This window comes from Chitinophaga hostae (genome assembly GCF_018224885.1).
Lineage (GTDB): Bacteria > Bacteroidota > Bacteroidia > Chitinophagales > Chitinophagaceae > Chitinophaga > Chitinophaga hostae.
Genome location: NZ_JAGTXB010000015.1, coordinates 1 through 115,343, shown reverse-complemented (window position 1 = coordinate 115,343; position 115,343 = coordinate 1). Strand labels below are relative to the sequence as shown.

Annotated in this window: 64 protein-coding genes; 40 read left to right on the top strand and 24 right to left on the bottom strand. The window is 45.4% G+C overall.

Going from position 1 to position 115,343, the window contains the following annotated elements:
• Nucleotides 1–87 precede the first annotated feature (87 nt).
• On the bottom strand, nt 88–1,947 hold the full coding sequence (locus KE626_RS24710; RefSeq protein WP_211975691.1) for a cellulase family glycosylhydrolase: 1,860 nt from the start codon (nt 1,945–1,947) through the stop codon (nt 88–90).
• Nucleotides 1,948–2,592: 645 nt separating this feature from the next.
• Here KE626_RS24710 and KE626_RS24705 point away from each other — a divergent pair.
• The 13 genes from KE626_RS24705 to KE626_RS24645 all read left to right on the top strand — a co-directional run bounded on the left by KE626_RS24705 (nt 2,593) and on the right by KE626_RS24645 (nt 28,183).
• Nucleotides 2,593–6,681: a hybrid sensor histidine kinase/response regulator transcription factor gene (locus tag KE626_RS24705; protein WP_211975690.1), complete on the top strand. Its 4,089-nt coding sequence runs from the start codon at nt 2,593–2,595 to the stop codon at nt 6,679–6,681.
• Nucleotides 6,682–7,117: 436 nt separating this feature from the next.
• Nucleotides 7,118–10,276 (top strand): SusC/RagA family TonB-linked outer membrane protein, encoded by a 3,159-nt coding sequence (locus tag KE626_RS24700; RefSeq protein WP_211975689.1) that lies wholly within the window; start codon nt 7,118–7,120, stop codon nt 10,274–10,276.
• A 27-nt stretch (nt 10,277–10,303) separates the two neighbouring features.
• Nucleotides 10,304–11,875 carry a RagB/SusD family nutrient uptake outer membrane protein gene (locus KE626_RS24695; RefSeq protein ID WP_211975688.1) on the top strand — a complete coding sequence of 524 codons (1,572 nt, stop codon included), beginning with the start codon at nt 10,304–10,306 and terminating at the stop codon, nt 11,873–11,875.
• A 22-nt stretch (nt 11,876–11,897) separates the two neighbouring features.
• Nucleotides 11,898–13,115: a glycan-binding surface protein gene (locus KE626_RS24690; protein WP_211975687.1), complete on the top strand. Its 1,218-nt coding sequence runs from the start codon at nt 11,898–11,900 to the stop codon at nt 13,113–13,115.
• A 22-nt stretch (nt 13,116–13,137) separates the two neighbouring features.
• Nucleotides 13,138–14,601, top strand: a complete 1,464-nt coding sequence (locus tag KE626_RS24685; protein WP_211975686.1) for a cellulase family glycosylhydrolase — start codon at nt 13,138–13,140, stop codon at nt 14,599–14,601.
• Between the two features lie 24 nt (nt 14,602–14,625).
• A complete protein-coding gene (locus tag KE626_RS24680; RefSeq protein ID WP_211975685.1) occupies nt 14,626–16,557 on the top strand; it encodes a glycoside hydrolase family 97 protein in 1,932 nt (643 codons plus the stop codon).
• A 104-nt stretch (nt 16,558–16,661) separates the two neighbouring features.
• Nucleotides 16,662–18,845, top strand: a complete 2,184-nt coding sequence (locus tag KE626_RS24675) for a glycoside hydrolase family 3 C-terminal domain-containing protein (RefSeq protein ID WP_249207676.1) — start codon at nt 16,662–16,664, stop codon at nt 18,843–18,845.
• A 27-nt stretch (nt 18,846–18,872) separates the two neighbouring features.
• Entirely contained in the window at nt 18,873–20,960 is a 2,088-nt protein-coding gene (locus KE626_RS24670; protein WP_211975683.1) for a beta-galactosidase, read from the top strand.
• Between the two features lie 22 nt (nt 20,961–20,982).
• Nucleotides 20,983–21,888 carry an alpha/beta hydrolase gene (locus tag KE626_RS24665; RefSeq protein ID WP_211975682.1) on the top strand — a complete coding sequence of 302 codons (906 nt, stop codon included), beginning with the start codon at nt 20,983–20,985 and terminating at the stop codon, nt 21,886–21,888.
• Nucleotides 21,889–21,909: 21 nt separating this feature from the next.
• Nucleotides 21,910–23,502 (top strand): GH39 family glycosyl hydrolase, encoded by a 1,593-nt coding sequence (locus KE626_RS24660; protein WP_211975681.1) that lies wholly within the window; start codon nt 21,910–21,912, stop codon nt 23,500–23,502.
• A gap of 299 nt (nt 23,503–23,801) precedes the next feature.
• The gene (locus tag KE626_RS24655) at nt 23,802–24,944 is read left to right on the top strand and encodes a family 43 glycosylhydrolase (RefSeq protein WP_211975680.1); all 1,143 of its coding nucleotides are present in this window, start codon (nt 23,802–23,804) and stop codon (nt 24,942–24,944) included.
• A gap of 157 nt (nt 24,945–25,101) precedes the next feature.
• Complete coding sequence (locus tag KE626_RS24650; protein WP_211975679.1) at nt 25,102–26,703, top strand: glycoside hydrolase family 43 protein; 1,602 nt, start codon at nt 25,102–25,104, stop codon at nt 26,701–26,703.
• 265 nt (nt 26,704–26,968) lie between these two features.
• Complete coding sequence (locus tag KE626_RS24645) at nt 26,969–28,183, top strand: alginate lyase family protein (protein ID WP_211975678.1); 1,215 nt, start codon at nt 26,969–26,971, stop codon at nt 28,181–28,183.
• 104 nt (nt 28,184–28,287) lie between these two features.
• On the opposite strand, the gene KE626_RS24640 is transcribed toward KE626_RS24645, so the two are convergent.
• Nucleotides 28,288–30,750 carry a glycoside hydrolase family 95 protein gene (locus tag KE626_RS24640; RefSeq protein ID WP_211975677.1) on the bottom strand — a complete coding sequence of 821 codons (2,463 nt, stop codon included), beginning with the start codon at nt 30,748–30,750 and terminating at the stop codon, nt 28,288–28,290.
• 365 nt (nt 30,751–31,115) lie between these two features.
• Between KE626_RS24640 and KE626_RS24635 the strand changes: the two genes are divergently transcribed.
• The 10 genes from KE626_RS24635 to KE626_RS24590 all read left to right on the top strand — a co-directional run bounded on the left by KE626_RS24635 (nt 31,116) and on the right by KE626_RS24590 (nt 55,238).
• Nucleotides 31,116–35,273 (top strand): hybrid sensor histidine kinase/response regulator, encoded by a 4,158-nt coding sequence (locus KE626_RS24635; RefSeq protein ID WP_211975676.1) that lies wholly within the window; start codon nt 31,116–31,118, stop codon nt 35,271–35,273.
• A gap of 302 nt (nt 35,274–35,575) precedes the next feature.
• On the top strand, nt 35,576–38,755 hold the full coding sequence (locus KE626_RS24630) for a SusC/RagA family TonB-linked outer membrane protein (protein WP_211975675.1): 3,180 nt from the start codon (nt 35,576–35,578) through the stop codon (nt 38,753–38,755).
• A gap of 42 nt (nt 38,756–38,797) precedes the next feature.
• Nucleotides 38,798–40,570: a RagB/SusD family nutrient uptake outer membrane protein gene (locus KE626_RS24625; protein ID WP_211975674.1), complete on the top strand. Its 1,773-nt coding sequence runs from the start codon at nt 38,798–38,800 to the stop codon at nt 40,568–40,570.
• A gap of 35 nt (nt 40,571–40,605) precedes the next feature.
• Entirely contained in the window at nt 40,606–41,619 is a 1,014-nt protein-coding gene (locus KE626_RS24620) for an IPT/TIG domain-containing protein (RefSeq protein ID WP_211975673.1), read from the top strand.
• 228 nt (nt 41,620–41,847) lie between these two features.
• Nucleotides 41,848–43,287 (top strand): glycosyl hydrolase family 28 protein, encoded by a 1,440-nt coding sequence (locus tag KE626_RS24615; protein WP_249207674.1) that lies wholly within the window; start codon nt 41,848–41,850, stop codon nt 43,285–43,287.
• 170 nt (nt 43,288–43,457) lie between these two features.
• Nucleotides 43,458–47,942, top strand: coding sequence for a cellulose binding domain-containing protein (locus KE626_RS24610; RefSeq protein WP_211975671.1), 4,485 nt, complete (start codon nt 43,458–43,460; stop codon nt 47,940–47,942).
• Nucleotides 47,943–48,064: 122 nt separating this feature from the next.
• Nucleotides 48,065–49,906 carry a glycoside hydrolase family 97 protein gene (locus KE626_RS24605; RefSeq protein WP_211975670.1) on the top strand — a complete coding sequence of 614 codons (1,842 nt, stop codon included), beginning with the start codon at nt 48,065–48,067 and terminating at the stop codon, nt 49,904–49,906.
• A complete protein-coding gene (locus tag KE626_RS24600) occupies nt 49,899–51,530 on the top strand; it encodes a hypothetical protein (protein ID WP_211975669.1) in 1,632 nt (543 codons plus the stop codon). The genes KE626_RS24605 and KE626_RS24600 overlap by 8 nt, the downstream gene beginning before the upstream one ends.
• 32 nt (nt 51,531–51,562) lie before the next feature.
• On the top strand, nt 51,563–53,560 hold the full coding sequence (locus KE626_RS24595) for an alginate lyase family protein (RefSeq protein WP_211975668.1): 1,998 nt from the start codon (nt 51,563–51,565) through the stop codon (nt 53,558–53,560).
• A gap of 13 nt (nt 53,561–53,573) precedes the next feature.
• Nucleotides 53,574–55,238, top strand: coding sequence for a hypothetical protein (locus KE626_RS24590; protein ID WP_211975667.1), 1,665 nt, complete (start codon nt 53,574–53,576; stop codon nt 55,236–55,238).
• Here KE626_RS24590 and KE626_RS24585 read toward each other — a convergent pair.
• From KE626_RS24585 to KE626_RS24570, 4 genes are all read right to left on the bottom strand, one after another.
• On the bottom strand, nt 55,232–55,687 hold the full coding sequence (locus KE626_RS24585) for a YybH family protein (RefSeq protein ID WP_211975666.1): 456 nt from the start codon (nt 55,685–55,687) through the stop codon (nt 55,232–55,234). The genes KE626_RS24590 and KE626_RS24585 overlap by 7 nt on opposite strands.
• Nucleotides 55,688–55,698: 11 nt before the next feature.
• Entirely contained in the window at nt 55,699–56,811 is a 1,113-nt protein-coding gene (locus tag KE626_RS24580) for an alkene reductase (protein ID WP_249207673.1), read from the bottom strand.
• Between the two features lie 66 nt (nt 56,812–56,877).
• A complete protein-coding gene (locus KE626_RS24575) occupies nt 56,878–57,645 on the bottom strand; it encodes a helix-turn-helix domain-containing protein (protein WP_211975665.1) in 768 nt (255 codons plus the stop codon).
• Between the two features lie 65 nt (nt 57,646–57,710).
• Nucleotides 57,711–58,595 carry an alpha/beta fold hydrolase gene (locus KE626_RS24570; protein WP_211975664.1) on the bottom strand — a complete coding sequence of 295 codons (885 nt, stop codon included), beginning with the start codon at nt 58,593–58,595 and terminating at the stop codon, nt 57,711–57,713.
• A 55-nt stretch (nt 58,596–58,650) separates the two neighbouring features.
• Between KE626_RS24570 and KE626_RS24565 the strand changes: the two genes are divergently transcribed.
• The gene (locus KE626_RS24565; protein WP_211975663.1) at nt 58,651–59,244 is read left to right on the top strand and encodes a TetR/AcrR family transcriptional regulator; all 594 of its coding nucleotides are present in this window, start codon (nt 58,651–58,653) and stop codon (nt 59,242–59,244) included.
• A gap of 194 nt (nt 59,245–59,438) precedes the next feature.
• On the opposite strand, the gene KE626_RS24560 is transcribed toward KE626_RS24565, so the two are convergent.
• The 5 genes from KE626_RS24560 to KE626_RS24540 all read right to left on the bottom strand — a co-directional run bounded on the left by KE626_RS24560 (nt 59,439) and on the right by KE626_RS24540 (nt 68,458).
• Nucleotides 59,439–60,488, bottom strand: a complete 1,050-nt coding sequence (locus KE626_RS24560; protein WP_211975662.1) for a DUF4998 domain-containing protein — start codon at nt 60,486–60,488, stop codon at nt 59,439–59,441.
• Nucleotides 60,489–60,525: 37 nt separating this feature from the next.
• Entirely contained in the window at nt 60,526–61,704 is a 1,179-nt protein-coding gene (locus tag KE626_RS24555; protein WP_211975661.1) for a DUF5000 domain-containing lipoprotein, read from the bottom strand.
• A 46-nt stretch (nt 61,705–61,750) separates the two neighbouring features.
• Nucleotides 61,751–63,649: a RagB/SusD family nutrient uptake outer membrane protein gene (locus KE626_RS24550; protein WP_211975660.1), complete on the bottom strand. Its 1,899-nt coding sequence runs from the start codon at nt 63,647–63,649 to the stop codon at nt 61,751–61,753.
• Nucleotides 63,650–63,668: 19 nt separating this feature from the next.
• Nucleotides 63,669–67,070: a TonB-dependent receptor gene (locus KE626_RS24545; RefSeq protein WP_249207672.1), complete on the bottom strand. Its 3,402-nt coding sequence runs from the start codon at nt 67,068–67,070 to the stop codon at nt 63,669–63,671.
• A 203-nt stretch (nt 67,071–67,273) separates the two neighbouring features.
• Nucleotides 67,274–68,458 carry a FecR family protein gene (locus KE626_RS24540; protein ID WP_211975659.1) on the bottom strand — a complete coding sequence of 395 codons (1,185 nt, stop codon included), beginning with the start codon at nt 68,456–68,458 and terminating at the stop codon, nt 67,274–67,276.
• Nucleotides 68,459–68,765: 307 nt separating this feature from the next.
• Between KE626_RS24540 and KE626_RS24535 the strand changes: the two genes are divergently transcribed.
• The 5 genes from KE626_RS24535 (at nt 68,766) to KE626_RS24515 (ending at nt 78,579) form a co-directional block, all read left to right on the top strand.
• Nucleotides 68,766–69,365, top strand: coding sequence for an RNA polymerase sigma-70 factor (locus KE626_RS24535; protein ID WP_211975658.1), 600 nt, complete (start codon nt 68,766–68,768; stop codon nt 69,363–69,365).
• A 628-nt stretch (nt 69,366–69,993) separates the two neighbouring features.
• Nucleotides 69,994–72,312, top strand: coding sequence for a GH92 family glycosyl hydrolase (locus tag KE626_RS24530; protein WP_211975657.1), 2,319 nt, complete (start codon nt 69,994–69,996; stop codon nt 72,310–72,312).
• Nucleotides 72,313–72,701: 389 nt separating this feature from the next.
• Complete coding sequence (locus KE626_RS24525; protein WP_211975656.1) at nt 72,702–74,939, top strand: glycosyl hydrolase family 95 catalytic domain-containing protein; 2,238 nt, start codon at nt 72,702–72,704, stop codon at nt 74,937–74,939.
• 164 nt (nt 74,940–75,103) lie between these two features.
• Entirely contained in the window at nt 75,104–77,938 is a 2,835-nt protein-coding gene (locus tag KE626_RS24520) for a glycoside hydrolase family 2 TIM barrel-domain containing protein (RefSeq protein WP_249207671.1), read from the top strand.
• Nucleotides 77,939–78,009: 71 nt separating this feature from the next.
• A complete protein-coding gene (locus KE626_RS24515; RefSeq protein ID WP_211975654.1) occupies nt 78,010–78,579 on the top strand; it encodes a DinB family protein in 570 nt (189 codons plus the stop codon).
• A gap of 214 nt (nt 78,580–78,793) precedes the next feature.
• On the opposite strand, the gene KE626_RS24510 is transcribed toward KE626_RS24515, so the two are convergent.
• The 3 genes from KE626_RS24510 to KE626_RS24500 form a co-directional block, all read right to left on the bottom strand.
• A complete protein-coding gene (locus KE626_RS24510) occupies nt 78,794–79,096 on the bottom strand; it encodes a protease inhibitor I42 family protein (RefSeq protein WP_211975653.1) in 303 nt (100 codons plus the stop codon).
• Between the two features lie 127 nt (nt 79,097–79,223).
• On the bottom strand, nt 79,224–80,894 hold the full coding sequence (locus KE626_RS24505; RefSeq protein ID WP_211975652.1) for a DUF8189 domain-containing protein: 1,671 nt from the start codon (nt 80,892–80,894) through the stop codon (nt 79,224–79,226).
• A gap of 485 nt (nt 80,895–81,379) precedes the next feature.
• Nucleotides 81,380–83,767: an ABC transporter permease gene (locus KE626_RS24500; protein ID WP_211975651.1), complete on the bottom strand. Its 2,388-nt coding sequence runs from the start codon at nt 83,765–83,767 to the stop codon at nt 81,380–81,382.
• A gap of 774 nt (nt 83,768–84,541) precedes the next feature.
• On the opposite strand from KE626_RS24500, the gene KE626_RS24495 reads away from it, so the two are divergent.
• From KE626_RS24495 to KE626_RS24475, 5 genes are all read left to right on the top strand, one after another.
• On the top strand, nt 84,542–87,847 hold the full coding sequence (locus tag KE626_RS24495) for a right-handed parallel beta-helix repeat-containing protein (protein WP_211975650.1): 3,306 nt from the start codon (nt 84,542–84,544) through the stop codon (nt 87,845–87,847).
• Nucleotides 87,848–88,118: 271 nt separating this feature from the next.
• Nucleotides 88,119–88,724 carry an RNA polymerase sigma factor gene (locus tag KE626_RS24490; RefSeq protein ID WP_211975649.1) on the top strand — a complete coding sequence of 202 codons (606 nt, stop codon included), beginning with the start codon at nt 88,119–88,121 and terminating at the stop codon, nt 88,722–88,724.
• A gap of 120 nt (nt 88,725–88,844) precedes the next feature.
• On the top strand, nt 88,845–90,005 hold the full coding sequence (locus KE626_RS24485) for a FecR family protein (RefSeq protein WP_211975648.1): 1,161 nt from the start codon (nt 88,845–88,847) through the stop codon (nt 90,003–90,005).
• Nucleotides 90,006–90,029: 24 nt separating this feature from the next.
• Nucleotides 90,030–93,374: a SusC/RagA family TonB-linked outer membrane protein gene (locus KE626_RS24480; RefSeq protein WP_211975647.1), complete on the top strand. Its 3,345-nt coding sequence runs from the start codon at nt 90,030–90,032 to the stop codon at nt 93,372–93,374.
• Between the two features lie 165 nt (nt 93,375–93,539).
• On the top strand, nt 93,540–94,409 hold the full coding sequence (locus KE626_RS24475) for an AraC family transcriptional regulator (RefSeq protein ID WP_211975646.1): 870 nt from the start codon (nt 93,540–93,542) through the stop codon (nt 94,407–94,409).
• Between the two features lies 1 nt (nt 94,410).
• On the opposite strand, the gene KE626_RS24470 is transcribed toward KE626_RS24475, so the two are convergent.
• On the bottom strand, nt 94,411–95,292 hold the full coding sequence (locus tag KE626_RS24470; RefSeq protein ID WP_211975645.1) for a helix-turn-helix domain-containing protein: 882 nt from the start codon (nt 95,290–95,292) through the stop codon (nt 94,411–94,413).
• Nucleotides 95,293–95,534: 242 nt separating this feature from the next.
• Between KE626_RS24470 and KE626_RS24465 the strand changes: the two genes are divergently transcribed.
• Nucleotides 95,535–97,169 (top strand): alpha-L-fucosidase, encoded by a 1,635-nt coding sequence (locus KE626_RS24465; RefSeq protein WP_211975644.1) that lies wholly within the window; start codon nt 95,535–95,537, stop codon nt 97,167–97,169.
• A gap of 208 nt (nt 97,170–97,377) precedes the next feature.
• On the opposite strand, the gene KE626_RS24460 is transcribed toward KE626_RS24465, so the two are convergent.
• The 9 genes from KE626_RS24460 to KE626_RS24420 form a co-directional block, all read right to left on the bottom strand.
• Nucleotides 97,378–98,334 carry a hypothetical protein gene (locus KE626_RS24460; protein ID WP_211975643.1) on the bottom strand — a complete coding sequence of 319 codons (957 nt, stop codon included), beginning with the start codon at nt 98,332–98,334 and terminating at the stop codon, nt 97,378–97,380.
• Nucleotides 98,335–98,399: 65 nt separating this feature from the next.
• A complete protein-coding gene (locus KE626_RS24455) occupies nt 98,400–99,005 on the bottom strand; it encodes a helix-turn-helix domain-containing protein (protein ID WP_211975642.1) in 606 nt (201 codons plus the stop codon).
• Between the two features lie 63 nt (nt 99,006–99,068).
• Entirely contained in the window at nt 99,069–100,652 is a 1,584-nt protein-coding gene (locus tag KE626_RS24450) for a T9SS type A sorting domain-containing protein (RefSeq protein ID WP_211975641.1), read from the bottom strand.
• Nucleotides 100,653–100,672: 20 nt separating this feature from the next.
• A complete protein-coding gene (locus KE626_RS24445; RefSeq protein WP_211975640.1) occupies nt 100,673–102,124 on the bottom strand; it encodes a hypothetical protein in 1,452 nt (483 codons plus the stop codon).
• 42 nt (nt 102,125–102,166) lie between these two features.
• Nucleotides 102,167–103,726: a hypothetical protein gene (locus tag KE626_RS24440; RefSeq protein ID WP_211975639.1), complete on the bottom strand. Its 1,560-nt coding sequence runs from the start codon at nt 103,724–103,726 to the stop codon at nt 102,167–102,169.
• A 567-nt stretch (nt 103,727–104,293) separates the two neighbouring features.
• Nucleotides 104,294–104,806: a GNAT family N-acetyltransferase gene (locus KE626_RS24435; RefSeq protein ID WP_211975638.1), complete on the bottom strand. Its 513-nt coding sequence runs from the start codon at nt 104,804–104,806 to the stop codon at nt 104,294–104,296.
• 44 nt (nt 104,807–104,850) lie between these two features.
• A complete protein-coding gene (locus tag KE626_RS24430; RefSeq protein WP_211975637.1) occupies nt 104,851–105,210 on the bottom strand; it encodes a SnoaL-like domain-containing protein in 360 nt (119 codons plus the stop codon).
• A gap of 59 nt (nt 105,211–105,269) precedes the next feature.
• Nucleotides 105,270–106,127 carry an RNA polymerase sigma factor gene (locus KE626_RS24425; protein WP_211975636.1) on the bottom strand — a complete coding sequence of 286 codons (858 nt, stop codon included), beginning with the start codon at nt 106,125–106,127 and terminating at the stop codon, nt 105,270–105,272.
• A gap of 75 nt (nt 106,128–106,202) precedes the next feature.
• A complete protein-coding gene (locus tag KE626_RS24420; protein ID WP_211975635.1) occupies nt 106,203–107,006 on the bottom strand; it encodes an SDR family NAD(P)-dependent oxidoreductase in 804 nt (267 codons plus the stop codon).
• Nucleotides 107,007–107,186: 180 nt separating this feature from the next.
• Between KE626_RS24420 and KE626_RS24415 the strand changes: the two genes are divergently transcribed.
• From KE626_RS24415 to KE626_RS24395, 5 genes are all read left to right on the top strand, one after another.
• A complete protein-coding gene (locus KE626_RS24415) occupies nt 107,187–107,783 on the top strand; it encodes an RNA polymerase sigma factor (RefSeq protein WP_211975634.1) in 597 nt (198 codons plus the stop codon).
• Between the two features lie 63 nt (nt 107,784–107,846).
• Nucleotides 107,847–108,989 (top strand): FecR family protein, encoded by a 1,143-nt coding sequence (locus KE626_RS24410; RefSeq protein WP_211975633.1) that lies wholly within the window; start codon nt 107,847–107,849, stop codon nt 108,987–108,989.
• Between the two features lie 204 nt (nt 108,990–109,193).
• Nucleotides 109,194–112,661 (top strand): SusC/RagA family TonB-linked outer membrane protein, encoded by a 3,468-nt coding sequence (locus KE626_RS24405; RefSeq protein ID WP_211975632.1) that lies wholly within the window; start codon nt 109,194–109,196, stop codon nt 112,659–112,661.
• 15 nt (nt 112,662–112,676) lie between these two features.
• A complete protein-coding gene (locus KE626_RS24400) occupies nt 112,677–114,143 on the top strand; it encodes a RagB/SusD family nutrient uptake outer membrane protein (RefSeq protein ID WP_211975631.1) in 1,467 nt (488 codons plus the stop codon).
• 36 nt (nt 114,144–114,179) lie between these two features.
• On the top strand, nt 114,180–115,313 hold the full coding sequence (locus KE626_RS24395; protein WP_211975630.1) for a TlpA family protein disulfide reductase: 1,134 nt from the start codon (nt 114,180–114,182) through the stop codon (nt 115,311–115,313).
• Nucleotides 115,314–115,343 lie beyond the last annotated feature (30 nt).

Here is a 115,343-nt window from a genome sequence, read left to right as displayed (position 1 = left end):
ACACCACTGCCTCTGGAAAATAGCGGCAATAGTCACTACAGTGATTATTGCCGCTATTGATATATTGTTCTTACCCTATAAATGTTGTTATTGCTTAATAACCTTGAATGATTTTGTCCATGTACTTCCGGTGACCTTAATAATATAAGTATTAGGTTTGAGTGAGGCGCCAAATTCCAACCTGTTTTTAATAGCAGCTGGTTTTATGGATTCAACAACCCGACCGGTTATATCAACGACTTCAATAAGCAATATCTTTTCGTTGTTATCAATTGCCAGGTTGAAGTTTGAAGACGATGGATTAGGATATATTACCACCTGTGCTGTTTGTTTGTCGGCGGAGGAATTGCTGACGATCGTCAGGGATGCAGGTGGTGCTGCGGTTCGGGCATTGGCCGTTGTGGAAGAGGTCCACTGTTGGTTATAGCTGGAACTTGCACTCCATTGTGCTAAATCAATCCCGTTGCCGGTTTGACCGAGGCCGTCGAGGTATAAACCGGTTGCCCTGTTTTTGAACTTCACAAAGCCGCCGGCACTTTCCATTGTCCATTGCTGGTTGTTGCTGCTACTGCCGGCCCATTGCCCGGCAATTGACCCATTGGTTGTTCTGCCCATTCCATCTACATATAATCCTGTGGCGCGATTTTTTAGCTTAACATAACTTCCGGTTGTTTCTAATACCCATTGCTGGTTATAGCTTCCACTATTGCCCCATTGTGAACAGTTAGATCCGTTGGCTGTTCTGCCTATTCCATCTATCAACAGGCCTGTAGCGCGATTAGCCAGTGTAATATAACCGGAAGCAGATCCGCCGGCGCCCTGCATGATGGCATTAATTAGGCCCTGGTCATTTACTGCTGCCGTACTGCGGTTAAACAATCCAAAATCCGAGGCGCCATTGTCCCAATAAACCGGAATCATGCCTTTGTTTTTTGCTGAACTGGTGACATATTTATTGAAATACTCCCTGGAGGCCACGTGAAGTGAGAGATCTGAAGGATTGGTTCTCTTAATGGCGCCAAATTCACCAATGATTACCGGGATACCATTATCTACAAACTTCGTTTTCATCAATCCCAATGCACGTTCCACTTCGCTTTCTTCTCCCCAGGTGCTATTGCGGTCTGTTTGAGAGCTGGAATGGAAGCCATTTCCCCAATAGTAAAACATGGTACCCCAGGAGGCGTCTGCTGTTAATCCGCAAAACTGCCAGGGGGCGTAATAGTGAACTTCCATCATTAAACGGTTGGAAATCTGATCCGTGGGCATGGTATTCATCAGGTTATAGGTATTATCTATGTTTGTTGAGGGCCCTTGTATGATAAGACTGCGGGAACTATTATTTCCACCGGTGGCGCGAACCGCGTTTATAAACGTTTGGTGGTAAGATAACAGCACCGACATCCCTGTTGCATCGCTGACAGCCGGTTCATTAGCACTGGCAAAAAGTAAGTGTTCATTATAGTTTTTGAAGTAATTGGCAATCTGGGTCCAGTAATTTTGTTGTTTCGCGTTTACAGCATTTTGTGCACCGGGGGTACAATTATTCTCCAACCAGCCTCCGTCCCAGTGGATGTTTATGATGACGTACATATTGTTATTAATACAGTAGTCTACTACTGTTTTTACACGGGATATCCATGCAGCATCGATTACACCGTTGCTGGTATGGCAATCCCAGGCACAGGGAATCCGTACGGTGTTGAAGCCGGCGGCCTTTACCGCATTGATAAGCGCCTGGCTGGTGTTGGGATTGCCCCAGGCGTTTTCGCCACAAATGGCTTCCAGGGTATTACCAAGGTTCCAGCCAACTTTCATCTGGCCGGCCACCTGCTGCGCTGTGGGTAACTGGCTCCAGGCAGGAATTGACAGGAAAATACCAGCTGCAACAAATAGAAGTTTGCAGCTACGTTTTAACAGTGCTGATAAAAATAGAAAATGTTTCATAGCGTGAATCTTTTTAGATTAGGTTGAAAGTGATTATTAACTATATTTTTATGGGTTGATTGATGTTTGTCTGGAAGAGGAAAGCTATATTTGCCAAATGGAATCTGTCATATGGTACATGAAGGGCCTTTTACTTTTTGTTCTGCAATTAATTATAGTACAGATCTTCTACGAATACTACAATAATCAGGAATGCTGATGAAATAGCCGATGGCGTTGCAGTGGTTCTTTTTAAAGCAGCAAATCAACATCAACACATCATTTGCAAAAGCATAAGATATTATTGACCCTCTTCGGTCATCGGAGGATTTATTGTGATAAATATTTATGTGTTAAGTTGACACTTATGAATAATGGCCACGAATGACGAACCTTTTAAGCAGGCGGTACCAGGCCATATAGGCCGGAAAACAGGGGGTAGTAACAATGTTTTCATAAAGAGGCAAATTAATTACGTGGAATAATTACTATAAAGTTAAGTAGTCCGGCCCGTATTGAAGGGTATGGAATATTTCGTTCCAGGGTATAGAATGTTACAATACCCTGAAAAAGTATCTTCCCGGCAATATGAACTGACATCGGCGCCAGGCAGAATCGCATTAATGCCGGCAGGCGTAACATTATTTATACCTAAAACCTACTTCAATGCGTTACCTTTTTGGGGTTGTATTGTTACTGCATTCCCTTATTGCTTTATCACAAAGTGAGCATTATAATTTCTCAAAGATTAATACCTATAATGGTCTGTCTCACAACCAGGTAAATGCGGTGTTAAAAGACCGGGACGGTTTTTTGTGGTTTGGGACCGCATATGGATTGAATCGTTATGATGGTTATTCCTGCAAAATATTTCGTAAGGATCATAATGACAGCTCCTCGCTGATTAACAATAATATCGCCGGTTTTTACGAACTCCCCGACAGGAGAATGTGGGTGTCGACTATGGGAGGGCCTTGTATTTATAACCCTGATACGGAAGAATTTGATGCGGACTATAATAGCTATTTATCTTCCATTGGTTTACCTGCAGGTACAATTTCCAATATAATAAAAGGAAAGGATGGCAGATATTGGTTCCTTTACGGTGACAAGGGATTATACCTGTATTCAGCCAGGGATAAAAGTGTGAAACAATTTGACCCGCAGCACACCGTTAAGCCTGCAGAAAAGATTGCTTCAGCAAAGGAAACAACAGATGGAAAGTTATGGCTGGTGTATCAGTCAGGCTTTTTGCAGGAGTACGATATACAACGGGACACCGTTATTTTTTCCAGCACTGCAATACAGCAGCAGCATAAAGGAGAAAATCCCTTTAGTCTTTTTATCGACAACGACGGAGATGTATGGTGTTGGTCTTATAATAATGGACTATTCTTTTTACATCCGGAGGATAACACGCTCATCCGGATGGACAAAAATTCTTTTCCCGCAAGACTGAATTCGGAATTGGTAAGCCAGGTTGTCCAGGACAACAATGGACTGATTTGGGTGGGAACGGATCATGGAGGCATCACCCTGATTGATAAAAAGCATAAGTTCAACACCAGTTTTTTGATGAATAACCCAAATGATCCCAAGAGCCTCAGTCAAAACAGTATTACTTCAATTTATATAGATGACGAGGGGATTATCTGGGCGGGAACCTACAAACAAGGTATAAATTATTACAACAGCAATATTGTACAGTTTCCATATTATCATCGCAGGGAATCAGATCCAAAGAGCTTGCAGTTCGACGACGTAAACCGTTTTGTTGAAGACAGGTCCGGTAATATCTGGATAGGCACCAATGGAGGAGGGCTGATCTGTTTTGACAGGAAGAATAATACTTTCAAACAATACCTGCATGACCCCAATAATAGCAATAGCTTGAGCAATAATGTTATTGTAAGCTTGTGGATAGACCACGAGAATATGTTATGGGTGGGCACCTATCTCGGAGGTCTTAGCAGTTTCGATGGGAGGAAGTTTACGCATTACCGGCATAATGATAATGATTCTTCCAGTTTGGCGGATGACATTGTGTGGGAAATATTTGAAGATAAAGAGCAACAGTTATGGATAGGCACTTTAGGTGGCGGGTTGGATCGTTTCGACAGAACAACAAACCGGTTCATTCACTATAAAAGCGGTGGCGGAGCGAATTATGTTTCTGCTATTATACAGGATAAAAAAGGCGATCTATGGATTGGTACAAGCGGAGGTATTATCGTTTTTGAAAAGGATAAAGCGGCTACCATTACTTATAAGCATACCAATAAGAAAAAAAGTTTGAGCGATGATGGTATTTTCTGCCTGTTGGAAGATAGCAGGGGACGGATTTGGGTAGGAACAAGAGAGGGACTTAATTTATTTGATAAGCAATCAGGTGAATTTCAGACATTCACCATATCAGATGGCCTTCCGGACAATATGATATTGAATATCCTCGAAGATGATCATCAAACATTGTGGATTGCTACCCCCAATGGATTATGCAACGCTATTCCCCGGCAAAATAATAGCCATATTACTTTTTCTGTTATTAATTACGATGTAACTAATAACCTGCAGGACCGGGAATTCAATGTTAATGCGGCACTGAGAACACGGGCAGGTGAATTGATCTTTGGGGGGCCGTCGGGGTTTAATATTATCGACCCGGCTTCCATCAGGAAGCCTATTGGTCATCCGGCAATTGTTTTCACCGGTTTCCAGATTTTAGATAAAAATATCGGACCCGGTGAACGGGTCAATAACCGGGTACTGTTGAATACTGCTTTACCGCAGCTGCAAAGTATTGATCTGAAGTATAAGGAAAATGTTTTCTCTATAGACTTTGCCTCTCTCGATTACTCGCATAACCGTAATGACAAATACGCCTACATGCTGGAGGGGTTTAATACTGACTGGCTGTTTACAGACAATAGCCAACGGAGAGCAACTTATACCAACCTTAATCCTGGTCATTATACTTTTAAGGTAAAGGTTCTGGACAGGACAGGGGCATGGAGTGAAATAAAAACGTTACAGATCAACATCGAACCGCCATTCTGGCGAACACCCATTGCATACCTGGTCTATTTGTTAATTGCTGCCGGCTTGTTTTTGCTTGTCCGCCGGATTACGTTAGACAGGATACATATGCGCTTTGAAGTAAAGCAGCAGCGCAGAGAGGCGGAAAGGGCGCATGCACTGGAGCAGTTGAAAACAAAATTCTTTACCAATGTAAGCCATGAATTCCGTACGCCGCTAAGTCTTATCATTGCCCCCCTGGATAAGATCATTAAACAAGCGGCTAACCAGGAGCAGGCTGCACAATTGAACCTGGTACAACGGAACGCCAAACGTCTTTTGAACCTGGTAAACCAGTTGCTTGATTTCAGAAAAATGGAAGTACAGGAGGTAAAACTGCATCCTGCTGTAGGGGATATAGTCAGCTTTTGCAGGGAAACCAGCCAGTCTTTCACCGATATCGCAGAAAAGAAAAAGATCCGGTTTTCATTCTCAAGTGACGTTGACCATCTCGAAATTTATTTTGATAAGGACAAAATAGAGAAAATTTTATTTAACCTGCTTTCCAACGCTTTTAAATATACCTATGATAATGGAATGATTAGTGTCAAAATGACATATAATGCGCCGGTCACTGATGGGACCGATGGAACACTGGCCCTCAGCATAAAAGATTCTGGCATAGGCATTCCTCCCGATCAGCATGGGAAGATATTCGAACGCTTTTTTCAGACAGAGGTGCCGGACAGCATGGTGAACCAGGGTACAGGTATAGGTTTAGCCATTACAAAAGAGTTTGTGAAGTTGCATAACGGGACCATCACGGTGGAAAGCGAACCGGATCGGGGTACCTGTTTTACGGTGTTGCTTCCTGCAAGAAAGATGTATGTTTCATCCCGGCCTGTAACCCATCCGGCGCCTGTAGATGAGGGAGAACAAATAATAATTGAAGAAGGAAAAAAGAAGACCGGCAAAAAAACAATAATGATAGTGGAAGACAATGAGGACTTGAGGTTTTATTTAAAAGATAACCTGAAAGAACAATATCATGTAGAGGAAGCCATCAACGGGAAGGAGGGCTGGGAGAAAATAAAACAGTTAAACCCGGACCTGGTGGTAAGCGATATTATGATGCCTTTGATGGATGGAGTTGAACTGGCCGGAAAAATTAAGTCGGAAATGCTTACTGCACATATCCCTGTTATTTTACTTACGGCTATAGGAAGTGAGGAAAAGCAACTGGAGGGCCTGAAAGCAGGAGCTAACGATTACGTTACCAAACCTTTCACCTTTGAGATCCTGGCCTCCCGCATTAATAACCTGCTGATGCAACAACAATTATTGAAAAAAAGATTCAAGAAGCAGATAGCCGTCAACCCGCAAGAGGTGACCATAACGCCTGTAGACGAAAAATTCCTCAAACAGGCAATGGAAATAATTGAAAATCAAATAGATAACCCTGATTTTTCGGTAGATGAATTCAGTAAGGAAATGTTTATGAGCAGGGTAACCTTGTATAGAAAGATAAATTCCCTGACTGGTAAGTCGCCTTTAGATTTTATCCGCTCCATTCGTTTAAAAAGAGCTGCTCAGTTATTAGATAAAAGTGGAATGTCTATTGCAGAAGTAGCATACCAGGTAGGATTTAATAACCCGAAAGTATTTCGCAAACTTTTTAAAGATGAATTTGGAATTACTCCTTCGGAGTATGCGGCAAATCTTAAAAAGAAAAACCTTTAAGCAACTTCCTGCCGCGATATTGGCAGTGGTATTCAGCCAATTGTAACAATTGAGGCCCTTAGTTGAATCAATCAGGCCCCATGATTAAGCTGTTATAACGATAGCTTTACAGCATTTAATCCACGTATATGAAACTACAATTGCCACCACTTTACATGCCGGCCTATGCCTGTTCGAGGGAGTTGTTGACGGGCCGCTTTGTCTATCGGCTACAACCGGGCTTCCCTTTTACCGTTATGATTGCTTTACTATTTCGCTCATCTCAAACAGTTAAACTTGAAGTCGTCAGATCATATTAAAAAAGTGACGAATGACACCGGCGTCTGAAAGAATAAACACTTTTAATAGCCTGTTCCCTGTCATAAATGTGCTGACCTTATGAAATGTCATCTCCGCCTGTTGGAGATAATCATCTACTCAAGCAAAAAAATTGAAAATGAAGTCAACCAAAATGATTCGCTTGCGAATGCTGCCGCTATTGGGTATCCTTTTGGGATTCCTTTCCAGCACCCCCCTTTCTGCACAAACAATAAAAATAACCGGTAGTGTCAATAATAAAAGTAATTCCGCTCCTATCCCCGGAGCCACTGTCACGGTAAAAAATACCAATCGCTTTGCTATTACTGATGGAGCAGGGAAATTTACTATCGATGCTGCCACCGGAAATACGCTTGTAATTACCATAATAGGCTACCAGAAAAAAGAAGTAGTTATTAATAAAAGCACTTCCATAGAAGTAGCGTTGGTTGAAAATATTTCGCAACTGGGAGATGTGGTGGTGATTGGCTATGGTAAGGTAAGACGGCCTGATGTAACCGGCGCCATTTCCTCTGTTTCCGGTGATGAAATCCGTAAAACCCAACCTGTCACCTTCGACCAGGCCTTACAGGGAAAAGTTCCCGGGTTAGTGGCCCAGCAAATATCAGGTCAGCCAGGAGGAGCGGTGTCTGTACAGATCCGGGGCCTGTCTTCTTTTGGAGGAAGCTCACCGATGTACGTAATTGATGGAATTATTATAGGCGGTACTGCCACATTGGGTACCGGCGTGAATCCGCTGGCAGGTATCAACCCTTCTGAAATTGAGTCCATCGATGTATTAAAAGATGCTTCTGCAACGGCCATTTATGGCTCCCAGGCCACCAATGGCGTAGTTGTTATCACCACCAAGCGGGGACAGGTTGCTCCGCCGAGCATTACCTACGATATGTACACCGGCTACCAGCAAATACCTAAAAGGTTGCCCCTGATGAATTTAAGAGAGTATGCCTCCTTTATCAATGATAGGAATACCGGTTTGGGTTGGGGGTTTGATACCCGCCCCGAATTTGTGAATCCTAAGTACCTGGGCAATGGCACCGACTGGCAGAAAGAATTGTTCAGAAATGCGCCCATGTCTAACCATACGCTCACCATTAGCGGGGGAGATCCCAGAACACAATACCTGCTGTCCGGTTCTTATTTCAACCAGGAAGGTATTGCCCTTGGATCCAACTTTCGCAGGATGTCGTTGAGATTGAATCTCGACAATAAAACCACCAATTGGTTAAAGATCGGTACCAGCCTGCAATTTGTTAATATCAAAGAAAATGTAAATTCTACCAGCTCCAATGTTATTAATACGGCGTTAAGTCAAACACCGGATATAGCGGTGAAAAATGATGATGGCAGCTGGGGCGGCGCCTATAACCCAAATGGATGGGTCAATCCTACTGTAAATCCATATGCTATTGCCCTTATTAATAAAGATGAGGCAAAGAGAAACCAGCTTTTTGGTAATCTGTATGCTGAAATTGCTTTTACCAGGGACCTGACGCTTCGGAATGAAGTGACAACGAGTTTTTCTATGGCCACGGAAGACCGCTTTAATCCTTCCTATACATTTGGTCTGGTAAAAAACAATACCAACAGTGGGTCTTACAATTTTTCCCAAAATTGGTTTAATACCATCCGGAACTTTCTGACTTATGCACATCTGTTTAAAAATAAGTATAACGTAAATGTGCTGTTGGGACATGAAGCACAACTGGGCACCAATGAAAATTCTTCTGCAGGGAGGAGTAATTTCCCTTCCAACAACGTACAGGTAATCAGCAGCGGTGATCCAACTACTGCCACCAATTCCGGCAGCAAAGGGCAAAGTGCCCAGGAGTCGTATTTTGGTCGCATAAACTTTGGGCTTAATGATAAATACCTGTTTACCGCCAATGTGCGGGCAGACGGCTCTTCAAAGTTTGCTCCTGATAACCGTTGGGTGACTACCTATTCAGGCGCCTTTGCATGGAAAATAAATAATGAAGAATTTCTAAAGCAGGCCAAAGACGTAAATGAGTTAAAGCTGCGCCTCGGTTACGGGTTAACGAATAATCAAAATATCCGGGACTATGCTTATACATCCACCCTCGCTACGGTAGCTACCGGACTGACGGGCATTGCACAATTAACCCAAAATGTGGGTAATCCATATGTGCAGTGGGAAAAAACAAAATATGCAAATATAGGACTGGATGGTACGCTTTTTAACTGGAGAATAAACTTCTCTGTAGATTTTTATAATCGCAGAACAGACGGACTTATATTACAGATTCCTTTGCCTTTGTATTCCGGTACCGCTATTGGTTATTCGCCCGGAGCGCTCGATGCCCCATACGTCAATGTAGGTACAGTTAACAACAAGGGCTTTGATTTTAGAATCAGTTCCACCAACATTAAAAGGAAAAATTTCACCTGGAAAACAGATGTAACCGTTTCGCGCAATATTAACGAAGTATTGAAACTCAATACGGATGGCGCTTCACTGGACAAACAATATAGCAAAACCGTTGTGGGACGTTCTATCGGCGAGTTTTACGGGTATGTTATTGATGGGGGAGTATTTGCAACGAAAGAAGATTTTAAAACCCACGCTTTGCCTACTAAAAATGGGGTGCCATTACCTGTAGGGGCGGCCGGAGGAAGCATCTGGTTCGGTGACCTGAAATTCAAAGATTTTAATGGTGATGGTGTGATTGATGAACACGATCAAACGTTTTTGGGTTCCCCTATACCTAAATACCAGGTGGGTTTTAACAACACTTTCTCGTATAAGAATTTCGACCTGAATATATTTTTTGCGGCCAACATTGGTAACAAAGTATATAACCAGCTTCGTATAAATGGCGAGTATCCCGGTACCAGTTATGGATACATGAGGTCACTGGTGGACTATGCGAAACTGACTTTGATTGATCCGAAGGGCAGCGCCACTGATATCAATAACATACAGGTAACGAATCCCGATACCAGGATTGTAGGTATAAGAAATGATAATACCAATGATAATAACCGTAACTCTGATAAGTACGTGGAAAGTGGCACTTTTTTAAGATGTAAGAATATTTCTTTAGGATATGCACTCCCCGAAAAATTGCTTGAGAAAGCCAGCATTAAATACCTGCGGGTTTATTTCAATGTTTCAAATGCTTTCATCATTACCAACTACAAAGGGATGGACCCTGAAATCGGATCATGGGATCCGCTGACCGCAGGCGTCGACGGTGGTTACTACCCCCAGCCACGGGTGTTTACCATTGGTGCTAACATTAAATTGACTAAATAAAATATTCATCTGTTAATATTAATATTTATGAGATCAATATTGGATAAAATAATTGCTTTCCTGTTAATAATCATAGTGACGACAGGATGCTCCAAAAGTTTTTTGGATCGTCCGCCACTGTCACAAATAAGTGCAGATAACTTTTATAAAAGTACCGGCGATTTAAGATTGGCAACAGCTGCATTATATGCCGGTACTCCCTGGGCTGACTGGAACTATAACTGTTACCTGCCTGTTGGAGACGTGCTAAGTGGAAATATGGCGGTGGGTTACTGGGGAGATGCGGTACAGTTGAATACTTTTGCCGTTACAGGCCTGAATGGGATTATGATCGCCAACTGGAAATCGATGTATAAAATCATCGCGCATTGTAATGTTACCATTAGTGCCATCCAGCAAAAAGCGCCTGATTCAATTGCGGTTAAGGACAAGAATGCTGCGATTGCTGAAGCCCGGTTTATGCGTGGATTTGCCTATTATAACCTGGCAGTACAATGGGGTGCTGTTCCTGTTATTGAAGATAACAGCAAGTTGATCATCTCTCCCCTGGTTAACCGTATAAAAACGGAAGACGTATATAAGTTTGCCATCAATGATCTGACATTTGCCGCTGGTCATCTCCCTGCTTCAGATGTTGCAGGACGGGTAACTACCTGGTCTGCACAAGGCATGTTAGCCAAGGTTTATTTAACGGCGGCCGGATTAAATCAGAAAGGCGCAAGGAATCAGCAATTCCTTGATAGTGCTGCAAAATACGCGGGAAATGTGTGTAAAAACAGCGGACTGGCATTGGCAGCTAATTACGCTGATCTTTTTAAAACACAGTTTAACGATAACCCTGAATCGTTGTTTGCATTACAATGGGCGCCGGGTGGCGCCTGGCTGGAAGGCAATATGCTGCAGATCTATTCAACGAATGCGGAAATATCTGCCAACGGGTCTGCCGGCTGGTTTGGCATTGGACCAACCGTAGATATGTACAAGTTATATGCTACCAGGGATTCGATAAGGCGTAAAGCTACTTTTATGATCAACGGCGACTATTACCCCGAGCTGAACGCCGCCGGTGGTGGTTTTAAATTTACCGGATCATGTGCATTGAAAAAACATGTTATCGGCACCAACAAGGATAATAGTGCACCTACCATGACTCAAACAACTTCTACAGAGCATAATGCATTACTAAGACTGGCAGATGTTTATCTCCTGTATGCAGAAGCCCTGCTTGGTAACAACGGTTCTACAAGCAACGCCGATGCACTTTTATATTTTAACAAAGTTCGTACGAGAGCAGGGATGCTTCCTGCGCCTAAAATTGATGCCGATAGCGTGTTACTTGAAAGAAGAATTGAACTGGCAGCAGAGGGCCAATACTGGACGGACCTGGTGAGATTATCTTATTACAACCCGGCCAAAGCCATCAATATGTTAAAGGGGGAAACACGGGTAACCTTTACGATATCAGGTGGGGTTTTAACACCTGCGAGTCCATATGGGGTGATTACTCCGCCCACTATCCAGAGCTTTACTTTCCCAATACCTTCTTCTGAGATAACTGCCAATCCGAAACTGCAGGAACCTCCGGTATCATATTATTAAAAAGAACTAAAACTATTTTACCGTGAATAAAATAACATTCCACCAGATATATAAAAGTTTACCGCTTTTCGCGCTTGCAGTGTTTTTTACAGGTATACAATCTGCCTGTAAGAAGGATGTAACGGTAGGAGCTCCTGAAATAACAAGCGTTAGAAATTATGCGGCCTCTCCTGCAGATACGCTTGTGGGCACTATCACCACCGGTCAGTGGGTAGTGTTGATCGGCCATAACCTGAAGGATGCTGTACAGATATCTTTCAATGGAGTACCTGCTAACATCAACAGCATTATGTTTTCCGACACCAGCGCTACCGTATTGGTGCCTGCAGTGATACCGTTTCCGTCGGTACCCGCTGCAAGCCTGAACACCATTCATTATGTTACCAGGCAGGGTGCGACCACTTTTACATTCAGTATTGCTGCGCCGCCGCCGGCTATCACCGCTGTTTCCAATGAAAATGCCAATGAAGGTGATTCCGTTTATATCTCCGGGTTAAATTTATTTTTTATAAAAGAGCTCACCTTTGCCGGTACAGCCGTTACCCATTTTGCGGAAGCGAGCGATGGCACCTCTATAGGATTTGTATTACCGGCGCTTACCAAAAGTGGCCCCGTAGTTATTACTACTAAATCCGGTAAGGCTACCACTCCCTATAATGTAAATGATGACAAAACCGGTGTGCTCTGCAATTTTGATAACGTGAACACGTTTAGTTGGGGCACCGGCACAGATAACAGCAGCAGTGCTTTCCCGGGAAACAGGGGCTATTATGCAGTGTTAAAAAATGACGTGCTGGCGGCAGGCGACGGTACCTGGTGGGGTGCCGGGCGGAGTATAAATACCAACGATGTTCAGTGGGTGCCTGCCGATAGTTTAAGCGTTGCTGTTGATGATTATGCGTTGAAGTTTGAGATCAGTGTTCCTGCTGCCTGGACCGGCACCTCCATTTATGTGATAAAAGGTTACACCTTTGATTACCTGGCCCGGTATGAACCCTGGCAAGGTGCTGGCGGTACTGTTACTCCCTTTACTACAAAAGGCTGGCACACCGTAACTATTCCTTTGTCATTGTTCAGGACCAATGATGGTAAAGGCACAGCAGCTGCGAGTTTGAAGACGTTGTTAGGCAACACAGGCAATGGCGCTGTTAATATTCAAACCAAAAACTTTTCTGCTGCTCCCTCCACTTCCGGTTTACAGGCAGCTGTTGACAATATCAGGGTAGTGAAGATCAAATAGTGACAATAAATTTTAGCCAAATATGAAAATGAAAATCAGCAGGGTGTATGCGCCTATAGGCATTCTCTTTTTTGCCCTAACGGCTGCATACTGTAGTAAGAAAAGCGTTGTTACACCTGAATTGTCGGTTTCTTCTTCAGAAATTACTTTCCAGCCGGATGGAGGTGTAACGGATGTAACGATTACCAGTAATGTAGACTGGAATATCGGTAATTCCGCCTCCTCCTGGTTGCAGGTAAGTCAAACAACCGGTAATAGCGGCCAGGCTACTATCCGGTTAACTACCGCATCCAATGTTACGGGCGCAGCCCGGTCGGCAGTACTAATGGTTAATGCGGGAAACAGCCAGGTACGCAGGGTTAACATAAAACAAGCCAGCAGCTTATATCCGGGCTACAATATATCGCCGGCGCCGGCCGATGCAAGCGGGATGGGAAGCAATGCAGTGCAACTGGCAGCAAAATTCAAGCTGGGCTGGAATATAGGAAATACTTTGGAGGCCATCGGTGGTGAAACCGCATGGGGAAATCCCTTGATTAGTGAAAGCTATATCCGGGCTGTAAAGCAGCAGGGATTTAATGCTATCCGGCTGCCTTGCTCATGGGATCAGCATTCAGACAAGGCTACTGCTAAGATCCAGGAGGATTGGCTTAACCGCGTAAAGCAGGTAGTACAGTATTGTGCCAACAACGATATGTATGTTTTGCTCAATATCCATTGGGATGGCGGTTGGTTGGATGCCAATATTAACAGGGCAAAACAAGACTCTGTCAATGCGAAACAAAAAGCATTCTGGGAGCAGATTGCTACTACCATGCGTGATTTCGATGAACACCTGATGTTTGCAAGCGCCAACGAACCTCCCGCGGAGAATGCGGAACAAATGGATATACTCAACAGCTATCATCAAACCTTCATTAATGCAGTTCGCTCCACCGGTGGGCGCAATAGCTACCGGGTGTTGGTGGTACAGGGGCCGTCCACTGATATTGAAAAAACCGGTAACCTGATGAATACGCTTCCTACAGATAAAGTGAAAGACCGTATGATGGTGGAAGTACATTATTACGGTCCTTCCCAGTTCTGTTTGCTGATGGATGGCGATGCATCCTGGGGTAAAATGTTTTATTACTGGGGAGCAGGACATCATTCTACAATTGAGCCCGATCGAAATGCCACCTGGGGTGAAGAAAGCTACCTAAGTACGACCTTCAGCATCATGAAAACGAAATTCACCGACAAACAGATCCCGGTTATTTTGGGTGAATACGGTACTTACAGACGCGGAAACAATAAGTATGTTCCTAAAGACCTGGCCACCCATAATGATGCAGTGGATTACTGGTTGACCTATGCAACTAAACAGGCAATCGCCAACGGTATGAAGCCCTTTTACTGGGATACCGGCGGAGCACTGGACAGGCGTAATAATAATACAGTGCTTGATCAACGCTCTGTTAGCGCCATCCTCGCGGGTAGTAACTAACTATTAAACACAAATATGGTAAATATGAAGTTTGCGATTGTCGCCGTTTTCTTTTGTTCTCTTTGCGCTTTGTCGTCGTTTGCACAAAAGGAAACGGTTCAATCGCCGGATCAAAGGATGAATGTTTCCTTATTTTCAACACAGGACAACGGTGTAGGGGGATGGTATATCAAAGCATCCTGTAATAATGATGGAAAGATGGTGGAAGTTATTCCGCGTATTGACATAGGACTGGTGCGTAGTGATCAGGAATTTTCAAAAGAACTGAAATTTCTTAAAGCAGGTAAACCCAGACTTATCCATGAACAGTATACGGCATTACATGGTAAAAGAGCTGTTTGTACCAATGTTGCCAATGAAATAATCGTTTCCTTTGAAAATCCATCCAAAGCAAAACTGAATGTTGTTATCAGGGCTTATAACGATGGCATTGCTTTTCGTTATGAGTTCCCGGAAACACAGGGGACCTTTGTTGTAAAGGAGGAGCTGACTGCTTACACCATTCCCAAGGAAACAAGCCGCTGGATGGAAAAATGGAATACCGCCAATGAAGGATTTTATACTTCCATGAGCGATAGTAACATTCAGAAACAGCAATGGTGCTACCCGGCACTTTTCAAGTTAAAAGATAATTCCTGCTGGTTCCTGTTTCATGAAGCCGATGTAACGGGAACCTATTGTGGTACTAAACTCAGTAACACAAATGATGCATCCATTTACAAACTGACGTTTCCTGATCCGGGAGATGGGAGAGGACTGGGAACGTCGCAACCTGCTATCAAGCTTCCCTGGCAGTCTCCCTGGCGTGTGATCATTGCAGGCAGCCTGCCTGATATAGTTGCCTCTACCCTGGTGGATGATGTGTCTGATCCTTCCGTTATAGCGCATACGGACTGGATTAAACCGGGAATTGCTTCCTGGAATTACTGGTCCAGCAATCACGGTACCAGGGATTATAAAATTGTTTGTGCGTTTGCCGACCTGGCAGCAGAAATGAACTGGCCCTATACTTTGCTTGACTGGGAATGGGATGCCATGAGTAATGGAGGAAACCTGGAGGATGCGCTGCAATACATTCATTCAAAAGGCGTGAAGCCATTGATGTGGTATAATTCCGGCGGCCCTCATACTTATGTTAATTCCACTCCCCGCGACAGGTTGCTGACGCATGAAAGGCGGGTAGAAGAATTTACAAAATTAAAGAAGCTGGGCGTTGCAGGTATAAAAGTCGACTTCTTCGAGAGTGAGAAGCAGGATATGATTCAATACTATCTTGATATCCTGAAAGATGCCGCTGATTTCGAAATAATGGTGTACTTCCACGGTTGCCTGGTACCGCGGGGTTGGACAAGAACCTATCCAAACCTGATGACACATGAGGCGGTACGGGGAGCGGAGTGGTATAATAATGGTCCTGATTTTACCATGGCTGCCCCGGCGCATAACACCATGCTGCCTTTCACCCGCAATGTGGTGGGACCGATGGATTACACACCGGTTACTTTTACAAATTCTCAATATCCGCATGTTACCTCCTATGGGCATGAACTGGCACTGAGTGTTGTGTTTGAATCTGGTATTCAGCACCTGGCGGACCGTCCGGAAGGCTATCTTCAATTACCGGATGCCGCCAAAGCATTCATCCGGGAGGTGCCGGCAGCCTGGGATGATACCAGGTTAGTGGCCGGGTATCCAGGTAAAGATGTGATGCTGGCGCGTCGTAAAAATAATGAATGGTTTATTGGTGGCATTAATGCTGAAATGCAGGAAAAGAAGGAAAAGATAAGTTTCAACTTTCTGCCGGAAGGTATTAAGTATAAGCTGACATTAATCAGTGATGGTAAACATGATAAAGCGTTAACAACAAAATATTTAGTGGTGGACAGATCCAGTACGGTAGACGTTGAAGTTCTTCGTCGTGGTGGATTTGTAGCCATAGTGAAACCAATACCATAACGATCGTAATGATGATCGTCGTTTGCTGCTAACGTGTCAAAGAAGCGGCGCCTCAACCTGTTTAAACCTAATAATAGAACATATTGAATTGAAAATTGATGGAAATGAAAAGAATCGTAAGGCAATTGGCGCTCGGGTTTGTTGGCCTGTTGATAGGTGGTGCTGCCAGCGCTCAATTGACGGCAAATGATAGTAAGCGGGAGGAAAAGATCCGCTCGTTGATCAGCAAGATGACCCTGCAGGAGAAAGTTAGTCTGCTACATGGAAATTCGAAATTTTACGTATCGGGAATAAAAAGATTGGGTATTGGGGAATGGGCTTTGAGCGACGGACCTCATGGGGTGCGTGCGGAAATAAACCGGCACGACTGGGCTTATGCCGGATGGACCAATGATGCTGCCACCTGTTTTCCTCCCGGCACAGCGTTGGCTGCTACCTGGAACCCTCAGCGGGCTTACGAACGAGGAATAGTATTGGGTGAAGAGGCCCGTTCTCGTAAAAAAGATATTTTACTCGGACCAGGTATCAACATTATCCGTTCGCCACTTTGCGGAAGAAATTTTGAATACCTGAGCGAAGACCCGTTGCTTATTTCCAGCATGTCGGTGGCTTATATTAAAGCATTGCAGTCGAAGGATGTGGCGGTAAGCGTAAAACACTGGCTGGCTAATAACCAGGAAACGCATAGGGACGCTGTTGATGTGCATATGAGTGAACGCGCATTACGTGAAATTTACCTGCCGGGGTTTAAAGCGTCGATAATGGAAGGCGGCGCCTATACGGTAATGGCGGCATACAATAAATTCAGAGGCGACTGGTGTTCCGAAAATGAATATCTCGATAGGGAGATACTTCGTAAAGAGTTTGGCTTTAAAGGTGTATTGATGACCGACTGGGCTGCTGCACATACCACCGTTAAAGCGGCATTAGCCGGTCTTGATCTGGAAATGGGAACGGATAAAAAAGACTACAATGAATGGTATTTTGCCGATCCGTTGATCAGGGCAGTAAAGGAGGGAAAAGTTCCGGTTGCAGTTGTTGATGAAAAAGTAGCGAATGTACTGCGGGTGATGATGGTAACCAAAATGTTCGATGAAGGAAAGCGGGAAAAAGGAAAAATGAATACGCCTGAACATCAGCTGGCAGCATATAACGATGCCGCAGAAGCAGCGGTGTTGTTACAGAATAATGGAAATATACTTCCGCTTGATTTCAAAAAAATAAAGTCCGTTGCCATTATCGGTGATAATGCTACGCGCAAACATTGTGATGGAGGACTTAGTTCCGAGATAAAAGCCCTGTACGAAATTACCCCGTTGGAGGCTATACGGAAAAAATTCGGCGTTGATGTAAAAATTAATTTTGCGCAGGGATACCAGAAGCAGTCCACTTTCAAAGAAGGCAGTAATGCAGGCCAAACAAGCACCGATAAGATAGATTGGAAGTTGATTGATGAAGCCGTTAAGGTGGCGAAAGAATCAGAAGTGGTGATTATTTTTGGGGGATTAAATCATGATTTTGACACTGAATCATCTGATAAGCAGAATATGGATTTACCTTATGGGCAGGATGTACTGATTCGTGAAGTAGCCAAGGCCAACCCCAATACGGTGGTGGTTATTATAGCCGGTTCACCGGTAAAATTATCCGGCATTGTTCAGCGGGTACCTGCTATATTATGGTCGTGGTTTGGCGGGATGGAAGCCGGCAATGCAGTGGCTGATCTGTTGAGTGGTAAAGTGAATCCTTCAGGTAAATTACCATTTACGTTACCTGTATCATTGGATCAGTCGCCCGCACATGCATTGGGTAACTTCCCGGGAAGGGACCTTAGTGTAAATTATGAGGAAGATATTTTGGTAGGATATCGTTGGTTTGATACAAGGAAAATTGTTCCCCAATTTCCGTTTGGATATGGCCTTTCTTATACCGGTTTTTTGATCAATAATTTTTCTGCGGATAAAACCAGTTATGGAAAGGAGGAGACTATCCATGCAAAATGTACGATAGCCAATACAGGCGAACGGGCAGGAGCAGAAGTGCTGCAGTTGTACGTCAGCGATCCGGAATGTTCCGTTTTGCGTCCGGAAAAAGAATTGAAAGCCTTTGATAAGGTTTTTCTCCAGCCTGGTGAAACAAAAACGATTGAACTGAGCGTGAAAGTGTCTGACCTGGCATTTTATGACGAAACAAAAAAATCCTGGAACGTGGAAGCAGGTGACTTCATATTGCACATAGGAAATTCATCACGCAATATTTCATCGTCCGTGAAAATTTTGGTGAAGTAAGGTTAAACAATGAAAATAATAGTTCAGATGAATAAAAATGTCGTACTTGTTCTCGTCATCATTTTGTTGTCAGGCTGGAAGGCGAGTGCACAGGAAGTTAACCGGTATTTTCCTGCGAAAAACCTTATTACTACCGGCATCTACTATTATCCCGAACATTGGAATGAAAACCAGTGGGAGCGGGACATAAAGAAGATTGCTGATATGGGCTTTGAGTTTGTACACCTTGCCGAGTTTGCCTGGTTTAAAATGGAACCGGTGGAGGGGAAGTTTGAGTTTGAATGGCTCGACAAAGTAGTAGCCCTCTGCACAAAATACAATTTAAAAGTATTGATGTGTACTCCTTCCGCCACCACACCGGCCTGGATGAGAATTAATTATCCGGAGACCTTTGTGATGGATGGCCATTACATCAGGGGCGAGAACGGTACGCGCGGACTTGGATCTATCGTTAATCCTGCTTATCGGAAGTTTGTGAGGGATATTGTAACGGAAATGGCTAAACGTTACGGAACCAATAAAAATGTGACAGGCTGGCAACTGGATAACGAACCGGATGCGAAGCCAGATTATAGTCCTTCCTCGCAGGAGGCATTCAGGCAATGGCTGCAACGCAAATACAAAACCATAGATGCATTGAATGCCGCCTGGGGAAATGCTTTCTGGAGCCAGTGGTTCAATAATTTTGACCAGGTGATCATTCCCAATACCAACCTGGTAGGCTGGTGGGGGAATAATCCGCATGCGTTGCTTGATTTTAAACGCTACAGTGCCGATGCACAGGGAGAATTTCTCGACTTTCAGGCGGGCATACTCCGGAATTACATCTCACAAAATCAGTATATCACTACTAATTACACGGCGGTTTCTGCAGGAGCTGATCCCCGCCGTACGAATAAACTCGATTTTGCCACTTATACGGCCTATCCAAATGGAGGTACCAATAATATCGGGGATCTTGGTTTTCGTTTGGGAAATAGCAAGGTAATTCTTTTTGCTGCGGAGTATTATAAGTCAGTTGGTGGTGTATCCGGCGTAATGGAAATTCAGCCGGGGCCGGTAAACTGGGGCAGTTACAATCCGCTGCCTTTGCCTGGCGCCATACGTATGTGGCTTTATCACACGTTTGCAGCCGGAGGAAAACTGGCCAGCTCTTACCGGTTTCGCCAGATCAATTATAGCGCTGAACAATATCATGCCGGCGTTATACAAACAGATGGTGTAACGCCTTCACAGGGTGGTGAGGAGTATATGCAGTTCATGAAAGAAATAAAGGAGCTGCGGAAATTATATAAACCCGGCGCTGTTATGCCTGAAAAACTGGCTGCACGGTCAACCGCCATTGTTTGGAACCTGGAAAATTACTGGACGATTGACCGGCAAAAACAAACCTGGCAATGGGATACTTGGAATTACCCGGTTAAATTCCTGGAAATAGCAAAATCATTCGGCGCACCAACAGATGTAATTCCGGAATCGGCCGATCTATCGAAATACAAGGTGGTCATTGTTCCTGCGTATGAAATGGTGGATAGCGCTTTGATAAAGAAATGGCAGGACTATGCCGCAAAAGGCGGTCATTTAATTATTACCTGTCGTACAGGTACCAAAGATCGTATGGGACACTTCTGGGAAACCGGATGGGCAGGCCCCATGTCCGGACTGATAGGCGCCCGGGTTAAAGCTAGTGATATGCTTTCAGGCAGTGCTAAAGGAGATATCCTGATGAAATCAGTTCATTACAGCTGGAATAACTGGGCCGACTTACTGGCGCCGGATAACAACACCGAGCCTCTGGCCATTTATGACAACCAGTTTTATAAAGGAAAAGCAGCTGTAGTAAAACATAGTCTGGGTAAAGGCAGCGTTACATATATCGGGGTAGACACAGATGATTCGAAACTGGAATCCGATATACTACGGAACATATATACCAGCGCAGGAGCTACCACAGCGCATTATCCGCCAGGCGTATATGTTTATTGGCGGGATGGTTTTTATGTGGCGGTCAATTACTCCTCTGATAATTATGAAATGAAAATACCCGCCCAGGCCAAAATAATGATCGGTGAAAAAGTGCTGGAACCAGCAGGTGTATTGGTTTGGAGTGAATAAAAATAACACTAAAAAAAACAAAATGAGTAACAGGTATTTATTTATTTCGATAGTATTTATTGTAGCCAGTCATATTTGCATGGCACAACCGGGTAAGACTTCTCTTAATGCGGACACCGTGCCCACGTTGCCTGATCCTCCGGCCGGGTTTAATGTTCAACAGAATAATGTTCCTCACGGGAAATTAACGGTTGTGCAGTACAACTCGAAAACGCTTGGAAAGCTTCGGGAAATGAGCGTGTATACCCCTCCCGGCTATTCGCCTGAAAAGAGATATCCTGTAGTATACCTGTTACATGGTTTGGGAGCAGACTATCGTCAATGGATAGAGTGGTGCCAGGCAGATAATATTGCAGATAACCTGATTGCAGATGGTAAAATGCAGCCTGTAATAATGGTGTTCCCTAATGGAGATACGAAATTAACAGTAACGGATACGTCAGTAGCCAGCCGTTCCGGAAGAGCGGATAATTTTGAAGGGTACAGGAAACCATTTGAAGAGGATTTATTGAAAGACATCATTCCTTACATCGACGCACATTATTCCACTATCAATGATGCTGATCATCGTGCATTAGCAGGTTTGTCGATGGGTGGCGGCCAGTCGTTAAATATAGGGTTGCATCACCTGGAAACATTTGCCTATGTAGGTGGTTTTTCTTCAGCACCTAATACGAATCAGGTTGGTGGTATGTATGCAGATGTTAAGTTTATCCCGGATATTGAAGCTGCCAGGGGCAAAATGAAACTCCTGTGGATAGGATGTGGTAATAAAGACGGTCTTTTCGGGATCAGTGAAAAGGCTCATCAGTATCTTAATGAAATAGGTATGCCGCACATCTGGAATGTAGATACTAATGGCCATGACAACAAGGAGTGGGATCGTAACCTGTACCTGTTTTCACAGCATATTTTTAAAGGGTTGTAAAGAAGGCCAATTTATTACAAGATGAAAAAAGGTATCATTTTTTTGCTGCTCCTGCTTTCCGGCATGGCAGAAACGTTGGTTGCACAAAGGATAAAAGAGAAAGAACAAGTTAAGCCCGAACGGGTCATCAATATTGACTTCAATAAAACTGCCGGCCAACTCAATACCATGTTTAATGAATGTGTAGGCGCCGGCCGCGCTAATGAGGGGCTTCGCGCAGATTGGCAACAGCAGCTGGCGTATGTGAAAAAAGAGTGCGGTTTCAGATATATCCGTATGCACGGCCTGTTAACAGATGACATGGCGGTATATACCGTGGATGATAAAGGGAATCCTGTATATAACTATATGTACATTGATGTTCTATTCGACTTTTTACAGAGTATTGGCATGAAACCCTTTGTAGAGCTGGGATTTATGCCTTCCGCACTGGCCAGTGGCGCTAAAACAATCTTCTGGTGGCGGGGCAATGTAACGCCCCCCAAAGATTACGAAAAATGGGCCGGACTGGTAAAGGATCTTACCCGGCATTTTACAGAACGTTATGGCGCTGATGAAGTAAAGACCTGGTATTTCGAAGTTTGGAACGAGCCAAACCTGGATGGGTTCTGGGCGGGAACACAGGAAGACTATTTCAAATTATACACTTATAGTGCTAACGCTATTAAAAGTATCAACCCGTCTTACCGGGTAGGGGGGCCGGGTACCGCAGGCGCCGCGTGGGAGCCTGAAATGATTGCGTATTGTAATAAACACCAGGTGCCGATAGATTTTATAAGCACCCATGCCTATGGTGTAAAGCAGGGATATCTCGACGAATTTGGCCGCTCAGGTACTGTGCTCGATAAAAATCCTATGAGCATCAGCAGCGAAGTGCTTGAGTCGAGAAAGGAAATCACCACTTCGGCAATGCCTCAGCTGGAGCTTCATTATACAGAATGGAGCGCTTCTTATACTCCCGCAGATCCTATCCACGACAGTTATCACGAAGCCGCATTTGTGCTGCAAAAATTAAAACAGGTGGGTAAGGCTGCCAACTCCATGTCATATTGGGTTTTCACAGACATTTTTGAAGAGCCAGGGCCCCGCTTTACTCCCTTTCACGGAGGCTTCGGGATGCTCAATATCCAGGGTATTAACAAACCGGTATTGTATGCCTACCAGTTTATGAACCGGCTCGGAAATGTTGAACTGACAAATAACGACTTCTCCTCCTGGGTATGCAAGGATTCCTTGGGAAATATACAAGCGCTGGCCTGGGACTTTACCAATACCCACCCGGGAGATTCCGTACATAATCAGCAATATTACATCCGTGATCTTCCGTCAGCATCTAAAGGAAAGCTGCAGATTAGTATTGCAAACGTACCTGATGGCACATATGCATTGGAAATATATAAAGTAGGCTATCGTTCCAATGATGCGTATTCCACTTATCTATCCCTTGGGAAACCGGCGCAGCTTACAAGGGAACAGGTATCCCAGATAAAAAGGCAAAATGACGGGTCACCGGTTTCCAGGGAAATTATTACTGTAAAAGGAAAGGAACGCTTTTTTAAAGAACTGCAGATGCATGAGAACGACGTTTTCTTCCTGAATCTTATTAAACTTTAAAAAGCAGAAGAACTGCTACAGTTGGCAACGAATGGGAACGATGATTGGAATAGTAGTTACATTGCCTGGGGCTATAACCCGGTATATAACCTGGTGAATCCTGAGAGGGCCTCAATGCTTTTCAGCGCAGATTAAGCGAAATGGATTATTTAAAGTAAATGTGAAAATGACAATTATATTTTTTAAAATTGTATGCTGAGGATACCAGGATAAATAAGCGCAGTATCTGTTGATTTATAGCGATTATCTTTTAAGGTATGATTGCTTTCCGAAAGTTTTTGCAAGTAAAACATAGTATATTGAAAATAAGAACCATCCTGTTTGCCGGGATACCTGGAATGGTACTCTGGGTACTATTGTATTCGATGCCCGTTGCGGCACAGTCAAATCCTTTTGGCAATGCCCTTATTCCGGATATGATTGCAGATGCCAGTATCCAGGAAATAGATGGCACGTTTTATTGTTACGCAACAACTGATGGATATGACGCTGGACTCAGCACCTCCGGTCCGCCCGTGGTATGGAAGTCAAAGGATTTTGTGCATTGGAGCTTCTCCGGTATTTGTTTCCCATCAGCAGCGGGCCAGGTATACTGGGCTCCGAGTAAAGTTATAGCCGCTAATGGCAAATATTATCTTTACCCGACGGTTAACGGATATATGTACGCCGCCGTTTCCGATTCACCCGAGGGCCCTTTTCATCTCGCTAAAGGAGCCGATGCGTTTATAAAACCATATTCAGCTAATACCTTACTGAGGTCACGGTCGTCTAAAGCGCCTGCAGGAATAGATGCGGAAGTTTTTAGAGATGACGATAAAAAACATTATTTATTCTGGCAATTAAGACATGCAGCCAGGTTGGAGGAAGATATGGTGACCGTTGACACGAATGTGGTTACGCTTCAAACTCCGCACAGCGGTTATTCTGAAGGGCCCATCTTCTTTAAACGGAAAGGTATTTATTACTTTCTTTATACGCTCGGTGGAGACGAAAAGTACCAGTATGCCTATGTTTCAGGCAGCGCGTCGCCGCTTGGCCCATTTGATACGCCTAAAGGCAATGATATTATTGCAACTACCAATTATGAACGCCAGATATTCGGGCCGGGACATGGTTGCGTTTTTAATGTTCCGGGTACGGATGATTATTACTTTGCTTATCTCGAGTACGGAAGGGGGAGCACCAACCGGCAGACCTACGTTAATAAACTCCGTTTCCGTGAGGATGGCACTATCCAACCCGTTGATCTTACTATGGCGGGTGTTGGAGCACTTCATAAGGTAAAGTACGATGTTCCCAAAAGGATTAAACAGGTTACTGCCTCCAGTTTCCGTACTGAGTTGAAAATTAATCCGGCGAAAGATTCTTCTTTTCGGCGGGTTGAGTATTTCGCACCCTCGTTTGCCCGCGGGACATGCCTATATATTGGAATCATCTGTTGATGGAAAAAATTGGACTACCTGTGGTGGTCATCATGAGGTCAGCATACAGTCCCCGCATTCCGATGTATTCAAGATCAGGGCGCGCTATCTTCGTGTAAAGATTACTGAGGGGGTAAAAGGTATCTGGGAATGGAGTATTAACTAAGAAGTAACTTATATGACAAGGATATTTATAACGTTGCTGGTTTTTGCATTACTCCCTTTCAGCGTGGCCGGTCAGCAAACTGGGAAATGGGGGGACCAGGGGAATGGAACCTATGTAAATCCCGTAATCCCTGCCGACTTTAGCGATCTTGATGCCATACGGGTAGGGGATGATTTCTATGCCATATCATCTACCATGCAATATTCTCCGGGTATGGTGGTGTTACATTCGCGGGATCTGGTCAACTGGAAAATTATCAGCCATGTAGTTAGCGACCTTACGGTAATTAACCCAAATCTGAACTGGGATAAAATGGATAGTTACGGAAGAGGTATCTGGGCGGGTGCTATACGTTACTACAAGCATAAGTACTGGGTATATTTTGGTACGCCTGACGATGGATTTTTTATGAGTACGGCTACAAATCCGGCAGGCCCGTGGACACCGCTGCAACAGGTGTGGAAGGTTTCCGGATGGGATGATTGCGCTTCTTTTTGTGATGAGGACGGACAACTGTATTTTATAGCTACCCATTTCGAAAATGATCCGAAGAATAACAAGAAATATAATATACATCTTTTCAGGATGGCGCCCGATGGCAAAAGCTTGCTGATGGAATCAGATAGTGTTATTCATCAATCGCCGGGCAGTGAGGCAAATAAGTTGTTTAAGATAAACGGGTATTACTATCATCTTTTCAGCGAGGTAAAGCAGGAAGGTCGGGTGCTGATGATGAAGCGTTCAAAAAATATTTTAGGACCCTGGGAAATGAGGCAATTGAATCACGTAAACAAAGTGTTGGATAAAGAGCCTAACCAGGGAGGGCTGATACAGTTAGCAAACGGGAAATGGTATTTTTTCACACATCATGGCACCGGCGATTGGGAAGGCCGTGCGGCAAGCCTGTTGCCGGTCGCCTGGCTGGATGGCTGGCCCGTTATCGGGGACCCTGGGAAGGACAGTATTGGTTCAATGGTATGGAAAGTCCCTAAACCAATTAATATTTCCAATGCTGTAAAAGGGATACAAACGGACGACGATTTTTATTCATCCGCTTTACAGCCGCAATGGGAATGGAACTATCAGCCGAGGGCCGGTAAATGGTCGTTGACGGAACGTAAAGGTTTTTTACGGTTACATGCATTCATGCCTGCCGATCCGGCAGCCGCCAACATCCTGTTAAAGGCTGGTAATACCCTCACCCAAAGAAGTTTGCGTACAACGGCAAATGAAGTGACCATTAAGCTGGAAGTTAAAGGGATGTGCAATGGCGGGTATACGGGCCTGACTCATTTTTCAACTTCAGGTACCTCCGGCATTGGGATAAAGCAGTTCAATAACTCCCGGCATTTAACTTACATGAGTCATCATAAGGATCGTATCGGACCGGAAGTAAAAAATAGTATTGTATGGTTGCGCTCAGTGTGGGATTTCCGTGGAATTAACAGGTATTATTATAGTCTTGATGGTAAATTGTTTTTACCATTCGGAGAGGAGAACCAGTTGGTTTGGGGTAGTTACCGGGGCGACAGGGTAGGCATTTTTAATTTTAATACAGAACAGGAATGTGGCTTTGTTGATGTCGATTTTTTCCATTACAGGTATTCAAAATAAATTTAAGGTAGCCCGCTCTGGCCTTCATTTTAATAGTTAGTTAATCGCTCACCAAAAATAAGTACTTCCGCCATCTGGTACAAAACGCATTAAACCCGTGTCGTGCCATAAGGCATGGCGGGGTTTAATGCGTTTTGTATTTTAACATCAACATAATTCTATGTTAAGTATTTATCAGGAGAAAATATTATCAGGCAACCCGCGTTAGTGATTTACCGTATATATTTAATATTGTCACTTTAACAGTTATTTAATTGAAAAACCTATGAAATTGATGGGAATGAGCACCCTTGGAGGAGTACTTTTATTTTTTGTAATGACTTCCTGCAGAAAAGAGATGGCCGATGCTACAGAAAAATTGGCTCTAAACAATCATGACACTGTGTTTGTGCATCCGGGATTAATGCATAAACAATCTGATTTTGACCGCATGAAAAGCAAGGTGGATGCGGGTGCGGAACCGTGGTTATCCGGCTGGAACCAGTTGATCGGTAATTCACACAGCGCACTTAGCTGGCAACCCAACCCGGCAGATACTGTTTACCGGGGCTACGATGGCGTTCATCATGAGAACTATGGCCAGTTGTATAACGATATTGCAGCTGCTTATGCTACAGCGTTGAGATGGAAGGTATCGGGCGACAAATTGTACGCCGAAAAATCTATACAAATCATGAATGCGTGGTCGGCCAGGCTAAAGGGGATTGGCGGCAACAATGATGCTAACCTGGCAGCAGGGCTATATGGTTATCAGTTCGCCAATGCTGCAGAAATAATGAGAACATATACTGGTTGGGCGCGGGCGGATTTCGCCAGGTTCCAGAAAATGATGTTGACCGTTTTTTATCCCATGAATCATGCCTTCCTGGCCAGAAGGGAAAGGTGTATGAGCCATTTCTATGCTAACTGGGATTTATGCGTTATGAACTCCATCCTGGCTACCGGTGTATTGTGCGACGACCGGGATATATATAATGAAGCGATCCGTTACTTTAAATATGGAGCGGGAAATGGCGCTGTTGCTAATGCGGTTTATTTTATTCACCCTGATGGCCTGGGTCAATGGCAGGAGAGTGGCCGCGATCAGGGACATACTACGCTTGGTATTGGTTTGATGGGCACATTTTGTGAAATGGCCTGGAACCAGGGGGATGATATGTATGGTTATGACAACAACCGTTTTTTGAAAGGGGCAGAGTATGTGGCTGCCTATAATCTTGGCGACTCGGTTTCCTTTAAAACCTATACCAATTGCGTAGGTGTGGTACAAAATGTTATCAGCAGCGGCAGCAGGGGAAATATCCGTCCCGTTTGGGAATTGGTGTACAACCATTATGTTAACCGTAAAGGATTGCCTGCTCCGAATTGTACGCGGTTCGCCCAAAAAGTACGGCCAGAGGGCGGTGGCGGAAATTATGGACCCAATAGCGGCGGTTATGATCAACTGGGCTATGGAACATTAACCTTTTCACTTAAATAGACACATATCCGGTCAAGCCTGAAGAACCTGCAAACTACCATATCATGCAGGTTAAGTAAAAGTTATACCAGCGCAGGGAATTTTCTCTGCACTGGTATTTTTAATTATTTGTTGGGAGATGCCATTCCCCTGTAGGTTTTGCCTTTTTGTGCCGGTAGCTCGTACATATAACTGCCTCGTACTGATGTTCCACTTTTGCTGTTATTGTTGATACTAACGGGAATAGCCGTACGTATTTTGCAAGGCTCTCCACTCGCAGACCTGATACTGAAATCAGTTAAACGGCCGTTCCTCCAGTTGATGTCTACCTCAAATCCGCCTCTGGCGTGCAGGCCTTTTACCGCGCCATTGGGCCATGCGGCCGGCAGCGCGGGAAGAATATCAATTACATAGCCATAGGTGCTGTCTTTAGTAGTATAGGTTTCATGGCTCTGTAGCAGCATTTCCGTTATGCCGCTCACCGCACCGAAATTCCCATCGATCTGGAAAGGCGGATGCGCATCAAAGAGGTTCGGATAAGTGCCGCCGGCATCAGCCATGATAGTTTTCAGTTGTGTAGTAGGTCTGAGCTGATAAGACAGCAGCCTGTGTGCATGATCGCCATCGCGTAACCTGGCCCAAAAATTTTCTTTCCATGCAATGGACCAACCGGTGCCATCGTCGCCTCTTAATTCCAGGGTACGTCTTGCGGCAGCAGCGAGGTCAGGGGTTTTAAAAACGGTTACCTGGTGGCCGGGATGGAGTGGGAAAAGATGCGATACGTGCCTGTGATGTGGATCGTCTGAGTTGAGGTCCCAGTCTTTATTCCATTCCTCCAGTTGTCCTGCTTTACCTATCCGCAAGGGGCTGATATTGTCCCTGGCAGCGATTACCTTCTTCCTGAATGCCTCGTCCGTATGAAGTACACGGCTGGCGATGGCCAAATTGTCGAACAAGTCCCAGATAATCGCTTTTTCCATAGTGGCGCCTTCGGTGACATTGCTTTTCTGTTTGTTGTCCGTAATAAAATTATTCTCCGGAGAGGTAGAAGGAGAGGTAACCAGGTGGCCTTCGTTATCGGTTATCATAGTGGCCAGATAGAATTCGGCTGCACCTTTTAAGATGGGGTATATGCGTTTCAGGTAATTGATATCGCGTCCGAAAGCGTAGTGTTCCCACAGGTGCTGGCATGCCCAGCCACTGCCTCCTGCAAATACGCCCCATGGCAGCGCTGCTCCGGGGCTTGTCCATCCCCAGCCATTGGTAGTGTATCCATAATACCAACCGGGCGTGCCAGGTCCGAAATACGCCTGGGCTGTTTTGCTGCCGGGAGCAACGAGTGCAGCAGTCATGCGTATCATTGGCTCATGCAGTTCTCCCAGGTTGGTAGGCTCTGCCGGCCAGTAGTTCATCTGGTAATTGATATTGGATTTGTAATCGCATTTCCAGGGCAGATCAAACCCATCACCCCATATACCCTGCGAGTTGGAGGGCAGCGGGTTGCCAGGACGGCTGGATGAGATCAGGAGGTAGCGACCGTATTGATAAAATAATGCGGCAAACCCCGGATCGTTTTTGCCGTCGCCATATGCTTTAAGTCGCTCATCCGTGGAAAGCGAATCAGCTGCGGCGCCCAGGTTGATCTGTACCCTGTCGAAGAACTTTTTGTAATCGGCGATGTGGTCGGCTCTTAACCGGTTATAACCTTTTCCCATCGCGTGCTGCAGTCGCCGGGCCACCTTCCCGTGCGGGTGTTCTCCTTTAAAACCTTTGTTGTAGTCCGGTAAATAGGAGGTGCCAGCCGTTACGTATATGGTTAGCTCCCTGGCATTCCTGACGGTAAGACTATCGCCACCGCCATCCACAACGCCATCCGTGATCACGGCCAGTTGTACTTCAAATTCCAGCGTTGCTCCCGTATTGCCTGTCATTACCAGTTTATTGGGCGCTTCAAAGCGGGTCAATGATTTTTCTTTCCGGTTAAGCAGGATACTTACTTCGATGGGGGCATTCCCTGCTGCTTCCAGGTGGTGTACCAGAACACTGTCCGGCGCACTTGAAAAAGTTTCGCGGTTATACCTTGTTCCCGACTGGCTGAACGTTTCTCCTGCGAGCGCCTGCCCGATATCCAGCCAGCGTTTGTAGGAGCCGGTAGCCGTGGCAGGAGTTTTATAATGAAGAAAAATATCACCCAGGGTTTGATAGGAAGAATAGTAAGGCGCTGAGGAGGTCATGTAACGGGCCGTAAGGTCCTGTGCTTCCTTATATTGTTCCTGGCGTATGGCTGCACGGATTGTATCCAGGAATTTATAGGCATCCTTTCTGTCGGCCGCCGGTTGTGGGTCTCCGGACCATACCGTAATGTCATTTAACTGCAAACGGTCACTCCCGATGCCACCAAATACCATTGCACCAAATGCTCCGTTACCCACCGGCAATGCCTCGATCCATTCCTTTGCCGGCGACCGGTACCATAGCTGCAGATTTTTCTTTTGGGCGCAAACTTCCCCGGCATTCAACAGCCATCCGGTCAGCGAAGAGAAAAAAACAAGTGTAAAATTTTTTAATGTCAAATTGATTCTTAACATGGAATATTTGATTTTTTTATGCTAACTATTAAAACGAGCCAAGGGCAGCCTTGAACATAGCCGGCATAATTAATTGGTGCTTAACACGCAGAAGGGAATGAAGTATCCCTTTCCTCCGTCCCGGATAGGCACATGGCTGTTATCCCAAAATATAGATTAATAAATTAAAAATTGTCATTTGGACAATAATTACTATAATACACCCTGAATTATGAGAATACCCCCCCTTTTTACTGCCTGGTCAGGTTGTAGATTGCAAGAGGAGGTAACGGTGTAAATTCGTAATTCAATTAATCAACCAGGTCATAATAGAAAGATAGAAGGATTTGTTGGTAGTTCCTTTATACTATTTTCAATTTCACGGGATGAAAAAATTTGTAATGTTCTGTTTGCTGCTTATGGTGGCAGCGTTCCCCGCACGCAGTTCCCTGGCCGGGGATAATCGTTATCATGTTATATCATACCTGGGCATAGAACAGGGTTTGTCGAATAATGCTGTACGCTGTGTATTCCAGGATCACAAAGGATTTATGTGGTTTGGGACCTATGATGGGCTGAACAGGTATGATGGTAATGTATTTAAGGTATTCCGGAACAGGTTCAACGACAGCAGCTCCCTGGTTAATAACTGGGTGTTCACCATTAATGAGGATTTGCAGCATAAACTTTGGGTAGGCACGCGGCAGGGACTTAACATATATGACCAGGTATCCGGAAAATTCAGCAGCGTACGTTACCGGGTAAGCGGTACAACAAGATACGAGCGGATCACGGCAGTTGTGCGTGATATAAAAAAAGATGCGAAAGGGAATATGTTGATTGGAACAGAGGGGCTGGGCCTGCTGTTTTGCGCCGCCGGAACCTATACCGCTGTGGCGTTGCCGTTGAGTGCTGACGGTTTGCGCCTTGTTTCGTACGATGCAGGAGCTATTGAAGTAGCCGCCAATGGTGATGTTTGGTTGTTTGTGCAAGGGAAAGGATTGTGCCGGATGGATAAAAGTGCTGCGGGGATCAGTCTTGTTAACGGAACCATCCCCGCAGGCGATTGTATGAAAGCGGATGGAGACAGGCTTTGGATAGGCACGCCAAATGGGTTGCAGAAATTTTCCATTTCTTCCAACCAGTACCAGGAGGCCTATACAGAAGAAAATGGGAAATTGTCTTACAACAAAGTATCCGGCCTGTTCCTCGACAAATGCGGCCGGCTGTGGATTGCCACCAATGGGGGAGGTATAAATATTATTCTTACAAAAGACGGGACAGTGGCCGGGAACATTCCCTCAGGCAATAATAACTATACGCTTGCAAGTAGCTCGGTAAGCGCAATTTATGAAGATGTGGATGGCAGAAAGTGGATCGGGACACTAAGGGGTGGGGTAAATATCATAGATCCGAAGAAGGACAGATTTCAATCTTTCCTCCACGACCCACTGAACAGCAATAGTCTTGTAAGCAATTTCATATTTGCTTTCTGTGAAGAAGAGGATGGCACCATCTGGGTAGGTACGGATGGCGCCGGACTAAGCAGGTGGCAGCGAGAAACAGGACAGTTCACTAACTTTGTTCATCAGCCGGGGGTATCTGCATCCCTCAGTGATAATTTCGTAACTAATATACGATGCGACAATGAGGAGCATGTTTGGGTGTCTACTTTTTGGGGAGGCATTAACCGGTTTGACAAAAAAACAAAGACCTTCCGGCATTACAGCCTGATCTATAATAATAGCATAAAGGAGAGCAAAACCGTGTACCTGTTACATAAAGACAGCAAGAATACGCTGTGGGCCGGAACCTTTGGCAGAGGCTCCCTATATAAAGGGGCACTATTTAAATATGACAGGGCGAAGGATTCATTCCGGCTCTTTGACGACAATCTTACTGATCTTTTTACGATGGAAGAAGACCGTTCAGGACAACTGTGGGCGGGGAATCTTCGCAGCCTTATAAAGATTGACCCGCAAAACAAAAGGCATACATCGTACACACTTGGTAACCCGGTAAGGGCCATTCATGAAGACAGTAAAGGGCGGTTCTGGATCGGAACAGAAGGAGGCGGCCTGATTTTGTTTGATCGTGTTCAGGGTAAAATACTCGAACGCTATACAGCCGCGGAAGGACTTTGTAACAATGCAGTGCTCAATATCCTGGAAGATGAGGCGGGAGATCTGTGGATAAGCACTTTTTATGGGATTTCCAGGTTCGATGCCACCCGGAAAAATTTTACCAATTTCTACCAGGGCGATGGGCTTTCCAGTAACCAGTTTAACTACAATGCCGCCCTCCGGCTCAAGTCCGGCGAATTGATATTTGGAGGAATTAAAGGGCTGAACATCTTCCGGCCCTCCAATATTATATCATCAGGAGAAAAACCTGGAATGCTTTTCACCGATATTCATATTAATAATATGCCTATCGGGCAGCGACCAGGCTATATTGCAGAACAATGGGGCGACGACATACGGAAAATCCGGGTGCCATACCGGGAGGCGGTTTTTTCATTCGACTTCACTGCACTGGATTATTCCACTTCCGATAAGATCTCCTATGCCTATTATATGGATGGCTGGGACAAAAACTGGGTCCAGGCCGGGAATACCAGGACTGCCACCTATACACACCTTGCCGATGGCCATTACACATTCCGGGTAAAGAGCACGAACGCGGAAGGCCGCTGGATTGCCAATGAAATAAGCGTGGAGATAATAGTGCTGTCGCCCTGGTATGCATCCTGGTGGGCATATTTACTATACCTGTGTATGGTACTGGGTATAGCGGCAATATATATTACCTACAAAACAAAGCAACGCAGGCTCAGGTACCAGGTTGACCTGGCAAACATGAATACGGAGAAAGAAAGAGAGCTCAATGAAAAAAAGATCTCCTTTTTTACCAACGTATCACATGAATTTCGCACGCCGCTCACGCTCATCATTAATCCAGTAAAGGACCTGATGGCGGAACAGGAGCCTGACGGAAAATATCATCGTGAGTTGACTACAGTATACAGAAATGCCCGGCGGCTACTGCGTTTGCTCGATCAGCTCCTGATGTTCAGGAGGGTAGACAGCGATATAGACCGGTTGAAATCGGCCCGCTTTAATTTCACGGAATTATGTTGGGACGTATTCCAATACTTTGAACAGCAGGCCCAATCGGCTAATCAGCACTATACATTCATTTGCGATAGTGATGGGTTATGGATATACGGCGACAGGGAGAAACTGGAGATAGCACTGTTCAATCTATTATCGAATGCATTAAAATATACGCCGGCCGGTGGCAGCATTGAAATGAAGCTTTCCTGCACCGATGACCAGGTGCAAATAGCCATTGCGGATACCGGTTATGGAATAAGTGCCGATAGCGCCAACCGGGTATTTGAAAAATTCTTCAGATCGGAGAGCAGTAGCCATACACAGCAACCGGGATTCGGTATTGGCCTGTACCTGGTAAAACAGTTTATAGTGCTGCACAGTGGTAACATAAGTTTTGAAAGCACGGAAGGCAAGGGTACTGTATTCAAAGTTGTGTTGCCTTGCGGTACCACAGCATCACAGCCGGGGCCTCCGTCCGATGTTCCCGCTGATAGAACCAGTTTTTTAACTGCAATGGCGGATGAAGCGCTGGAAACAATATTGCCCGGGCCTTCAGAGGAGGAAGCGATCGGCACGATGATAACCGCCAAACAAACCATGCTGATCGTAGATGACGATGCACAGATACGCGGATATATTTCAGGCATGTTTCGGTCGGCATTTAACATAGCCGAAGCCGGCAACGGAAAAGAAGGCCTGGAAAAGGCAATGGCGTTGCTCCCGGACGTTGTGGTCAGCGATATCAGGATGGAGACGATGTCAGGGTTGGATCTTTGCAGGGAAATCAAACAGAGCGCAGTGCTGAATCATATCCCGGTGATCCTGCTGACCGGCTCCTCGGTTGAAGAGGGAAAGCTGGAAAGCGCGGAAGTGGGCAGCGACTATTACATCACCAAGCCATTTGAAAGGGAGTTATTGGCAGCAGCTGTGCAAAGCGTGCTGCAAACGAGAGATAACCTGCGTAATTATTTTCTGAATGAAGTGACCCTCCGCAAAAATGATTTCAAAGTTTCTGGCCAGTATAAGGAATTTGTTGAAAAATGTATTGCAATAGTGGAGGCTAACCTCGATAATGACGAGTTTAATATAAAAGTGCTGGCCAGGGAAATTGGCATGAGCCATTCCTCGGTTTATAAAAAGATCCGCCTGGTTTCGGGTGAGTCGCTGAGAGGGTTTGTTCGTTTTGTACGGCTCAGAAAGGCAGCTGAGCTTATGATAAATACAAGTTTGAATGTAAATGAGGTAGGTTTCCAGGTTGGCATTAATGACGTTAAATTCTTCCGGGAACAATTCAATAAGGTATTTGGTATGAACCCTTCTGAATATATAAGACGTTATCGGAAGGTATTTGAAGATAAATACAAAGTGGAACAAATAGAGACAAGAAAAAGAACACGGGTCGAAAAAAAACCTGACCCCGGAATATAATAATCCGCAGTCCTCTTCCCGGCAAATCCCACGGGAAGAGGCAAATTCCCTCCAAATTTCACAATACACCCCCCTTTTTATGAGACTACCCCCCCTGATAGTTGGGGGGTGTTTGCGTTTACTTTGCATACTGGCCAGCGATACTTATCAATCAAAATTGAATTACTCGTTATGACAATCATTCTACGTTTCGTGAACTATCAGAAGAGTCATTTATCCCTGATTTTTTGTCAGTAAGAAAAAGTAAACACACTTTATTAAGATTTATTATCCACGTTCAACGACGCTAAAAAAAAACTGGTATGCGTAAAATCAGACTATTACCAACATGTGCCGGATTCCTCGGAACATTGCTATTGCTCTTATTTGCCAACTTATTATCGGCACAGGTCAAAACCGGTGAAAGAACCGTTTCCGGGAAGGTGGTAAATGCGGAAACCGGCGAACCATTAATTGGAGCAACCATTTTGGTTAAGGGGACCAGGGTGGGAACAACTGCCGATAAAAATGGACTCTTTTCCCTGACAGTATCCACCGCTTCCTCCATATTGGCGGTGAGCTACCTGAATTTTGAAAAGCAGGAAGTGCCCATCGTTGCCGGTGTGCTGGATATAAAGCTTAAGCCTGCCGGAAATATCGACGAAGTGGTGGTGGTTGGCTATGCCAAACAAAAGAAGGCCACCCTCACCGGCGCGGTAGAACAGGTGTCAGGCAAAATATTTGAAAGCAGGGCAGTAACCAACATTGCACTGGCACTCCAGGGGCAAACACCAGGTCTGGTGGTTACAAGAAGTTCTCCCCGACCCGGCAACGAGGGAATTGCCCTCCGTATCCGGGGCGCTTCCTCTGTAAATGGCAGTGACCCGCTTATTGTAGTAGACGGTGTACCTATTCTTAACAATTACTCTTTCCAGAATCTCAACTCGGATGATATTGAAAGTATTTCTGTACTGAAAGACGGATCCGCGGCGATATACGGATCCCGTGCAGCCAATGGGGTGATACTTGTTACCACCAAAAGAGGCAATGGTAAACTCAAAGTAGACTACAACGGCAACATGCGTTTGGTTACAAACGGTATCACCGGTTATTCACCTTCCATGCAGGAATATGCCACCATGTGGCTGGAAGCAAACAAGGAAGAAACGGTTCCCAACTGGTGGGTATGGGGCGAAGATAACCTCAAGAGAATGCAGCAGGGCGTTGAAGGTGCATACCCCCTGTTTGGAACAGATTTCTATATATACAGCGCCAACAGGATTAAGGAAATGTTTGCACCACGTTATTCCTATCAGCATAATTTAAGTCTTTCCAACAGCACGGAGAAATCTTCCTATCGCCTGTCTTTTGGCTATGCCGATAACCAGGGTAACCTCGCTACCGCCTACGATGGACAGAAACAATACAACGCCAGGTTTAACTACGACTACAACCTGACAAAGAACCTGAAACTGGAAACCAATATCAGCCTGATCAACGCAAAAACCAGCGAGCCGTCTGTAGGACTGGATAATACGCTCTATGCGTATGACATGCCGTTCTTCCCGGCTAAGAACCCCTACGGCAATTGGTTTGCCACCTTTAACGGTATTGATGGCGGCGCCAACAGGAACGCAGCAGCCATGACTGCCGCCGGTGGACGGAGCAACAAAAATTCACTGACAGGCAGGGTGGATGTGAAAGGAACTTACCAGATTACGAAAGACTTGTCGCTGGAAGGTCTGGCTTCTCTTCAGAACGAAAGATTCAACCAGGAACGTTATGTATTACCGGTGCAGTTATACAACTGGTATAACGTACCTACCGGCATTGGTCTTAATACCGGCGGTACCAATAATGTTTATTATACCTATGCATGGCAGGGTTTGTATCAATACTATTCAGGATTACTGCGCTACAATAAAACCTTCGCATCGAAACATAATATTGCGGCAATGGCAGGTGTCAACGCCGAAAAAAATAATACGCAGTGGGTATCCGCACAGCGTGTAGGCTTTACCGATATGGGCGTGTACGATATTGGCCTGGCTTCTACCACTACCCAAACCAATTCGGGGTCTAAAAGTCTGAATGGCCGCTACTCTTACCTTAGCCGCCTGAATTACAACTATGCGGAAAAATACTTGGTGGAATTAGTGGGAAGAAGAGATGGTAACTCAAGGTTTGCCCCGGGCTATAAGTTCAAAAACTTTGGAACTGTGCAGCTGGGCTGGGTATTTACCAACGAAGCTTTCATGGAAAGATTGAATTCCATTCTTAGTTTTGGTAAGATCCGTGCTACCTATGGTACTACCGGTAATGAAGCATCCGGGCTGGGAGCATTCGACTACTTGTCTACCATCAATATCGGAACAACCGCGTTGGGATCCCCGGTTTCACAGCAGCAATCGACAGGGCTTAATAATAATGGCCTGATCAGCTACAACAGGACCTGGGAGAACGTAAAGCAGCAAAATATCGGGGTGGATCTGAACTTCCTGTCTAACAGGCTTTCTACCAACGTAGATTACTTTGTTAAAGAGAATATCGGCATGCTGGTAGATGTAACCTATCCTTCGGTATTGGGTGGATCCGCCCCCAAAACCAACAGTGGCAGGTTTAAAACCAAAGGGTGGGAATTTATCCTCTCCTGGAAAGATTCAAAGAAAGACTTCAGTTACAGTGCAACCTTTAATATCAGTAACACCAATACACTGGTTAGCGGCGTAGAAGGGAAAAATAGTTATGGCGCGGGAAGAAATGACATAGTGAATGGTTATCCATATCAGTCGTGGTTCGTTTTCAAAACAAACGGCTACTTCCGTGACCAGGCTGATGTAGATGCTTACTATGCCACGTACGGCGGGAGCACCTTGCTGGCAAATATGCCTCAGAACAACCAGGCAGTTGCATTGCGCCCCGGCGATACCAGGCGGGTAGACGTAGCCGGTACAAAAAATATTACCAACATCGGTAACGAAAAAAGCTCACTGGTATATGCGGGCGATGGCACGCCACATCTCACCTTTGGTCTTAACCTTGGCGCATCATGGAAAGGTGTTGATCTCTTCACCACTTTCCAGGGACAGCTGAAACAGAACATTATGCGCAATGGCTATATGGCTTATCCGTATGCAGCATTGTACACTAACCAGAACCCGGTATTTCTCGGCAAAACGTGGACAGCCAGTAACCCGGATGCGATGTATCCGCGTTTAACTGTCAACCCAACCCGTGCCGGCTGGAATTATGCCAACAACGATTTCATGTTGCAAAACAACCGCTATATCCGCCTGAAATCGCTCATACTCGGGTACACACTGCCACAGCGGCTAACTGACAAAGCAAAACTGAACAGGGTCCGTGTATACTTCTCCGGTAATGACCTATGGGAATGGACTTCCATTAAAGATGGCTTTGATCCTGAAATGGGAGAAGCATCTATCAACAGCGGTTATCCATTCGGAAGGACCTGGTCCTTTGGTTTAAACCTCGGACTATAAGGTATTCATCTTTCAATACCGGAACTTATAAAAACTGAACTCATGAAATCTATCATTAACAATATCATCATAGGGGGCCTCTGTTTGGGGATGGTAGGCTGCCAGAAGAAATTTATTGACCTGAATCCGAATGCGCAGTTTACGGATGCCGTATACTTCAAGAAGCCGTCGGATTTCAAGGATTATGCTACGGGGTTTTATGGCCAATTACCCGGCTGGAGTTTTGGTTCCATGGACAATGGCTCCGACCTTTCCGCCAATGCAAATGGTAACGGCACAGATATCGGTACGGGTACAATAGCGGTAGGCAGTACGGAGTGGAACTACGGTGGCATACGCAGTTGCAATACCCTGTTATCAAAGGCGTCTGCCTATAATGGTGGCGGCGACATCAGCCAGTATGTATCAGAAGCATATTTCTTTCGTGCATTCTCCTACTTCAATCTTCTCAAATTATATGGTGGTGTACCGATTGTAACAACCGTACTCGGTGTAGAGTCGCCGGAACTCTACAATAAACGTAACAGCCGCTACGAAGTAGTGGCCCAGGTATTGGGCGATCTTGATCTGGCTATCGCAGGATTACCGACAGAGCAGAACATAGGAGCCACAGATAAAGGAAGGATAAGCAAATGGGCTGCGATGGCGCTGAAGGCGCAGGTGGAATTATATGAAGCCACCTGGGAAAAGTATGTAGGGCGTACGCCGGATGGCGATGGAAGCAGCAATGGCGCCGGTACTGCCGGATATGACCCTGCCAACGCCGCCAAATATCTCAATGATGCCGTGAGCCTTTGCCAGCAGATAATGAACAACGGCGGATATGAGCTATGGAACAAGAACAGCGATACCAAAATGGCCAATTCCAGTTCCTGGTATTTATTCAACCTTGAAGATGAAGGCAGTAACCCTGGCGGATACAATAAGCAATCCAATAAGGAATTTATTCTTTATACCGTATACGACTATACGCTGAGACAATCCGGCATCAACATTACCTGGACGATGGGCCAGTTGTATCCCAGCCGTAAGTTTGTAGATATGGCGGTTTGTACAGATGGTTTGCCTCCGGCGAAATCGTCTATGTTCCAGGGCTACCATGCTGCAACATCTGAATTTCAGAACCGGGACCTACGTTTGCTGAACTACTTATATGCCTCCACCACGGCGCCGGCAACAGTAACGCTGGACTATGGCAGCCTGGGCTCCAGCGGCTATGGCAACAGCAAATTTGGTGTTTACGGTTTCGGCACCCGCAGAATAGACCGTACTGAATCTGCTAACTGGCCTGTCATCCGTCTTGCAGAAGTATACCTGATGTTTGCGGAAGCGTCGGTAGAGTTGAATGGAAATATTTCAGATGCACAACTGGATGCATCCATCAATAAACTGCGTGATCGTGGCGGTGTGGCGCATCTCACCAATGCACTGATAGCAGCAAACGGTCTTGATATCAAAGAAGAGATCAGGAGAGAACGTGCAGTGGAATTGTATCGTGAAGGTAAACGCTTTGATGACCTGAAGCGCTGGGGTATACTGGAGGCGTCACTGAATCCATCCAGACTTGGCAGGGTGGTAGGAGATGCATCTTATGAAACACCATTTAAAGATGCTGCAGGTAATCCAACATCAGCTTATAAACCTTCCACATATGTGTTTGGAGAGGAAAGCGTGGCAACGCCCGCCGGTATGCTGAAGTGCATAGTGGTAGCCAGCTCCCGCAATAATAGTGTGGCAAAGAAACACTATCTGTACCCGGTTCCCACTTCGCAGATGATCTTAAATAAGAGCCTCCTGCAAAATCCCGGTTACTAGATGCATTTTATTCATTATCAACCAAGCATTTTATTATGACTAAAAATATTTTCAAAAGTCCGCTCCTGGCGGGAATAGTACTGGTTATCGGCATATTTCTCTCCGCTTGTGAGAAAGATGCACAGTACAGGGAATTCAATTACCCTGCACCCGTGGTGAAAGATTTTTCTCCTAAGCAGGGATATGCAATGAGCAATATCATCATAGACGGGCAGGACTTCGGAGAAGTGGCAGGCGCCGTGAAGGTATATTTTGGTAATGTACGTGCAGATACTATCAGAAGCGTTACCAACAATAAAATTGTGGTGCAGGCCCCGGCAAAGGGAGTTACCGGCGTAATTACCGTTGAAATATTTGGCAAGCGTGATTCCCTGCCGCAGGTTTTTACATTCAAACCAGCAGCCCGTTTGATATCCATGAGTAAAGATAAAGCACAGGCAGGAGATGAAATTACGCTGACAGGAAACAACTTTGGTACAGATAAATCCCTGGTTCACGTGTTCATAGGCATCAGGGAAGCGGAAGTAGTGAGTATAACAACTGACCAGGTAAAGTTCAAAGTTCCGGATGTTCCTTCCGGGTCGGTGACATTGATTGTTGATGGCCAGCACCTCATTGGGCAATATCTCCTGATAGGTGTTGAAAAGCTTACGGGTACCCTGTTCGGGCATTCCGGATCCTGGTCCAATAACCCGGCAACGATGATTGCTGCCGCTGTGGATGGTAACCTGAACACCTATGTGGATGGAGCCACGGCCACCGGTTATGTTGGATATGATTTGGGAGAAGGCAAACCGGCGATACTGAAATCGGTACGTTACGCACCGCGGAATGGCAATGCCGCCCGGATGGTTGGCGGACAGATAAGAGGCGCCAATGATCCTTCACTGTCCGACTACGTGGTACTCCACACCATTGCTACGGCGCCGCCAAATGGTGTTTATACCGAAGCTCAGATTGCCACTACCAATAGTTATCGCTATATCTATTATTACTCTCCGGCGGGGTACTGTAACATATCAGAAATTGAATTTTACGGTAGTTACTAGCCTCATTTTTTGTCTGACTCAGGATTAGACTGATTTAGATGATTTTCAGGATTTTTTTGATTTTCAGTTTTTTGATCCAAAAGATTTAAAATCTTTCTAAATTTTTTAAATCAAAAAAATCCTGAAAATCATCTAAATCAGTCTAATCCTGAGTCAGACAAAAACCGTGTTAACCTCGTTTTTTTTATTAGTGTTTTCAATTTTACAATGATGAATTTCGATCGGACATTGACTAAGCTAACTGGTATTATTATTTGTGTATTGTTTTCAGCAATATGTACGGCGCAGGAGCAGCAATTGGTGGCTTATCCCTTTCCCGCACCAGAAACAGGAAGCCCTGCACACAACGGGGATTTTACGGTGAAGGTGCGGCAACCGGGTGGCAAGTGGCAGGACTTATATGAATATAATGTAAAGGTAGATGAGGTACGGGGAATTAACCATCAGGTTGAAAACGCTTCTATGGCCGCCTTCGATTTTTCGGGTGAAGTAGAAGTAGCGGTAACCAGCAACAGGCAGAAAATACGCCAGGCGGCTATACGGCCACTTTCATACGGAATTGGACACAGGGTGGTGAATAACACGGTTTATTTTCGATTGTTCCAACCAAAAAATATCTCCATTGAAGTTAATGGCGACAAATTTCATAACCTCCATTTGTTTGCTAACCCCATTCAAATGGCGCCCCCGGATTCCACTGCAGAAAACCTGATTTTTTTTGGTCCGGGTTTTCATGAAATAAAAGGGGGTATGTTGAAAATTCCCTCGGGTACATCGGTATACCTGGCCGGTGGCGCTGTTGTAAAGGGGTATTTAATGGTAGACAGCGCACGGAATGTGAGGATAACAGGCAGGGGTATTATTGATTCACCCGGACAGGAAGGTGTTAAAATTTCGCATTCGGAAAACATTTTGCTGGAAGGTATTTGTCTTACGCAGTGCCCTGTAGGCGCTTCAGACAGTGTTACTGTCAGGAATGTAAAAAGTATTAGCTCTTACAAGTGGGGAGATGGCATGAATGTATTTGCCAGTAATAACGTATTGTATGATGGCGTATTCTGCCGCAATTCGGACGATTGCAGTACTGTGTATGCCACCAGGAAAGGTTTTGCCGGCGGATGCCGCAATATCGTGATGCAGCATTCCACGCTATGGGCAGATGTTGCTCATCCTATCCATATCGGGCTCCATGGGAATACGCCGCACCCGGATACGATCCGGAATGTGCGTTATATCGACATCGACATCCTGGAACACCAGGAAAAGCAGGTGGATTACCAGGGATGTATGGCCATTAACGCGGGCGATAATAACCTGGTGAGCGATGTATCCTTTGAAGACATCCGCGTAGAGAATATCAGGTGCGGTCAGTTGGTACACCTGCAGATCCCGTTTAATAAAAAGTACTGCACAGCGCCTGGCTGGGGCATTGAAAATATACTGTTCAAAAATATAACCTACAACGGCGATAGCCCGGAGCTTTCCATAGTAACGGGCTATAGTCAGGACCGCAGGGTCAGGAACGTGGTATTCGAAAACCTGAAAATTAATGGTACACTCATCTCTGATAACATGAGCGGGAAACCGGGATGGTATAAAACAGCAGATATGGCAAGGATGTTTGTAGGTGAATTCGTAGATAGCCTGGTATTCAGGAAAACAGAATAGTGTACGGTGTGGAAGCTGTTCGTTAGGAGAAGTGCTGAATCGGGCAGGCATTGCCAAATGTTGATTGATGTCTGCCCGATACAGTAGCGGCAATTTTATTGATTTCAACCAAATACTTTACCCGGTTTATATGCCGGGTTTTTTCCGATTACTCATATAAAAATTCCACAATGAAACCGCTATCGAAATTCTACGCTGTTTGCTTTTTGTTTTTACTACTGTTGGCCAGTCACCTCACGAGGGGCCAGACCTTTATTCACCCCGGAATATTGCATACCGATGCAGATTTTCAGCGTATGAAGCTGAAACTGCAGGCGGGGGCGCAACCCTGGAAATCGGGGTGGGATAAGCTGATAGCCAATTCCCATGCGCAGCTGGGTTATACGCCTAACCCGTCGGAAGCGATCAACCGTGGTGGCTCTGTTCCCCAAACATATGTAAACGCCATGAACGATGCTGCCGCTGCCTACCAGTGTGCATTGCGCTGGAAAATAACCGGCGATCCCAATTATGCAGCAAAAGCGGTACAAATTCTTAACGGTTGGGCAGCCGTCTGTAAATCTGTTGGAGGATCCACTGATGGAGCACTGGCCGTAGGTTTCCAGGGCTTTGCTTTCGCCAACGCGGCCGAACTGGTACGCGATTACCAGGGATGGGCGCCCGCAGATTTTGCGCGGTTTAAGAAATTCATGATGGATGTCTTCTATCTATATGCCTCGGGGTTTCTTTACCGGAGAAATGGTACCTGTCCGAGCCACTACTGGTCCAATTGGGGAATGGCCAATGTATCGGCGATGATGGCCATCGGTATCCTCTGCGACGATGTATATATTTTCAACGAAGCGATGTATTACCTCAAGTCGGGGAACTACACAGAGGCAATCAAAAATGTGGTATACTACCTCCACACGCCGACATTAGGTCAGTGGCAGGAAAGTAACCGCGACCAGGGTCACTCCCTGCTGGGTGTTGGCCTGGCGGCCGACGTATGTGAAGTGGCCTGGAACCAGGGGGAAGATTTATACAGTTATGATAACAGCAGGTTGCTGGCCGGTTTTGAGTATGTAGCAAAGTATAATCTCGGAGAAGATGTGCCCAACATTCCCTACAACAACTGTGATAATGTAAACCAACAAAATATTGGTGAATCCGGCAGGGGAGGAATACGTCCTATCTGGGAGCGCCTGGTAAATCACTATCAAAATCGTATGGGCATTTCCGTGCCGTACTCCAAACAATTTTTAGCCCGTACCAGGCCTGAAGGTGGTGGAGGCGATTATGGTTCCACCAGTGGCGGGTTTGATCACCTGGGTTTTGGCACGCTTACCAGCGCGCTGGACTCCATGACAACAAACTGTCCCCCCTCTATGATAAAGGCAAAAATTATATATAACGGACAAACATTGGAAACGTCCACATTACAGGTGAAGCCGGGTAGCTCCATTACACTGCACCCTGAAACAAGTGGCGGCGGTTCCTGGTCCTGGTCCACCGGCGCGTCCGGACAAGACCTCGTGTTAAACAATATCCAGCATAAAGGAGTATACCGCGTAACGCTTACCAACGCCTGCGGCGCTAAGAAAGTGCAGCTTTTTGCATTAGCCATAGAAGGTGATTGTCAGCCGGCCTTTATTGATCCTTATATTCAAATAAATGGCGTATGGCAGAGTACTGACCGGGCGGTAGTAGAACGCGGGGCTACTGTTAAACTGGGTCCCCAGGGAAAAGGAGGCGGTATCTCAGGCGCGGGCAGGTACCAATGGAGCACCGGCGACTCCACCAGCGAAGTGCTGGTTTCAAATATACAAAAGGATACCTTGTTGACGCTGATTTACACCGGCCCATGCGGACAAAGTGATACGGCTGTTTTTACTATTCAATTGAGAAAAGTACGCCAGGAACTACAGCAAAAGCTGAAGGAAGCCGAAACGCTGCGCGATTCCACACTTACCAGCACGCAACCAATAGCCGGCAGGTATCCGCCGGCGGCAAAAACTTTGCTGAACGATTCTATTCTTTATGTCCGGAGTGTATACGATAGTATCACCTCTACTGATCCACAGGTCATCAGTTATATCAACCTGCTGGATCGCGCCATCCTCCGGTATAAACAGGCACAGTACTATGGCCTTAATGAACTGGCCGATGGCTTTTACTATATAAAAATTCCGCTGCGCGATTCGGTACTTACCGCTAACCAGACAAATGTTCCCCGGTTTGATATACCATTGGATAGCGCATTGCAGCAGGTATTCAGTATTGCTAAAGAACCCAATGGCAGATATAAGATAACGCTAACAGGCACCCCACCACCGGGTTACCAGAATTATCTCAACGAAAATGCGCAGTTCGGACGCAATAATTACGATGCAACCTGGAATACGGTTAATATTTATTTTAACGGTACCACCTACGCGATGCAGCGCGCTGAAAAGTCTGGTAATGGCTTCTGGTATCAAAGCGGACAAACCATCGCCTCACAAACAGGCTCGAATAACAGCAATATTCCCGTTGCTTTTCCATTTGAACTAAAGCCGGATCTTTACGGTATACTGGATGCCAAAATCCGGGAAACCCGGGAGATATTGAATACCACCTTAACCGTTGCCACTATTGAACCGGGTAAATACCCGGTTGCGGCAAAAAATCGTTTGCAGGATTCCGTTAATAGTGTGGTGTCGGCTTATTCATCTATCACTGTTTCGGCTCAATCGCACGCTTACGTTAAAATGTTGCAAACAGAAATAGACAGGTACAAGCGATCTATGTACGTATTGTTTAATACGCTCGCAGACGGAATCTATACTATTCAGCCACTGACAGGAACCAGCCGTTGGACAGCCGACGCAACCAATTCACCCGGGTTTGTTGACGGGGGCGCACTGACTGGTAGTCAACGCTGGCGCATTGTAAAAGAAACAAACGGCCGATATCGGATCACATGTTTTTCTGCACCTCAGAACTACCAGAATTATATTAACGAAAATGCACAGTTTGGAACTAACGTATACGACTCTACGTGGCATACCTTTAATATTTATTCGGATGGCAATGGTTACGCTATTCAACGTGCGGCCCGCTCCGGCAACGGCTACTGGTATATCAATGCGCAGAAAATAAATACGGTGAGCGGCAATGCCAATGATCCCACTCCGTTCAGTTTCCCATTCCGCCTCGTACTGGCGCCGGATACGCAGCAAATTACTTTCGAAATTATTCAGCCAATATTGTTAGGTGATACGTCTGCCTACATGGTAGCTTCTTCCAGTACAGGGTTACCGGTACAATTGAGCCTGGTGGATTCAACCGTTGCCGGCATCATTTCAGGAAGACTCTATCCGTTAAAAGCCGGGACTATACAGGTAGTGGCATCCCAGTCGGGCAATGGTTATTATGCCGCTGCTGCGGTTACGCAATCCGTGGAGGTGAAAAACCCGGGATTAACGCTTAAGTATAGAGACGGAGATAACGGGCAAACATCCAATAACATGGTTAAGCCATTCCTGCAACTCAGCAGTACAGATACTTCCGATATTCCGCTGGATGAACTGGAAATAAGATACTGGCTAACACCTGAAAATTACAGTGGTATTAATACCTGGATTGATTATGCCTCTATTGGCGCTACTAAACTTACCGCGCAGTATGTTCCTTTGACAGCGCCCTATCAGCATGCCTGGGGATATATTCAATACAAATTCCTCCCTGAAGTCGGACATTTAGGTATGGGCAATGCTATAGATATTCAGTCGAGAATGGCAAATGTGCAGTGGGGGTTGTTGGATGAAACGAATGATCATTCCTATCTCGATGTAAATAACTATACCAATAATTCAAACATTACGCTGTATAGGAAAGGCTTACTGGTGGCAGGCAGCGAGCCGGTTGCCACGGAACCGGTTTTCGCTGTTACAGCGTTGACCGAAAGTCTTAACGCTGGTAGTAATACCATTTCAACAAAGTTAAACTTACAGCATAACGGCAACATCCCTGTTAAGTATAGTGATTTGAAGGTTCGCTACTGGTTCACAAAAGATGGTGGCGGTAACTTAAACAGCTGGATAGATTTTGCCGCGCAGGGATCGGATAAAATATCCGCTGCATTCACGGAAACACCTGGCTTGCAAGATGCTGACCATTACCTTGAACTCGGATTTACCGATACTGCGGCTTTGTTTTATCCACAGGCGGCCAGTGGCAACATCCAGTTCCGGATTACGAAGTCTGACTGGTCTGCCTTTGATAAGGGTAACGACTTTTCTGTGTCGCAGCAACCTGGATTATTGCCCAACCCCCATGTGGCAGTATACCTGAAGGGAGCACTCATTTATGGAATGGAACCTTCAGGGGGGCAGAATACCCGGTTAATGGCAAAGTCGCCCGGTATATCTGCTGCTGCGAAAAAAGGAGATCTGAAATTATATCCTAATCCTGCCAATAACTATTTTTATATTGATACAAAAATGCTTTCCCTGGTGCGTAATAAATCTGCGCTCCTGACATTGACTGATGTACATGGAAAGCAGGTATTGGCGAAGGTATTGCCGGCCGGTGTTCTCCTGGTAAAGGTGGACCTGCCGTCAGGACTACCTGCAGGCACTTACTGGGTTCGTATAGGTAATAACGTGGCACCGGTTGTGATAACCGGAAACTAGCAGGTGATAACACCGCATAATCAGATGAAACCTAAAGGAGTTGGCTTCGGCGGAAGTACCCGCCGGAGCCGCGCCTTTTCAGAACAGCACATACTTAATTTACAGATTGATAAAAAATGCAAATGAATCGAAGTTTTTTTTGGTTGAAGTTACCCGGAATGCTGAGCCTTACACTTCTTTTGCAGTGTGGGCCACTAGCTGCACAAAAAGTATACACTGTTGCATCTCCTGGTGGAACTACAGTATTGGAGTTACGGGCTGAAGACGGAAAGCTCAGTTACCAGCTCTCTTTTAAAGGAAAACTGGTTGCTACGAGGTCTGCGCTTGACATTACAGTTGACGAGGCGTCTTTACAAGGGGCAAAAATTATCCGGTACGATAAACCTGTATTGCACCGGGAATCTTTTGCGAGCCCGCTGGGAGAGCAGGACACGCTGCATAGTTATTACCGGCAGGCAAAATTATATCTGAAAGCCAATAATGGCGGCCAGGTAAGACTGGACTTCAGGGTAATGGATAGCAGTGTTGCATTCCGTTACAATGTATCCGTTAATGATGCCGTGTTGCATCGGCTCGGGGAGTTGACCACCTTCTCTTTCCCGTCTTCTCCACTCATTTATCAATATAACCAGGAGTCTGTTTTTACGCCAACGCTGGTGGATACCTTTCATACAACTACCGACTTGCCGGTTACGCTTCTTACCAATGGAAATTATTGCCAGCTTGGGGAGGCTGCGAATTTGAATTACACGAAAGCCGAACTCGCCCGGGGAGTTGACGGCAATACCTTGGCGGTAAAGTTTCCGCGCGATACCACTGTATCGTTTCACAAACAAATTGAAACACCGTGGAGAACCCTGAGTGTGGCTGGTTCCGCTATTGCGCTGGCTCATTGCCGTTCATTGAATTTGAAACTGGCAGATACACCGGCGCCCGGTGATTTGTCGTGGATCCGGCCCGGCAAACTTATCCGCGCACAACTGAATACCCGGAGTGGACTGGATTGCATTGATTTTGCCGTAAAGCATCATTTTCAGTATATCATGTTTGATGCAGGCTGGTATGGCGCTGAGTTCCGGTCGTCCTCCGATCCCTGCCAGGTAATTCCGGCAATTGATATGCCGAAGGTGATAGCCTATGGCAAGGAAAAAAATATCGGCGTTATCCTGTATGTGAACTATGTAGGGTTGAAAAGTAAACTGGATACCATTCTCCCCCTTTATAAGCAATGGGGTGTGGCGGGCATTAAATTCGGTTTCGTGGATGGCCTCACGCAGGCTGGTCTCAGCTGGTTGTCGCAAGCCATTCAAAAAGTGCAGCAGTACCGCTTTGTACTGGATATACACGATAATTATAAGCCTACCGGCCTTAGCAGAACTTATCCTGCATTGTTGACACAGGAAGGTATAAGAGGCGATGAAAACAGTCCGGATGCTTTCCACAATACTACGCTTCCTTTTACACGCTTCCTCGCCGGAGCAGCCGATTTTACCTATTGTTTTCCAAATTCGAAAAATAGTTTTTCAAAGAACATAAAAGTTTCAAAAGCGCAGCAACTGGCGTTGACTGTCGTTTACTACAGCCCGCTGCAGGCGATATTCTGGTATGGTCAGCCCAATGATTATACGAATGACGGAGAAATAGAATTCTACGACTATGTACCAACCACCTGGAATGAATCACATTACCTGTCGGGAGATATCGGAAAAGGTATAGCTGTGGCGAGAAGGAGAGGAGATACCTGGTACCTCGGTTGTGCAGCTGGTTTGCAGGATTGGGAAACTACGCTGGACCTTTCTTTTCTCCGGCCGGGCATTACCTATACCGTCACTATTTATGAAGATGACAATCATCAATCCATAAATAAAAGAACCGTTAAACTTAGCAGTGGCGACAAACTGCCGGTAAAACTTTCTGCCAAAGGAGGACAAGCATTCATTTTCAGATCCGGAGCCAATGAATAGACCATTCGTTTTTCTGCTGTTGTTTTTTTTCTGCCGGTTGACCGCAGCAGCACAGGTATGGCAGTGGTCCGTTCCGGTAGCGGGCGCCCGTAACGCAGATGCTACAGCATACCTGTGGATCCCGGAAAATGCAAAGAAAGTCAGAGGCGTTGTGCTGGCACAGCATAATATGGAAGAGATCAGTATTTTGGAGAACCCCATTTTTCGGAAAGAGATGGCATCGCTGTCTTTCGCCATCGTTTGGGTATCGCCGTCATTTGATCCTCTTTTCCGCTTTAATGAAGGAGCGGGAGAAGTGTTGAATACCTTCCTGGGGGCACTGGCAGATTCTTCCGGATATGGAGAGTTGACATATGTTCCGGTGGTAACCATCGGACATTCTGCAGCCGCGAGCTGGCCGTATTATTACGCCGCCTGGAACCCGGAACGTACCTTGTGCGCTATTTCCACCAGTGGTCAGTGGCCCTGGTTCAGAGATCCCCGCTTTGCTCCAGATATCTGGGGCAAGAGGAATATAAATTATGTGCCCTGTCTTGAAACAATGGGAGAATATGAAGCGGCTGCCACGTGGAGCACCGAAGGACTGAGAGAGCGGAAGGAGCATCCGTATATGCCTCTGAGCATGTTGGCATGCCCGGGAGAAGGTCACTTCGCTGCATCCGACAAAAAGGTGCGTTATATTGCCCTGTACATCCGCAAGGCTGCACAGTACCGGTTACCTGCTAATTATGCCGCTGACCAGCCTGCAACGCTGATTCCAATTGACCCGGTACACACCGGATGGCTGATGGAGAGATGGAAACAGGATGAATTGCCAACGATAAGCCCGGCGCCCGTTCACCGATACAAGGGAGATACTACACAGGCATTCTGGTTTTTCGATGAGGAGTTGGTCCGGGCTACACAGCAGTACCAGCAGGTTCAGTTGCATCGCAAGCCCCAGCTGACCGGCATTCAACAGGACGGTCATATTATTGCACAACAAAATACACACCTGCAGGTACATGTACCGTTTATCCCGCAGGAAGATGGGGTTAGCTTCCGGCTAAAAGGCGTATTCCTGGATACTGTACCGGGTGAAAGTGAGCGACCACGTAAGCAAACCGGGCTTCCCGCCGGGTCAGCCCTGGGGCACGCTGACCGTATTCCTGTAAGCATAGAAAAAATCACCGGACCTTTTGTGAAAATCAATGATACTATATTCCGGTTTTCAATGAGGAATGGATTAAGTGGAACCATCGGGCAGTATAGCTTGTGCTTTGCGGTAGTACATCCGGGAGATACCCGCTATAAACCTTTTGTACAGCAGGCAGAAATGACTGTTCCTGTCAGGAACATAGCAGGTAAGTACCAGGAGATATTTTTCCCGGCCATCGGAAACCAACATTTCCGTATACGGCAGATTATATTGAAAGCCAGGTCCGGCAGCGGGTTGCCGGTAAGTTACTATATAGAATCGGGTCCCGCTTATATAAAAGGAAATAGCATAATTATAACGCCGGTGCCGCCGGCGGCCAGGTACCCGGTAAAGATAACCGTTGTGGCCTGGCAATATGGAAGGAATGGTGCACAGGCTGTTCAGACAGCAGCGCCGGTGCGACAGTCATTTTACCTGGAAAAATAAAAAGTGAAAAGATGAGGAGTTGTGTGAAATATATGATATTAATAATCGCAGCCGCTGCAGTACATACAGTTTTGTTGTGTAATACTGCCGGCGCACGGGTCCCTGCATTTTCACATCCGGGCCTGCTGCATAGCCAGACTGATTTACAGCGTATGAGGACCGGCGTAATGGAACAAACGGTACCCATATACGAAGGTTATATCGTTTTTAAAAAAAGTCCCTTTTCCAACTACGATTACAGGATGAAAGGACCACTGCCCATGGTGGGAAGAAACCCTGGTGTTGGTCAGCCGGATTATGACAGCGATGCCAATGCGGCTTACCAGAACGCGTTAATGTGGGTGATTACCGGGGATAAACGTTATGCGCAAACAGCCATCCGTATTATTGATGCATGGAGTGATGTGCTGAAGACTGTTACCGGTAAAGATGCTGTACTGATGGCTGGCTTAGGGCCATTTAAGATGGTTAACGCAGCAGAGATCATCAGGTATAGTAATGCAGGGTGGCCGGAAGATGCGGCAAAACGCACGGAGAAACATTTCCGCCAGGTAATTTATCCGGTTCTTGCTGAGTTTGCACCTTTTGCAAATGGCAACTGGGACGCCGCCGCTCTCAAAACGGTAATGGCTATAGGGATTTTCTGCAACGACCGTGAAATTTTTGAAAAGGCCATCCGCTATTATGTAAACGGGTGGGGAAATGGAAGTCTTATTCACTACATTATTAACGATGCCGGCCAGGTACAGGAAACAGGAAGGGATCAGGCCCATACCCAGCTAGGTATCGGTATGCTGGCGGAATGTTGTGAAATGGCCTGGCACCAGGGATTAGATCTTTATTCTTATGCCGATAACCGTTTACTGAAAGGGTTTGAGTATACGGCAAAGTATAACCTGGGGTATAACGATATCCCATATACGCCAATGATTGACCGTACAGGGAAATACCGCCATATACATCCTTCAGAGCTGGCACGTGGTAACCTGCGTGCGGTATTCGAGCAAGTTTATAATCACTATGAACACAGGGCAGGGATACCCGCTCCGTTTACAAAAGCTGTAGCTGATAAACTCCGGCCCGAAGGCCCCGGTAACCCGGGAGCGGATCATCCCGGTTACGGTACTTTGTTCTACTCCATTGACCCGGGAGCCGAAAATATACATGTCGGGCATATTGTTACTGAAAGCCCTGCCGGACTGGTATTGACTGCAAAGACTGATACAAATAGACTGGCCTGGATTGGGTTCGCAGGTAGTTCGTCTTATATAATCAAACGGGCTGCGAAAAAAGGAGGACCTTATTTAACTATAGGAACTACTACTGAAAATTTCTTCGATGATTTCAATGTGAAATACGGGCTTTTATATTACTACACTGTTACCGGTGTAAGAAATGGAAAAGAGTCAGGAGCATCAGTTCCCGCATCTGTTGCTGGTGGCGGGCTTCAGAAAGGATGGCGTAACAGCGATATCGGCAATACGGAAATGGCCGGCCATGCACAGTACGACGGTGATCTGTTAAGAATAGAGGCCGGTGGTATATTTACAGATACGTTACAGAATGCCTTCAATTACACCTGTCGGAAGCTGTTGAAAAATGAAGAGATGATGATCCAGGTGTGCCCACAACCCAGTTCACAGTTTACAACGGTAGGACTGATGATCCGATCCGGGTTACAACCTGATTGTCCTTTTGCGGCACTGATGCTGTATCCCGGTAAAACACAGGAAATAGAAGTACCCAACTGGAAGATGCAGTTCCTGCAGAAGGGTACCGGCGTAAACGCAGCTGTTATAGCACAGCAAGCGTTGGCGGCGCCAGCTGTAACTTACGGTCGACTTACGGGATCTTATTGGTTAAAGCTGCACCGGTCGGGTCATACAATAACAGGGTTCGGATCTTACGATGGTGTGAAATGGACAAAACTGGCATCAGCAAAATGGAGCGCCAGCCTGCCGGCACTGATTGGAGTGGCCGCAGCATCCAACATTTCAAATACAACTACGGTACGGGTTCGCCTGCATTAAATCCAAAGAAAGCATGAAGTATCAATTAAAATTCTACAGTACGAAAACAAGTATTGCCATTATATTATTTTTTACACTCGTTACATCCGGCGTTTTAGCACAGAAAGTATCTGTTCGGTCATCTAACAAAAAAAATACATTTTCCCGGTCAGACGCTCAGGTTTGGCAATGGCGTATTTCAATGGACAATATTATTTCCGGTGAAACGAAAGCTCCTCCCCAGGTATTTCTTTGGATACCTGACAACTGCAGGCAACTGAAGGCGGTGGTATGGGGGCAGCATAACATGACGGAAGGAACCGTACTGGAACATCCTGCGTTTCGTAAAACGATGGCTGAACTTGGGATAGGGGAGATATGGGTTACTCCCGCAATCACGCAGATGTTCGATTTTACCAAAAATGCGCCTGCTGATTTTGAGGTGATGATGAATCGTTTGGCAGAGGTATCCGGATACACAGAACTAAAAACAATTCCTGTTATTCCTATCGGCCATTCGGCACAGGCTAGTTTCCCATGGAATTTTGCCGCATGGAATCCGGCAAGAACGTTGGCCGTGATTTCACTTCACGGTGATGCGCCGCTCACAAAACTAACAGGGAGCGGCGCCCCCAATCCTGACTGGGGCAACAGGAATATAGATGGTGTGCCTTCTCTTTTCATAATGGGAGAATATGAGTGGTGGGAAGACCGGATTCTCCCGGCATTTTCCTACATACAATCACATCCGCGTAGCGTCATCTCTTTATTTGCAGATGCAGGCCACGGCCACTTTGATGCATCAGAGGCACTGGTCGGTTACATCTCCCTGTTTATACGCAAAGCAATGAAATTCCGCTGGCGGGCAAACGCCCTACTTCCGGTGCAACCGGAAGATGGATGGTTGATGGACAGATGGCATAAAGACAGCCTTCCTGTTGCGTCGGCCGCGCCTTTTAAAACGTACTCCGGAAACCGGCCATCTGCTTCATGGGTATTCGACAGGGAAATGGCGGATGCTACCGAACATTATTACAATACCGCAAGGGGAAAACGGCAACAGTTTATTGGATTTATCCAGGACGGTAAAGTACTGATACCGGGTAAATCTCACGCGGTGTATACAACAAGCGTTCAACCGCTGCAGGATGGTATCACCTTTCATATCAGTGGATTTTTTACAGATTCCACCAGAACCAGGCGGGTTACTGAACATGCTGCAACGCCGCTGTTGATTAATCGTATATGCGGTCCTGTTAAGAAGATCAATGATACCACTTTCAGGTTGGATTTTTACCGTATGGGCTTCAATAATGCCAAGCGAAGCAACGACATCTGGCTGGTAGCTGAGAATAAAGGAGATGGTATGTTTAAGAGTACCGTGCAACAGCTGAATATTAAAATACCGCTGCCGCAAACCACCGGCAACGCTCAGCAGATACATTTTAAACCGCTGCCAGACCAGCAAAACGGAATAAAGGAGCTGTCTTTGACCGCGCGTGCCACATCGGGATTGCCAGTGAATTATTATGTAAAAGAAGGCCCCGTAGTTATTAAAGGCAATAAACTAATGTTTACCGGCGTACCGCCAGGTGCAAAACTGCCGTTAAAAGTTACTGTCGTAGCCTGGCAGTATGGCATTGCAGGCAAGTATCAGTCAGCATTGCCTGTTGAGCGATCATTCTTCATTCTTCAGTAGTTAATAGCATCGCGGTACACATCTCTTTGGTCGGGAACATGCTGGGCAGCTGCCAACCACCATCTCCCGTTCCGCTCTACCAATACAAGCAGCGCCAACTCGTCAAAACTGCCGGGTGTAATACCCGCATCAGGTAATTTTTTGGGTTCTCCAACCCTTCTTACGTAAGCTATCGCTATTTGTTCTGATAAAAAACAGATATGCTCCGCTATAAATTTGGCTGCCCCTCTTTGAGGATGAGCAAGCGAAAACATTTTCCTGTGAATCGAATGGATCTGCTCATAGCCCCCGGCAATAGCGCCAAAAGGGCTGCCCCATAGGATATCTTGGGAGAAGCGATTGTTAAATAAATCGGCATCAGCAGTGTCAACTGCCTCCTGCCATTCGGCAATAAATTCCTTAACAGGCGCCGGGTCAAATATTTGAAACAAAAGAGGATGTATTTCCATATACTGGTAGATTAGATTTTAGAATTTGGATGTGCTTCCAACAAAAACGGGTAATCTGTATACCCACTTTCACCGGAAACAAATAAGCTTTCCTTATCTAATTGGTTTAGCGGGGAATTTCTTTTAAATCGGTCTACCAGGTCCGGGTTACTGATGTACAGCTCACCAAATGAAACCAAATCTGCGATATCGTCGCCAATGACTTTGTTTGCGATGTCCTGGGTAAACCCGCGGTTAACAACCAACGTACCGTTGTACAATTTGCGATAGTGTTTGGCGATTGTTATTATCTGCTCTATTGGATTTGACCCTGCCTCGGGAGCAAATCCGGCAATATGGAGGTAAGCCAGGGAATAGCTGTTAAGCCTGTCACACACATATTTAAATAGTTGAGTGGTTTCATCGTCTCTTTCGATTCCAAACAAGTTGTGCCAGGAGGGGGAGATCCGTATGCCAACTTTCGATAGCGGAATTTTTTCATTGATGCGATCAAGTATGTCAAAAAGAAATCGCGCCCTGTTCTCGATGGAGCCTCCATATTTGTCTTTTCGCTGATTGGAACATTTTGCAAAAAACTGGTGGAATAAATATCCGTTGGCCGCGTGCAACTCTACACCATCAAAGCCGGCTAAGATCGCATTGTTGGCTGCCTGCACAAAATCGCAAATGGTTTGTTCAATATCTTCCAAAGACATTGCCCGGGGCGTGACAGTCTGTGTATATCCACTTGCAGAGAACACCTGGTAGTCGGGGTTAACGGCCGATGGTGCCAGGGGCAATTCCCCTCCTAACAAGTCAGGGTGTGAAAGCCGGCCCACATGCCAGAGCTGCGCGAATATTTTCCCGCCTTCCCCGTGCACGCTGTCAGTTACTTTTTGCCACGCATCTACCTGCTTTTGCGTATAAATGCCTGGAACATTAATCGCCCCCACAGCTCCTGAGCTAACAGGAATTCCTTCGGTTACGATCAAACCTGCCGTGGCGCGTTGCGTATAGTACAATGCAGTAAGCCCGGTAGCTGTCCGATCGGGGTTATCCGCCCGGGCCCTTGTCATAGGAGCCATCACCACGCGGTTTTTGAGCGCTAACGCTGTTGATCTGAATGGTGTGAGTAGTGTAAGCATTCTTATCGCTATTTTCTTACAAAACTACTCAGGCGGCAGAAGTTAGAATAGGAAAAAACAGACATTCTACTCCCTGGTCAAAGCGAAAAACCTGCGTGGGCTAAAGCCAGAGAACCGCCTGAAATCTGCGATAAAATGAGACTGGTCATAGTATCCGCCTTCATAAGTCGATTCTGAAAAGGATTGATGCTTTTGAAACCGGGCTAATACCTGTTCGAATCGGCTGATTTGTGCGTAGTGTTTGGGATTAAGACCAGTATACGCATGAAAGCGCCTGGTAAACTGTTTGGGAGAAAGATGCATTTCAGTGGCAAGCCTTGCAATATCTATTGCACCATTTAACGCCTTTATCCGGGCGATAGCTGCTACAACTAAAGCGTCACTTTTGGGTTCCTTATGGAAGCGGGTAGAAAGGTGCCGGCTTAGCACGGCAGTACGTTCCTGGACGTCGGTGGCAGCGGCCATCTTTCCGAATAAATCTTCGCCATCCCGGCCCAGCAACATTTTCAGGCTCGTAAACTTATTATTCAATTCGGAGGGCCCCAGTTTGAAAAAACCTGGGATTGCATGCTGATGGAGAGATACGCCAAATACTTCATTAAACCCACTCATGGGGAATTGCCCAAACTGGTCGGTTAGCCCTTGAACAGACGCGCCTGTTAGTTGTATATTCTTTTCTGAAAAGTATCTATAAGTAAATGCAAGTTCAGTACGGGTATGAGCGGTAGCGTAGTAGACCGGATTGGCCTTTTCGCAACCGTCCAATCGAGCCCACCAGAAGTGGCTAACCCACTGGCGTAATTCACCATTTGCCGGAGCAATAAAATAGTTCATAAACAAAGTTAACGATATGAAACTGATCTAAAGCAACTAATGCGAGAAGAAAATGAGAACCCCGGTTAGCTTATTTCTGAATATTTATTTAAGAAAAAATTTCGCAATGTTTCTGCGACAACTAATGGACTTTCGCTGTTATCTGATGCAACATGACCAAGGTTTTCAAATGCTATGCGTGTTGTATGCGGGATGGCCTTTTCCAGGCTATCTAATGCAACAGACAGATAATGGTGGCTTTTAGTGCCACCCAACAACAGCACTTCCGCCTTGAGATTTTTAGCCTTTTCGATGAGTGGCAGTGATTCACTGACCACTTTACTGTCATTGCGGAAAGTAGGAATCAATTCAGCTAATGGCAATGCAGTTTCATCGTTCTTCTTCTTTTCAAACTTTATCATCATGTTGATCAAAGGAGCCGTGATAAAAGCCGGTAGTACGTTGAGAAAAGATTTATCCCCCGGGTCTCCGGTTCCTTTCAGGATCGTAATAAATGCCTTTCCCAAATTCCCTTTGCTCATGGCGTTGGCATAATCGGCCTGTGTTTTTTTCAATACTTCATTATCTACCGGTATCGGTGGTTCGTATAGCGCTATTCTTTGCAATGTTTGGTCCATTAATGCAGCCTGGAGTGTAATGATCGCTCCGCTGCTCAAGGCAAAAATTTGTTTGGCGCCCGTTGTATTTATTAATGTTAACAGGTCTTCCGCCTCTGTTAACAAATTATCCTCCTCCTGGTAAGGGCCGCTTAAGCCGCGCCCGCGCCTGTCGGGAACATATACTTTAAAATCCGCCGAGAGCGCTTTAGCAAGACTTGTAAAATTCAATGAGGATTGAAGCCCTCCGGGCATTAAAATAATTGCCGGGCCGTTACCAATGAACCGGTAACCTATTGTAGTACCATCAGATGCTGCTACAAAACCTGTTTGAAATTCTTTTATAGTAGACATGATGCTAAGTTAATGAATATTCACTAACTTGGGTGTTAAAATTAATTGGCCATTTATGACAAAAGCAGTTGCAACGGAAACACTTCTTCGGGAACAGGCTATCAGTATTATAGCAAAGGGTGGGTTTGAGGGCTTTAGCATGAATAAGCTTGCCAAAGCTTCCAACCTTTCTGTGGCGGCTATATACATTTACTATAAAAACAAGGAAGAATTATTAAACAGACTTTTCAACTACGTACAAACGGATTTTTCAATTTGTATGCTTAGCGGTTTTTCTGCCGATGCATCGTTTGGAGTTGGCTTATGGACACTGTGGGAAAACTACGTAAAGTTCGCTATAGCAAATCCATCTCATTTTATGTTTTTCGACCTTTTCCGTAATTCACACCTGGTCAATAGTTTGGATATTGAAGTATCGCCATTCAACCAGGCTGTTGAGCAATTTGCACGGAATGCCATTAACAAAAAAGAGATAAAGGGAATGGAGCCGGAACTATTTTGGTCGCTTGCTTTCGGGCCGTTAAATGCATTAATCAGGTTTCATTTGGATAAAGAAAATGTTTACACCCATGAAATGTTTGAAATCACAAAAGAGAATTTAAAGCGTTTGTTTGAAATGATATTGACTGGCTTCCAAAGGAAGAAATGATGCTCAGCAGTTTTTATTTGTGCCTGGAAAATTTGCGCCCGCCAGGTTCATATTCGAATAGGGGACTGGTACATAGGTTCGTGTTTCTATACAACAGCAATTAAAAAAGCGTGATACAATTCGAAAGAATGTATCACGCTTTTTTAATCTCCCTGGTACGAAGATCGAACTGTAACAGGAATTATCTGCTATCATTAGTTCCGTACAAGCAACTCTTCCGTAACACGATATGCTCCTGCTGAACCATAACCATACCTTACTTTATAGGTTTTGGTGGCGGGATTATAGGTGTTATTGCAGGAAGGAGATCCTGCCCAAGCAGCGGTATAAGGTGCCGGTAAGTCTGAAGTAAACATCAGGTAGGGTGCGCCTGCAGCCCCTGGCGCAGCTGTAATGGTGAGGGTGTTATCAGCGTTAACAGTGATCAGGGCTTTGTAGCCACTGCCGCCTAAATCGCCTAAATCCACAATTACGCCATTAGCACCGCTGCTGAACATCGTTTTCGTACTGCTAAGTGCTCTTGGACTAGAGGGATGATAGAAGTAGCCCGTTGAAGCAGCCGTAAATATACTGACCTTGCTGTAATCTGCTGAGAATACATCAAACGAATTCGGCTCCGGAGCATATACGGAACGATAAGAAATGTCGGTTCCTAATTTATAGCTGGCGATCTGGGTGGCTGTTTGTGTGGGAAGAACAGCCAGCGATTGAGCGGCCCCGGTTTCATCAGTATAATTTACTTCTATACGCTGTTCACCTGTTATAGCCGGACTCCAGTTAATAGTAGCACCGGCGCCCGATTGCAGAACGGAACTGATCTTCCTGTTAACCACCGCGCTCATGTAGTTGTCGCCATACATGTTTCCCGTTGCATTTGTTACTACAGATCTGTCGCCCTTACTGTTATAAGTATATACCTCAAAATTATTTGTGCCCTCGTTTAAGTGACTATTGAGAATGATGTTTACGGTATCCCCGTTGGTTCTTACTACAGGAGTTTCCAATGAATCGGCGCTGTTGTTCCAGTACGTCTTTATCTTTGTTATTAATGGGTCCGGCCCCAATACAACCCTTAATTGTATCCGTTTATTTCCTGCCTGCACAATGACAGTATCTGCCCTTCCCGGATAAGAACGCTCTCCATCCTTTACAAATTTCTTATAATCGTTTTCCTTTGTGCAGGAGATTACGCACAGTCCTGCTGCAATAAGAAAAGGATAAATCAAATATTTTATCTTTTCCATGATTTAGTTATTAGTTGATTGTTATTCGGTTTAATGCTTATTGCGGATTCCCCCACATATAGATCTCATAAATTTGCACATAGGTTCCGTTAGACCAATTGTTGAGGGTTTTAAACCTGATATACCGCACGGCGGGAGCATCTAATGGAATAGTAATTGTTTCACCTGCGGCGGCGGCTTCATTATCTGCGGTGGTTAATTGTCCGTTGGGTAAACCTGAAGGTTTGATTTGCTCGTATGCAGTTAACAATGTCCAACCGGTAAAGCTTCCATCTGGAGAAGGATTGTTGGAACCCCATATTTCCACTTTTCTGGGGCTGTGCAGGTCATAAAAGAAACCTGGTCTCATGAACCAGGACATGCGGCTTATTTTAGCGGTTACGCCCATGTCGTAAGAGAACCATTTAGGCATGGTGCCGCCATCGCCGGTATGATAATAACCGCCACCGGTGACGCCTCCGTCAAAAAGACCGGCAACAGAGCCACCATAGCCCAAAGGAGCGTCGGTATTTGTTGGTAAAACCAGTTGTTTCATCTTTGTACGGTCCAACTTAACCTCGAATATAGGCGTAAGGGTTGTATGCAGGGTATCGGAAATATTACCCCACCGGTCCCGCACATAGACACCGAACTTTGTTTCAACTGCTTTCAAATCCCTTGTAACAAATATGCCCTGCTTTAAATTGGTATAACTGGTATTGATGGGTGTAAAATCGCCCAACGAATCGTTCATTAAAACTACAATGGCGATATCCGCTCCGCTAAGGTTTTGATAGCTAACGTCAATCCCGCCGAAATTGGCTATCGCCCCGAGGCTATTGCGTACAAGCCTGAAGGCCGGCGTTAGCGGATGAACGGTAACAGCTACCGGCTGCGATGCATTTCCGCCTTTATCTACAGCATACAATTTTACTTCATAGGCATCGGTATCTCCAAAGCCGGCAACGGTTATCGCGTTGTTATAGTAGCTTACCTTGGTTTCTCTTTCTACGCCCTGTTTAGTGGTGTATACTGCTTTTACATACAGTACATCCGGGTCAGAGGGAATGGTATACTTTATTTTTGCCGAGCCGCTAAGGTTCTCCACTGTTACATCTTTCACCGGGCCAGGTGCTACGCCGTCATTTACTATTGGCGCTATTTCGGATCGTTTACAGGCCTGTACAGCCACTACAACTAACATCACCATGCACCATCTATTTATTAATCGTTTCATTTACTTAGGTTTAAGGTTTACTTAAGAATTGCAAACAGGGCATAATTTACCAGCCGGCATTTTGTACCAGGTTGGGGTTTACAATCAGGTTGTTTTCTTTGATCGGCCAGAAATAATCTCTTGGAGCAATAAAGGTTTGATTATACAACAGCACTTTTGTATTGTACTCGGCAAAACTTTTTGTTGCAACGTTCCAGCCGTATATAGGTTGATTCAGCATGCTGGCGGCCTTCTTCCACCGTCTTAAATCCCAGAAACGGCTGCCTTCAAATGCCATTTCAATTAAACGTTCCTGGTGTATGATATCCCTTAACCCTGATTGATTGGCAAACTTTCCCGGGTTTGTGGAGAAGTTGGTCCATGAACGCTCTACTGTTTGCAAACCTGCTCTTGCCCTGATCTTGTTAAGATAGACCAGCGGCGTTGACAGATCGCCTGATTCGTTTAATGCTTCGGCGTAAAGCAGGTAAAGATCTCCCAGTCTCATTATTGGCCATGGATAATTTTCTGTGGTCGTTCCTCCGGCTACTACCAGGTTCCAGTTGATCAGTTTTTTTGTATAGTAACCTGTTACGGAATAGTAAAGGGTTTGTTTCCTTCCGGACGTTTGTTCCAGCTTACTCTGGATCTTAAACAGGCCATTCTGCATAAACAACTTTGATCCGTCGAACGCCATATCCGCATAAAAGCGGGGTTCCCTGTCAAAATGCAGTCCTACGGTGGAGTATCCGCTTTGCAGCCCTTTATCATCAGCGGTAGTGGCCCTCAGATTATAGCGGTTAGCATAATCCCAGGTAACATCTTCATTAATAGGTACGCCATTTCTGGTATAGAACAATTCGGCCATTTTTAAAGTAGGCGCCAGTTGCCCTCTTAAACCGTTGTTAAAATTATTGGGGTCGAAATTCGGAGAGGCTGTCATTTGTATAGCCCTTGTTGACGCAGTGCTGCCAAGTATTAACTCCTTGTTCCATTTTTCACATACTGTATTCCTGATGGTCATTTCCAGTTTTGTATCCTCATCCATATCCTGGAACGTTGGAATAAATTTATACAAAGCAACGCCGGCGGCTTCTGCGGCATCAATAGCTGCTTTACAGGCAGCAGCGGCCCGTTTCCATTTATTTACATCATAGGCGGCGTTGAACAATAATTTTCCGTCCTTATTCTTCAAACCATTGAAATCGGCATTCCCATTGAACAACGGGCTGGCAGCGGTTACCAGCAACCTGGCCTTAATAGCCAGTGCCGCCGGTTTGGTAACGCGGCCGAGTTCCGTGCTTAAGCTGGTAATTTTATCCGGCAGTCCGGTAGTTGTTCCTGCCGCAGCTTCATCCAATAAATTTGAAATGTAATTTGCTACAGAGTCAACCGGTTGCCTGCTTACCTTTACTTCCTCTGCCGACGCGGAAATGGGCAGGTTCTTATCAACAATGGGAATAGGGCCATACATCCTGAACAGGTACCAATGCAAATAAGCTTTCAGAAACTTGGCTTCAGCTACCCACCGCTCTTTCATATAAGGCTCCAAATCGATTGGCTTATCAATATTTTCCAGGAAAATATTGCAGTTACGAATCCCCTGCCATAAGGACCGTCCGCCAAATCCATCCCAGTAATTCATGCCCGGGCTTACTTTATTCTGAAAACCGCGTGCAATATTAAATGGATCTAAAGAGGCGTAATCGCTGGCCTGAACCGGCCAGTACACCCAAAATTCATCTCCTGTATTGATGCCGGGGTTAAAATCAGGATTGGCATCATTGGGTAAAGCATTGTAACAGGTGAACAAAAACTTTTCTGCCTCATTGCGATTAGCGAAAGCATTATCAAGGGTAGCTACATTATCCGGAACGATATCCAGGAAACTTTTTTTACAGGATGGTATTACAATCATCAATACCATAGCTGATAAAATAAGATAAGCAGTAGTATATAGTTTCATCTCGTTTTCTTATTTAAATTTAGAACTGAACGTTAACCCCAAAATTGAACACCCTTTGCACGGGATAACCTAGCCCGTTATCGCCCTGTTCAGGATCCCATAGTTTGAAGCTGCTGTTAACAAACAAATTGGTGCCATTGGCATAAGCCCTGAGGGAGTTAATGCCAAGTCTTTTGATTGATTTCCCTGAAAGATTATAGCCCAGTTCTACGGTTTTTAATCTCAGGAAGGAACCATTTCGCATCCACCAGTTAGAAACCTGTGTATTGTTAGTATTGATGTTGGAGCTTAGCCGTGGCCAAAATGCGGTCATGTTCCTGTTATCCTCCGACCAGTAGTCGTCAGCTATGGCTTTTAGTAGCCCGTTCTGCAGATTACCCTGATCACCGCCCATAACAAATGGTGTAATTTTGGCGGGGTCAATCCAGAATGAAGAGCGGGCCGATCCCTGGAAGAAGCCGCTTATGTCAAAATTTTTATACCCTACCGACAGGCCGAATCCATATACAATTTCAGGTGTCTTAGGTAATCCCAGCGGAACGATATCCAGTGAGCTGATCTGTCCATCACCATTGATATCCCTGTATTTGATATCTCCGCCTCTGACTTCGCCAAAATTCTGCCTCGGAGAATTTTTTACTTCTTCATCGTCAACAAATAATCTTTCAGCTATGTAACCATAATTCTGACCAAGCGAATTACCAACTTTATAGAGGTAGGAGAGGTCTTTGCCGTAATCCGGTTCTTCATTAACCAGCAGCTTACTGGTGGCATAAGTAAATGTTCCCCTTCCCTGAATCCATATATCTCCCAGCGTTCTGCTGTAATCCATGGTAACATCCACACCTTTTGATTCCGCCTCACCTACGTTGGCCTGTATATTAGTAGCAAGTCCCATCGTACTTGGAATGTAGCTCCTCGACATCAGGATGTTGCTCCGGTGTTGCCTGTAAGCTTCCACCACCAGGTTTAAATCATTAAATAAGCTCAGGTCCATCCCGATATTTACGGTTTTCGCTTTCTCCCAGGTAATTTTTTCATTCGGATACCTGGAGATCGAAACACCTGGCCTGGAGTAGGTATAATCAGTGCCGAAGTTGCCTACGTTACCGCCTTGTAAATTGACATTGGCCAGGTAGAAGAAACGATCTTTAGGGTCTCCGATCTCATCATTACCAATTAAACCATAGGTAGCCCTGAGCTTCAGCCGGGAGATCGCAGGTTTCAGTGCGTCAAAAAAATGCTCGTTGGATACATTCCACGCCACGCCTACCGATGGAAAGAATCCGTAGCGCTGTGTTTCAGCAAAACGCTCTGAACCATTATACCCAAAGTTTGCTTCAAAAAGATACCTGTTATCATAAGCGTAGGTAAACCTGCCTGAAAGTCCGCGGTTTCTGAAAGGGAGAGAAGATTGAAGATCCTCAGCATTCCCATTCAGGTAATTACGCAATATGGTAATCAGTAAGCCCCCTATAGCATGCTTTTCGTTGAATGTTCTGCTGTAGTTTAGCCCTGCCTCCATATAGGTAGCCGTGTTAACGGTTTTCTTACCCGGCGCATAATTCAGGTACTCTGTGGCAGTTAGTTCATTTAGCAGCGATAAACTGTAATCCTGTCCTTTTGAATCTATTGGATTCGCTGAATAAAAGAAGGGATTATATTTTCTGCTCAGATCGAAGTAAGAATACCTTTGCGTATAACCCATAACACGGCCGGTAAGGCCCTCGGTGATAAAATTAAAGTCCTGCTTTATTTCAAGCTGTACATTTAATGTGGAGGTGTTATACTGTTGAAAACCGGAAACCATATTGGCATAGGGGTTATTGTAGAAAACCTGCGATGCGCCTTCACCTCTTATCGCTGAATTTCCGAATAAAGGATGCTTTATGTTAGGTAATGCTGAGGAGGGATAAGTGGCCGGGAATAATACAGGATTGGAAGATATTGCCTGGGAAAAAATACCAGCGCCGCCGCCTATTGGCCCGTGATAATCGTCGAAAGTGCCGGAGGTTCTGACAATACCTTCGGTGGTTGGTGTCAGTTTAACATTCACATTGGAGCGTATCTGGTAACTCTTCAATTTGATATTGTTATCATACTTATTCAGGGCTTCACTTTTTAACACCCCATTATCGATGTTATAAGTGCCGGCAATATAATACTGGGCAACTTTACCTCCTCCGCTCATGTTCATGTTAAACCGCTGGTTTAAGGTGTTGTCCTTTATCAGTAATTTCATCCAGTTATTATTAGGGTATAACAATGGATTGGCGCCTGCGGCTGTGCGGTCAATCTTGGTTTGTGAATAAGGCAATGCGCCTAATGAGTTCCGGGTTAACACCGCTTCATTTGCCATCTTCATGTAGGTGATATTGTCTGCCAGCTGGAAATTCCGCGTATTTGAAGAAACAGAATTTTCTGCCCTGAAGTTAAATTTGGGTTTACCATCTTTACCGGATTTGGTAGTGACCAGCACCACGCCATTTGCCCCCCTGGCGCCATATAAGGATGATGCGGAGGCATCTTTCAACACCGAAAAACCGGAAATATCATCTGGTTGCAATCTCGCAAGATCGGTGGGAGTAGATTCCATCCCATCTATCAGTATTAAAGGATTTATTTTTCCTGATCCGAAAGAAGTAATTCCCCTGATAAAAAATTGTGCGTTATCCTGCCCTGGTTCTCCGCTTCGCTGGTAGGCTACTATGCCGGCTAAACGACCGGCCAGCATGGTGGTTAGGTTACTGGTAGGTCCTTTCAATTCCTTGGGATTAATGGTGGTAATAGAACTCACCATACTTTCCTTCTTTTGTTGCCCATAGGCCACCACCACTACGTCCCGTCCCTGCGATATCGCCTGTTTCAATACAATGTTGACGGGTTCTTTTCCTTTCACCTTTATTTCCTGGGTTTCCATTCCTATAAATGAAATGATGAGCGTGGCATCCTCCGCTACTTTTTTAAGCACAAAAACGCCTTCCGCATTTGTGGCCGTCGAGTTCACGCTGCCTTTTACCCTCACTGTTGCGCCGGCCAGGGGAGCGCCGTTTTCATCCACCACTTTCCCGGTGATATCTGCCGGCAGCGGCAAATCAGCAACAGGCGCGCCGGTTTCCGGTGCAGCCGTTTTTGGACTGATTACAATGTAATCATCGAACACCTTGTACGTCAGTTGCTGATGCTGAAATACCTGGTCAAGAATCCTGGTAAGTGAATTGTCTTTTACATTTATTGTTACCGGCCCGGCGCCTTTTACCAGTTCCTTTCCATAAATGAAGCTAACATTGCTTTGCTTTTTGATGTCAGCCAATACTTTTTCGAGCGACCTGTTTTTTACAGACAGGGTGATCGTTTGGCCATCTGATCGGGCGGCCGCCTGAAGACAGGCGACCAGCATAAATACGGCAGTAAATTTCATAATTCTTTGAATTTTAATGCCCCTCTTAGTACCTGGTAATGGGATATGGGGGGGTGAAAGCAAAAAATGTTTTGCTCTGCTCGAAATGGCAGTGAATTGCATACTTTTGTGCTGTTTGGTTAATAAATTCGGTTAAGCGTTTTATTTAATTAAACCTGCCAGAGGTGGTTCCAACACTTCTGGCATTTTTTTTCAGACTGTGATTACCATTTTGTCACTGTTACTTTATTTCCGTTGATTACGAACTTGACTTGTTTGGTCATTTCAAGAAGCTCCAGCACTTTTGAGATAGGCAGATCTCTCGTTATATCCGCCACAAATGTTTCTGTTATTTTGTCTTTATATATTACGTCTATGTTATACCATCTTGATAGCTGTGCTGTGATATTTTCAATACTGCTGCCGTCAAATCGGAAACGGCCTTCTTTCCAGGCCATCACCTCGTCCATGTTTTGCAGTTCCTGTGTTGTGAGCTTGGGGTTTTGTGAGCTGAATGTGGCTTGCTGTCCCGGTTTAATTACAATTGAATTCCCGGTATTATTCCCGCTTAAAACGTTGGCGGACGCCTGTACTCTCAAACTGCCTTCGAGTAAGGTGGTTTGAATAACGTCCCCGTTGAAGGAGTTAATATTGAAATGTGTGCCCAGCACTTCTACTACCTGCTTACCGCTTTTGACCTTGAAACACTGCTGCGCGTTGTGGGCCACTTCGAAGTATACCTGGCCGGTAGTTTCCACTATTCGCGCTGTGCCCGGGAATGAAGTCGGAAAGCGGATGGACGAAAGTGCATCCAGCCACACGTCGCTTCCGTCGGATAATTGCAAACGAAATGTTCTTCCTTTTCCAGTGGCAATTGTATTGTAGACTACTTCCCCGCCGGACGTTCTATCAGCGGAAGCATATGTTATGGAGCTGTCTTTTTTCACTGCCTTTGGCATTCCCGGCAGTGATACCGTGCCGTTCGAAACATCATCTAATGCTTTTTGAGTACCGTCGGAGAGGGTAAGCATTACCTGTTGTTTCGCAGGGAGAATATCATTCTTAAAACGGGGCGATGGTAAAGCTGATGTATGATGTTTATTTGCTGTGTTGAAAAAGAGGAAACGGGCGCCCGCTGTTAGCACGCATATAATGGTGGCGGCAGCCCACCATCCGGCTGTTTTTTGGAAGAAGGTGCTACGGCGCTGCAGTCCATCAGTTGTCCTGATCTGCTGAAGCAGTTTTGCTTCCATGGCCTGTTCCAGCTGTTCCTTTTCTCCATCACTCCATTCCCATTCACCTGTGTTCACAAGAAGGGCATACCATTGTTCCACTATTTCCTTCTCTTCAGGGGAACTTTTACCGGTACGATATTTTTCCAAAAGGGCCTTTACCTGTCCTATATCCATTTTCAGGTGATTTAATAGCTTTATTATTGTCCGCTGATAAAAGCACGGGGGGTATAAGAGGTAATAATTTTTTTTCTGACTGTTTTTTCAAAAGAAGATTAAACAAGTTGTAACATGCATGTGCCTGCAAATGATTGATATTTGAAAGGAAGGATATGCGCGGGGAGGCGTAGAGGCTGGTGGTTTTAACTTTCCGGTAAATCCAACTGCAAAAAAAAATGATTTATTTTACCGTTAACAGGTTAATTAATTTTTTTTATATTCGCGTCGTTTCATTCTTTCGCCACGTTATGCCTTACCACTCTTTATGGCAATAGTTACGCTTTATACTGACGATACGCTTCTTAAAATGATGAGCAATGATAATGAGGAGGCATTTAGTCTGCTCTATCGCCGCTATTGGCAGGGATTGTTTGTTACTGCAGCGAAGGCCTTACGTGGTAAAGACGAAGCAGAAGACGTGGTTCAGGAGGTTTTTCTTTCTTTATGGAACAGGAGAAGAGAATTGCAAATTGAAAGTTCACTGGCTGGCTATCTTCAAACCAGCGTGCGTTATAAAGCCATTCATTATATAGAGAAGCATATCACCCGCCGGGATTATCTGAGCACCATTGCCGATGTTGAGATAAATGCCATATCCGCTACAGCAGAGATACAACTACAACTGAAAGAACTGCAACTGGCCATCAGGCATGCTATTGAAAAGATGCCCCCGAGAATGCAGGAAGTTTATCAGATGAGTCGCCATGAGCATCTGACCCATAAGGAAATAGCGCAAAGACTGGCTATATCTGAAGAGACCGTGAAAAAGCAGGTTCAATACGCATTACGGCTTATTAAAAGAGCCTTGAGGTATCATCATTCAACATTATTTATCCTGATTCCTTACATTTTTCTTTCCCAATGATTTTATTTTAGAAACCCTCGCGTGTTGCTTTTGGGTGACCAGCCTGTAAAAACATATCATATATGACTATATTTGATATGTATGAACATGATATTGCCTGGTGTTTTTGAATGAACGAGCAGGATGTGACATCTCACTAAAACAATTGATTAGCGATAATTTATGCTTCAATACTGCATTTGGGCAATGGTTTGTTATTTCTGATATTTATACATCCCGCACCCTTGTTCATCATTGATGAACTGTGAAAAAGTTGCTATTCTTGATAAATAATCATATGTTTGAACATATTAGCTGAGCATTTTTATAAAAAAAATGGAAGGTTAACACATGCAAACAGGAATTGATGTTGGCGAAAGTCCTGTTTGCAGAGGTGCGATAGATATGAATATCTACCGGTAATCTTTCCATTATTCATACGCTCAGCAATATTATTAATCAGATGTTGGAGGAATATCTTACAATTCCTACTGGCATCGCTATGCTGATGAATATTTTTCACCTGTTGGTTGAGTAATAAGTGCAAAGCTACCGGGGGAAGGATATAAAATCTGTGTGAAAGCGACCCGCTGATATTAAAGGACAGCTATCGTGTCGTTTTCGATGTATCGTCATTAAATTACTTCATGTGAAGAGAATTCTATTCCTGATTATCGCGTTTCTTTTTTCCGGTATTTCATTTTCGCAGGCAATTAAAGAACCAGTGGATTATGTAGATCCGTTTATGGGCACCTCTAATTCGCGGTGGATGCTGGGTCCTTATGCCACCATGCCATTTGGAATGATACAGTTAGGCCCCGACAACCAGGGTTCAAATCAGGGATACAACTGGATGGCCGGATACGAATATGCCATCAACAGCGTAGACGGTTTTAGTCATCTGCACGCCTGGACAATGGCCGGGCTGCGTATTATGCCGGCAACGGCGGATTTGGTTTTTACCAACTCATCCACCGATGCCCCATATAAAGGTGCAAATGCGGGATATCATTCGCGGATTTTAAAGGAGACCGAGAAAGCGTCTCCTGGCAGCTATTTCGTTTATTTATACGACCACGAGGTGCAGGCGGATATGGCCGTAACAACCAGGTGCGGATTACAACGATATACTTTTCCGGAGAAGAAGGAATCCAGGATATTGATTGATTTACTATTCCCGGCAGAATATGATTTTACTATTAAGGATGCAAGGATCACAAAGGTATCGGATACAGAGATAGAAGGGTATGCAATATCTGCCACGGGCGGATTTAATGATTATAAATTATGCTTTGTATTGCAGTTTAGCAAGCCTTTCCAAAGCATGAATACCTGGATCGATGATAAACTGAAACGGAATAGTAACGATGTAACCGGTAAAGGACATATTGGCGCCTTTGTTTCCTATACTACGAAAAAGGGCGAGGAAATTTATGTACGCTCAGGCGTTTCACTTGTTAGTATTGAACAGGCCCGGCTGAACCTGAAAACAGAAATGGAGCCGTTTGGTTGGAACCTGGAAGCGGTGCAGAAAAATGCACGGGATACCTGGAATAAATTACTTTCAACCATAGCGGTAAAAGGTGGAACAGAGGAAGATAAAAAGAAGTTCTATACCAATTTGTATCGTGTATTCGCAGCGAAGCAAACCTGGAATGATGTAAACGGGAAGTATGTGGACGCAGCCGAAAATATTCAATCAGTAAAATACTGCAAAAACATCTACGGAGGCGACGCATTCTGGAATACTTACTGGAACTCCAATGCTGTTTTAAGCCTTATTGCTCCTGATGTTATGGAAAATTGGGCGGGCACCCAACTGGAAATGTATGAGCACACCGGCTGGACATGCAAAGGCCCTGCAGGGATAGAATACTCCGGTATCATGGAAGGCTCGCATGAGATAGCGCTGATGGTGGCTGCATTTCAAAAGGGAATCATCAAAAGAAAAGACGTTGGTTTAAAACTTTACGAGGCAGCAAGATATATGATGACACATGAAGGAAAGGCGGTTGCCGGTGGCTGGGCTGGTAATCCACAACTAAACGACTATATGAAATTTGGTTATGTTCCCTATGAACGGGGTAAAACCAATAAAGCCCTGGATTATTCCTTTGATGATTATTGCCTGGCGCAATTGGCAAATGCCCTGGGTAAAAAAGATGACTATCGCTATTTTACCAACCGCTCACGCAATTACAAAAATGTATTCCATCCGCAACTGAAATTTGTTGTTCCCAAAAATGCAGCCGGGCAATGGATGCCTGACTATGACGAGTTCTCCAACAATTCATTTGTGGAGGGCAACGGATGGGAGTATTCGTTTTATGTGCCTCACGATGTTGACGGACTGGTTAAATTAATGGGCAAAGATCTTTTTAATAAACGCCTGGACAACGGGTTTGAAAAATCAGTTGCATACAAATTTGCTGCACACGCACTGGATAGAACCACCGGTGAGCGGGCTGAATTTTATATTAACCAGGGGAACGAAATAAATATGCAGGCGGCATTTTTATTTAATTATTCCGGAAAGCCATGGTTAACACAAAAATGGTCAAGATCCATCCTGGATATTTTCTATGGCTCTACACCGTACGCCGCCTGGGAGGGAGATGAAGATGAAGGCCAAATGGGGGCATGGTTTGTAATGAGTGCAATGGGACTTTTTGAAATGGACGGAGGTTGTGCTGTTGACCCTGTAATGGACATCAGCAGCCCGCTGTTTGAAGAAGCTACCCTTCATTTCAATCATGATTATTACAGCGGCAAAGAATTTAAAATAGAAGCCCATAACAATTCAAAGAAGAATATTTATATCCAGTCGGCCACGCTCAACGGGAAACCGCTAATGCAGGCGAAAATTCGCTTTAAGGATATTGTTCGTGGTGGAAAACTGGTGCTTGAAATGGGAGAGGAGCCAAATATAAATTGGGGTACCGCAGAGACGAGGAACGCCAATGATTAGCATAGACCCGGCCCGGTTAGAAAAACTGAGTTTATCTAAATGCTAAAAATAGGACAAGATTTGCCGGCATGCTGTTGATAATCCGGATTTTGAACCAGTATGCCGTTGCCAATATCTATTGGTTTTGCGGCAACAGAAAAGGAGAATTCTTCCGAACAAATGATTTGCTGATGATTACTTCTGAAGCGCTTTTGATCTTCCAATAAATCTGGTTGCGTGGAAAAAATGATTTATTTACCGTTAATATACTAATTGATTTTTTTTATATTCGCGTCGTTTTATCCTTTCGCTACGTTATGCCTTACTACTCTTTATGGCAATAGTTACGCTTGATACTGGCGATACGCTCACATCCCTTCTTATATTTATTGTTGTTTAAAATCGAACAGATGAACCAGGTATTAATGCTAAGAAAGCTTCGAGTGTTATTTGTTACTTTTCTTTTTCCTTTACAGGTATTTTCCCAAAGTATCTATACTCCGCCATATAAGAATACCTGGACGAAGGCGCCAAAGAATATTCCTGCACGCTTTTCAACAGACGCGCCATTGATGGGAAATGGAGATGTGTTGACCACCTTCGGTTATCAACAGGATAATCTACGTTTCTATATTTCAAAAAATGATTTTGGCAGATGGGTCTCCAGATATGGCTATGGAGAAAAGGAATTTGGCATAGCAGGAAGCAGATTGGTGGCGTACTTTGATATTAGTCTTCATAGTGAGGAGAAGCAATCAAAGAATGGAGATGCACGGAATGCAGGCGATATCGGCTTTTCGGCCAGCCAGGATATCTGGAATGGTCAAACGAGGACCCTGATCGGCGGGAATATTTCGGTTACCTCATGGGTTTGCGCCACACAAAACCTGATCTTTATACAGGTGGATGCGCTGAAAAATGATGCTGAAATTTCGGTGAATCTTTCTGCACCCGGGAATGAAATGGCCAGGCTTTCGAAAGGGGAGCAGAATAGTATAGTTTGGCAAACACGTTCATTTGCAGATAGTGTAGATATTCCAGCGTCAGCAGCCGTTGCCGTAAAAGCGATGAATTATGATATGCCTTCGAAAACGCTTATAAAAAAAGGGAAACCTTTACTCCTGGCTCTTGCTGTGGAAAGTAATTTTAAGCAGAAGGAAGCGCTCGCATATGTTAAAAATAGGGTGGGAACCATAACTCCAAAGAATATGTCCTCTTTTCTTCAATCGCATAATGCATGGTGGAGGCAATACTGGCAGAAATCGAATGTGCGTTTGGATGATCCGGCAATAATGAAGAGTTATTACCAGGGCCTGTATACAATGGGGGCCTGCAGCAGGGACTTGAATTTTCCTCCCGGTATTTTTGGATGGATTTCCCACGACAGCCCTTTCTGGAATAATGATTACCACCTGAACTACAATTTCGAAGCGCCCTTTTATGCCTTATACGGCGCCAACCGCCTGGAGCAGGCATTGCCCTATGACGCTCCTATTCTTGCTTTTATGCCAAGAGGCAAATGGTATGCAGAGAATGTAACTCATACGGGAGGTGTACTATATCCTGTAGGCATTGGCCCCATGGGTATCGAGATAACCAGGCAGGTAGATACATTTTATACCCACCTCCATCCCGAAGGCATTGAAAAAGGTGGTATGTTTTGGCAACAACGATCTAATGCTGCCTATGCACTGCTTAACCTGGGGCAATATTGGTATAGTACCTATGATACCAGTTATGCGAGGAAAATTTTCCCTTATGTGTTATCGGTAACCAGGTTTTGGGAGGATTATTTGAAATTTGAAGATGGCAGGTATGTTATCCACGATGACGCTATACATGAGGGTTCCGGTCATAACCTTAATCCAATATTGTCGTTAGGGTTGGTACGATATGTTTTTAACCTGGCAATTGACATCAGCCGTGATGCACACCTCAATAAAAGCGAAGTGGAGAAATGGAACAACATACTGAGCCACATTAGCCCATTCCCGTTGCAAACGAGGAACGGCAAAGAAGTATTTCGATATACAGAAAAAGGGCTGGATTGGTATCCCGACAACGGATTAGGTATTCAACATATCTATCCCGCCAATGCTATTACGTTGGATAGCGACACGGCCTTGCTATCCGTAGCCAGGAATACAATTGGAGAAATGAAACGATGGAGAGATATGAATACCAGTAGTAGTTTCTTCATGGCTGCCATCAGGATTGGGTATTGTGCAGATACGATCTACAACAAATTACATGATTTTATTGCCAACACATATCCCAATGGATTTATTAAGAATAATGTACATGGAATAGAAAACGCGTGTGTTGTAGCAAATGCTGTTGATGAAATGATGTGTATGAGTGTAGGAAATACTGTTCGGTTATTCCCCTCACTGCCAGCAGGCATTGATGCCTCGTTTAACAGGCTGAGAGCCTATGGTGCATTTTTGATTTCAGCAAAAAGAAAAACAGGGATTATAACCGATGTAGAAATTATTAGTGAGAAGGGACGGCCTTTGACAATGTTAAATCCTTGGGGTAATAAAAGGGTAAAATTATTAAGGAAGGGGAAATCAGCTGAAATAATCTACGGCGAACGGTTTACAATTGCTACTAAAGTAAATGAAATAATCCGGATAGTGCCTGAATAGCATGTGGCTATATTATCCATTTTTTTCAGCAGATAATCCATCAAAACAAAGCGTTATAAAATTAACTTTGGGAAAAGCCAGTGCCAGGGCATGCTGACAAATTAACGTTAAAATATTCGTCTCAACCACACATGAAAACTTTCCTACAATTAATGCTGACGATTTTGTTAGTATCCTCCTTAATTTCCGCAGCGGCCGCACAGCAGAAAAATGGCCAACAGATTGACCTTTCAGGTAGTTGGGATTTTCAGATAGATTCGCTCGACAAAGGGGTTGCCGACCAATGGTTCAATCATAAGTTAAAAGACCGTATACAACTCCCGGGATCAATGACTACGAATGGAAAGGGCGACGAAGTGACGGTAAACACACCCTGGACCGGTAACATTGTTGACAAATCCTGGTTTACAAATGATGAATATGCCAAATACAGGCAACCCGGAAATATAAAAGTCCCCTTCTGGCTGCAGCCAGAAAAATATTACAAGGGCGCCGCCTGGTATCAAAAAACAATTAATGTCCCCAGCTCCTGGAACAACAAACATATACAGTTATTTATCGAAAGAAGCCATTGGGAAACTACAGTATGGGTAGATGAGGTGGAAATAGGAATGGACAACAGTCTTGGAACAGCGCAGTTATTTGAGATAGGAAGCAGATTACAACCGGGTGTACACCGTTTAACCATCAGGGTTGACAACAGGATAAAAAACATAAGGATGGGTAATGATGCACATAGTGTATCTGATCATACCCAAACCAACTGGAACGGAATGGTGGGAGAATTGAGTCTCAGGGCCAGGTCAAAAGTCTTCATTGCTGATGTACAGCTTTATCCTGATGTTAAAAACAAACAGGTACTGGCAAAGATCTGGGTTAAAAACACATCAGGTATTCAGAAAGTAATTTCATTAGAGCTGGCAGCTATCTCCGATAAACCAGGTGTTATGAAACCAGGGCGTTTGACGCAGGAAATAACGCTTGCTGAAGAAGAAAAAACCATAGCGGTTACTTATCCTATGGGGAGCAATCCACTGTTATGGAATGAATTTCATCCGGACTTATATAAAATGGAGATAACCCTGAAAGAGAAAGAACCTGGTAATATGGATCATCAAAATATCTCTTTCGGGATGCGTGACTTTAAAGCTAAAGGTACACAGTTCGCCGTAAACGATACCATTACGTTTTTACGCGGCACATTAGATTGTGCGTCTTTCCCCAAAACAGGGTATCCTCCCACTGATGTAGATACCTGGATCAAGCATTTTAAAACTATAAAAGCTTATGGAGTGAATCATATCAGGTTTCATTCCTGGTGCCCTCCGGAAGCGGCATTTACTGCGGCAGACAGACTGGGTATATTTTTACAGGTTGAATGTTCTGCGTGGGCGAGTGGCTCTAACGACAACACTGCTGTAATTGGTGATGGCTTTCCATTGGATAAATATGTTTACGAGGAAAGTGAGAGAATGGTAAAAGCCTACGGAAATCATCCTTCTTTTGTAATGATGACCTATGGAAATGAACCCGGCGGAAAGAACCAGACCGAATACCTGGTTAACTTTGTTAACTACTGGAAAGCAAAAGATGCAAGAAGAGTTTATACCACCGCCGCGGGCTGGCCAATTAATGATGCCAGTGATTACCACAACACTCCTGACCCAAGAATTCAGGGATGGGGTCAGGGTTTATCAAGTATTATAAACAAGGAGGCGCCCAAAACAGACTATGATTGGACGAGTATTATCTCAAAGTGGAAAAGACCGGTGGTTAGTCATGAAATTGGCCAGTGGTGTGTATATCCCAATTTCAGGGAAATAAAAAAATATGATGGCATATTAAAGCCGAAAAACTTTGACATCTTCAGAGACAAGTTACAGGAAAATGGTTTGATGTTGTTGGCCGACAGTTTCTTCATGGCTTCCGGAAAGCTGCAGGTGCTTTGTTATAAAGCTGATATTGAAGCGGCACTGCGTACTCCCGGGTTCGGTGGTTTTCAGTTACTGGGCTTAAGTGATTTCCCTGGCCAGGGAACAGCGCTTGTAGGTGTTTTAGATCCATTCTGGGAGCCAAAACCTTATATAACCGGAGCCGGGTTTAGCCAGTTCTGCGCGCCAATAGTAGTTTTGGCCAGGTTGCCAAAAATGATTTACACAAACGATGAAGAATTGGTTGTTCCATTAGAAATAGCCAATTTTAGCAACGCTCCGATAAAAGACGCTTTAATTACCTGGGATATTGAGTCTGAAAATGGTGCGCCGTTGTTTAGTGGCAGCTTTAAAAAAGAAACCATTGAAATAGGAAATGGTATTAAGCTGGGAACGATCAGGCAAAGTCTCGGGGCCGTAAAAAAAGCGCAGCATCTTGTTTTGAAGGCAAAAACAGGAAACCATACAAATACCTGGGATATATTCGTTTACCCGAAAGTGCTGCCGGAAATACCCGGTGACGTGCTATTGACCCGGGCACTGGATGCTGATGCCATTAAAAGGTTGGACCAGGGCGGAAGTGTTTTGCTGACATTAAAAAACGGGTCCGTTAAACCCGGAATGGGTGGGGATATCAGGACGGGTTTTTCCTCCATATTCTGGAATACCGCATGGACAGGCAAGCAGCCTCCTACCACCTTAGGCATTTTATGTAACCCAAAGCATCCTGCACTAGCGGATTTTCCCACTCAATATCATAGCAATTGGCAATGGTGGGATGCCATGAGCCATTCCAGTGCAATTAATTTGAAAGCCCTGACGGGGGATTTGGATCCTATTGTAAGGATTATTGATGATTGGGTAACTGCCCGTTCCCTTGGTTTAATCTTTGAATGCCGCGTGGGAAAAGGCAAGCTTGTTGTTTCGGCAATAGACCTTCTTACTGATCAGGACAAACGCCCGGAAGCCCGCCAACTACGTTACAGCCTGGAGAAATATATGAGTGGAACACAGTTCAAACCAGTGCATAGCATTGAGCTGGCTCGGATACAGCAATTGTGTAATTAAAAAAACAATAAAAGGTATCTTCTGCCGGCAATGAATTTATTTGTTTATCTTATAAAACAAAACCCGTTTTTATGCTGCCATCAAGATACTTTCCGTATATACTGGTTATTGCCTGCCTTATCTTTCCCTATCTCGCCAGCGCTCAATTATCGATGAGCGCTGCAGTGGAGAGACTATTTAATAAAGTGGAAGGTGATATCCTTTCTTCCGCAGAAGCGATGCCCGAGCAGCAATATCATTTTGCCCCGCAGGACCTCCATATTACCGGTAGTGATTTTAACGGCGTCCGTAGTTTTGCGGGGCAGATCATGCATTTGGCGACAGATAATATCCTGATCTGGAGCGCGGTTACAGGTGACTCTATCCGTGCTGATATTGAAGATGTCAATGGCCCGAAAAGCATCACTACCAAAAAGGAGGTGATCGCTTACCTTAAAAGCTCATTTGCCATTGGCCGCAAGGCCATTGCTTCCGTTAATGATCGCAATGCGATGGATATGATTGAATTTAGGTGGCGCAAGTTGCCAAGGCTGGACCTGATCTTCTATGCGCTCACACACGCTAACGAACACTATGGCCAGATGGCGTTATACCTGCGCATGTGCGGCATTGTTCCACCCCCAACGACGGCTGAAAAATAGCGGTTACGAAGTCATCTTTTGGGTTAGTGGTATGAGATTTTATGTTAGCAATCAGCAGGGATTTTTTGGCGGGGCAGTTAGCGATTACAGATACAGAACGGCTGTTTGTAGATATCTTAGTCCGGTTGTATTAAAGCGGTCGATGCGAGACAATACACAACACTTAATGTAAGTGTTGTTTCGTTACAGGATATGTATTTGTATAAAAGTGTCTTTATTCAAGAACGGTGACATCAAATACTTTTGTATTGATGGCCTGACCGTTCGTTTCCCACACCCTTCTTTGTTCAAATGTAACAGTTGTATGGCCCGGTGAAATTCCGGTGATCATAAATACTTCATCATTGCTCGTTCCGGCGTCGCGTCGCATTGAATCTACAGTATAATCATATGGTTTTACTTCGACGCAATTTTCATTTTCGACTTTAAAGAACCACTGAAAACCTGCAGTACCTAAACCTGGTAAAATAATAGGAAGATCGCCTCCTGCTTTTAATTCTTTCGGTATGATTTCCATATATCAGTTTTTACAAAGTTACGAATTACGGATTACAGAAGAGAAGCGCTTTTTGGGCAGCTTCACGCTATCGCCTCCATGCAGGAGCCGATGGGTAATCCGTAATCCGTAACCCGTAATTTATGGCTTACACATACCATTTATGGTACATGGCAGAATCTGTGCCTTCCACAAAGCAATCAAGCCTGCCGGCCTGCCATGATGATACACCTACCGCTGAGCATAGTATGCCGCCGAGATTTTCATCTCCGCTCCATGCTTTACCATCCCACCATTTGTGCATCATGTTGTAATTCTGTCCGGGGAAGAATACATCTATCCTGTTAGGTCCCCATGAAACGGCGCCAGGGCTATCAAACATATTTGACTGCAGGTTTTCCCAGCCACTCCAGCCTTTGTCAAACCATTTGTGCCATAGTTTATTGTCCTGGCCACGGGCAAAACAATCTAATCTGCCGGATGCCCACGAGGATACTGCCGGCGCAGAAGTAATTACACCTCCGAGGTCTTCCCAGCCATGCCAGGCGCCATCATACCATAGATGCCACATGGAGGAGTTCATACCCCTTGCAAATATGTCAATTCTGTTAGGACCCCAACTTACACAGGTTGGCTCGGAAGAAAGTGTTCCTCCCAGGTCTTCCCATTGGCTCCATCCTCCCTGGTAGTATCTGTGCCACAGGTGATGATTGAGTCCTAACGCAAATATGTCCAGCCGGCCATTAGCCCAGGAACAGATAGCAGGAGCGCCCTGTATTTGTCCTCCCAGGGATTCCCAGCCTTGCCAGGTGGAACCATTCCACCATTTGTGATATACTGCGGAATCCAGGCCCCGTACCACTACATCGATCCTGTTTGCTGCCCAGGAAACGGCATTAGGTCTGGAAGTGATCAGGCCGCCCAGGTTTTCATAACCATGCCATCCATGAGCAGGAGCGGGAATGACTACACCGCTGGCTGTCCAGAATGGAAATTCTGTATCTATTCCAGCCTGTCCGTAACCAATTTTAAAGAACCCGCTTTTACCCCATCCCGGGCCCCAGGAGTTTTTGCAGATCCAGCAATGTTCTGCTTCAGAATAGCCAATAACGGTAACGCAGTGTAATCCTTTGTCTACGCCGCTTACATGGGTATATACGCCGTCGGCATAGGAAAAGAAATCTTCATAAACATGCATCACTGCGGAGCAGGGCCCATTGGCGGAAAGATAGTTTTTACGTTCCACCACGTTTGCAATCGTAGTAGAATTGGTAATTTTTACCGCACGGGCATCCCTGTTAGGGCCTACAACACAATGAGGCGGTTGTTTCCAGATGTTGTTGTCGGGGAAAGCGGTAGCATAAGGGAAGCAGGCTTCATCGGGGATACCACGCGTTTTTATCTGGCTAAAAGCGTCGGTAGGCCACCAACCGCCGCAATTGGCGCCATGGTTGGAGCAAAAATGCAGGTCTGCTTCAGAGAGGTCCAATAGCTGGCCATGTTCAATAGAGGCCATTGCTTCTGTAACAGAAGTGGTGCAGAAGGAAACGCAGGAACCACATCCGCCCTGATCCTTTACGGGTGTAATGTGGTTACCATTGTGGTTACGCCAGTCCACTGCGGGGGCATAACTGGCTACCGGTGCTGCGCCTGCTGTAGGTTTCATTACGGACGCAAGTTCTGCGGTGTTAACGATAACGCCTAACAGGGCTTTTTGTTGATCTTCGGGCAGTTGGGAAACGGCTGTTTCTCTTGCCTGCCATCGGTTAGGGCTTTTGTTGAGATCAGCAACGAGGTCTGCAATTTTTAGGTTCGACATAAAATGGTCATTTTGTAAGTGAGTAATAGAAAGTATGCTGTTTGGAATAAAATGGATTAGTAAGTCAGCCGATGTTATGTTGTCACATAGCAACGGTGATACATGAGGGAATTGGGGTGTCAATTATAGTATTGATCCTAGAATAACTTAACCAGGCTAGCGATTAATTGTAACAGAAGTTTTGGGGTGAAATAATAATGCCTTTCGATAGAGAATACACGACAGTAAATACATCATTTTTTCATAACGAACCCGAAGGTATGAAGTAAGTTGAAACGAAAAAAAAATACTTTTATAACAATCGTTTGCAGCTAAAAAAATAATTAGATGCTTAATAGTGGCGGGTTATCGGGAATATTTTTGGAATTTATAATAGCAATATAATTTGCTATACGATCTTTGTTAATCTTTTAACAATTATTCAGCGCAAAAGCTGATGAATGATTTGATTTCATTTCGTTAGCTCAGGTGGAGTTGTTCTCTTATTATTCCGAACGTAATCTATCAACTGGATTTGCCCTTGCTGCCCGGAACACTCTCGTTCCAATGATTGCACTGCAGCAAAGTAACACAATCAGAAATGTACCGATGTATGGTGTTGGTCCGGCAACAGGATGATATTGATAAATAACCTGGAAAATAAATTTGCTGGTAAACAAGTAGCCCAAAATTGAACCTGCCACAAAAGCAATCAGGAGAATGCGTATGAACTCCCGGTTAACAAGGGCAATGATTTGCAGTATTGATGCACCGAGTACTTTGCGAATGCCGATTTCTTTGCTCCGCTTGTCTATATTCAAAGAAATTTGTGCAAATAAACCAGATGCTGATAAAAGCAAGGTAATAACAGCCAGGAAGAACGCAATCGATTTGAATGCTTGTGTCATACGGATTTCCTTTTCAATTAAATCCGATTGTAAATAGCCCCGGTATGGAATGTTAGGTACCAGTTGCTGCCAGGTAGACTGCAAGTACCTCGTTACTTGCGGCAATTTATCTTTATCTGTGCGAACAACCATAAACTTATACTCACCGGGCTTAGCCATACGTAACACACAAGGAGGAACAAGGCCATGCAGGCCATATTCTTTGTAGTCATTCACTACGCCAACAATGGTGTAGTGTGCGCTATCCAGGGTGATTTGCCGGCCAAGTGGTTGTTTTATCTGCAATCGTTGCAGAAAAGTTTGATTGACTAAGATCGACGCATCTGCATCGGCTCCGGTATTGTAAAAATGACGTCCCTGTACTAAGCGGATCCCCATACTATTGAGGTAACCTTCGCCGCCTACCTGTGCGACCTGTGTTTGTATTTCGCTGTTTTCGGTTTTGGCGATTTGGGTATAACTTCCATTGCCAATTTGTTGGACACATCCTGCTATACTTTTGATTTCCGGATTTTGTTGAACGGCCTGGCTAAAAACATCGTAATCCCGGGGATGGCTGATTTCTACAATCGCCACTTCATTGATGGAATAGCCAAAATCAACTTTTTGTTGAAATGATGCGTTCTGGGACATTACAATCCCCACTACCAGTGCGAAGCACGACAAGCTAAATTGTGACATCAGCAGGAGCCGCGTAAAACGGTTGGATGCACCAAGGGCAGTTTTGCCTTTAAGAATCAGCAATGGCTGAAAAGAACTTACATATACAGCCGGATACAGGCCGGAAAAGATAGCACTGACAGCAGGAATGAATAGCAGGAATAGCCAAAAAACATAATCCCTGCTATAGTCAGGTGAAAGGTCGATGCCGGTAAGTTGATTGACCGTGGGTAGCAGTAAGTGGACAAACAACAACGCTAATGCAGCCGCTAATAGACAAAGTACAATATTCTCGGTCAGGAATTGCCAGATTAACTGGCGCTTAAAACCTCCGATTACCTTTCGGATACCGATCTCCTTTAACCGGCTACTGGCAAAAGCGATTGAAATATTGGTAAAATTAAAGCAGGTAATCAGTAAAATAAACACAGACATAATGGCTGGTACGATAACAAGTACGCCACGGGGATTGGCTGTCAACTGGCTGCCATGCACATATCCCGGCATGTCAATATCGGAGCTGGCGGCCAATGCAGAAAAAGGCTGTAGGGTAAAGCCTTCTATTGGCCATTCGGTTTGATTACGATTATGAAGTGCTACGTAGCGATTCAGGTTGGTTGTTACAAAGCGCGAAGCGTTGACATTTTTTAATTCAACAAATGTGGTAATGAGGCTCGGGTTCGCCCAGTCATCGGGTGCTGTTCGTCCCTGAACAAGTCCATTTTCAAAAGACGTAATGAGATCGAACTGAATGCTTGAATTGGCCGGAATTTGCTGAGCTACAGCACCAACCGTATAAATCTTAGGTTTACCCTCTGATCCGATGAGTGTCAGAGGCTGGCCCAGGGGTATTTGTTTTGGAAAGTATTTGTCTGCAAAAGTTTCGCTGATGACTACCTGGTTTGATTGGTTAAAGCCAGACAGATTGCCGTATTTTAGTGGGAAGTTAAAAAAATCAAATAGGGTCTTGTCAGCATAATGAATATGTTCATCGAAAGTATGTTGCCCGATTTTTACAACAACGGCAGCGCTGCTAAGCCGGGCAATCCGGTCAGCTCCGGCTGTTTCTTTCTCCATCGCTTGCGCCAATGGTAAGGGTACTACCGCCCAGGACTGTTTATTTCCATCCACCACACGGGTACTGTTTAGCCGGTAAATATGTTCGGTATGAGGGTGGTTCTGGTCGAAGCGCTCTCTGTAATTGTAGTTGAGATAAGACAGTATACAACAGGCAATGGCAAAGCCCAGGCCTGCAATGTTGAGGACTACATATATTTTGTTGCGCCAAAGAACACGGAGAGCGATCTTCAGGTAGTTCGAGAACATAAGGTTAATTTTAAAAGTACTTTTAAACTATTGTGTGACGGCGCTATATGAGCTGGTTTAAAGTCATCGTAAGCATTTAAGTTTGTGGGTGGCAACTACCATACCATTTGTCCGGATATCATGTAGTGTGCTGTGGTGGCCATGTTTGGATCTTTGTGATGACCATCTTTACAAGTATAATGTGCGGATACGGACACATTTGTTCGATTTTAATCGCCAGACATGAGCAATTTTTAGAGATTGTAAATGAATGTAAAAGGTTACTATTTATATCATATGCCTTCTTTCAATATTTTAGTAAGATTCAGCATGCTTTCAGGTGATAGAACCCCGTTCGCTTCGGAAAGGCAGCATTATAAAGCCCCTGGTCTATTTTAATATTTTGAAATAGTATCAATTAGAGCAAGCTTATATATTATCTGAGCGATGGTTTCCATTTTTCGTATATGCCTTCCCGGTGTATCATTTTTTATTTTTATTTCTCGGTTTTTTTTCGTAAACTTTGTGTCCATATCCATCAAAGCATGGATGAACTCAACCAAATGGTTTTCCTTTCTCCTGGTCCGCCACTAACTTCATATTAACATCATCAGACACACTCAATACCTGCTCCAATGGAATAGATAGCGCATTGTGCGCCTCCACGGGGAAATAGCTATAATTGCCGGGACACAAGCTCGCTTTGGCCCGGAAAGAATTCTTTGTACCCTAAAGAACATCATGATGAATTCACCTCTACCTCGCAGCACATGGCTAGCTTACCTTAACGCCTTTATGGGAGTTGCGGTAGTTTTTCTGCTCCCCCTTTCGCTGATACCGGGTTTTGCGTTGGCACAAACCAAAACCTTTACCGTGAACATGACGGGAGATGAAAGTGATCCTAATGCCGGCAATATTGGCGACGATGGCCGTTGTGATGTAGACCCCAATACTCCCGGTGATCAGTGTACTTTTCGCGCCGCTGTAGAAAATCAGAATGGTAATCGCAACCTGGGTCAGAACTTGATAAGGTTTGATATACCTAATGCTCCGGGCACCGGAAGCATTGTGATTCAGATAGGTAAAACCGGATTGGGGCCATTACCTCCCATATTGGGTTCCGTGGCTATCACCGCTATTAACGGTGATGGACGCCGAATTGAACTCGATGGTACCAATGCGGGAGCCGGAGCCATAGGCCTGCGGCTGCTGGGTGGCACCTGTCAGATTTCTTTTTTTATCATCAATAATTTTTCCTCTCACGGTATTTTTATCTCCGGTACTCCTCCTCCGGGAGAGGGCAGCCACATTATCCAGAGCAATTACATTGGCACAGACAGTACAGGAACCGTTGCCAAGGGCAACGGGGGCGATGGCATATTCATTGACAATACGCCCGGTAATATGATAGGTGGTACCGGCCTGTTCAGAAATATCATTTCTGGTAATATGGGCTATGGTATTAATCTGAACGGACTTGACCCTAACACGCAGTTTGGTACCAATGGGGCGTTCAATAATCTCGTTACGGGTAATCTTATTGGCCTGGACATAACGGGCGAAAAGGCATTGCCTAATAAGAAGGATGCTGTAATCCTTACTAATGCTCCCAATAATGCTATTGGAGGATTGGGCGCGGGCCAGGGAAATAAAATGGCCGGCGACAGCACTACCAATGGCGTTACCGTGACCGGCAGCATAACCGAAGGGATTAAGATCTTAGGTAACTTTATCGGAGAGAATAAAACAGGGGCCAAATTCGCTATTGGCATCGCCGCCAGTGCAAAGCCAATTACCATTGAAGGTAACTTTATCACAGATATTGCAGGAGTAGGCATTGACCTGTTCACAAAGGGCGATGGAAGCTATAATATACGTAAGAATAGTTTTGAAGGCAACATGACAATAGGCAGTAAGTTGCGGTTTGGGGAAGGCCAGACCGTTCAGATCATGTACCAGGAAAATTTTCACAACGGCAACGGAACCGCAATGGATGTGGTAGAGTCGCTCACCGGAAAGATCGACTGGCTCGTTGCCGGCGATACCCTGCGACTGGGGCAGGTGGGAGCCAACTTTGTCTTTCATGCTGCAGGTAATAAAAATTTCAGTAATGGCTTGTATAATGGTAACGCCGGCGCTGCCTTTAACTATGTGGTTGATGTCAGCAGCGGTGCGCAGATAGCACTGAATGTGAATGCGGATACATATATCGCTAATGGCGCAGAAGGTCGAAAAGGAAAGGTGATACTAAAAGCCGGAACACAATTCAGTTATGCCATTGTGGGTTCATCAGCTGTAAATAATGGAAAGGATGGCGACCGTATTGACCTGTTTACAGATGTTAATGGTATTGCAACGTTAACTTCTACCGACAACAGGTTCGCTATCAATGGCGGTGCGGGTGTCCGTTGGATCAGCGATGGTAAAAACCTGTTAACTGTCCGCGCTTTCATAGAGCGGGATTTATTTGATAGAAATACACTCGCCGGTGTTGAAGTGACCAGTTTCTTTACCGGGAAAAGCATACTTAACGATACTATCACCAATAATGGCGGACCGGGTGTGTTAGTAGACGGCGTTTCCATTGCACATATTGCGGGTAGTGTTATTTCCGGCAACGGCATTGGTATACAAGTGAATGATGCTGCTACCGCCAGTATAGAGGGGAATACTATATCTGCCAACGGAGAAGGTATCGTATTTGGCGGAACCGGAACAGGAAGCAAAATTACTGCCAACTCCATCTTCAATGATCTGGGATTGGGAATAGATCTGGGTAGCAATGGCGCCAATAACCACCAGAACTTCCCGGTACTAACAGCAGCCGGCAATGTGGGCGGAAATGCCCAGATACAAGGTACCCTGAATAGTACGCCCAATGCCAGTTTCAAGCTCGAATTTTTCGCTAATGATATCTGTAATCCTACAGGGTTTGGAGAAGGAAAAACTTTTATCGACTCGTTTGAGGTGGTTACCGACGCAACGGGAAAGGCGGCTTTTACTGCTGTCTTAACAGGTAGAACATTGCCTGCAGGCAGCATTATTACTGCTACTGCCACCGATTCCAATAATAACACCAGCCAGTTCAGTGCTTGTTTGCCAATAAATACTCTTCCTGCTGCTAACCTGGTATTAGTTAAACAGGCAGATAAAACACAATACTCCGTTAATGATCAGGTGGTGTTTACCATCACACTAACCAACAACGGTCCGGCAAATGCCACCGGCGTGGTAGTAACCGATTTACTGCCCTCCGGTATAACTTTCAGCAGCGCTGCCCCCTCTGTTGGTACCTATGAGAATACCGCCGGTAAATGGACCGCCGGTACGCTCAACAATGGCCTGCAGGCCACGCTGACTATCACAGGCATCGCTACTCAGCCAGGTACCATTACCAATACAACAGACGTTACTGCCGACAATATCAGTGCTGGGGTACACCAAAGCAGCGTATCTATCCAGGTAACGCAGCCAACTGATATTGCGGTGCTCTATAAACAGTTAATGGATCAGGTTACCGCGTTGGTAAAGAGCGGTAAGCTTACACCACAGGAAGGCAGGTTGCTGAACGGCCTCCTGGAAACCTCGATGAAACAGGAAGTCAGAGGGAAAATAAGATCTGCTATCGCGCTGCTGGATGCATTTATCATTGTAACCCGGAACGTTAAGCATAAGGCGCATCTTACACCCGCCGACAGGAATGCGCTGATTCAGGCAGCCCAAAAGATTATAGACCTGTTGAAGCCTATGGATGAATATCATCATAAGGAAGGGAAGGAGGACGATGCTGAAGATGAATTAAAAGCTGTTGGAAACAACCATATTGGGGAATCAGGTGACTTTACCCTTCGTGGTATCTTCCCTAATCCATTTTCCAGTTATGCTATCATTTCCTTTGAACTGAAGAGTCAAAGCAAAGTGCAACTCAACGTTTTCGATGCAAACGGAAAGATGATTACATGTTTGCTGGATAAGATGATAGTACCCGGTCTGCAGATTGTTACATGGGAAACTCCGAACCTGCCTGCTGGTATTTATATCATCCAGCTGAAATTAAATAACGGAGTCAAAACCTGGAAAGTGATGCATATGAACCCATAGATTTTGAAACCTGCGACCAGCGCAGGTTTTTCCTTTTCAGCCGGGCATCTTTTGTATATGAAGATAAAAAGCCCCGGCAAAGAAAAGAACTGAACCCCGCACCAGGCAAAGGATAATGTCGTTTCAAGGATAATTTTCCGAAGAATTGGTAATATAATATTGCTTAATGTGAATTTAAAATTAATCGGAATCATATAATATACAGACCTTTAGTGAAATAAGGGTTTCGCTATTTCAGAATAAATTTATACGGGGGACAATTTAGCTTTATATGGTCCATACACTGGAAAATGAGAAGGAAGTCCTGAGAGACGTAGCGGCTGGCAACAGGCTTGCATTTACCATATTGTATCGTCATTATTTTTCCCGGTTATATCGCTTTGTTGAATTTTTCTGCGGCGACCAAACGGACGCAGAAGAGATCGTTCAGGATTGTTTTCTGAAAATTTGGGAAAGAAGAAAAACCCTGGAGGGAATTCTTTCTTTTGAGAACTACATTTTCCGGATGGCCAAGAATCGCCTGTACGATATCAATAAACAAATGGAACGCCGCCGGAAAATGGCTGCACATGCATCGTTGAATGTTCATATAGAAGATGAGGTAGTGGAGAAGCAGGTGGTGTTTAAACAATATTATGAGCTAAGCCAGCAAGCCATCGCCATACTTACACCCAGGAAGCGGGAGATATTCCTGATGAGTACGCAGAAAGGAATGTCGTTGGACGAAATTGCCGTAGCCACAGATTTATCCCGGGCGGCGGTAAAAAAGCATCTTTATGAGTCTATTCATTTCATCAAATCCTACCTGAAATCCCACACCAGCTGGTCGCTTATTATGCTATTAATGGTATTGCCATTCCCTGAATATTTTTTTTAAATGCTGGTATCCTTTTTGGGTTGCCGGCAGTCTTATTATTGGTTTATTAAATGAAGGAAGAAATTCTCCCGGAGAATACCGGGATGATGCTAATGATTCTTTAACTGTTACTGGAAGGGCATGGAGCTACATGAAACAATAATCCTGCTTCGGAAATATAAGGAAGGAATACTGTCCGATTCGGAATGGGCTGCCCTCTGGGAATGGCTGGAGCAGGGAGATTCAGCGCAATTAAACCTGGCGCTGGATGTTATAGGAAAAGATAATGCCGTCGCTTTACCTGACCTGGAAATATTTGCCGGCAAGCTGGAAGGGCGACTGGACGAGATTGACAAGCGGGCCGTAAGGAAATACAGGCTGCGTTATTGGAGTGCAGCGGCGGCGGTGTTGTTGCTGTTGGGTACAGGATTATTCATGTGGAAAGAGAAAATCCGGCAACCCATAGCGCCCGTTGTGGCGTTGACAGATAACAGGGCGGTAAGCAACAAGGCTGTTCTCCTGCTGCCGGGAGGAAAACAGGTAGTCCTGGATGATAGTACCGCATTAAACGGCCTTGGAGGAAAAGATGCGATAGTCCGTAAGGATAGCTCCAGGCTATCTTACCTGCTGACGGAAAGAAGCGATATCCCGTCTTATCATACCCTGATCACCCCGAAGGGTGGCCAGTTTAGTATTGTACTGTCTGATGGCACTAAAGTGTGGCTGAATGCAGCTTCTTCGCTGTATTATCCAACCAGCTTTCCGGGCAGGGACAGAGAAGTGATCCTAACCGGAGAAGCTTATTTTGAGGTAGCTGAGCAGCCATCCAAACCGTTCCGGGTGAGGGTGAATGATATTCAGGTCACCGTGCTGGGAACCAGTTTCAACGTATCCGCCTATGCTGAAGATAATGAGTTCCGTGCCACCCTTGTCAGCGGAGCTGTAAAAGTGAACAACCAATCGGAAGGTATTAAACTGGCGCCGGGCAAACAGGCCAGTCTGCATTCCGGGGCAACATCCTTTAAAGTTGAACAGGTAGATACCGACATTGTTACCGCCTGGAGGAAGGGATTATTCCGCTTTGATAATGCCGATATAAAAACCATTACCAGCCAGATCGCCAGGTGGTATGATGTGGAAGTGGAGTTTAGGGGAAAGATGCCGGCGAGGAAGTTTATGGGAACACTCAGCCGGAAAGAGCCTTTACCAGCCATATTAAAGGTGCTGGAAGGCACAGACGTAAAATTTGAATTGAACGGAAGGAAATTACTGGTAACATCTGTAGAAGGACGCGCTCTGTAATACAACACCAAAATCTTTTAAGTAATGAGATGGGCAGCAATTGTGATGCTGACAGCTTGTTTACACGTCAGCACAAAAGGATTCTCCCAGGTAATCTCCCTGTCGGTGGAGAAGATGCCTGTCAAAAAAATCATCTTGCAACTACAGGAGCAAACGGGGTATTATTTCCTGTGTGACCTTGATCTGCTGGAGAAAAATGAACCTGTTTCACTTCATGTAAAGAATAGTCCCATAGGCAGCGTATTGAAGCTGTGTTTCCCTGGTAAAGAATTTACCTATACCGTAGTTGATAAAACGATCCTGATCAAAAAGAAAGAAACGGCAGCTCCTCCGGTGAAAGGCGGTACCGGGAATATACATGGCATTGTCAGCGACTCTGCGGGAGCTCCTTTGCCCGGCGTTACGGTCACGGTTAAAGGAAAAAAGTCAGGTGCGGTGACCAACAGCAATGGCGAGTATTCGTTGCCGGAGGTGATTGCGGATGACATCATCCTGTTTACTTTCCTTGGGATGAAGCCGGTAGCGGTGAAGCCAGGAAACAAGGCTGAGTTGAATGTAGTGATGGAGACGACCGTTTTTTCGATGGAGCAGTTTGTTGCGGTTGGCTATGGTATACAGAAAAAGGACGCTATCACCGGTTCTATTTCAACGATGCAGGCAGCGGCTATGAACAGCATACCGGCCTCCAATCTTTCAAATGTTCTTGCCGGCAGGCTATCCGGACTGTATGTGGGTACCGGCACCGGTATGCCCGGAACAGGTTCAAACCTGCGTGTACGGACCTCGGCTTCCTGGAACGCCAGCGGTCCGTTAATTGTTATTGATGGTATTATCAGGGATCAAACCAGCTTCGATGCGCTGGATGCTACTGAAGTTGACCAGATTTCTGTGCTGAAAGATGCGGCAGCTGCCGCTGTATATGGCTCCAGGTCGGCAAACGGAGTTATTCTTGTTACCACGAAAAAAGGCAGTCCATCCAAAATGGCTGTTGAGTTTAACGTTGTGACCGGCCGGCAACAGGTTGGCTCCCTGCCCAAATATATGGATGTTTACCAGGCCCTGAAAACAACACAAGCAGTATCCGGAGGTATTTCCAATGAAGAAATAGACTGGGTGCTGAAAGCTAATCCTGGTGGAATGGCGGAGTATAATGCTGTTTACCAGCATCCTGCTGACCAGAAATACTCTCTCGGCGTTTCAGGAGGGAGTGAGCAATTCACTTATTTCGTTGGAGGTTCCTTTTATAATGAGCAAGGGTTCCTGCCTAAAGTGTGGTATAAAAGATATAACCTGAGAGCAAATATAACAGGAAAGCTGAGCAAGAACCTGACCGTGGGACTTAACCTGGGCCATAATAACGGTACAAGAAACCGTTTTAATTTTATGGATGATAAAAGTGCGGATCTCAATGCGCTCTGGGGTAAACTGCTTTACTGGGATATCTTTTCCATACCGTATATGAACGGAAAACCGGTGAGCCCCGGTTGGCTGGGCAACCTGCCGGAGATGATCAAAAACGGGGGGTATATGCGGAACAGCAACCAGCAGATGGATGCGCTGATGACAGCCGACTATCACCTGCCATTCGTTCGGGGCGTCTCCCTGAAAGTTTCCTACAGCCGTAACCTGAATAACTCCTTTGATAAGAACTTTGCAAAGAAACAGACCATCTACAATTTCAAAAGAACCGGGCCTAATAACCTTATAGTGACGGATGAAATAGTAGGAACCGTGCAAAGCAGTGACCCGGAGATGGAATATATCGGCAATGAATATACGAAGGCCGATGCCTACCAGTTTAACACACAAATCAACTACGACCGGCAATTCGGAAAGCATCATATAGACGCCACTGCAGCTTATGAGCAATATGAATTCCATAGTAATTATTTTTCCTTTTACAGTAATACCTTCCCGCTGCTTACGGTTGACCAGTTTTCTGCTGCAAGTATGAACAACAGCGACTGGCGAACCCGGGGATACGAAAAGCAGGATGCGCGTTTGTCGTACATTGGCCGGCTCAACTATGAGTATGAAGGCAAATACTTCCTGTCGGCCTCCATACGAAGAGACGGCTCCATCAAATTTGCACCGGATCAGCGCTGGGGATGGTTTCCATCCGTATCCGCAGGCTGGCTCATGTCGGAAGACAAGTGGTACAAATTATCCGGAATCGCAAAGGTTATAGACAAGGTAAAACTAAAAGGCGCTTTCGGTATTGTAGGGGATGACGGCATTGGAGGGTGGAAGTGGGTTGATCAATACAACATGGAGGAAGGCACCTATTATCTTGGGGAACAGGGGGCAGCCCAACCCAGGATTAGCTATGGCGGCCTGCCTTCTCTTGCGCTAACATGGGAAAAGTCCAAAATATCCAACCTGGGAATGGAGTTAATGTTCGGCAGCCGGTTTTCATTGGGAGCAGAACTCTGGAATAAGTATACTTACAAGATCCTGGGAATGCGCAGGCTGGTATTGCCCATCGAGTTCGGCAGTCAATTACCTGCCAACAACTATGGCATCGGTGATGCGAAAGGGATAGATATAGAACTGGGATATTACAGCAGCCCTTCAAAGGCGCTTCGTTACAGCCTGAAAGGGACTTTTAGCCAGGCCACTACAAAAACGATCCTGAAAGACCATGCCACTAATGCACAACCTTATGATAACCCGGAAGGCAAAACAGCAGCATATGGTACCGGATACCTGGCAACGGGCATACTGCGCAGTAAAGAAGCCATCAGCAGTCTCCCGGCAGGATATACCATTTTAGGCGCCGTTCCTGAACCGGGTATGATGAACTTCGCAGACCTGAGTGGCCCTGGTGGAGTGCCTGATGGGAAAATAGACGCATACGACAAAACAGTTATCGGGCGGTATATGGGACCCAATAACGCGCCGGTTTCGTTTGGCTTTGCCGGAAACTTTACCTACAAGGGTTTCACACTGGATTTTCTTTTCTCCGGGTTAGCCGGTTTCAAAGTTACCTATGATGATCCCTGGGGCCGTAGTTTTGGGGGAGGTGGCAAAATTCCCCTCTATCATAATGACTCCTGGTCTGAAACTAATACCGGTGGCACCACGCCTAAACTATTCGCATGGGGCGACCCCCGTGCCAAAGGTTATGTGGAGACTTCTACCTTCAATACGTATAACGGGGATTTTGTCCGCCTTAAATATATCAACCTGGGCTATACGCTTCCCCGTGCGCTTTTCAGGCACATTAGCATCGATAGTGTGCAGGTTTTCGCTTCGGCAACCAATCTTTTTTATTGGTCTGAATTTAAGTTTTACGATCCGGAGCTCAGCGCTTTCACCAGTTATCCGATCATGAAAAATTTTACGGCAGGGGTGAATGCCAGGTTCTGAAAATTTTTTTGCAGGAATTACTTCAGCGGGGTATCCAATTTCAGTTGTCAGCAGTCTTATATGTAAATGCAGGAAATACGCTGCAAGCGGAGGTATAGATCTAATTCTTAATAAATGGAGTATTTGTACAAAAATTTAACATCCCCCAAAGATCAATCTTTCAGTATGCATACACAGGTGCTGGAAATAAAGACGTACAATACATCTAAGTGTCATGCTGATTTTAAAATAGCACTGCTGGAGAACTGCGTTGGTAAAAGGTTTATAGGTGATCATATAGGCGCCTTTGAAGGACCTGAGCTGGTATTGCTGGGAAGCTACCTGCCGCACTGCTGGCAATATTACAGGGTACAGGACCCCGAACAGGCGCCCATGTCTTATGCCGTGCATTTTTCCCCGGATTTTCTTGGCAGGGAACTGCTTGAAAAACCGGAAGCAAGAGCATTAAGTGATTTGTTCTGTGATGCGGCAAGGGGTATTGTATTTTCAGGCGATACCATTACGCAGGCCAGGGGTATCCTGCAGCAAATGCAGTACGAAGAGGGATTCGACAGGATGGTCAGGATGATCCAGCTGTTACATGTACTTACACGCGCAAAAAATTATAAGGTGTTATCTTCCCCTTATTTTAACATTGCAGAAACATCCACGGAAGGTCAGAAGATTAACGAGGTATTTAATTATATCTATGAGAATTTCAGGAACGAGATCTCGCTTCAGGAAGTGGCGGCAATTGTACCGCTATCTACCGCCAGCTTTTGCCGTTTTTTCAAGAGAAAGACCAATAAAACGCTTTCAGATGTTATCAAGGAAATCAGGATCAGCCATGCGGCCAAATTATTGCTGGGCGGTATGTGCAACGTATCAGAATCCTGCTACAACAGTGGTTATAACAATCTGTCAAACTTCAATAAACATTTCAAAGAAGTGAAAGGCCTTTCTCCAAGGAATTTTTTAAAGCAATACCAGGAACAGTCAAATACATTCCAGTTTAAAAGAACAGTGGAAAAGCAAACCAATATGGCTTATTTGTGATCTAAAAGCTAGCCTGGTCCATTTGTTTTTTATAATTCCCCGGGGACATTCCCGTAATTTTTTTAAAAATTTTAGAGAAGTAAAAAATATTTTCAAAGCCGGTTTGTGCGGCAATTTCAGAAAAAGTCATCTGCGTTGTTACCATCAGGTATTGTGCCCGCTCGATTCTTTTTTCATGTATGTATTTGACGGGTCTTTCCCCGGTGTGCTGATGGAAAAGGCGTGAAAAATAATCGGTATGGAGATTGGCTCTTTTTGCCAGGTTGGTTACCGATAAATCATGTTGCAGGTTTAATTGAATATAGCTGATAGCGTTTAGGATTTTAACCGGCACCTGGCCCGCATCCTTGTGTTTAAACGTTTCTGCTGTCAGGAAGCGTGAAACCAGCTGGAGCAGGATGCCATGCGTTTCAGTGAAGGTAGACATGCTTTGGCGGTTATTAAGCTCGCGGTATTCATTGTAAAATATATTTTTTTCATATACCCTTGGGTTGTCTGAACGGTTAATACCTCTGCCAGGGTTTATCTCCAGTAAGCGGGCAAAATTGAGGATATCAATTTCAGCAGCTTTTACCCTGAGAATGGACCTGTTTTTCTCGAACAGGGAGATGTTGTCCGATGACTCTTCAAAAAACTGGACGAAGTACTGGCTAAGATAGTGCGGGCATACCAGGTTGCATAAAGTGAAGCTGGGTATAATATACAGAAAGCCGGGCTCAAGTTTGATCCTGGCAGACGAATCCCATATTTCTCCTGCTCCGCCATCAATATAATATATCCTGAAATAAGGGCTGATCACATTTTTATAGTTCCACTTGGAGCCAAGTTTTACATGATCAACGTTCAATAGTGTGAATGTATGTTTTAGTGCTCTTTTAATCATCCTGAACAATTAATTACGGTATCCCTTAAAATCCGTCATGCTGGAAGCTGCTCCCTTTTTCCCGGTTACGGTAACGTCTTCAATATTCCGGTTTTACCATAGCAATAATAAGGAAATAGTCGGTTTTGTATAAAAAAAAGTCCTATTAGGCCAAATGTGGTGCAGCTATTTCGAAGTAAGTTTGTTTTATCAATTATCGGTTGCCTGTAAGGCTCGTCACGAAACCAGTAAAATTAAATTCCATGAAAAGAAGAACGCTGATAAAAGGCCTAGCCACGGGCCTGTCATCTTTATACCTATCTAATCTTTATGCGCGCAACTTGTTGACGACTCAATCCATTCCACGTATGGCACCAGGACCATTTAAACCAACCTGGGATTCATTGGGACAGTACCAGGTACCGGATTGGTTCCGGGACGCAAAATTTGGCATCTGGGCGCACTGGGGGCCTCAATGTCAGCCGGAACATGGCGACTGGTACGCCCGTGGCATGTACGAGGAGGGAAGTGATCATTATAAATATCATCTTCAGAAGTACGGTCACCCATCGAAATTTGGTTTTAAGGATGTGATCAACGAATGGAAAGCAGAGAACTGGCAACCGGAAGAACTGGTAGCCCTCTATAAAAAAGCCGGCGCCAAATATTTTATGGCCATGGCTAATCACCACGATAATTTGGATTTATACGATAGTAAATACCACCGCTGGAATAGTACTAAGCTGGGGCCCAAAAAAGATATTGTTGGTGGCTGGGCAAAAGCAGCCAAAGAGCAGGGACTGCCTTTTGGTGTAACCGTTCATGCCTCCCATGCCTGGACCTGGTATGAGGTGGCCCAGGGCTCGGATAAAAACGGAGCCTATGCGGGCATCCCTTACGACGGTAATCTGACTAAAGCCGAGGGCAGTAATAAATGGTGGAATGGTTATGATCCCCAGGAACTGTATGCGCAGCGCCATGCTTTAAGTAAGAATCATATGTGGACCATCTGGGGCTGGGCAAATGGCGCCAATGTGCCATCCAAAGCTTATTGTGATAGTTTTTTAAACCGGACTATTGATCTCATTGATAAATATGACCCTGAGCTGGTGTATTTTGACGATAATGTGTTGCCGCTTTGGCCGGTAAGCGATGCCGGTTTAAAAATAGCCGCGCATTTGTATAACACCAGTATCAAAAAGCACGGAAAATTACAGGCTGCTTTGTTCGGCAAGATATTGGACGAACAACAACGGAAATGTATGATCTGGGATATTGAGCGCGGACAAAGCAACCAGGTAGAACCGCTCCCCTGGCAAACAGATACCTGTATCGGTGGCTGGCACTACGACCGCCGCCTGTATGATAACAATGGCTATAAAAGCGCTAAAACCGTGATACATACCCTGGCGGATGTGGTAAGTAAAAATGGTAATCTCCTGCTCAACATTCCTGTTCGTGGTGATGGCACTATCGACAGCATAGAACGTAATGTAGTAGAAGAAGTAGCCGCATGGATGCAGATCAACAGCGAGGCTATCTACAGCTCCCGTCCCTGGAAAGTATTTGGAGAAGGGCCTGCCATGGAATCAGTAGCAGCATTAACGGCGCAAGGCTTTAACGAAGGAAAGGGCAAACCATTTGTTGCGGAAGATATCCGTTTTACCGCCAGGGGGAAAACACTTTACGCCATCATGTTGGGATGGCCGGCAAACAGCAGTGCATTAATCAAATCATTAGCTGCAAGTGGCCAGGTGGGAACGGTAAGCCATGTAAGCCTGCTTGGAAGCGACCGGGTTAATTTCGAACAAACATCTGAGGGCCTGAAGGTACAGTTACCTGAGCAACCACCCTGCAAAGAAGCCGTTGTGTTAAAAATTGAAGGCGCAATTGTATAACTACCCGGCCGGTCAGGGTGAAAGCATTGAAGGCCAAATTTAGAATTATATCTTATTTTATCTTTTTTCTCCATTGGTAATAAAGGCGGGCAATCATAATTACCGAAATAATATAACCGGTGAAGAAACAAAACAACACCAATTAGGAGCGCTCATTGCCAACCGGGCGGTAGTGGCTTCCGAAACCGTAGCGCCCGGAGTACGCGTTTTAGCGGAATGGCTGGACACAAAATTTTTTGTTTCGCGTATCAAGCACCAATATACGCTTCAAAAAAATCCCGTTGCCGGCCATTCCGCCAATGCCTGTTTTTTTCATGGCGTTTACCTGTGCATCACTGATTCCTTCCATGTACGTGATGTTATACAAGGGAAGTTTCTGAAATGCTATTTCAATACTATCAGCGGTTGGGATGCTGACGACTTTAAGGGATTTTCCCCAGGATTCAACTTCCCGGTTCGTTGGGGTGGCATTGGGGGATGATAGCCGCATCGCTGTTGTTTTGTCGGTTAATAATTCAAAAGCGCTTGAACCGGTATCGAAATAGGCCAGTCTTTGTTCCTCCCGGATGGAAAAGGGAAGAAGTATCCTGCGTTTTTCATATATAAAAACAGACCACGCTGCACCGGTCTTCTCTATATTGTAGCTGTTAGTAATTAAAATATACTTTTTGGGATAGTTAATACAGGCAATCTTATTATCGATGAGATCCGTTCCCAGTGTACCGATGATTTCAATGGCATTTTTGTTCCGGTTGATGCTGGTGCTGTCGAATTGTTGTACTGTAATTTCTTTCGCCAGTATTGGCATGTTTCCGACATGGAACGGGAACTGCAGTAACTTTTCGGTGGTATCTGAAACCCTGACAGACTCCCCGTATTGGTTGCCAATAGCTTTCAGCTTATTCCTGTACAACAAAGAATAAGGGGAGCCGGTATCGAATTGCATATAAAATACCCGGGGGCAGCCGCTTAGCTTCACGGGTATGAGCATGGCGCTGTACTGGCTATCTTTCGATGTTATCCAGATAAATGGGATCTTATGGTCTTTCTCTTCCGGAAGTACTAATTGATTAACCGGTGTATCCTGGGCCTGACAGGAATAGCCAACATGGAAGATGGAGATGATCAGTATAGCTGCTCTCTTTAACATGAATAATGGGCGCATCTGGTTTTTTTTTAGATGCAACAAAAGTACACCTGTACATGCGCCCCGGAAACGCCATTCTCACGTCATTTGTACGACAAAGATTGATAATCAGTCGATTTGGACTGCGCTTGAATAAGCCTGTTGTTGTACAGGATCAGCCCGGCGTTCAGCACATACATGAATATAAAAGGCCCCAAATAGTGTGCGATATAATGTGCGTTGCCTGTTATGGTTACCTGGATAAAGTTATAAGCAAATGTAAGGAGCAGGAGTAATTGTAAGATGGCCGTCCAATATATCTGTTGTCTTATTATTTTTCTGCCGGAGGCAAGCGCATTGCCGGTTATATTTTTTTGACGCTTTAACAAAAAGAGGGGAACCAGGAAATGTACCCAGGGCACTACGAGATAAGAAAAGCAGGATAAATTGATAATTTGCAGAAAATGGGCCATTTCTTCTGACGGCTGTTCTACATCGACAGTGGGCCGGGTTGCTTCAACGACAGATAATATTTCATATTGCAGTTCCAGGGCCCGGGCGATTGCTTTCAAGGTATAGCTTCTCGGAACGCTTTCACCATATTCAATCCGCTGAATGGTGCGCACCGTTACTTTGGCCAGATCAGCGAGTTCCTCCTGGGTAAACCCTTTTGCTTTTCGGGCCCTCATGATTTGTTCATTCAATTTCATTTCAACAGGATTTGTCCCGCATATTAAGAATTTTATGTGTGATTACGCAGCGGGCATGTCCTATCAATGCACCACTACCATTTTGATGGTGGCGGCCACCTTATTATCGTCTTCGGTGTCGTAGAAGGTAACGATGTAAAGTCCTGCAGGCAGATCAGTTTTAGACACAATGGTATTATTGCCGGTAATCATACGGCTATCCCGTTCTCTGCCGGCTACGTCGTGAATAACCATGCGCAGTTTATGGTGTATGCCGAACGTGGTGACCCTGAAATTGCCATCGTTGGGGTTAGGAGATATGGTGATCAGGATGACCCACGGAACAGGGCGTATGGCGCTGTAGAAGATCTTGCCATCGCGGCCGAATATTTTAAGACGGTAGTATGTCCAGTTGTCGTACATGTCATCGTCCCGGTAGTTATAGTCCAATGGACCGTTACTGGTGCCATTCAGGCTATGAGGGGCGATCCGGGCTACGGTGTAAAAGCTGTCTTCCACTTCGCGGCGGCGTTGCAGCTCATAGTGGTCGAGGTTTACTTCCCTGGTGGTACGCCAGTGGGTGCCTACCCATCGTATTGTTTCGCGGTGCGCTTCAAAAAAGAGCGCCACATCAGATCCTTGCTGGTTGTAGGTAGCTATCGACAGGTAAGTATTACGGGGTGTTCCGTCATGAAAGTCGCGGCGGTTTATATAGGAGTTGCGCAGCGGCGCTCCACTGGTAAGTGTACCCGGATTTACCAGGCCGGAGGGTGGAAGGGTATCCCATCCAACGCCCTCAACATACCGGGTTACATAGCTGCTATCCCTGTAGGGAGTGAAGGCGGTACCTTCATCCTGATCGGTATGTTGTAGCTTTACACTGAGATCATCCCAGGAGCCGGCATCCAGCCCTATATTCCAGGTTTTTAGTACATAGTCTGTTGCATTGGTGCTGCCCGATATCCCGTGCTGATAAACGCTGTCGAATACCCTGGCGTGTAAATCTACCGGGTTGCTGTTGGTATTCCTTACCGCCATGGGTGAGTAGCTGTTGGCGGTGGTGCCTATGGGAAGCGTAACGATGTTGTTGGGTCCACCGATCTGTTCGCGGTAAAGGAAGCCGCCGCCGGGTTGCGTGCCGGTTACTACGAATGCTTTATCGGAGTAGCCGGTGATATCGCCGGGATAGCCATCACCAACTACCAGGTTCCATCCGTTCAGTAATACGTGGCCTGTTTCAAAATTCAGCAGGTGACGTATTTTCAGGTCGGTTAAGTCGTCAAGATAAACGCCGTTGCTGTTGCCTACGCTGAGGTTGGGGAAGCTGGCGCCAGCTTTCGCGCTGGCGCTGTAGCCTCCGTATATATGCTGTGCTCCCGTATTAATTCCTTTTACCTGCAGAAAGCGGAAGTTGCCCCCCATGTATTGCAGGGAGCTGTTGTTATAATCGTTTTCATCCGGTAAGGCGGCATCATTGCTGTTTTCCCATTTGTTACCGTAGAAATTTATGACGCTTCCTTTCAGCGATCCGAACCGGCCATCATTTTTCACATCGCTGAAAATCGCGAGGGTATCATGTGCATGTACGCTGATATTGCCTCCCGCCGGAATATAAACCCCTGTTTGCGCAAAGCACATATTGCTTCCCAGCAGAAGCCATGCAGCCATATGGAATATAAAAATTCGCATCAGGGATTGATAACGGTTACGTCGAACGTTACGGTGCCCAGCTTTTGGTTACCGCCGGCGCCGGCGCCGGTATTGATAAAATTGATGGTAATGGTATTGGCTGCGCTGATAAAGGCATAAGCGATGGCCAGTCCCTGTGGCAGCGCCGTCCGGGGATTCACGATCACAGAAGCATTCAGATTGGCCCCGGTAACGGTCGCTGTCTTTGTTAAACTCACCAGGTTGGTGATGTTGGTGGTTGCATCCGAAAGTGCAAAATTTGATTTGATCATGGCACTTACTACGGTACCGCTGGCGCCCAGTTTGAAATTACCGCCTACATCCAGCTTTGCCGCGGGGAGTGTGTTAGCGATGCCAACATCTCCTGTGGCATCTATCCGCATCGCTTCATTGGTGGTGGCTGTTCCACCGTTAAAGAATATCAGGTTTCTGCCGGATGATCCGTTGCCGATCATCATATCCCTGCCGGTGGCATAGAGGTATGCCGCGTCGGTACCACCTATGATGGTGCTGTTGTTATTGCCGGCAGAGTTGATGCCCATGTCTATAAAGTTATTGGAGCTGTTACCGTTGTTGGAATAGGCTATGAAATCTGTTCTCGCTCCCGGGCCACCGTGGCTGTTCTTGGCACTGATCTGGAGACTGTTGTTCACAAGACCCAGTGCGCGTATCACGTTGGCGGTGGTAGAGGTGGTGGCGTCTACCAGTAATTGTTCGGGGTCGGTGGCACTAAAAGTACTGGACCCAATACCAACGCTGCCGGTACTGGAGATACGCATTCTTTCGGTGTTGGCGGTAATGAACGGCAGATCGAAGCTGTTGATAGTACCCAGGGTTTGCATAGCCGCAACGGTATTACCACCCAGCAGCCAGCTGCCACCGGCAACGGAACCGGATACTGAAATGGTGCCTGTTACAGCATTGTAGGTGACGCCGCTGCCTGCGTTTAGCAACGAACGTACTTTTACGTAGAAATTTGGAATATTGGTGGTATCTATTGTTGATAACTTGTTGTTGAATGTTGTCCAGTCTGTGCTGCTTAAATATCCGTTTGTGGTGCCGGATGCCTGGCTGATGCCTATCACGCCATTGCTGTAAGTGATAGGAGCTGTTCCGGAGAACAGGCTCCTCACTTTCACGCTAAAACTGGCAATATCGGTGGTATCTATTGAAAATAGTGCTTTTCTCCAGATCCCGCCACTGCGCACTCTGAGACTATTATCCCCTTTGTAAAAGAGGATAGTACCATCCTGCGCAGTGGTTAACGGAGCAACAGTGGTATCTGTGATCCTGGTCAGTAGTAATCCCTGTTTGCTACTTTCCAATTCCAGCACTGCCGACTTATTGATGGCAGCAGGGTTACTGCCCAGCTTCAACTGTTGCGCTACTGACACGAGGGGTAGTAACAGCGTTAATGCCGCTGGAAGGAACCGATGAAATATGCTTTTCATAGCAGCTCATTGAATGATGAAGAGAGAAGTCGGAGATAACCGCTACTTCTTTATCACATACCAGTCCGTGCCATCTGTTTGCAGTGTTACAAAGGTCCAGTCGTTATAAATAATATAGTTAGCTGAACCATCTATAGTACCGCCGGTAGTGCTGATAGTAACTTCTTTATCAATTCCTCCGCTGCCGGTTTTTTTGATCGTATAAATACGGCCTGCAATAGTGCCTGGAGCAGGCAGGGTAATGGTGAGTGCGCCGCCTGTAGCATCCGCCAGTATTGTGTTATCACTTGCAGTGACAGCATAGTTGCTGGTTACTTTTGTAAGATTGGTAGCTATTGAACCGTTTACCTGGAAGCTGGAATTGCCTTTGGTACCTTCGGCAACACCCACTGCCAGTGAATCACGAAAGCTTTTGTAGCCGGCAAAGGTTTGACCGCTGAGCAGGTTCACTACGCCCCTTACGGTAGTGGAAGCATCAGGGATGTTAATGACAGTTTGTGTGGCAGAACTGCTGTCGATGTTGATGTCATTCACGGTACCCGGGCTTTTACCGGTAACCAGCGTTTTGAATGCATTGTCATTCAGCAACCTTTTTACCAATGTACCATCTGTTCGCCGCAGCAGCACATTATTACTGTCTGTAGGCGCAGCATTGGCCACGTTGGTTAATACTACATTCCCGTCAATGGTGGCATTCTGTACTACGTGCACATTGTTCTGAAAAGTTTTATTACCGCCAAATGTCTGGTCACCAACTGAAACACCACCGGGATTAGTGGCATCGGCGGCATGCAGGGTAAGTGTACCGTTGTTGACACTTATTCCGTTTACGTCAGGTGTGGTGGAAAACAAGGTATGCAGTATCTGGAATCGTGCGGATGAATCGAATCGCAGCCAGTCATTGTAAGAGAGCAATCCGCGTGAGGTAGTTCCGTTGCCACTCTGGGTGGGGATATTAAATTTATGTACACCCGCGGTGGAATTGATGGTGAAATCCACTCCTGCAGCGCTGTCTACTGCAAATGTTTGTACGGTGTCCCGTAGTCCATTTAAAGATACGATGGCATTGTTGAATGCTGATGGTGCCATGGTACGTTGTAATACCTCGCCGGTAACAGGATCTATCACCAGTACCTGTAACTGGGTGGTACCATCGGGAATTGTGCCTGCGGCCATTTTAATATTTCCACCGGCTGTAACGCGCAATCTTTCGGCATTATTTGTTTTAAATATCAGTGCCTGCTGGTCAGTAGTTCCAAGGAAATTTTTAGTGGAATCAAGACCTGCATTGCCTAATGTACTCCAGCTGCCGTTGTTGGCAACACTGTCGACCGACATTTTCTGCCATAGACCATTCTTCCGGATAAAGAGACTGGAGGAGTCTGTAACATAAATAATCATCCCATCCGGAGCGGTATTTAAGGGAGCGGCGGTAAGGTTAGCGCCTGGTATCCTCGGCAGCAGCAAACCCTGACGGGTGCTTTCCAGTTCCAGGATAGAGGATTTGTTGATCTGGCTGGGATTGGAACCTACTTTTAACTGGGCGAATGCTGTTGTGGAGCTTAGGACGAACAAAATCATCATTAAAATTCTACACTTCATAACTTTGGTTTTGACAGTTGATAGAATGTTGAAAATGCGGGAGAGTGCCTGCCATAAGAAGAATGAGCCCTTTTGCCAAATGACAATGACTCATAAGATCACCATTTTTTTGATCATGCAACCGTGCTGAAATGTTGTGTCATAAGAAGCGGTTAAGATAGGGGTGGTTGCATATCCCAGGGGTTCAATGTGCCCATAGTCAACGCTATGGCATCAACATATTACCGGTTAATAGGTACACAACTCACTGTTAAAAGTGCTTCACAAGGGGATGGTTAATATATTAAACAGAACTGGTGGTTTGAACACTACAACCACTAAGAGAGATTCACATGGGGATGGTTAATATATTCGGTGATGCTGTACAACAATTGCGTATAAACGCAAGATCTTATTAAATTAGGTGTATTTATATATATGTGAAGATAGCACACGTTTTTGATCTGAAAAAATCATTTTGCCTGTTTTTTGGGAGATTAACCAACCGATAACAATTGACCAGGGCATGATGACCAGCGAGACCGGGGAAGCCGGTTTGAACCTTGTTCGCGACAGCTAAGGCGCATTTTATTTTTCCTTACAGGTATCAGCTAGTTCCTTCAGGTCTCTCCATCCATACCCGCCGTGAAAATCGCCGTTTTTTGCAAACAATTTTTCCGCATTCATTCTTTCATAAAAACCGTTCGACGGACTCCTGGCATCACCAAAAAGCAGCATGGAGGTAATGTTCCGTTGTATAAACTCATTGGCGACGCTACAAACTAATTGTCGCCCTAATCCTATTTTTTGATATTGCTGAAGAAGGTATATTTTATTTAATTCTCCTGCATATGCTGCGTGATCGCTATGATGGTAGGGAGCTCCTTTAGCAAACCCAATCAGGCTCCCGTTATTTTCAACTACAAGACAAAACCAGCTGTTATCCGTTTCTTGAAAAGCTTTATGCCACTGCCATTGGCGGGTTTCAACCGTTGGCGCGTTTTTAGCTCCATGTGTTTCGTTGAAGGTAGTCACATGCAGTGCTGCCAGCGCCGGCACATCGGTAGCAGCTGCTCTTCTGATCTTAAAAGAGGTTGTCATTATTTGCATATTTGAATGCTGTTATTGCGGGCATTCGTTGCTGCTTACATGAAGAACTGTTCGGCAATAATTTTACCGTCTTTCACCGTATACACGCAAATCTCCTCCATCGTTTCGCGTTCCCTGCCTTTCATTTTGAGATCCATATTCAGTACAAAAGAAAATGAATTGCCGGCGATTACCGGCGCAGAAACGGTAGTGCCATACCTTGATTCCACCATTGAACTGAACTTCTGATCTTTCTCTTTTAAGGCCGCCCGTCCTTTGGTTTCTTTCTCAAAACCAGGTGTGACGAAGGGTTCAATACTAACAGCATCATCAGCATATAATTCCTCCTGTGCTTTGCTGAATTCATCATGGCGGCAGTATTCGGCCAGGCGGTTTGCGATTTGTTCTACGGTCATAACTATGGGTTTTTACAGGTTAAAAATAAAGTTACAAAATTTTAAAGGCGATAAATGGATTACCCCGCTTTATCTGCCTCTTCGTCAAAAAAATCACTTTTTTCACCAATGGCAGTTCTCAAACATCTCATAATTTCTTCGTGGAAATCAGTTCCTGCCGCATGCAGGGGATCGATGGCCTTCACCAATTGTTCCCGCAATTCAAAAAGCTGTTCCCTGTTATATTTTTTTGAAGCTTTGACCAGCTCCAGTTTCATCAGTTCCTGCTGCTGATCCTGTTTGGGATTGAATATTTCGTTGATGTGGCTGCATTGATGACAAACACCATTTTGATTGATCAATGCGCATCTGTGCTCAAAAATATCCGTCATGGTGTTCCGCGCATCGTTCAACAGGTGCTTTATCACCCCATGTGTTTTTTCGAGAATAAGACCAATTTCTTTGACCTGGAAATCGTAGATGTTTTTTAAGATCAGTGCTACCTGGTTTTCGATGGGGAGGGTTTTTGAGATGCAGGTGAAACAGTAGTCGATATGCTCCCGCATTTCGTAGGCGCCTGCGGGTGAGGTATCGTGTACCATCCAGAAAACCTGTCTTATTTCTTCCGAGGCAATGGCCAGGTCGGCCGCCCGGTCCTGGGCATCTGCCTGCCATCTTTTTGATTTCCGCAGATGATCGTAGGCGAGGTTGGTGGCTATTTTGAATACCCAGGTTTTTAAAGATGACTGCCGCCGGAAGGTCGATATTTTGGTAAATGCTTTGATAAAAGTATCATGAGTCAGGTCATCAACATCGTTTCTGTTGGTCAGCAGCCGGTACAGATAAGATTTCAACTGGTTTTGAAATTCGGCGAACAATGTTTGAAAGGCATTGATATCGCCGGATATGGCTAGTTGGAGGATGTCTTCTCTTTCCATTTTATGCTTTGATAAATAAAAATGAGATGGCAGCCTTCCCTTACGGAAGGCTGCAACTACTAATGTACTATAATACTATAAGATGTTCAGCTTCCCGCAGTCCACGTCCACAACATGACTGTTGAAAGCCGTCCCGGTTTCGGAGGCAAGGAACGCCGCCGTTTCGCCCACCTGTTTCAGGGTAGGATTCGTTTTCAGGATGTCGAAGGCCTTGTATTGCGCCACCAGTTGCGCTGACGGTACGCCATACTGTTGCGCAGCAGATTCGATCCATGCGGAGATCCTCCTGGTTTCCATGATGGCGCCGGGGCTGATACAGATCACCTTTATGCCATTTCCGCCCCATTCCGCTGCCATTGCCCGCGTTAGCCCTTCCACAGCAGCGCTGGCGGCCGTGATACCCGCTACGTTGGAAAGCTTTGACCTGGACAGGGCTGCAGATAGCAGCAGGATTGTCCCTTCGGATTGGGTTTGTATCATGTATTTCGCTGCTACTCTCGCCGTGAGGAATTGTGACCCGCAGATCTTTTCCATGGGGGCCATAAACTGTTTGAAAGTAGCATCAATGGCGGCAGGTCGGCCGCCCATTTCATTGTAGTTAGCCCCGATGCCGTTGAATACAACATCCAGTTTCCCGTTGTCCGCAACGACCTGTTTTAAAAAACCGTCGATTTCCGTTTCATTCAAGGCATCCACCCTGGCAGCTTCTGCGTTTCCGCCGGCGGCCCTGATTTCCCGGGCCAACCCGTTTACTGCATCCCCGTTCCGGGCGGTGACATACACCTTTGCGCCGTGTTGGGAAAATGACCGGGCAATTGCACCTGCAATATCGCCGGATGCCGCAAATACCACTACTACTTTGTTTTTTAAGTGTTGCATGTTGTTTGGATTTGTCTATTGACGATCGGGATATGCGAAACGGTCGGAATTCTTTCAATTAATTTTTAAGCTACCTGGTGTAGTGGTTGTGTTATATGTGTATAATAAAAATATGTTATGGCCATTGATGACTTTTCTAAAACTTCCCTAGATTGTGAAAGAATTTATATTATACATTTTTTGTCTTCCAACATACCATATAACGAAAGCGAATTAATTTCCAGAATAACTGAGGGCGACGAACAGGCATTTACTATTATTTTCAACCATTATTACCCCCTGCTTTTTACCTATATCAATCGAATCGTTCAGTCAGCGCCGGAAACAGAAAGCATCTTACAGGATATCTTCCTGAAGATCTGGCAAAGCCGTGAGGCGTTACAATATGTAGATCAATTCAGGCCTTATTTATGGGTCATGTCCCGTCATCATGCTTTGAATACCATGCGGAATCTTGCCAGGCGTATGGTTATACTGGATGACCTCTCGAAGCAGGCGCCTGTAATGGACCCATCAGGTGATAACAGGGAATGGCAACTTTCATTGATAGATCAGGCCATCAACCAACTTCCGGAGCATTGCAGGAAGGTATGGATGATGAACCGGATCGACAAAATGAAACAGGCAGAGATAGCCGCTACATTAGGTATTGCGTTACCTACTGTAAAGAAGTATATGCAGCAGGCAGTTGGGCTGATTGCACAATACGTTAAAGAACGTTCCTCCCTGGGGCTGGCACTGATGCTGGTACTTTCCCAATTTTTTGAAAAAAAATAGCGGAAGCCATATACTTTTTAAAAACCCAGGTGTCATTTATAAGTAGGGCTAAATTATTTTCAGATGAATGACCGGCTGAACGACCTGTTGATACGATTTTTCGCGGATGCTGTTACTGCAGAAGAACAGCAGGAGTTAATGCAAATGATACTGGAGACGGATAACTCCCGGCTGGAACCACATCTTCGTCAATGTTGGGAAGCAATGAAGGATGATAACGTCGAGGCTCCTGATGGATCACATGTGCTTACCGCTATCCTGGCTCATCCGGCGCAGGTTAAACCTATACGCAGGGGCTGGTACCGGGCCGCGGCAGCGATCATATTTGTACTGGTCACCGCCGGCGGATTCTTCCTGTACCACCAGCGCATTACGCCTGTTAAAACGGTTGCGGCAACGATTCCGCCCGGGTACCGGCATGCTATCCTGGTGTTAGATGATGGTTCGGTTGTTCAACTTGACAGCAGCGGCAACAAAATATTAAAACAGGAGGGGAGTATCGTTCAGCAACAGGGGGCAGAATTGAAGTATGACCATTCAGGGAATAGTACCAAAGTAGCTTATAATACCCTTTCTACGCCGTCTGGCGGCCAGTTTAAGGTCACTTTGCCCGACGGGACTATGGTATGGCTCAATGCAGGAAGTTCAATCCGGTATCCAACCGTTTTTCAGGGCAACGAACGCCGGGTAGAGATGAAGGGGGAAGCTTATTTTGATGTTGCCCGAAACGCAGCGATGCCCTTCCGGATCTCCGTAAATAACCAGTCGGAAGTGTCGGTATTAGGAACGGACTTCAATATAAATGCTTACCAGGATGACGGGCTTATCAAAACTACCCTGCTCAGTGGAGCGGTAGCAGTATCGGGAATACCCGGTAAACCTGTTATCATTAAACCTGGTGAACAGGCACAACAGCCTGCACAAAGCGGATCAACCAATATCGCCGTAATTAATAATGTAAATATCGACCAGGTAAATGCATGGAGGAATGGGCTATTCAATTTTGAACATGCCGATCTTAAATCGGTAATGAATGAAATCAGCCGCTGGTATGGCGTCAGCATACGCTATGAAGGCGAGTTGCCGGCCCGCACATTTGGCGGAAAAATTACCAGGAACCTGCAACTGGAACAAGTGCTTGAAATATTACAGGATGTAAATGTCCGGTTCAGAATGGAAGGGAAAACAATTGTGGTATTCAATTAGCCAACAGTAAATTTCATTATCAATCACCACCAACAATTAAAAACCAGGCAGCCAGCGTGCGTCAACACCCGCTTATAGCTGTATTTTTAATTGTCTTTATGACATTTTTTATATACCAAACCAACCAAAATTATGGAAAAAAAGATCAGGCGCTCATGGCCGCGTGGGGCTGCGTGTTATTTTCTCTGTCCAATATTTCGTATCATGAAATTAGCGATGGCATTAATTTTTGTTTTCACTTTTCAGCTGGGGGCCACCGCAGTGGCGCAGGGAAAAGTCTCCATTTCCGTTAAAGAGGAGCAGCTCTCAAAAGTATTGTCGTTGACAGAAAAACAAACGGGCTATGTTTTTTTCTTTGATGAGAAGTTGTTGTCATCCGCCAGGCCCGTTACCATTACTGTAAAGGATTTACCGTTGCAGAAATTTTTGGATCTGCTCTTCCAGGATCAGCCTTTGCGCTATAACATCCGGAATACCACTATCACCATATCCCCGAAAGTACCTTCCGCAGCTCCTTCCGCCAGGCAGGTGAATGCATCGGAAATTGAAAATTCGCTGGTGGTGATAAAGGGTTTGATCACAGATACTGATGGTAACCCTGTTCCGGGTGTAACGGTCCGGTTGAAACCATTGGCAACCGGTGGTGTAACCGGTGATGATGGAATTTTTGTGTTGCTGAATATTCCGGCAGGTACTTATTCTGTGGAGGTTTCCTGTGTAGGATACGTTACTATTATTAAAAAACTAGTAGTGACGAATACCCCACAGGAGCTGACTTTCACGCTTCAGCGAAATATCATTGAGCAAAAGGAAGTAGTGGTTTCCACCGGTTATTCGGTCAAAAAACCGGGAGAAATTACCGGTTCCTTCCAGAAAATATCCGGGGATGAGATCAGGAACGGAATTACGTCTTCTGACCCGGTGGCATTGCTGAAGGGCAGGGCGGCAGGTCTTTATATATCGGACCAGAACGGGGCAGATCCTACCAGTAAAGGCGGACAGATATTTATGAGAGGGCAGAGCAGTGTGGCAGGTGTTGGTCTGGACCCCTACAATGAATTTGTGATTCCCGCGCAGAACTACGGGCCACTCATTGTACTGGATGGTGTTATTATGCCCAATCAGAATTTAAAGGAGCTGGTCACTCCCCAGGAAATACAGGACATCACGGTACTGAAAGATGCGGCGGCCACCGCCATATATGGATCAAGAGCTGCTGCCGGCGTATTGGTGGTAACTACCAAAAGAGGTGGCGGAACGAAACCCCGTATTTCGGCGGAAGTAAAATACGGCATCAACAGCCCGAATCGTGGCGCTATGAAGTTCCTGGACGCCGCAGGGCTGTACGACCTGCAGAAACGTTTCTATACAGAAGATTATTCCATCAACAAAGCTTCACTTGCTCCGGCGTTTCCCACGCTGAATGATTACCTGAATTACAGACTGCCAACACAGGACCAGGTTAATAACGGTTACGACTGGACGAAATACGCTTTTGTAACGAGTAATACCACGGAAGTAAACGTGGCTGCCAGCGGAGGAAATGACAGAACGCGTTATTATGCGGGGGCGTCTTATTATAATGAACAATCAACCGGCGTAAACAATGGTCTTATCCGAAAGACTTTTCGCCTTAACCTGGAGAGTAAACTGACCGACAGGTTGACGGCTACCTTATCTATCAATGGCATTCTTAATGACGGCCGGACGGACCAGGCAGGAGGTATCGTGGGCATTCAGCAATTAATTCCCTGGGCTAATCCCTACAACGCAGACGGTTCCATCGCACAGGCGCTAAAGTTCAAAATGGCTGGCGCCGATCAGGTGACCGACAACCCGTTATTCAATCGTCAGTTTAATTACAATAAACAGCAGGGACAATTATTCTTTGGTTCTGCTAAACTGGCATACAGGATTAATGACTGGCTGTCCATTTCGTCGACAAATTCAGGTAACCTGAATTATAATAAGAATACACAATACATTGATGTAAGGACTTTTTATGGTGGGAGTTCAATCTTCGCACCGCAGGGCTACCTGGGAACTACTACGGCGAATTTGTCGTCCTTCCTGACTTCCAACCAGCTGAATTTCAACAAAACAGTAAACGCACATACCTTCCGTGCCTTGGCTGCTATGGAATTCGGGCAAACTACGATGGAGGATATGCTGGTGAATGTTAATCATGTTCGTGCAGGCTATCCCGTTATTTCCCTGGCCAGGCAGGTGGGAGGCGCTGCTGACCTTAGCATTTTTGGCATTCCCAGTACGAAAGCCGGCAACATTGAAGGAGGTAAAGATGTGAAGGCAGTTTATTCTGCATTCGGTGAGGCGGCCTATACCTATCTCGACAGGCTTAGTTTCAGTGGTTCTATACGTACGGATGCTTCCAGCAGTTTTGGCCGGGATAATCGCTATGGTACTTTTTATTCGCTTGGTGCCGCCTGGGTGATGAGTGAGGAGAAATTCCTGCGGCAAATCAAATGGATCGATAACCTGAAGGTACGCGCCAACTATGGTACCAGCGGCTCCCAGCTGGGAGATAATTTCCTGACCAGGACATTATATAATCCATCGATCGTTTACAGCGGGCAAGGGGGAGCCACTATTTCAGTATTGGGTAATCCTGTGCTGAAATGGGAGATCACCAAAACGTTCAGCGCAGGTATAGATGTACAACTGTTCAAGCGCCTCACTGCCACAGTTGATGTGTACAACCGGAAATCCCAGGATTTATTGCAGAAAGTACAACTGCCTGGTATCACCGGTTTTCCTACTCAGTGGCAAAACGCTGCAGCAGTAGAGAACCGGGGAGTAGAAGTAGTATTGAATACCCGGAATATGGAGAGAAAGAATTTCACGTGGAGTACTTCTTTCAATTTTAGCTTCAACAAAAATCAAATCACCAGTGTTGCAAATGATTCGCTGAAACAAGGATATTATGCGCAGAATAATTATTTCCTGTACAAAGGGGATGATATAAACGCGCTGAAAGCGGTGAAATATGCCGGTGTAGATCCTCAGACCGGCAAGCCCAGGTTCGAGAAATTGCTTTTCGACGAGAAAGGAAATCGGGTAGGAGTGGAATATGTGAATACAGTGGCGGAAGTAGATGCTGCTTCTGATAACAGGCAGCTGCAGACGATCGGATCCTTTCAGCCCAGGTTTTATGGAGGTTTGACGAATACCTTTACCTACAAGAGATTTTCGCTCAGTGTATTGATCACCTATGCGTTTAAATATATCGTAGTCGATAATAGCGCAGCCGCTATGCAAACAGCGAATATAGGACGTTCCAACCAGGTGGCATACAGGAAAAGCCAGATTCCCTGGACTACGCCGGGACAAACCAATGCAACAGAACCGGCCCTCTACTACCAGGCCACAGCGGATTATTTCGGCTCCAGCCGGTATATGCGGGATGCCAGTAATGTGGCCTTACGCAATGTTCGCTTTAGTTATGACCTGCCGGAGAAATTGCTAAGTCGTATGAGATTGTCCAATCTCACTGCTTATATAAGCGGCGACAACCTGTATACGGTTTATAACAAATTTCTTGTCGCGTCCAGCCCGGAAGGCCCATCGGTGGGTAATGCACAGGATTTCGGCAATGCGGCTGGTCCGCTCAGTATTCCACGCCGGTATATATTCGGAATACAGGCAACTTTTTGATCAAGCAAAATTTACATGATGAGAAACTACGCCATACTACTTTTGGGCTTGTTCATTGCAACAGGTTGCAATAAAAAGATAGATGAAATCAGTCCGCTGACTAAAATTGATAAGGACGGAGAATTGGCCTCTGCGGCAGGGATAGTGGAGGCAACTGTTGGCAATTATTCGATGTTGCGCGACAACTCAACAGCCTCCTATGATGAGCCGGTATTGAATCTTTCTGAAACCCGCGGTAATAACGTTACGTTGCGAACGTTCGGGCAAATCGGGAAAATAACCGATGCGTTCTTTTACAGAAATAGCAATGGTCCGGAGTTAGGGTTCAGTAATGATTTTTATCGGGGCTCCTACCAGTTGATAGTCGGTGTAAATACAGTCCTCGAAGGAATTGAGGATTTTGAGAAAGTTTATTTTCCATCTGCCTCTGATGATGATAAAAATGCGGTCATCTATGCTAAAGGAGAAAACCATTTTCTCAGGGCACTTGCATACTTCAACCTGGTGAGGTTATATGGAAAGCCCTATTACCTGGGTGCTGCTGCCAATAAAGGCGTGCCGATAAAAAAGACCAGCAGTTTGACAGATGTGCCAGCCCCTGCGACTGTGCAGGAGGTATATAATTTCATCATCACGGAAGCCAAACTCTCCGCTCAATTGATGAAAGTGCCGGTGGTAAAAGCCAATAGCTTTGCCAGCAAAGAAGCTGCCTGGGCATTATTGTCGCGCGTATACCTGTATATGGGAGGGAGTGCAGCCGGTCCTGATGCTTCTTTTAACCAGGCTGCCATCACTTATGCAGATAGTGCATTGAATCAGAATGACGGAAAATTTGCGCTCCTGCAGGGAGAGGACTATAGGAAGCTGTTTGCGGATGATGCAGATGGAAGCATTGGCAGAGCCAACTTTGCATCCAATAAAGAGATCATATTTGCCTTTGACAACAGCACTGGTACCACGCGTATTGGAATAATGTTCAATTATGATCCGAACGTTGGGCAGGGCGGATTCTTTATGCCTTCGTCTGATCTGCTTCAGCTGTATACTCCGCAGGACATCAGGTATTCTTTTTTTAAGCTGAATTCCGCTACCGGTTACCGGGAAACAACAAAATTGCTGGTGCTTTTTACCCAACTTTTTACGCATGCGCCCAATATCTATTTCCGCACCGGGGAATTATTCCTCAATGAAGCAGAGGCCTATGCGAAGCTGGGTAACTACGGCCAGGCAAGGTTGAAGCTGACTGTTATTCATACCCGTGCCGGTTTGCCGGCATCAGATATAGCCGGTATACCCGACAATCAACTGCTGACAGCCATTCTCAAGGAAAGGCGTATGGAGCTGGCATTTGAAGGCCATGCCGGATATGACTACTTCCGGAATGGGTTGCCCATGATAAGGAAGGCCGCTGACAACAACGGAAAAGAATTAATCGTTCAACCGACCGATCCGGCGGCGGTGTTGACGTTACCCAATTTTTAAATAAAAGTTCACCATAAAAATCAAAAACCAACACAAATGATTCACCGCACTAAAATTATGAGAACGCTGAGCATCGTTTTGTTTTCCCTTGGTTGTTTTGGCATGTCTGCTATTGCACAGCAACAGCCCCAGCTTACAGTAGGGGACAAAGCGCCCGAGCTGCAATATGGTAAATGGCTGAAAGGCACACCTATTAAGGAGTATGAGAAGGGGCGCCTGTACCTGTTTGAGTTCTGGGCAACCTGGTGTGGCCCGTGTATTGCTTCTATGCCACATCTGTCGGAATTTGCAAGAGAACGGAAACACCAGGCAACGGTGATCGCCGTTGACATCTGGGAAGGAAATCACGGCGGTAAACCTTATGAAAGCTACTGGCCGAAAGTGGAACGTTTTGTAGGACAGATGGGCAATAAAATGGATTTCAATGTAGTGACCGACAGCAAGGATGAGTTTATGGGAAATAACTGGATGAAGGCTGCCGGGCAGGATGGCATCCCCTGTACGATCATGGTGAAGGATGGAATTATCCTTTGGATGGGGCATCCTATTGAACTGGATTCTATTGTTAATATTGTATTGGCCGGGAAGTATGACATGGAAACAGCCAAAAGAGAAAAAGCAGAAAAGGACAGGCAGAATGACTCTGCAATGGCGCCGTTTACAAATGTTTTTAAGCGCTATGAGGCACTTTCCGGGGATAAACAATACGACAAAGCAATGGCATTGCTGGATTCCGCCATGGCAAACATGCCAGCATTTGCAGGCACGCTCGGGTTCTTTAAATTCAACCTGATGATTGATAACCTCAATGAAGACAGCGCGATGGTGTTTGTAAGGGAATGGCAAAAAACCAAACCCGGGTACACCGGCTCTACAGCTGCTGTAATAGTCAGGAAGAAAGGTTTAAAGAAGAGTACCTACCAATATGGGTTAGCGCTGTTAAATGAGCAGCTCAAAAATCCACAGATGCCGGCAAACCTTGCCTATGCTGAAATGGCTTCCGCATATGCGAACATGGGCGACTATAAGCAGGCGGTTGAAAAGCAGGGGAAAGCATTAGCTGCAGGTAAACAATATTTGAAAGAAGGGAAGTTTGCCGGGTTTATTATAAAGGATACCATAACAGAATTAGAAAAGCAACTTGCCGAGTATAAAAAGAAGTTGAAATAATAGTATGATTGGCGAGATGCCCGGTTTGTG

What these genes read in the sequence shown, in the direction of transcription:
- KE626_RS24710 (WP_211975691.1), bottom strand. Translation starts at nt 1,947, where the DNA reads ATGAAACATTTTCTATTTTTATCAGCACTGTTAAAACGTAGCTGCAAA.
- KE626_RS24705 (WP_211975690.1), top strand. Translation starts at nt 2,593, where the DNA reads ATGCGTTACCTTTTTGGGGTTGTATTGTTACTGCATTCCCTTATTGCT.
- KE626_RS24700 (WP_211975689.1), top strand. Translation starts at nt 7,118, where the DNA reads ATGAAGTCAACCAAAATGATTCGCTTGCGAATGCTGCCGCTATTGGGT.
- KE626_RS24695 (WP_211975688.1), top strand. Translation starts at nt 10,304, where the DNA reads ATGAGATCAATATTGGATAAAATAATTGCTTTCCTGTTAATAATCATA.
- KE626_RS24685 (WP_211975686.1), top strand. Translation starts at nt 13,138, where the DNA reads ATGAAAATGAAAATCAGCAGGGTGTATGCGCCTATAGGCATTCTCTTT.
- KE626_RS24680 (WP_211975685.1), top strand. Translation starts at nt 14,626, where the DNA reads ATGAAGTTTGCGATTGTCGCCGTTTTCTTTTGTTCTCTTTGCGCTTTG.
- KE626_RS24675 (WP_249207676.1), top strand. Translation starts at nt 16,662, where the DNA reads ATGAAAAGAATCGTAAGGCAATTGGCGCTCGGGTTTGTTGGCCTGTTG.
- KE626_RS24670 (WP_211975683.1), top strand. Translation starts at nt 18,873, where the DNA reads ATGAATAAAAATGTCGTACTTGTTCTCGTCATCATTTTGTTGTCAGGC.
- KE626_RS24665 (WP_211975682.1), top strand. Translation starts at nt 20,983, where the DNA reads ATGAGTAACAGGTATTTATTTATTTCGATAGTATTTATTGTAGCCAGT.
- KE626_RS24660 (WP_211975681.1), top strand. Translation starts at nt 21,910, where the DNA reads ATGAAAAAAGGTATCATTTTTTTGCTGCTCCTGCTTTCCGGCATGGCA.
- KE626_RS24650 (WP_211975679.1), top strand. Translation starts at nt 25,102, where the DNA reads ATGACAAGGATATTTATAACGTTGCTGGTTTTTGCATTACTCCCTTTC.
- KE626_RS24645 (WP_211975678.1), top strand. Translation starts at nt 26,969, where the DNA reads ATGAAATTGATGGGAATGAGCACCCTTGGAGGAGTACTTTTATTTTTT.
- KE626_RS24640 (WP_211975677.1), bottom strand. Translation starts at nt 30,750, where the DNA reads ATGTTAAGAATCAATTTGACATTAAAAAATTTTACACTTGTTTTTTTC.
- KE626_RS24635 (WP_211975676.1), top strand. Translation starts at nt 31,116, where the DNA reads ATGAAAAAATTTGTAATGTTCTGTTTGCTGCTTATGGTGGCAGCGTTC.
- KE626_RS24630 (WP_211975675.1), top strand. Translation starts at nt 35,576, where the DNA reads ATGCGTAAAATCAGACTATTACCAACATGTGCCGGATTCCTCGGAACA.
- KE626_RS24625 (WP_211975674.1), top strand. Translation starts at nt 38,798, where the DNA reads ATGAAATCTATCATTAACAATATCATCATAGGGGGCCTCTGTTTGGGG.
- KE626_RS24620 (WP_211975673.1), top strand. Translation starts at nt 40,606, where the DNA reads ATGACTAAAAATATTTTCAAAAGTCCGCTCCTGGCGGGAATAGTACTG.
- KE626_RS24610 (WP_211975671.1), top strand. Translation starts at nt 43,458, where the DNA reads ATGAAACCGCTATCGAAATTCTACGCTGTTTGCTTTTTGTTTTTACTA.
- KE626_RS24605 (WP_211975670.1), top strand. Translation starts at nt 48,065, where the DNA reads ATGAATCGAAGTTTTTTTTGGTTGAAGTTACCCGGAATGCTGAGCCTT.
- KE626_RS24600 (WP_211975669.1), top strand. Translation starts at nt 49,899, where the DNA reads ATGAATAGACCATTCGTTTTTCTGCTGTTGTTTTTTTTCTGCCGGTTG.
- KE626_RS24595 (WP_211975668.1), top strand. Translation starts at nt 51,563, where the DNA reads ATGATATTAATAATCGCAGCCGCTGCAGTACATACAGTTTTGTTGTGT.
- KE626_RS24590 (WP_211975667.1), top strand. Translation starts at nt 53,574, where the DNA reads ATGAAGTATCAATTAAAATTCTACAGTACGAAAACAAGTATTGCCATT.
- KE626_RS24585 (WP_211975666.1), bottom strand. Translation starts at nt 55,687, where the DNA reads ATGGAAATACATCCTCTTTTGTTTCAAATATTTGACCCGGCGCCTGTT.
- KE626_RS24580 (WP_249207673.1), bottom strand. Translation starts at nt 56,811, where the DNA reads ATGCTTACACTACTCACACCATTCAGATCAACAGCGTTAGCGCTCAAA.
- KE626_RS24575 (WP_211975665.1), bottom strand. Translation starts at nt 57,645, where the DNA reads ATGAACTATTTTATTGCTCCGGCAAATGGTGAATTACGCCAGTGGGTT.
- KE626_RS24570 (WP_211975664.1), bottom strand. Translation starts at nt 58,595, where the DNA reads ATGTCTACTATAAAAGAATTTCAAACAGGTTTTGTAGCAGCATCTGAT.
- KE626_RS24565 (WP_211975663.1), top strand. Translation starts at nt 58,651, where the DNA reads ATGACAAAAGCAGTTGCAACGGAAACACTTCTTCGGGAACAGGCTATC.
- KE626_RS24560 (WP_211975662.1), bottom strand. Translation starts at nt 60,488, where the DNA reads ATGGAAAAGATAAAATATTTGATTTATCCTTTTCTTATTGCAGCAGGA.
- KE626_RS24555 (WP_211975661.1), bottom strand. Translation starts at nt 61,704, where the DNA reads ATGAAACGATTAATAAATAGATGGTGCATGGTGATGTTAGTTGTAGTG.
- KE626_RS24550 (WP_211975660.1), bottom strand. Translation starts at nt 63,649, where the DNA reads ATGAAACTATATACTACTGCTTATCTTATTTTATCAGCTATGGTATTG.
- KE626_RS24545 (WP_249207672.1), bottom strand. Translation starts at nt 67,070, where the DNA reads ATGAAATTTACTGCCGTATTTATGCTGGTCGCCTGTCTTCAGGCGGCC.
- KE626_RS24540 (WP_211975659.1), bottom strand. Translation starts at nt 68,458, where the DNA reads ATGGATATAGGACAGGTAAAGGCCCTTTTGGAAAAATATCGTACCGGT.
- KE626_RS24535 (WP_211975658.1), top strand. Translation starts at nt 68,766, where the DNA reads ATGGCAATAGTTACGCTTTATACTGACGATACGCTTCTTAAAATGATG.
- KE626_RS24525 (WP_211975656.1), top strand. Translation starts at nt 72,702, where the DNA reads ATGAACCAGGTATTAATGCTAAGAAAGCTTCGAGTGTTATTTGTTACT.
- KE626_RS24515 (WP_211975654.1), top strand. Translation starts at nt 78,010, where the DNA reads ATGCTGCCATCAAGATACTTTCCGTATATACTGGTTATTGCCTGCCTT.
- KE626_RS24510 (WP_211975653.1), bottom strand. Translation starts at nt 79,096, where the DNA reads ATGGAAATCATACCGAAAGAATTAAAAGCAGGAGGCGATCTTCCTATT.
- KE626_RS24505 (WP_211975652.1), bottom strand. Translation starts at nt 80,894, where the DNA reads ATGTCGAACCTAAAAATTGCAGACCTCGTTGCTGATCTCAACAAAAGC.
- KE626_RS24500 (WP_211975651.1), bottom strand. Translation starts at nt 83,767, where the DNA reads ATGTTCTCGAACTACCTGAAGATCGCTCTCCGTGTTCTTTGGCGCAAC.
- KE626_RS24495 (WP_211975650.1), top strand. Translation starts at nt 84,542, where the DNA reads ATGGGAGTTGCGGTAGTTTTTCTGCTCCCCCTTTCGCTGATACCGGGT.
- KE626_RS24490 (WP_211975649.1), top strand. Translation starts at nt 88,119, where the DNA reads ATGGTCCATACACTGGAAAATGAGAAGGAAGTCCTGAGAGACGTAGCG.
- KE626_RS24485 (WP_211975648.1), top strand. Translation starts at nt 88,845, where the DNA reads ATGGAGCTACATGAAACAATAATCCTGCTTCGGAAATATAAGGAAGGA.
- KE626_RS24480 (WP_211975647.1), top strand. Translation starts at nt 90,030, where the DNA reads ATGAGATGGGCAGCAATTGTGATGCTGACAGCTTGTTTACACGTCAGC.
- KE626_RS24475 (WP_211975646.1), top strand. Translation starts at nt 93,540, where the DNA reads ATGCATACACAGGTGCTGGAAATAAAGACGTACAATACATCTAAGTGT.
- KE626_RS24470 (WP_211975645.1), bottom strand. Translation starts at nt 95,292, where the DNA reads ATGATTAAAAGAGCACTAAAACATACATTCACACTATTGAACGTTGAT.
- KE626_RS24465 (WP_211975644.1), top strand. Translation starts at nt 95,535, where the DNA reads ATGAAAAGAAGAACGCTGATAAAAGGCCTAGCCACGGGCCTGTCATCT.
- KE626_RS24460 (WP_211975643.1), bottom strand. Translation starts at nt 98,334, where the DNA reads ATGCGCCCATTATTCATGTTAAAGAGAGCAGCTATACTGATCATCTCC.
- KE626_RS24455 (WP_211975642.1), bottom strand. Translation starts at nt 99,005, where the DNA reads ATGAAATTGAATGAACAAATCATGAGGGCCCGAAAAGCAAAAGGGTTT.
- KE626_RS24450 (WP_211975641.1), bottom strand. Translation starts at nt 100,652, where the DNA reads ATGGCTGCATGGCTTCTGCTGGGAAGCAATATGTGCTTTGCGCAAACA.
- KE626_RS24445 (WP_211975640.1), bottom strand. Translation starts at nt 102,124, where the DNA reads ATGAAAAGCATATTTCATCGGTTCCTTCCAGCGGCATTAACGCTGTTA.
- KE626_RS24440 (WP_211975639.1), bottom strand. Translation starts at nt 103,726, where the DNA reads ATGAAGTGTAGAATTTTAATGATGATTTTGTTCGTCCTAAGCTCCACA.
- KE626_RS24435 (WP_211975638.1), bottom strand. Translation starts at nt 104,806, where the DNA reads ATGACAACCTCTTTTAAGATCAGAAGAGCAGCTGCTACCGATGTGCCG.
- KE626_RS24430 (WP_211975637.1), bottom strand. Translation starts at nt 105,210, where the DNA reads ATGACCGTAGAACAAATCGCAAACCGCCTGGCCGAATACTGCCGCCAT.
- KE626_RS24425 (WP_211975636.1), bottom strand. Translation starts at nt 106,127, where the DNA reads ATGGAAAGAGAAGACATCCTCCAACTAGCCATATCCGGCGATATCAAT.
- KE626_RS24420 (WP_211975635.1), bottom strand. Translation starts at nt 107,006, where the DNA reads ATGCAACACTTAAAAAACAAAGTAGTAGTGGTATTTGCGGCATCCGGC.
- KE626_RS24410 (WP_211975633.1), top strand. Translation starts at nt 107,847, where the DNA reads ATGAATGACCGGCTGAACGACCTGTTGATACGATTTTTCGCGGATGCT.
- KE626_RS24405 (WP_211975632.1), top strand. Translation starts at nt 109,194, where the DNA reads ATGAAATTAGCGATGGCATTAATTTTTGTTTTCACTTTTCAGCTGGGG.
- KE626_RS24400 (WP_211975631.1), top strand. Translation starts at nt 112,677, where the DNA reads ATGATGAGAAACTACGCCATACTACTTTTGGGCTTGTTCATTGCAACA.
- KE626_RS24395 (WP_211975630.1), top strand. Translation starts at nt 114,180, where the DNA reads ATGATTCACCGCACTAAAATTATGAGAACGCTGAGCATCGTTTTGTTT.